96 protein-coding genes and 1 pseudogene are annotated in these 106,977 nt (G+C 73.7%); 27 read left to right on the top strand and 70 right to left on the bottom strand.

Annotated elements, in window-relative coordinates:
• From ACIF6F_RS31875 to ACIF6F_RS31850, 6 genes are all read left to right on the top strand, one after another.
• On the top strand, nt 1-1,299 hold a 1,299-nt coding region (locus ACIF6F_RS31875), incomplete at its 5' end, for a sulfate adenylyltransferase subunit 1 (protein WP_399954908.1).
• The gene (locus tag ACIF6F_RS31870) at nt 1,299-2,405 is read left to right on the top strand and encodes an aliphatic sulfonate ABC transporter substrate-binding protein (protein ID WP_399954904.1); all 1,107 of its coding nucleotides are present in this window, start codon (nt 1,299-1,301) and stop codon (nt 2,403-2,405) included. The genes ACIF6F_RS31875 and ACIF6F_RS31870, both read left to right, overlap by 1 nt.
• Before the next feature lie 59 nt (nt 2,406-2,464).
• Nucleotides 2,465-3,271 carry an ABC transporter ATP-binding protein gene (locus tag ACIF6F_RS31865; protein WP_399954901.1) on the top strand — a complete coding sequence of 269 codons (807 nt, stop codon included), beginning with the start codon at nt 2,465-2,467 and terminating at the stop codon, nt 3,269-3,271.
• Complete coding sequence (locus tag ACIF6F_RS31860) at nt 3,258-4,175, top strand: ABC transporter permease (protein WP_399954898.1); 918 nt, start codon at nt 3,258-3,260, stop codon at nt 4,173-4,175. The genes ACIF6F_RS31865 and ACIF6F_RS31860 overlap by 14 nt, the downstream gene beginning before the upstream one ends.
• A 381-nt stretch (nt 4,176-4,556) precedes the next feature.
• Complete coding sequence (locus tag ACIF6F_RS31855; protein ID WP_399954895.1) at nt 4,557-6,347, top strand: ABC transporter ATP-binding protein; 1,791 nt, start codon at nt 4,557-4,559, stop codon at nt 6,345-6,347.
• A gap of 101 nt (nt 6,348-6,448) precedes the next feature.
• Entirely contained in the window at nt 6,449-8,395 is a 1,947-nt protein-coding gene (locus ACIF6F_RS31850) for a multicopper oxidase family protein (protein ID WP_399954892.1), read from the top strand.
• Nucleotides 8,396-8,476: 81 nt separating this feature from the next.
• On the opposite strand, the gene ACIF6F_RS31845 is transcribed toward ACIF6F_RS31850, so the two are convergent.
• From ACIF6F_RS31845 to ACIF6F_RS31835, 3 genes are all read right to left on the bottom strand, one after another.
• A complete protein-coding gene (locus tag ACIF6F_RS31845) occupies nt 8,477-9,139 on the bottom strand; it encodes a sulfotransferase family protein (protein ID WP_399954889.1) in 663 nt (220 codons plus the stop codon).
• 16 nt (nt 9,140-9,155) lie between these two features.
• Complete coding sequence (locus ACIF6F_RS31840) at nt 9,156-9,587, bottom strand: carboxymuconolactone decarboxylase family protein (RefSeq protein ID WP_399954886.1); 432 nt, start codon at nt 9,585-9,587, stop codon at nt 9,156-9,158.
• A gap of 109 nt (nt 9,588-9,696) precedes the next feature.
• On the bottom strand, nt 9,697-10,725 hold the full coding sequence (locus ACIF6F_RS31835; RefSeq protein WP_399954883.1) for a methyltransferase: 1,029 nt from the start codon (nt 10,723-10,725) through the stop codon (nt 9,697-9,699).
• Nucleotides 10,726-10,947: 222 nt separating this feature from the next.
• Between ACIF6F_RS31835 and ACIF6F_RS31830 the strand changes: the two genes are divergently transcribed.
• Nucleotides 10,948-11,565: a DsbA family protein gene (locus tag ACIF6F_RS31830; protein WP_399954880.1), complete on the top strand. Its 618-nt coding sequence runs from the start codon at nt 10,948-10,950 to the stop codon at nt 11,563-11,565.
• A 39-nt stretch (nt 11,566-11,604) separates the two neighbouring features.
• Here the strand turns inward: ACIF6F_RS31830 and ACIF6F_RS31825 are convergent, their stop codons facing one another.
• Nucleotides 11,605-12,483: an NmrA/HSCARG family protein gene (locus ACIF6F_RS31825; RefSeq protein ID WP_399954876.1), complete on the bottom strand. Its 879-nt coding sequence runs from the start codon at nt 12,481-12,483 to the stop codon at nt 11,605-11,607.
• Between the two features lie 141 nt (nt 12,484-12,624).
• A complete protein-coding gene (locus tag ACIF6F_RS31820) occupies nt 12,625-13,353 on the bottom strand; it encodes an SDR family oxidoreductase (RefSeq protein WP_399954873.1) in 729 nt (242 codons plus the stop codon).
• A gap of 365 nt (nt 13,354-13,718) precedes the next feature.
• Between ACIF6F_RS31820 and hemG the strand changes: the two genes are divergently transcribed.
• Nucleotides 13,719-15,203 carry a protoporphyrinogen oxidase gene (gene hemG / locus ACIF6F_RS31815; RefSeq protein WP_399954870.1) on the top strand — a complete coding sequence of 495 codons (1,485 nt, stop codon included), beginning with the start codon at nt 13,719-13,721 and terminating at the stop codon, nt 15,201-15,203.
• 202 nt (nt 15,204-15,405) lie between these two features.
• Here the strand turns inward: hemG and ACIF6F_RS31810 are convergent, their stop codons facing one another.
• Both ACIF6F_RS31810 and ACIF6F_RS31805 read right to left on the bottom strand, forming a co-directional pair.
• Nucleotides 15,406-17,157 carry an FAD-dependent monooxygenase gene (locus tag ACIF6F_RS31810; protein ID WP_399954866.1) on the bottom strand — a complete coding sequence of 584 codons (1,752 nt, stop codon included), beginning with the start codon at nt 17,155-17,157 and terminating at the stop codon, nt 15,406-15,408.
• A 166-nt stretch (nt 17,158-17,323) separates the two neighbouring features.
• Nucleotides 17,324-17,776: a pyridoxamine 5'-phosphate oxidase family protein gene (locus ACIF6F_RS31805; protein WP_399954863.1), complete on the bottom strand. Its 453-nt coding sequence runs from the start codon at nt 17,774-17,776 to the stop codon at nt 17,324-17,326.
• Nucleotides 17,777-17,893: 117 nt separating this feature from the next.
• Here ACIF6F_RS31805 and ACIF6F_RS31800 point away from each other — a divergent pair, with 117 nt between their 5' ends.
• A complete protein-coding gene (locus tag ACIF6F_RS31800) occupies nt 17,894-19,096 on the top strand; it encodes an RNA-guided endonuclease InsQ/TnpB family protein (protein WP_399954860.1) in 1,203 nt (400 codons plus the stop codon).
• Here ACIF6F_RS31800 and ACIF6F_RS31795 read toward each other — a convergent pair.
• Genes ACIF6F_RS31795 through ACIF6F_RS31765 form a run of 7 tightly spaced genes read right to left on the bottom strand, consistent with a single transcriptional unit; the run spans nt 19,065 to nt 28,244 of the window.
• On the bottom strand, nt 19,065-20,192 hold the full coding sequence (locus tag ACIF6F_RS31795; protein WP_399954857.1) for a threonine aldolase family protein: 1,128 nt from the start codon (nt 20,190-20,192) through the stop codon (nt 19,065-19,067). The genes ACIF6F_RS31800 and ACIF6F_RS31795 overlap by 32 nt on opposite strands.
• 3 nt (nt 20,193-20,195) lie before the next feature.
• Nucleotides 20,196-21,590, bottom strand: coding sequence for an aldehyde dehydrogenase family protein (locus ACIF6F_RS31790; protein ID WP_399954854.1), 1,395 nt, complete (start codon nt 21,588-21,590; stop codon nt 20,196-20,198).
• Between the two features lie 5 nt (nt 21,591-21,595).
• A complete protein-coding gene (locus tag ACIF6F_RS31785) occupies nt 21,596-22,693 on the bottom strand; it encodes a hypothetical protein (RefSeq protein WP_399954851.1) in 1,098 nt (365 codons plus the stop codon).
• Nucleotides 22,635-24,479, bottom strand: a complete 1,845-nt coding sequence (locus ACIF6F_RS31780; RefSeq protein WP_399954848.1) for an asparagine synthetase B family protein — start codon at nt 24,477-24,479, stop codon at nt 22,635-22,637. Before ACIF6F_RS31780 ends, ACIF6F_RS31785 begins: the two co-directional genes overlap by 59 nt.
• Complete coding sequence (locus ACIF6F_RS31775; protein WP_399954844.1) at nt 24,467-25,471, bottom strand: alpha/beta hydrolase-fold protein; 1,005 nt, start codon at nt 25,469-25,471, stop codon at nt 24,467-24,469. The genes ACIF6F_RS31780 and ACIF6F_RS31775 overlap by 13 nt, the downstream gene beginning before the upstream one ends.
• On the bottom strand, nt 25,468-26,877 hold the full coding sequence (locus tag ACIF6F_RS31770; protein WP_399954841.1) for an MBL fold metallo-hydrolase: 1,410 nt from the start codon (nt 26,875-26,877) through the stop codon (nt 25,468-25,470). The genes ACIF6F_RS31775 and ACIF6F_RS31770 overlap by 4 nt, the downstream gene beginning before the upstream one ends.
• Nucleotides 26,877-28,244, bottom strand: a complete 1,368-nt coding sequence (locus ACIF6F_RS31765) for a formylglycine-generating enzyme family protein (RefSeq protein ID WP_399954838.1) — start codon at nt 28,242-28,244, stop codon at nt 26,877-26,879. The genes ACIF6F_RS31770 and ACIF6F_RS31765 overlap by 1 nt, the downstream gene beginning before the upstream one ends.
• A 343-nt stretch (nt 28,245-28,587) precedes the next feature.
• Between ACIF6F_RS31765 and ACIF6F_RS31760 the strand changes: the two genes are divergently transcribed.
• Nucleotides 28,588-29,385 carry a phytanoyl-CoA dioxygenase family protein gene (locus ACIF6F_RS31760; RefSeq protein ID WP_399954836.1) on the top strand — a complete coding sequence of 266 codons (798 nt, stop codon included), beginning with the start codon at nt 28,588-28,590 and terminating at the stop codon, nt 29,383-29,385.
• 44 nt (nt 29,386-29,429) lie between these two features.
• Here ACIF6F_RS31760 and ACIF6F_RS31755 read toward each other — a convergent pair whose 3' ends face one another.
• Complete coding sequence (locus tag ACIF6F_RS31755; RefSeq protein ID WP_399954834.1) at nt 29,430-30,704, bottom strand: ATP-grasp domain-containing protein; 1,275 nt, start codon at nt 30,702-30,704, stop codon at nt 29,430-29,432.
• A 125-nt stretch (nt 30,705-30,829) separates the two neighbouring features.
• Between ACIF6F_RS31755 and ACIF6F_RS31750 the strand changes: the two genes are divergently transcribed.
• On the top strand, nt 30,830-32,068 hold the full coding sequence (locus ACIF6F_RS31750) for an MFS transporter (protein WP_399954829.1): 1,239 nt from the start codon (nt 30,830-30,832) through the stop codon (nt 32,066-32,068).
• Nucleotides 32,069-32,121: 53 nt separating this feature from the next.
• On the opposite strand, the gene ACIF6F_RS31745 is transcribed toward ACIF6F_RS31750, so the two are convergent.
• Nucleotides 32,122-33,663 (bottom strand): alpha/beta fold hydrolase, encoded by a 1,542-nt coding sequence (locus tag ACIF6F_RS31745; RefSeq protein ID WP_399954826.1) that lies wholly within the window; start codon nt 33,661-33,663, stop codon nt 32,122-32,124.
• A 284-nt stretch (nt 33,664-33,947) separates the two neighbouring features.
• On the opposite strand from ACIF6F_RS31745, the gene ACIF6F_RS31740 reads away from it, so the two are divergent.
• Nucleotides 33,948-34,361, top strand: a complete 414-nt coding sequence (locus tag ACIF6F_RS31740; RefSeq protein WP_399954823.1) for a VOC family protein — start codon at nt 33,948-33,950, stop codon at nt 34,359-34,361.
• Between the two features lie 105 nt (nt 34,362-34,466).
• Entirely contained in the window at nt 34,467-34,901 is a 435-nt protein-coding gene (locus tag ACIF6F_RS31735; protein WP_399954820.1) for a YdeI/OmpD-associated family protein, read from the top strand.
• 9 nt (nt 34,902-34,910) lie between these two features.
• On the opposite strand, the gene ACIF6F_RS31730 is transcribed toward ACIF6F_RS31735, so the two are convergent.
• The gene (locus ACIF6F_RS31730) at nt 34,911-35,633 is read right to left on the bottom strand and encodes a gamma-glutamyl-gamma-aminobutyrate hydrolase family protein (protein WP_399954817.1); all 723 of its coding nucleotides are present in this window, start codon (nt 35,631-35,633) and stop codon (nt 34,911-34,913) included.
• A gap of 291 nt (nt 35,634-35,924) precedes the next feature.
• Here ACIF6F_RS31730 and ACIF6F_RS31725 point away from each other — a divergent pair, with 291 nt between their 5' ends.
• Entirely contained in the window at nt 35,925-37,121 is a 1,197-nt protein-coding gene (locus ACIF6F_RS31725) for a ParB N-terminal domain-containing protein (protein WP_399954814.1), read from the top strand.
• A gap of 21 nt (nt 37,122-37,142) precedes the next feature.
• Here the strand turns inward: ACIF6F_RS31725 and ACIF6F_RS31720 are convergent, their stop codons facing one another.
• Nucleotides 37,143-37,997 (bottom strand): helix-turn-helix domain-containing protein, encoded by an 855-nt coding sequence (locus tag ACIF6F_RS31720; RefSeq protein ID WP_399954811.1) that lies wholly within the window; start codon nt 37,995-37,997, stop codon nt 37,143-37,145.
• Between the two features lie 319 nt (nt 37,998-38,316).
• On the opposite strand from ACIF6F_RS31720, the gene ACIF6F_RS31715 reads away from it, so the two are divergent.
• From ACIF6F_RS31715 to ACIF6F_RS31685, 7 genes are all read left to right on the top strand, one after another.
• The gene (locus tag ACIF6F_RS31715) at nt 38,317-38,604 is read left to right on the top strand and encodes an ATP-binding protein (protein WP_399954808.1); all 288 of its coding nucleotides are present in this window, start codon (nt 38,317-38,319) and stop codon (nt 38,602-38,604) included.
• Entirely contained in the window at nt 38,601-40,544 is a 1,944-nt protein-coding gene (locus tag ACIF6F_RS31710; protein ID WP_399954806.1) for a hypothetical protein, read from the top strand. Before ACIF6F_RS31715 ends, ACIF6F_RS31710 begins: the two co-directional genes overlap by 4 nt.
• Nucleotides 40,545-40,579: 35 nt before the next feature.
• Complete coding sequence (locus ACIF6F_RS31705) at nt 40,580-42,124, top strand: glutamine synthetase (RefSeq protein ID WP_399954803.1); 1,545 nt, start codon at nt 40,580-40,582, stop codon at nt 42,122-42,124.
• An 88-nt stretch (nt 42,125-42,212) separates the two neighbouring features.
• Nucleotides 42,213-43,499, top strand: a complete 1,287-nt coding sequence (purB, locus tag ACIF6F_RS31700; protein ID WP_399954800.1) for an adenylosuccinate lyase — start codon at nt 42,213-42,215, stop codon at nt 43,497-43,499.
• Nucleotides 43,500-43,581: 82 nt separating this feature from the next.
• Nucleotides 43,582-44,190 (top strand): GNAT family N-acetyltransferase, encoded by a 609-nt coding sequence (locus ACIF6F_RS31695; RefSeq protein WP_399954797.1) that lies wholly within the window; start codon nt 43,582-43,584, stop codon nt 44,188-44,190.
• Nucleotides 44,187-45,230 carry a C45 family autoproteolytic acyltransferase/hydolase gene (locus tag ACIF6F_RS31690; protein WP_399954794.1) on the top strand — a complete coding sequence of 348 codons (1,044 nt, stop codon included), beginning with the start codon at nt 44,187-44,189 and terminating at the stop codon, nt 45,228-45,230. Before ACIF6F_RS31695 ends, ACIF6F_RS31690 begins: the two co-directional genes overlap by 4 nt.
• Before the next feature lie 143 nt (nt 45,231-45,373).
• A complete protein-coding gene (locus ACIF6F_RS31685) occupies nt 45,374-46,273 on the top strand; it encodes a response regulator transcription factor (RefSeq protein WP_399954791.1) in 900 nt (299 codons plus the stop codon).
• 70 nt (nt 46,274-46,343) lie between these two features.
• On the opposite strand, the gene pcaB is transcribed toward ACIF6F_RS31685, so the two are convergent.
• The 12 genes and pseudogenes from pcaB to ACIF6F_RS31625 form a co-directional block, all read right to left on the bottom strand.
• Complete coding sequence (gene pcaB, locus ACIF6F_RS31680) at nt 46,344-47,786, bottom strand: 3-carboxy-cis,cis-muconate cycloisomerase (protein ID WP_399954788.1); 1,443 nt, start codon at nt 47,784-47,786, stop codon at nt 46,344-46,346.
• On the bottom strand, nt 47,783-49,810 hold the full coding sequence (locus tag ACIF6F_RS31675) for an FAD/NAD(P)-binding protein (RefSeq protein WP_399954785.1): 2,028 nt from the start codon (nt 49,808-49,810) through the stop codon (nt 47,783-47,785). The genes pcaB and ACIF6F_RS31675 overlap by 4 nt, the downstream gene beginning before the upstream one ends.
• Nucleotides 49,811-50,135: 325 nt before the next feature.
• Entirely contained in the window at nt 50,136-51,608 is a 1,473-nt protein-coding gene (locus tag ACIF6F_RS31670; protein ID WP_399954781.1) for an FAD-dependent monooxygenase, read from the bottom strand.
• A gap of 49 nt (nt 51,609-51,657) precedes the next feature.
• On the bottom strand, nt 51,658-53,136 hold the full coding sequence (locus tag ACIF6F_RS31665) for an FAD-dependent monooxygenase (RefSeq protein ID WP_399954778.1): 1,479 nt from the start codon (nt 53,134-53,136) through the stop codon (nt 51,658-51,660).
• Between the two features lie 81 nt (nt 53,137-53,217).
• Nucleotides 53,218-54,720, bottom strand: coding sequence for a nucleotide pyrophosphatase/phosphodiesterase family protein (locus ACIF6F_RS31660; RefSeq protein ID WP_399954775.1), 1,503 nt, complete (start codon nt 54,718-54,720; stop codon nt 53,218-53,220).
• The gene (gene eboE, locus ACIF6F_RS31655; protein ID WP_399954772.1) at nt 54,717-55,886 is read right to left on the bottom strand and encodes a metabolite traffic protein EboE; all 1,170 of its coding nucleotides are present in this window, start codon (nt 55,884-55,886) and stop codon (nt 54,717-54,719) included. The genes ACIF6F_RS31660 and eboE overlap by 4 nt, the downstream gene beginning before the upstream one ends.
• A gap of 163 nt (nt 55,887-56,049) precedes the next feature.
• Nucleotides 56,050-56,895: pseudogene (locus ACIF6F_RS31650) on the bottom strand (TatD family hydrolase); the annotation flags it as partial.
• Nucleotide 56,896: 1 nt separating this feature from the next.
• Nucleotides 56,897-57,523 (bottom strand): EboA domain-containing protein, encoded by a 627-nt coding sequence (locus ACIF6F_RS31645; RefSeq protein ID WP_399954768.1) that lies wholly within the window; start codon nt 57,521-57,523, stop codon nt 56,897-56,899.
• A complete protein-coding gene (locus ACIF6F_RS31640) occupies nt 57,520-58,368 on the bottom strand; it encodes a sugar phosphate isomerase/epimerase family protein (protein WP_399954765.1) in 849 nt (282 codons plus the stop codon). Before ACIF6F_RS31640 ends, ACIF6F_RS31645 begins: the two co-directional genes overlap by 4 nt.
• Complete coding sequence (locus tag ACIF6F_RS31635) at nt 58,365-59,591, bottom strand: SCO3242 family prenyltransferase (protein ID WP_399954761.1); 1,227 nt, start codon at nt 59,589-59,591, stop codon at nt 58,365-58,367. Before ACIF6F_RS31635 ends, ACIF6F_RS31640 begins: the two co-directional genes overlap by 4 nt.
• A gap of 668 nt (nt 59,592-60,259) precedes the next feature.
• Entirely contained in the window at nt 60,260-61,408 is a 1,149-nt protein-coding gene (locus tag ACIF6F_RS31630; RefSeq protein ID WP_399954758.1) for an inositol-3-phosphate synthase, read from the bottom strand.
• Nucleotides 61,409-61,761: 353 nt separating this feature from the next.
• Nucleotides 61,762-62,847, bottom strand: coding sequence for a ScyD/ScyE family protein (locus ACIF6F_RS31625; protein ID WP_399954755.1), 1,086 nt, complete (start codon nt 62,845-62,847; stop codon nt 61,762-61,764).
• 281 nt (nt 62,848-63,128) lie between these two features.
• On the opposite strand from ACIF6F_RS31625, the gene ACIF6F_RS31620 reads away from it, so the two are divergent.
• Together ACIF6F_RS31620 and ACIF6F_RS31615 are read left to right on the top strand one after the other, a co-directional pair.
• Nucleotides 63,129-64,214 carry a methyltransferase gene (locus ACIF6F_RS31620; protein WP_399954752.1) on the top strand — a complete coding sequence of 362 codons (1,086 nt, stop codon included), beginning with the start codon at nt 63,129-63,131 and terminating at the stop codon, nt 64,212-64,214.
• A 229-nt stretch (nt 64,215-64,443) separates the two neighbouring features.
• Nucleotides 64,444-65,067, top strand: a complete 624-nt coding sequence (locus ACIF6F_RS31615; protein WP_399954749.1) for a GPP34 family phosphoprotein — start codon at nt 64,444-64,446, stop codon at nt 65,065-65,067.
• Between the two features lie 15 nt (nt 65,068-65,082).
• On the opposite strand, the gene ACIF6F_RS31610 is transcribed toward ACIF6F_RS31615, so the two are convergent.
• The 26 genes from ACIF6F_RS31610 to ACIF6F_RS31485 all read right to left on the bottom strand — a co-directional run bounded on the left by ACIF6F_RS31610 (nt 65,083) and on the right by ACIF6F_RS31485 (nt 89,967).
• Nucleotides 65,083-66,081, bottom strand: a complete 999-nt coding sequence (locus tag ACIF6F_RS31610) for a helix-turn-helix transcriptional regulator (RefSeq protein WP_399954746.1) — start codon at nt 66,079-66,081, stop codon at nt 65,083-65,085.
• Nucleotides 66,082-66,246: 165 nt separating this feature from the next.
• A complete protein-coding gene (locus ACIF6F_RS31605; protein ID WP_399954742.1) occupies nt 66,247-66,549 on the bottom strand; it encodes a hypothetical protein in 303 nt (100 codons plus the stop codon).
• 74 nt (nt 66,550-66,623) lie between these two features.
• Nucleotides 66,624-67,505, bottom strand: a complete 882-nt coding sequence (locus ACIF6F_RS31600; protein ID WP_399954738.1) for a lantibiotic dehydratase C-terminal domain-containing protein — start codon at nt 67,503-67,505, stop codon at nt 66,624-66,626.
• The gene (locus ACIF6F_RS31595; protein ID WP_399954921.1) at nt 67,502-69,952 is read right to left on the bottom strand and encodes a lantibiotic dehydratase; all 2,451 of its coding nucleotides are present in this window, start codon (nt 69,950-69,952) and stop codon (nt 67,502-67,504) included. Before ACIF6F_RS31595 ends, ACIF6F_RS31600 begins: the two co-directional genes overlap by 4 nt.
• The gene (locus tag ACIF6F_RS31590) at nt 69,949-71,001 is read right to left on the bottom strand and encodes a PqqD family peptide modification chaperone (protein ID WP_399954735.1); all 1,053 of its coding nucleotides are present in this window, start codon (nt 70,999-71,001) and stop codon (nt 69,949-69,951) included. The genes ACIF6F_RS31595 and ACIF6F_RS31590 overlap by 4 nt, the downstream gene beginning before the upstream one ends.
• Before the next feature lie 221 nt (nt 71,002-71,222).
• Complete coding sequence (locus tag ACIF6F_RS31585) at nt 71,223-71,402, bottom strand: thiocillin family RiPP (RefSeq protein WP_185902699.1); 180 nt, start codon at nt 71,400-71,402, stop codon at nt 71,223-71,225.
• Between the two features lie 70 nt (nt 71,403-71,472).
• Entirely contained in the window at nt 71,473-71,658 is a 186-nt protein-coding gene (locus ACIF6F_RS31580) for a thiocillin family RiPP (RefSeq protein ID WP_150269307.1), read from the bottom strand.
• Nucleotides 71,659-71,706: 48 nt separating this feature from the next.
• Nucleotides 71,707-71,874, bottom strand: a complete 168-nt coding sequence (locus ACIF6F_RS31575) for a thiocillin family RiPP (RefSeq protein ID WP_141302866.1) — start codon at nt 71,872-71,874, stop codon at nt 71,707-71,709.
• 53 nt (nt 71,875-71,927) lie between these two features.
• A complete protein-coding gene (locus ACIF6F_RS31570) occupies nt 71,928-72,092 on the bottom strand; it encodes a thiocillin family RiPP (RefSeq protein WP_399954728.1) in 165 nt (54 codons plus the stop codon).
• A gap of 64 nt (nt 72,093-72,156) precedes the next feature.
• Nucleotides 72,157-72,855: a nitroreductase family protein gene (locus tag ACIF6F_RS31565; protein WP_399954725.1), complete on the bottom strand. Its 699-nt coding sequence runs from the start codon at nt 72,853-72,855 to the stop codon at nt 72,157-72,159.
• Nucleotides 72,852-74,471, bottom strand: a complete 1,620-nt coding sequence (locus ACIF6F_RS31560; RefSeq protein ID WP_399954722.1) for a tpaE — start codon at nt 74,469-74,471, stop codon at nt 72,852-72,854. The genes ACIF6F_RS31565 and ACIF6F_RS31560 overlap by 4 nt, the downstream gene beginning before the upstream one ends.
• A 67-nt stretch (nt 74,472-74,538) precedes the next feature.
• Nucleotides 74,539-75,189, bottom strand: coding sequence for a TOMM precursor leader peptide-binding protein (locus ACIF6F_RS31555; protein WP_399954719.1), 651 nt, complete (start codon nt 75,187-75,189; stop codon nt 74,539-74,541).
• A 20-nt stretch (nt 75,190-75,209) separates the two neighbouring features.
• Nucleotides 75,210-76,616 carry a YcaO-like family protein gene (locus ACIF6F_RS31550; protein ID WP_399954714.1) on the bottom strand — a complete coding sequence of 469 codons (1,407 nt, stop codon included), beginning with the start codon at nt 76,614-76,616 and terminating at the stop codon, nt 75,210-75,212.
• Nucleotides 76,613-77,668: an ABC transporter permease gene (locus tag ACIF6F_RS31545; protein ID WP_399954711.1), complete on the bottom strand. Its 1,056-nt coding sequence runs from the start codon at nt 77,666-77,668 to the stop codon at nt 76,613-76,615. Before ACIF6F_RS31545 ends, ACIF6F_RS31550 begins: the two co-directional genes overlap by 4 nt.
• The gene (locus ACIF6F_RS31540) at nt 77,665-78,651 is read right to left on the bottom strand and encodes an ABC transporter ATP-binding protein (protein WP_399954708.1); all 987 of its coding nucleotides are present in this window, start codon (nt 78,649-78,651) and stop codon (nt 77,665-77,667) included. Before ACIF6F_RS31540 ends, ACIF6F_RS31545 begins: the two co-directional genes overlap by 4 nt.
• Nucleotides 78,652-78,701: 50 nt before the next feature.
• Nucleotides 78,702-78,965, bottom strand: coding sequence for a hypothetical protein (locus ACIF6F_RS31535; RefSeq protein ID WP_399954705.1), 264 nt, complete (start codon nt 78,963-78,965; stop codon nt 78,702-78,704).
• A gap of 334 nt (nt 78,966-79,299) precedes the next feature.
• On the bottom strand, nt 79,300-80,811 hold the full coding sequence (locus ACIF6F_RS31530) for an FAD-dependent monooxygenase (protein WP_399954702.1): 1,512 nt from the start codon (nt 80,809-80,811) through the stop codon (nt 79,300-79,302).
• Nucleotides 80,812-80,946: 135 nt separating this feature from the next.
• A complete protein-coding gene (locus tag ACIF6F_RS31525; RefSeq protein ID WP_399954699.1) occupies nt 80,947-82,473 on the bottom strand; it encodes an FAD-dependent oxidoreductase in 1,527 nt (508 codons plus the stop codon).
• Nucleotides 82,474-82,475: 2 nt separating this feature from the next.
• Nucleotides 82,476-83,420: an aromatase/cyclase gene (locus ACIF6F_RS31520; protein WP_399954696.1), complete on the bottom strand. Its 945-nt coding sequence runs from the start codon at nt 83,418-83,420 to the stop codon at nt 82,476-82,478.
• Between the two features lie 47 nt (nt 83,421-83,467).
• Entirely contained in the window at nt 83,468-84,256 is a 789-nt protein-coding gene (fabG, locus tag ACIF6F_RS31515; protein ID WP_399954693.1) for a 3-oxoacyl-ACP reductase FabG, read from the bottom strand.
• Nucleotides 84,257-84,268: 12 nt separating this feature from the next.
• Nucleotides 84,269-84,538 (bottom strand): acyl carrier protein, encoded by a 270-nt coding sequence (locus ACIF6F_RS31510; RefSeq protein WP_399954689.1) that lies wholly within the window; start codon nt 84,536-84,538, stop codon nt 84,269-84,271.
• A gap of 125 nt (nt 84,539-84,663) precedes the next feature.
• On the bottom strand, nt 84,664-85,878 hold the full coding sequence (locus ACIF6F_RS31505; RefSeq protein ID WP_399954686.1) for a ketosynthase chain-length factor: 1,215 nt from the start codon (nt 85,876-85,878) through the stop codon (nt 84,664-84,666).
• On the bottom strand, nt 85,875-87,146 hold the full coding sequence (locus ACIF6F_RS31500; RefSeq protein WP_399954683.1) for a beta-ketoacyl-[acyl-carrier-protein] synthase family protein: 1,272 nt from the start codon (nt 87,144-87,146) through the stop codon (nt 85,875-85,877). The genes ACIF6F_RS31505 and ACIF6F_RS31500 overlap by 4 nt, the downstream gene beginning before the upstream one ends.
• The gene (locus ACIF6F_RS31495) at nt 87,143-87,472 is read right to left on the bottom strand and encodes a TcmI family type II polyketide cyclase (RefSeq protein ID WP_399954680.1); all 330 of its coding nucleotides are present in this window, start codon (nt 87,470-87,472) and stop codon (nt 87,143-87,145) included. The genes ACIF6F_RS31500 and ACIF6F_RS31495 overlap by 4 nt, the downstream gene beginning before the upstream one ends.
• Before the next feature lie 275 nt (nt 87,473-87,747).
• Complete coding sequence (locus ACIF6F_RS31490) at nt 87,748-88,446, bottom strand: antibiotic biosynthesis monooxygenase family protein (RefSeq protein ID WP_399954677.1); 699 nt, start codon at nt 88,444-88,446, stop codon at nt 87,748-87,750.
• A gap of 48 nt (nt 88,447-88,494) precedes the next feature.
• Nucleotides 88,495-89,967 (bottom strand): FAD-dependent monooxygenase, encoded by a 1,473-nt coding sequence (locus tag ACIF6F_RS31485; RefSeq protein WP_399954674.1) that lies wholly within the window; start codon nt 89,965-89,967, stop codon nt 88,495-88,497.
• Nucleotides 89,968-90,133: 166 nt separating this feature from the next.
• On the opposite strand from ACIF6F_RS31485, the gene ACIF6F_RS31480 reads away from it, so the two are divergent.
• Nucleotides 90,134-90,634, top strand: coding sequence for a nuclear transport factor 2 family protein (locus ACIF6F_RS31480; RefSeq protein WP_399954671.1), 501 nt, complete (start codon nt 90,134-90,136; stop codon nt 90,632-90,634).
• Nucleotides 90,635-90,676: 42 nt separating this feature from the next.
• On the opposite strand, the gene ACIF6F_RS31475 is transcribed toward ACIF6F_RS31480, so the two are convergent.
• From ACIF6F_RS31475 to ACIF6F_RS31445, 7 genes are all read right to left on the bottom strand, one after another.
• The gene (locus tag ACIF6F_RS31475; protein WP_399954668.1) at nt 90,677-91,093 is read right to left on the bottom strand and encodes a pyridoxamine 5'-phosphate oxidase family protein; all 417 of its coding nucleotides are present in this window, start codon (nt 91,091-91,093) and stop codon (nt 90,677-90,679) included.
• 74 nt (nt 91,094-91,167) lie between these two features.
• Nucleotides 91,168-91,671 (bottom strand): hypothetical protein, encoded by a 504-nt coding sequence (locus tag ACIF6F_RS31470; protein ID WP_399954666.1) that lies wholly within the window; start codon nt 91,669-91,671, stop codon nt 91,168-91,170.
• Between the two features lie 3 nt (nt 91,672-91,674).
• On the bottom strand, nt 91,675-91,821 hold the full coding sequence (locus ACIF6F_RS31465) for a hypothetical protein (protein ID WP_399954663.1): 147 nt from the start codon (nt 91,819-91,821) through the stop codon (nt 91,675-91,677).
• A gap of 34 nt (nt 91,822-91,855) precedes the next feature.
• Entirely contained in the window at nt 91,856-93,448 is a 1,593-nt protein-coding gene (locus ACIF6F_RS31460) for a condensation domain-containing protein (RefSeq protein ID WP_399954918.1), read from the bottom strand.
• 188 nt (nt 93,449-93,636) lie between these two features.
• Nucleotides 93,637-94,446 carry a 4'-phosphopantetheinyl transferase family protein gene (locus tag ACIF6F_RS31455; protein WP_399954660.1) on the bottom strand — a complete coding sequence of 270 codons (810 nt, stop codon included), beginning with the start codon at nt 94,444-94,446 and terminating at the stop codon, nt 93,637-93,639.
• A 167-nt stretch (nt 94,447-94,613) separates the two neighbouring features.
• On the bottom strand, nt 94,614-96,395 hold the full coding sequence (locus tag ACIF6F_RS31450; RefSeq protein ID WP_399954657.1) for an acyl-CoA dehydrogenase: 1,782 nt from the start codon (nt 96,393-96,395) through the stop codon (nt 94,614-94,616).
• Nucleotides 96,396-96,421: 26 nt separating this feature from the next.
• On the bottom strand, nt 96,422-97,378 hold the full coding sequence (locus tag ACIF6F_RS31445) for an aromatase/cyclase (RefSeq protein ID WP_399954654.1): 957 nt from the start codon (nt 97,376-97,378) through the stop codon (nt 96,422-96,424).
• A gap of 818 nt (nt 97,379-98,196) precedes the next feature.
• Between ACIF6F_RS31445 and ACIF6F_RS31440 the strand changes: the two genes are divergently transcribed.
• Nucleotides 98,197-98,418 (top strand): DUF6059 family protein, encoded by a 222-nt coding sequence (locus ACIF6F_RS31440; RefSeq protein WP_399954651.1) that lies wholly within the window; start codon nt 98,197-98,199, stop codon nt 98,416-98,418.
• 148 nt (nt 98,419-98,566) lie between these two features.
• Here the strand turns inward: ACIF6F_RS31440 and ACIF6F_RS31435 are convergent, their stop codons facing one another.
• The 4 genes from ACIF6F_RS31435 to ACIF6F_RS31420 form a co-directional block, all read right to left on the bottom strand.
• A complete protein-coding gene (locus ACIF6F_RS31435) occupies nt 98,567-99,769 on the bottom strand; it encodes a ketosynthase chain-length factor (protein WP_399954913.1) in 1,203 nt (400 codons plus the stop codon).
• A gap of 143 nt (nt 99,770-99,912) precedes the next feature.
• Nucleotides 99,913-101,187 (bottom strand): beta-ketoacyl-[acyl-carrier-protein] synthase family protein, encoded by a 1,275-nt coding sequence (locus tag ACIF6F_RS31430; RefSeq protein ID WP_399954648.1) that lies wholly within the window; start codon nt 101,185-101,187, stop codon nt 99,913-99,915.
• The gene (locus ACIF6F_RS31425; RefSeq protein WP_399954645.1) at nt 101,184-102,107 is read right to left on the bottom strand and encodes a thioesterase II family protein; all 924 of its coding nucleotides are present in this window, start codon (nt 102,105-102,107) and stop codon (nt 101,184-101,186) included. The genes ACIF6F_RS31430 and ACIF6F_RS31425 overlap by 4 nt, the downstream gene beginning before the upstream one ends.
• Nucleotides 102,108-102,325: 218 nt before the next feature.
• Complete coding sequence (locus ACIF6F_RS31420; protein ID WP_399954642.1) at nt 102,326-103,147, bottom strand: BTAD domain-containing putative transcriptional regulator; 822 nt, start codon at nt 103,145-103,147, stop codon at nt 102,326-102,328.
• Between the two features lie 304 nt (nt 103,148-103,451).
• On the opposite strand from ACIF6F_RS31420, the gene ACIF6F_RS31415 reads away from it, so the two are divergent.
• Both ACIF6F_RS31415 and ACIF6F_RS31410 read left to right on the top strand, forming a co-directional pair.
• Complete coding sequence (locus tag ACIF6F_RS31415) at nt 103,452-103,673, top strand: hypothetical protein (RefSeq protein ID WP_399954639.1); 222 nt, start codon at nt 103,452-103,454, stop codon at nt 103,671-103,673.
• A 174-nt stretch (nt 103,674-103,847) separates the two neighbouring features.
• A complete protein-coding gene (locus ACIF6F_RS31410; protein WP_399954636.1) occupies nt 103,848-104,807 on the top strand; it encodes a BTAD domain-containing putative transcriptional regulator in 960 nt (319 codons plus the stop codon).
• Between the two features lie 163 nt (nt 104,808-104,970).
• Here the strand turns inward: ACIF6F_RS31410 and ACIF6F_RS31405 are convergent, their stop codons facing one another.
• The 3 genes from ACIF6F_RS31405 to ACIF6F_RS31395 all read right to left on the bottom strand — a co-directional run.
• Complete coding sequence (locus ACIF6F_RS31405) at nt 104,971-105,798, bottom strand: BTAD domain-containing putative transcriptional regulator (RefSeq protein WP_399954633.1); 828 nt, start codon at nt 105,796-105,798, stop codon at nt 104,971-104,973.
• Between the two features lie 422 nt (nt 105,799-106,220).
• Nucleotides 106,221-106,835, bottom strand: coding sequence for a ScbR family autoregulator-binding transcription factor (locus ACIF6F_RS31400; protein WP_399954630.1), 615 nt, complete (start codon nt 106,833-106,835; stop codon nt 106,221-106,223).
• Between the two features lie 11 nt (nt 106,836-106,846).
• Nucleotides 106,847-106,977, bottom strand: a 131-nt coding sequence (locus ACIF6F_RS31395; RefSeq protein ID WP_399954910.1) for a carboxyl transferase domain-containing protein, incomplete at its 5' end; no start/stop codon positions are given.

Raw genomic sequence — 106,977 nt, 5'->3', positions numbered from 1 at the left:
CTGCGCTTCGCCACCGCGGGCTCCGTCGACGACGGCAAGTCCACCCTGGTCGGCCGGCTGCTGCACGACTCCAAGTCGGTCCTGGAGGACCAGCTGGAGGCCGTGCAGCGGGTCTCCGCCGACCGCGGCCAGGGTGCCCCGGACCTGGCCCTGCTGACCGACGGCCTGCGGGCCGAGCGGGAGCAGGGCATCACGATCGACGTCGCCTACCGGTACTTCGCCACCGCCCGGCGCCGGTTCATCCTGGCCGACACCCCCGGGCACGTGGAGTACACCCGGAACATGGTCACCGGGGCCTCCACCGCCGAGCTCGCGGTCGTCCTCGTCGACGCCCGCAACGGGATGGTCGAGCAGACCCGCCGGCACACCGCGGTCGCCGCCCTGCTGCGGGTGCCGCACGTGGTGCTGGCCGTCAACAAGATGGACCTGGTCGGCTACGACGAGGCGGTCTTCGCGAAGATCGCCCAGGAGTTCACCTCGTACGCGGCCACGCTCGGGGTCAGGAACGTCGTCGCGATCCCGCTCTCGGCGCTGGCCGGCGACAACGTCGTCGAGCCCTCCGCCAACATGGACTGGTACGGCGGCCGGACGCTGCTGGAGCACCTGGAGACCGTCCCGGTCGGCAGCGACCCCAGGGAAGAGCCCGCCCGCTTCCCGGTCCAGTACGTGATCCGTCCGCAGACCGCCGAGCACCACGACTACCGGGGCTACGCCGGCCAGATCGCCTCCGGCGTGCTGCGCGTCGGGGACGCCGTCACCGTCCTGCCCTCCGGCCGCACCACGGCCGTCGCGGCCATCGACGCGCTCGGCGCGCGGACGGACGTCGCCTGGGCTCCCCAGTCCGTCACCGTCCGGCTCACCGACGACGTCGACGTCTCGCGCGGCGACCTGATCGCGGCCAGGGGAACGGCCGCGGCGCCCACCCAGGACATCGAGGCGAGCGTCTGCCACCTCAACGAGCGGCCGCTGCACGTGGGCGCCAAGGTGCTGGTCAAGCACACCACCCGTACCGTGCGCGCCCTGGTCAAGGACATCTCGTACCGGATCGACATCGGCACGCTCGAGCGCCGCCCCGGCGCCGAGGGCCTGCAGGTCAACGACATCGGCCACGTCGTGCTGCGCACGGCCGAGCCGCTCGCGCTGGACCCCTACGCCGACAACCGGCGGACGGGCTCGTTCCTGCTGATCGACCCGGCCGACGGCACCACCCTCGCCGCCGGCATGGCGGGCGAGCCCTTCGAGACCGTACGCCGCCCGGCCGCCCCGGCCGCGGCACCACACGAGGAGGACTGGGTCTGATGTTCCACCACACGAGAGGGCGCGTGGCCATGGCGGCCGTCGCAGTGACCGCGGCCGCAGGGCTGCTGACGAGCTGTGGCTACGGCGCCAGCGCCGACGACGCCCCGGTGGACCAGACCGTGGGCGGATCGGGTGCCAAGCTCTCCGCCGACACCGTGAAGATCGGCTACTTCCCGAACCTCACGCACGGGACCGCCCTGGTGGGCCTGCAGGACGGGTTCTTCCAGAAAGAGCTGGGGTCGACCCGGATCAAGTCCCAGTTCTTCAATGCCGGCCCGGCCGAGATCGAGGCGCTCAACGCCGGATCGATCGACATCGGCTGGATCGGCCCGAACTCGGCGATCAACAGCTACGCCAAATCGCACGGCACGTCCCTGCGGATCATCGGCGGTGCGGCCTCCGGCGGCGTGAAGCTGGTGGTCAACCCGGCGAAGGTCCGCTCGCTGGACGACCTCCGGGGCAAGAAGATCGCCACCCCGCAGCTGGGCGGCACCCAGGACGTCGCCCTGCTCAACTACCTGGCCGGCAAGGGCTACAAGGTGGACCCGGCCTCCGGCGCGGGTGACGTCAGCGTGGTCCGCACGGAGAACAAGGTCGCGCCCGAGGCGTACAAGTCCGGCTCCATCGACGGCGCCTGGGTGCCCGAGCCGACCGCCTCCAGGCTGGTCACGCTCGGCGCGAAGGTCCTGCTGGACGAGAAGACGCTGTGGCCGGGCGGCAAGTTCGTGACCACCAACATCATCGTCTCGCAGAAGTTCCTGGCCGCCCACCCCGACGTGGTCGAGGCCGTGCTGCGCGGCTCGCTGGCGGCCAACGCCTTCATCAAGGCCGACCCGGAGAAGGCGAAGGCCGACGCCAACCTGCGCATCAAGGCCGACACGGGCAAGGCGCTGCCGCCCGAGATCCTCGACCCCGCCTGGCGCAGCATCGACTTCATCGACGACCCGCTGGCCAGCACCCTGCAGGCCGGGGCCGACCACGCGGTGGCCGCGGGCCTGCTCAAGAAGCCCGACCTCGCCGGGATCGTCGACCTGACCCTGCTCAACAAGGTCCTCACGGCGGCGGGCCGGCCCGCCGCGGCCGACGCCGGACTCGGCGTCAGGTGACGGCCCGCACCCCGTAGCTCCGCGCAGGCCCCCGTCCACTCCCGCAGGAGGTGTCCGAAATGACCACGGCACTGACCGTCCCGCAGTGCGCACCCGTCGTCGAGACCACCACGGACGAGTGCCCGGCGGTCCGGCTCTCGCACGTCTCGAAGGGCTTCGGCCGCCCCGGCGCGGGCCCCGTCGTGCTCGACGACATCAGCCTGGACGTGGCGCCGGGCGAGTTCGTCACCCTGCTCGGGGCGTCCGGCTGTGGCAAGTCCACGCTGTTGAACCTGGTGGCCGGGCTCGACGAGCCCAGCGCCGGCAGCATCGAGGTGCCCGGCACCCGTCCGGCGCTGATGTTCCAGGACCACGCGCTGTTCCCGTGGCTGTCCGCGGGCAAGAACATCGAGCTGGCGCTGCGCCTGGCCGGCGTGCCGCGCGAGGACCGCAGGCCCGAGGCGGAGCGGCTGCTGGAGCTGGTCCGCCTCGGCGGGGCGTACCGCAAGCGGGTGCACGAGCTCTCCGGCGGCATGCGCCAGCGCGTGGCCATGGCGCGGGCGCTCGCCCAGGGCGGCACCGTCCTGCTGATGGACGAGCCGTTCGCGGCGCTCGACGCCATCACGCGGGACGTCCTGCACGAGGAGATCACCCGGATCTGGAACGAGCGCCGGCTCACCGTCCTGTTCGTCACCCACAACGTGAGAGAGGCCGTGCGCCTCGCCCAGCGGGTCGTCCTGCTCTCGTCCCGGCCCGGCCGGATCTCCCGGGAGTGGCGCGTCGACCTGCCGCATTCGCTGCGGGGCGAGTCCCGCGAGGTAGCGGAGCTGTCCATCGAAATCACCGAGCACCTGCGTGGGGAGATCCGCCGCCATGTCCAGCACTGACACCCTGTACGCGCCGAGCGACCGCGCCGCCCGCCGCGCCGTCGTGGGGGGCGGCCTCGACACGCTCGGGGCCGGCCTCGACGCGCTGGAGACCGGCCCCGTGCAGCGCACCTCGTACCGCCAGGTGCTGCGGGCGAAGGTACTGCCGCCGGTCCTGGGCGTGGTCCTGGTCGTCGGGCTCTGGCAGCTCGCCTACAGCCTGCACCTGACCAGCCCCGAGAAGCTGCCGAGTCCGGCCGACGTGTGGCATGCGCTCACCGTCCTCTGGGGCGAGGGCACCCTGTTCTCCGTCGTCTGGACCAGCCTCTGGCGCGGCGTCTCGGGCTTCGTGGCAGCCGTTGTGATCGGTACGCCGATCGGCCTGATCGTCGCCCAGATCAAACCGGTGCGGGCCGCCATCGGGCCGGTGCTGGCCGGCCTGCAGTCGCTGCCCTCGGTCGCCTGGGTGCCGGCCGCCGTGATCTGGCTCGGCATCAACAACTCGGCCATGTACGCCGTGATCCTGCTGGGCGCGGTGCCCTCGATCGCCAACGGCCTGATCGCCGGGGTCGACCAGGTGTCGCCGCTGTTCCTGCGGGCCGGCCGTACGCTCGGCGCGAGCGGTCTGCGCGGCGCCCGGCACGTGCTGCTGCCCGGCGCGCTGCCCGGGTACCTGGCCGGTCTGAAGCAGGGCTGGGCGTTCTCCTGGCGGTCGCTGATGGCCGCCGAGCTCATCGCCTCCTCCCCCGATCTGGGGCTCGGCCTCGGCCGCTTCCTGCAGAACCAGCGGGAGTTCTCCGACATGCCGGGTGTGATGCTCGGCATCCTCCTGATCTTCGTCGTCGGCGTCGCCATCGACCTGCTGCTCTTCTCCCCGCTGGAGCGCCGGGTGCTGCGCAGCCGCGGACTGCTGGCCGCGCGCTGAGGCGGCCTCCAGTGGCACTCGACACGGTCCCGATGTCCCGTCGAGGCGCGTTGCGAAGGATGACGTCGGGCGTTCCCCAGCGAATGGAGACCGAGATGGGCACGCGGCCCAGGTCCGCTATGCGATCCGTATGGAAGAAGTTCGGTGAGGGCCTCATGTGGACGGGGTTCGCGTGGAACGGCCTGTGTCCTCCCTGCGCATGGGAGGAAGCCACCGCCCCGCCTGCCGACGAGCCGCTCCCGCCGGCGCTGTCGCGGGAGGAGCAAGCCCAGTGGGCGGCGCTGGTCAGGCAACTGCGATAGGCGCCCTCCAGCGGCTTCGACTCCGCTGTCGTCCTGCGTTCCGTCGACCGGAACCGACCCAAGAGAGAAGGAGGCCAGGGTGAGCCGCGCCAGTTCGGGCACCACGCGTCCCCAGGCACTGAAACAAGGCGAGATCCGACGCGTCCTCGGGCTGTTCCGCCCGTACCGGAGGAAGCTGCTGTCCGTCGTGCTGCTGGTCGCCGGCTCCTCTCTGATCGCCCTGGTCAACCCGTTCCTGATCCGCGAGATCATGGACGTGGCGCTGCCGCAGGACCGGCTCGGTCTGCTGTCCCTGCTCTCCCTCGGCATGATCCTGGTGTCCGTCACGACCAGTACGTTCAACGTCTGGCAGACGCACATCTCGGCCACCGTGGGCCAGCTCGTCATGCACGACCTGCGCACGGCGGTGTACGCCCATCTCCAGCGGATGTCGCTGGCCTTCTTCGCCCGCACGCGTACCGGCGAGGTGCAGTCGCGCATCGCCAACGACATCGGCGGGATGCAGGTCACCATCACGACCACCGCCACGGCGCTGCTGTCCGACATCACGATCGTCATCGCCGCGACCACCGCCATGTTCATGCTCGACTGGCGGCTGACGCTCGCGTCGATGCTGATGCTGCCGATGTTCGCGCTGGTGAGCCGGCGCGTCGGCAACGAGCGGCGGCACATCACCCGCGACCGGCAGAACCGGCTCGCCGAGCTGTCGTCGACCATGCAGGAGTCGCTGTCCATCAGCGGGATCCTGCTCAGCCACACCATGGGCCGCTCCCGCTCCCTGACCGACAACTTCGCGCGGCAGTCGCGCAAGCTCACCGACGTCGAGGTGCGCGTCACCACGGCGGGCCTGTGGTACCAGTCCACGATCTGGGTCGTCATCGCCTCGATGCCGGCGGTCATCTACTGGGTCGCGGGGCTGACGTCCAACAACGGGCACATGGCCATCTCCATCGGCTCCCTGGTGGCCTTCACGTCCCTCCAGCAGAGCCTGTTCCGTCCCGCTCAGCGCCTGCTGACCGTCGGCATCGAGATCCAGGGCTCCCTGGAGCTCTTCGGCCGCATCTTCGAGTACATCGACCTGCCCGTCGACATCGCCGAGCCGGAGCATCCGGTGAAGCCGGCCGTCCTGCGCGGCGAGGTGCGGATGCGGGGGGTCGGCTTCTCCTACGCGGGCGCGGACCAGGCGACGCTGGCCGGCGTGGACGTCACGGTCCCCGCGGGCCGCAGCCTCGCGATCGTCGGCGAGACCGGCTCGGGCAAGAGCACGCTGAGCTACCTCATCCCGCGGCTCTACGACGTCACGTCCGGATCGGTCACGATCGACGGGGTCGACGTGCGCGACATGTCCTTCGACACCCTCACGTCGGCGGTCGGCGTGGTCGCCCAGGAGACGTACCTCTTCCACGCCACGGTCGCGGAGAACCTGCGGTTCGCCAAGCCCGACGCGACCGACGAGGAGCTGTACGCGGCGGCGCGGATCGCCCACATCCACGACTACCTGATGCTGCTGCCCGACGGCTACGACACGGTGGTCGGCGAGCGCGGGTACCGGTTCTCCGGCGGTGAGAAGCAGCGGCTGGCGATCGCCCGCACCATCCTGCGCGACCCGCCCATCCTGGTGCTCGACGAGGCCACCAGCGCCCTGGACACCCAGACCGAGCAGGCCGTCCAGCAGGCCATCGACGCGGCCAGCGTGGGCCGTACGACCATCACGGTCGCCCACCGGCTGTCGACCGTCCGCAACGCCGACGAGATCATCGTGCTGGACCGCGGCCGGATCTCGGAGCGCGGCACCCACGACGAGCTGCTCCTGCGCGCCGGCCACTACGCGACGCTCGTCAACCGGGACAGCGAGCCGATCGCGGTCTGACGCCGCGCTCGGCGGGCCCGGGCCCGGCTCCACGGACCGACCCCGCCGGTCTGGAGCCGAGTTCGAGTCCGTCGAGAGCGGCCGCCCCTAGCGTCGGGGGAATGGAACCCACAGCTTCCGAAGCATTCGAGCCCTCCGGGCTGAACCGCCGCGCGCTGCTGCGGTGCGGCACCATGGCCGGCCTGGGCGCCCTGGTGGCCGCCGCCCCCCTCCTCAAGTCGCAAGGCGCGGTCGCCGTCGCCGCGAGCGCCGGCGGGCCCGAGCCGTCGGCGCCCGAGCTGAAGCTGACCAAGTTCCGGGATCCGCTGCGCATACCGCCCGTGCTCCGCCCCCGCGACCGCGGCGACCACGACGAGCTGACCGTCCGGATGCGCACCGCCGACGTCACCGTGCACTCGGAGATGCCGCCGGTGACGATGTGGACGTACGAGGGCGTCTTCCCCGGTCCGACGATCAAGACGGTCAGCGGGCGTCCGCTGCGGGTCGTCTGGGAGAACCGGCTGTCGGGCAACATACCCGTCAAGGCCGTCGACTTCGTCTCGCCCACGGGCCGCGCGCCCGACCCGCTCACCAACTACCCCGGCACGGCGGGGACCCAGGAGGTCGCCGGCGTGGCGGGCCTGGAGCCGTGGGCCGCGGTGCACCTGCACGGCATGCTGACCGGCGGCGGCAACGACGGCTGGATGGAGAACCTCATCGGCCCGGGCGACGTGCAGCTGTCGGCCTATCCGAACGACCAGGCCGCGACGACGCTCTGGTACCACGACCACACCCACCACGTGAGCCGCTTCAGCGTGTACGCCGGCCTCGCGGGCCTGTTCCTCTCGCGCAACGAGGAGGAGGAAGCGCTCGGTCTGCCCGAGGGCGCCCGCGACGTGCCGCTGGTCCTCAGCGACCGCAACTTCGACGTGGACGAGTCCGGTGCCCTCGTCGGCCGGCTGGTCCACAAGGTGGAGATGATCGGCCCGCAGAAGCTCATGCGCGCCCACGCGGCCCCGTACACCCTGGTCAACGGGGTGGTCTGGCCGTACCTGGACGTCGCGCCGCGCTGGTACCGGTTCCGGATCGCCAACGCCGCGAACTCCCGGATGTACCGGCTGATGCTGCTGGCGGACGGCAAGCCCGTACCGGGAGCGCTGAAGGTGATCGGGACCGACCAGGGCCTGATCGACAAGCCGCTGGCGGTCGAGGGGGCGCTCAACCTCTCCCCCGGCGAGCGCGTGGACGTACTGGTCGACTTCAGCGCGTTCCGGGGGCAGGCCCTGAAGCTGGTCAACACGCTGGAGGGCATCGTGCCCGGTGCCTCCAACAAGCTCAACGACCTGCTGGAGCCCGACGTGATGCAGTTCCGCGTCGCGGACCAGCGGCCGTCCGGCAGGTTCGTGCTGCCGGAGGCCCTCTCGCCCACCTTCAAGCGGCTCACCCACGAGGACGTGCCGCACGACCGCGCCCCCCGGTGGGTGGTCGTGGTCGGCCCCGGCTCGACGAACGTTCCCGAACTGTGGGAGATGGAGGAGGTCGACCCGGCGGGGCTCACCTTCCCGGCCGCCGGGGTCGTCCAGGTCCGGGACGCCGAGGGCGCGATCGTCACGCTGCGCAGGACGGCGACGGCGTACGACGACGGCAACGCGTTCACCGTCGCGCACGGCAGCACGGAGGTCTGGAAGTACCTCAACCTCGCGGCGTCCCCGCACCCCATGCACATCCACCTGTCACACTTCCAGGTGCTGTCCCGCGAGAACTACGACATCAGCGGGTTCGACCGGGCCACCCGCGGCTCGTCCCGGCCCATCGCGTTCAAGGCCGCGGCGGCGCTGGAGGCGCACGAGCTCGGGGAGAAGGACGTCATCCGGGTGGGTACGGCCGGCCAGATCGGGCCGAACGCGACCGTGGGCGAGCTGGTCACCGTGGCGGTCCGGTTCCCCGTCGTCGGCAGGGGCGTCCACCACTGCCACATGCTGGAGCACGAGCAGCACATGGTGCGGCCCCTGGTGGTGTCGCCGGCCGCCCATCTGCAGGCGGGCGGCGGGGGCCACGGTCACCACTGACGCACAACGCCGTGGGCCCGCGCCGGTGTCCGGCGCGGGCCCACGGGCCGTTCTTCCCGTCCCGGTCCGGGACGCGGGGGCTCAGGCGGCGGGGGCCTGGCCGGCGCCGGTGGCCTGGGCTATCCGCCGGCGCATCTCCTCGGAGCTGTTGGCGCGCGGGAACTCCTCGTCGGGGACGTCGACCCCGAGGAACGCGCAGAGGGGCTCCCACCCCTGCTGCACGTCGTACACGAGGACGTTGTCCGCGCCGAGGGCGCGTACGACGTCCTCGGTGTGCCGGTGGTAGACCGCGATGGCGTGGTCCTTGTCCTCGAAGCGGCCGTCGAAGAGGCCGTCCCAGACCAGGGCGTTGACGACGCGGAACAGCCGGGCCTGCCGGGAGCCCGGCTCGGGCGGGTTCTGCCTGGTCCGCAGCGCGAACTGGTACAGCGTGTCGTGGGTGCTCTTGTACCAGCCCTCGGCGTCGCGCACCGTGAGGACCACCTTGGTCTCGGGGAGCGCCTCGCTGATCTGCCGGTAGTAGACGGTGGAGGGGCCGTCGACCGCGGAGGCGTAGCCGTCGTACAGCGCGGCCCAGTCGGGGCGCTCGCCGTCGCAGATGATCCGCTCCCACTGCGCGAGGCGCTCGTCGTCGTCGACGACGTCGAACATGTGGAAGCAGGGGCCGAGGCCGAGCCGCTCCAGGGCCACCTGGAGCGATGTCGTGCCGGTCCTGCCGAGGCCGGCGTTGATGAGCTTCAGCACGGGTGTGTCCTCTTCCTCAGCGCCAGACCGCGTCGTCCTGGTGGGTGGCGACGTTCACCCGGTTCCAGAAGTTGACCAGGCTGATGTGCATCACCAGGGCGCCGAGCTGCACGTCGGTGTAGTGCTTCGACGCATTGCCCCAGACCTCGTCCGTCGGGGCGTTCGCGGCGTCGGTCTGCAGGGTGACGGCCTCGGCCAGCTCCAGCGCGGCGCGCTCGGCGTCGGTGAAGGAGGCCTCGGTCCGCCACTCGTCCACCAGCAGCAGGCGCTTGTCCGCGGGCTCGGCCGGGAACGTGTAGACGCGGCCGTTGAGCGAGGCGACGCGCAGCCGGATGAAGTCGAGGGTGGACTGCGGCACGCCGACCTTGCCGATGACCTCGGACAGGTCGAGCAGGGGCTGCAGGGCGCCGGGAACGACCAGGGAGGGGTTGTCCATCCGTGGAGCCATCGGGAGTTCTCCTGTGTGGTGAGGGTGCGCTGGAAGGTGGAACGACGTCGGACGGGCCGTCGGGCGGAACTGCCGGAGGGTCCGTCGGGCGGGGCCGTCGGAGGGGCCGTCAGACCGGGATCGCCTCGATGATCGAGATCGGGGACGCGGTGGGGATCGCCCTGGTGACCTTGAAGCCGGCCTTGGCGAAGAGCTCGGTGTACTGCGCGAGGGTGCGGTCCTGGGAGCCGATCATCAGCATCAGCCAGAGGTCGATGGTGTGGCCGATGTGGCGCTCGTTGTTCTCGGGCAGCAGGTACTCGATGCAGAGCAGCTTGCCGTCGGGGCCGATCGCCTCGCGCGCGTTGCGCAGGGCGGTCAGGGCGTCTTCCTCGGAGAAGTTGTGGATGATGCGCTTGTACAGGTACGCGTCGGCGCCCTTGGGGAGCTTGCCGAGGTAGCTGCCGTGCTCGATGGTGTAGCGGTCCGCGACGCCGGCCTCCTCGAAGAGCGAGGCCGAGTCCACGGTCGCGATCTCGAAGTCGTACAGCACCCCCTTGGCGTCCGGCGCCTGCTGGAGGACGGCCGCCAGGAGGTAGCCGCGGCCGCCGATGACGTCGACGACGGTGCCGAACTGCGAGAAGTCGTAGGCGGCCAGGACCGGGTCGGTCTCCGACTCCGAGACCTTGCCGAAGGCCTGGAAGAAGGTGGCGGCGTAGGCGGGGTTCGCGTGGAAGAAGTCCAGCGTGCTCATGCCGCGCAGCTTGGGGAGGTTGGCCTCGCCGGTCCGCACGGTGGTGAGCAGGTGGCCCCACTCCTCGTGGAGCAGCGGGTCGCTCATCAGCACGGCGAACTTCCGCATCGAGTCCTGGGCGTCCTCGCGGAGCTTGTCGGACAGGGCGGTGTTCTCGTACCGGCCGTCCGGACGGACCGCGAAGACCCCGTGGCCGGTCAGCGCGCGCAGCAGCCGGTGGGTGGCCCCCGGGTGGGCTTCGACCCGCTGCGCTATGTCCTCGGCGGACATCGGCGCGTCGGCGAGCACGTCCGCGATGCCGAGCCTGGCTGCGACGGAGATCGCCTGGGTGATGACGGCACCCTGAATCAAATCGAGCAGCGCGTAGGAATCCGACTGGTCGCGGACCTCGGCCGATGCGGACATCGATTTCCCCTCGGAGTGTCTTTTCACGGATTCCAGACGATAGGTCGGCGCTTCTCCCCGCCGCAACCGGCCGATTTTCTCAAATCGTTGACGTGAATGTCCGGCACGGGGAATTCTCGCGTTTGAACGGAGGCCACCTCTATTGACGCTCGACCGGGAATCCGAGCCCGCTTGTCAGGCTGTGCCGACCGCGACCTTGCAGTCGCCTTGAGGAGGCCGACGTTGGCGCACGACACCCCGACCCCGGTGGATTTCTGGTTCGACCCGACCTGCCCCTGGGCTTGGATGACTTCCCGATGGGTCCTCGAGGTCGCAGAGCGACGGCCCCTGGACATCCGCTGGCACATCATGAGCCTGACGGTGCTCAACGAGGGCCGCGCGGACCTGGACGAGCGCTGGCACCGGAACCTGGCCCTGCGGATGGAGCCGGTACGGGTCTGCGCCGCTGCCGAGCGCGCGTACGGACCCGGGGTGCTGGGCCGGCTCTACACGGAGCTCGGCAACCGGTTCCACCTGGAGAAGGCGCCCAAGGACCGGGTCACCTACGCGGAGGCCCTGGCCGCCGCGGGCCTCGACCCCGCCCTGGCCGACGCCGCCGGGTCCGACGCGTACGACACCGCGGTGCGCGCTTCGCACCACGACGGCATCGGCCGCGTCGGCACCGATGTCGGCACCCCCGTCATCGCCGTGGGGGACGTGGCCTTCTTCGGGCCCGTGGTGACGCCCACGCCGCGCGGGGAGGCCGCGGTGAAGCTCTGGGACGGTGTGCTCGCCGTGGCCGAGACCGACGGGTTCTTCGAGCTCAAGCGCACCCGGACCCGGGACCCGATCTTCGCCTGAGTCCCGGTTCCGTACCCGGCCGGCCCGCGGCCGGCGGCGTCAGCCGCGGGCCGGGATCTCCGGCGGGGTCCAGTTGTCCTTGAGCCAGGCCTCCAGGGAGAGCAGGTTCGGCCGGCCCTTGCGCAGCTCGGGCAGGTCGGCCTGGAAGCCGTCCCGCTCGAACCAGTCGAACATGTTGGCGAGGTCCGGGCGGCCGGCGCGCAGCGGCTCGATGGGCAGCTGCTGGAAGCGGGTCGGGATGCCGGAGGCGGCCTCGAACGCCGCCGCCATCTGCGGCCCGGTCAGCTCCTCGCTGGCGATGTCGACCGTCCGGCCGAGCCACGCCTCCGGGTTCTCGAAGGCGTCCGCGGCGAAGGCGCCGATGTCGCTCGTCGCGATGACCTGCACCGGGGTCTCGGGGTCGAGCCACATGGCCAGGACGAGCTCGCCCTGCACCGGGCGCGGCTTGATGTCGAGCAGGATGTCGTGGAACATCGCCGGCCGGAGGATCGTGGTCGGCAGGTCGAGCGTGGCCAGGTACTGCTCGCCCACCAGCTTGCTCTCGAAGTGCGGGACGCGGGTGTCCCGGTCCGCACCGCCGACCGAGCTGTACACGTAGTGCTTGACCCCGGCCCGCACCGCGGCGTCGGCCACCGCCTTGCCCTGGCGGATCTCGGCCTCGACGCCGCCGGGGCCGCGGAAGGTCTGCACGCTGAAGACGCCGTATACGCCCTCCATCGCCGCGTCCAGCGACGCCGCGTCCTCCATGTCACCGCGGACGAGGACCGCGCCCGCCTCCTCCAGCGCCCGCGCCTGCGCCTTCTGCGGGTCGCGGACCAGGGCGCGTACGGTGAAACCGCGCCGCAGCAGGTCGCGGGCGACCGCCCCGCCCTGCCGGCCGGTGCCGCCCGTCACCAGGATCGTCTGTGCATCCGCCACTGTCTGCCTCCATGTCGTGTGCCCGCCGGGCCTCGCCCGGCCCGGCGATCGGTGTGATGGCCGCGAACGGCCGCGGTCCCTTGCGGGATCAGGCCGCCGGCTCTTCCGCGCCGGGCGTCCTCTGCGTGGTGACGCCGCGCGCTACCACGGGACGGGGCCGTCGTCCGCCAGGCACTGGCCCGTCGGGCCGTCCTCGGGCAGCGTGGCGAGCCGGACGGCGATCTCCGCGCCCTCGGCGGGCGACCGGAACCCGCGGTGTCCGTTGATGTCGGTGGCCACCACTCCGGGCAGCGCCGCGTTGACCTTGACCGGGGTCTCCCGCAGCTCCTTCGCGTACGCGAGGGTCACCGCGTTCAGGGCGGTCTTCGAGGACTGGTAGGCGATCATGCTGACGTTCGCCAGCGGGCCGCTCGGGGCCGAGCCCAGCGTCAGCGAGGCCACGTGGCTGGACAGGTTGACGATGCGGCCGGCCGGGGAACGGCGCAGCAGCGGCAGCAACGTGTGGGTCACGGTGACCACCCCGAACACGTTGGTCTCGTAGACCTCCCGCAGGTCGGCGGCGGTCGCCTCGCTGGGCGCCCCGGTGAAACCGCCCGCGATGCCGGCGTTGTTGACCAGGATGTCCAGGCGCCCGAACCGGCTCTCGATCTCGCGGGCGGCCTCCGCCACGGAGGCCGGGTCCGTCACGTCGAGCCGGAGCGGCACGGCCGTGATGCCGTCGCCCGCAAGCGCGTCGGCGGCCTGCTTGCCGAGCACCTCGTCCCGGGCGCCGACGAGAACGGTGATCCCCTGCTCGCCGAGCTGCCGCGCGATGGCGAATCCGATGCCCTTGTTGGCGCCCGTAATGAGCGCGATCTTCTCGACCGGCACGTCTTTTCCTTTCGTGAGGTCCAGGTGGCACTGCCCCCGGAACGCCACTTCGCCGGATGGGAAGAGGCGGCGAGCGGAACGTCGTGCGCCCGGTTTTCGAGGAACGAATTAATACGTTCACGGTATGAAACGCAAACGCCCGGGCGGCCGGCGGTGCCGCCGCCGGAAACACCGTGTTCAAACGCCGCGGGTCCGCAGTTGAACGGGCGGCCGGCGCGCAATCGCGAGAGACGGTCCGGCCTTTCGAGGCGGCCTCCACCCGGGATCCGGGGCGCCCGGCCAGACTGCCCACGCCTGTGTCGGCGCCGACCGTCGTCGTCCGTCGGCAGGTCTTACAACACCGTAACCATGAAGGAGCTGGTGGAATGACTGGGAGCGAACAGGCTCAGGCGAGCGGTAAGCCCCACGTGGTCATCGTCGGTGGCGGTATCTCGGGACTGGCGGCGGCGTTCCACCTGCGGAACGAGCCGGTGCGGGTGACGCTCCTCGAGAGCTCGTCCCGGCTGGGCGGAAAGCTGCTGGTCTCCGACGTGGCGGGGGTCCCGGTCGACGAGGGCGCCGAGTCGCTGTACGCCAACCGGAAGAAGACCACCGGCCTCATCAAGGAGGCGGGGCTCGGCGAGCAGATCGTGTCCGCGGGCCCGGTCACCGCGTCGGCGATCTGGACCCAGGGTGCGATCAAGCACCAGCCCGACCGTCAGTTCATGGGTGTGCCCTGCGACATGGACGACCTCGCCCGGTCCGGCGTGCTGTCGGCCGAGGGCGTGGAGCGGGCGCGGCAGGACCTCGTGCTGCCCTCCTTCGACCTGGAGGGCGACGTCTCGGTCGCGTCCTTCGTCGGCGGCCGGTTCGGCCAGGAGGTCGTGGACCGCCTCGTCGAGCCGTTCCTCGCCGGTGTGTTCGCCGGGCGTGCCGCGGACCTGTCGTTCGAGGCCACCCTGACCCCGCTGGCGCGTGCGTCCCGCGACCACATCTCGCTCGCGGACGCGGCCGGCTCGCTGGTGCCGGTCCTCCAGGAGGGCGAGAAGCTCCCGCCGATCAGCGTCGCCACCATCGAGGGCGGCTTCGGCACGCTGCCCGCCGCGATCATCCAGCAGGTGCTGGACGCCGCGCCTGACACGGCCCTGCGCACCGGCGCCTCCGTCCGGGAGCTGGCGCGCAACGGCGAGGGCTGGCGCGTGACCGTCGGGTCGGGTGCCGACGCGGAGGTCATCGACGCCGACGCGGTCGTCATCGCCACCCCGGCCGGCCCGACGGGCAGCCTGCTCGCGGGCGTCCCCGGTACGGCCTCCGCCGTCTCGGCGCTCTCCGAGGTGCCGTACTCCAGCGTGGCCATGGTCACGCTCGCCTTCCCGAAGGGGGCGTTCCCCGGCGGGCTCACGGGCCGCGGCTACGCCGGCTACCGGGTGCCGGCGGAGGAGGGCAAGGCCGTCAAGGAGGTCACGTTCACCACGGTGAAGTGGCCGCACCTGGCGGGCGAGGTGGAGATCGTGCGCTGCTCGATCGGCCGGTTCGGCGAGGAGCACCTGCTCCAGCTCGACGACGCCGACCTGGTCAAGCTGGCGACGGCCGAGCTCGCCGAGGCCACCGGCGTGTCCGGTGCCCCGGTGGCGACCCGGGTGAGCCGCTGGGAGAGCGCCCTGCCGCAGTACACCGTCGGCCACGTCGAGCGGGTGCGGCAGATCCGTGAGGCCGTGGCGACCCAGCCCGGACTGGCGGTGTGTGGTGCGGTGTACGACGGTGTGGGCGTCGGCGTCTGCATGATGACCTCGCGCCGGGCCGTCGACCAGATCCTCCCCTTCGTGAGGAAGGCGGCCGCCGCCGCTTCCTCGGTCGCGGCCGGGGTCTGAGCCGGATCGGGGTCCCCCGGCGCGATCCCGAAGCGATCGCGCCGGGGGATCCGGCATGTGTGCGCCGGATCTCCTGGTGACGAGAAGGGGCCGTGCCCGATCGGGCACGGCCCCTTCTCGTCACCAGGGTCCGGTCAGCAGGAGGTCCGGTCGGCAAGAGGTCCGGTCGGCGATCGCATCGCCGACCGGACCCCCGGCCGGATCAGCGGTCCAGGATGGTGGCGAAGACGTCCGTCAGCGCCTGCTCCGCGTCCTCGGCGGCACCGGTGCTGCGCCAGGCCACGTGCTGGTCGGGACGGATCAGGAGCGCGCCGGCACCGGTGATCTGCCGGACGGCCTCCCAACCGCCGTCCACGTCGGCGTACTCGCCGCCCTCGCCGATGCGGACCGCGTTGACCGGGACGGAGAACTTCTCCGCCACGCGCGCGGCCGCCTCGGTCCAGGCGGTCCCCTCCGGGCCGGTGATCAGCGTGAAGCCGGTCCGGCCGGTGAGGTCGAGGGTGGACAGGCGCTCGCCGTCCCGGGTGATCCAGGCGTGCGGCAGCCGGTGGCCGGGGCGCGACGTCGGGACGTGCTCGTCGCGCATCGGCGGACGGGCCGGGCGTTCGGTGCCGTCGGAGATGACCGCGCCCTGCTCGTAGGCGAAGCCGATCTCCATGTCGAAGGACTGGCAGCCGCCGCGGTGGGTGTGGAACACCTCCAGGGCCCGCGCGCGGACGGTGTCGCCGAGCGGGGACGGGTCGAAGTACGCCGCCAGACGCTGGCCGCGGCGCCCCGCCGGGATGTTGTGGCCGCCGCCTATGGCGTCGATGACCACCTGGTGGTGCTGGGCGGCGGAGACCGCCCAGTCGACGTTCTCGCGGCCGATCGGCCGGCGCTCGGCCTCGTAGGTGTCGATCAGGCTCTCGGGCGCGCTGCCGTTCAGCACCGCGGCCAGCTTCCACGCGATGTTGTGCGCGTCCTGGATGCCGGTGTTGAGGCCGAGGCCCACGGCGGGCGGCTGCTTGTGCGCGGCGTCGCCGGCGATCAGCACCCGGCCGACCCGGTACTTGTCGGCGAGGATCGCGTTCACGATCCAGTCCGTGACCTTGTGCACGGTCACTTCCAGGTCCGGGACCTTCAGCACCTCGCGGATGCGGTCGACGACCGTCTCGTTGTTCCAGCGGCCGGCCGGGCCGGGGGCCATGTGCAGGCCCCACTGCTCACAGGCCTTGCCCCAGCTCGGGCCCATCTCGATGAGGTTGACCGACAGGTCGGGGTCCTCCGGGCTGAGGTAGTGCGTGATGAGCGTGCCCTCCTCCCACCACTGCGACAGGTCGGCGGAGAAGTACACGGTCGTGGTGTTGACGTCGCTGGGCGGGCCCTGCATCTGGATGCCGACCTTGGAGCCGACGAAGCGGCCGCCGTCGGCGCCGAGGAGGTACTTCGCCTTGACCGTGATGGTCTCGCCGGTCTCCAGGTTGCGCACCTCGGCGGCCACGTGGTCGCCCTCGTCGGAGAAGTCGACGACCTCGTGGCTGAAGAGGATCCGCCCCGGGTTCCGCTCCTCCGCGTGGCGGCGCAGGATCGGCTCCAGCCACATCTGCGGCAGCTTCGAGGGCAGCTCCGGGCCGGCCGCCGCGTACTTCTCCGTCAGCTCGCCGCCACCGAAGGCGTCCATCTCGTGGATCTGGCGGGCGTCCAGCGGGCCGTCGCCGGCGAACGTGGTCGCCCAGCGCACCTTGCCGAACTTGTCCAGCGGGGCCGCCTCCGCGAGGACGTCGTCGCGGATCCCGTGCTGGCGGAAGATCTCCATCGTCCGCTGGTTGAGGTAGTGCGCCTTCGGCACCCTCGACGTGTCCGCGTGCCGCTCCACCAGCAGGTGGTCGACGCCCTGGTCGGAGAGGAAGACGGAGGCGGACAGGCCACACCCGCCGCCGCCCACGATCAGGACCGGAACCTCGATAGACGTCATGTTCGCCCTTCCAGAATTCAGATGGCTTCTCCCGCACAGCCTGACAACGTCGTCCGTAACCCTGGTCAAGGACGACTGGACTCCGAAACGCCGCCGGCCGGTCCCACGGGTGACCGGCCGGTTGCGTGCCTCGGGGGAAGGGGTCCCTCCGGTGTTCTGCCAGTGCTCAGCCGAGCCAGACGCCGTCGCTCATCAGCGTGCGACCGGACAGCTCGTTGGCCTCCCGCCAGGCCTGGATGCGCTGGGGCCTTATGCGGAAGTACTGGTAGGGCTGGGTCAGTTCGCGCGGGTCGAACCCGGTCTTGGCCGCGAAGGCGTCGGCCGTCCCGCCCAGTTCCGCCACGTCCACCGGCTCCGCGGTGCCCTCCACGATCACGACGTCGCGCGTCGGGCCGAGGGCGACGCGCACCCGGCCGTCCGCCAGCAGGTTGCGGCCGGTGACGGAGGAACGCGGCGTCGAGACGAGGAACGCGGTCCCGTCCCAGAGGAAGGAGAGCGGGATGAGGTACGGACCGCCCGGGTCACCCGCCGAGGAGACCCAGAGATCGACGTCGTTCTCCAGTCTCTTGCGAGTGTCCTCCAGGCGTTCTTCCAGCCCACGCGGTGGCACAGCCGTCATCGGAGTCCTTTCGGGTATGCCCCCGGCATCCGCTAGGGGAAGAGCGAAGACCCGCCCAATGCCGGTTCGGCCCTTGGGCGGAGCGGCGTTGTCAGTGGCGGTTGTCAGGTTACGCGCATGCATCTGAGGTACTCGTTCCGGATCGAGCCGACTCCCAGTCAGCGCATAGCGTTGGCACGGACGTTCGGTTGCGCCCGTGTGGTCTTCAACGATGCGCTGGCCGTCCGGAAGGAGACCTGGCAGGCGGACCGGTCGAGGATCCCGACCGGGGCTCTGGCGAAGCGGGTGATCACCGAAGCGAAGAAGACACCCGAGCGGGCGTGGCTGGCGGAGGTGTCCGTGGACGCCCTGCAGTCCTCCCTCCGCGACCTGGACAGCGCGTACACGAATTCCTTCGCCTGGGTGGCGGGCAAGCGCCGTGGCCGGCGGATGGGTCTGCCGGCGTTCAAGTCGAAGAAGGGCAGTCGGCAGTCGGTCCGCTTCTCGAAGAACGGGTTCCGGCTGCGGGAGAACGGCCGGCTCAACCTCGCGAAGATCGGTGACGTCCGGGTCCGCTGGTCCCGGCCCCTGCCCTGTGCCCCGTCGTCGGTGACGGTGGTCAAGGACGCGTCGGGCCGGTACTTCGTGTTGTCCGACGGCACGGTGATCGGCAACCCCCGCTTCCTGCGCCGTGCCGAGCGCCGGCTGCGCAAGGCTCAGCAGAACCTGAGCCGGAAGGGCAAGGGGTCGAAAAACCGGGCCGAGGCCCGGGTCAAGGTCGACCGTACCCATGCCCGGGCGGCCGACGCGCGCAAGGACTGGTGCCACCAGACCGCTTCGAGGCTGATCCGCGACAACCAAGCGGTCTACCTCGAAGACCTGGCGGTCTCCGCTCTGGCACGCACCCGCCTCGCCAAGTCCGTCCACGACGCCGCATGGGGCATGTTCCGCCGCATCCCGGAGGAGAAGGCCGCCAGGTACGGCCGACACGTCGGCATCGTGTCGCGGTGGCTGCCGTCCTCCCAGACCTGCCACGTGTGCTGGACCGTGGACGGAAGGAAGCCGCTGCACGTGCGCACCTGGCGGTGCGAGTGCTGCGGTACCGAACATGTTCGTGACCTCAATGCGTCGCGAGTGATCCTCGCCGCCGGACGGGCGGAGAGGCTGAACGCCCCCGGAGGGCCGGTAAGCCCTGGCGTGGAAATCCCACGCCAGGCACGGCCCGTCGGACGGGGAACCCACCCGAAGCCTCAGCCGGTCACCACCGGCCGGCAGGCGGGAATCCCCGCCCGCCAGGGCGGCGAGGACGTCAAGATTCCTCCGTCCAAGCAGTCGTGGTGAGTCCCCGGCCGGCGGGGGCTCCTTCGCTCGTCGTACGGGCCACCGGCGCGGTGGCCGCGACGGCCGCCAGTGCATCGACGGCCGCACGCACACCGATCATGTCGTGTGCCCGGTGCACAGCGAAGCGCACGAAGCCGTTGGGCAGCGGCAGGACGCGCACCCCGTGTCCGGCGAGGCGGCGGGCGCATTCCTCCGGGGTCAGCCCGGCGACGCGGGCCATGACCATGTTGGTCGGCCGCGGCGGGCGCAGGAGGCCGGCGCCGGGCACCGTCGCGAAGCCGGCGGCGAGCGCGGCGGCCGTGGCGTGGTCGGCCGCCAGCTCGGGCAGGCGGTCCAGGGCGACGAGGGCGGGGGCCGCGATGACGCCGGACTGGTGCATCGAGCCGCCCAGCGCGGACCGTACCTCGCGGGCGCGTGCGACGTACGCGTGCGTCCCGCACAGCAGCCCGCCGACCGGCGCGCCGAGTCCCTTGGAGACGGAGAAGGCGACGCTGTCCACGGGGGCTGCCAGCTCCGCGGGAGGGACCCCGAGCGCCACGGCCGCGTTGGCGAGCCGGGCACCGTCGAGGTGGACGTGGGCGCCGTACCGGTGGGCCAGGTCGGCCAGGGCGCGGGTGGCCGCCGCGTCGAGGGCGTTGCCGGAGCGCATCATGCTCGTGTTCTCCAGGCAGACCACGGCGGGCCGGCCGCCTCCGGCGGCGAGCACCGCGGCCACGGCGTCGGGGTCGGGCAGGCCGTCGGGGCGCTGCGGCACCGGCAGCAGCTCGATCCCGGCGAACTGGCGCAGCCCGTCGGCTTCGAGGAAGGCCATGTGGGTGTCCTCGCCGACGACCAGCAGCGGCGCGCCGCGCGGTCCGTGGGAACCGGCCGCGGCGAGCGCGGCGAGCAGGTTCGACATGGTGCCGGTGGGCGTGAGCAGCGCGTCCTCGGTGCCGAGCAGGTCGGCGACCCGCGCTTCGAGGAGGGCGACGGTGGGGTCGTCCCCGTACACGTCGTCCCCGACCTCGGCCGCGGTCATCGCCGCGCGCATGCGCGCGTCCGGCACGGTGCGGGTGTCGCTGCGGAAGTCGAGCCGGGGGTCGGCTGGCTGCGTCACGGCCTACCCCCGTGCCCGGTGGGCGACCCAGACGGCGCGGGGCCTGGTGTAGCCCTCCACCGCGTGGATGCCGAGCTCGCGGCCGTATCCGGACTGGCCGAGGCCCGAGACGCTGACCGTCTCCTCGGTGTCGCCCCAGGTGTTGACCCAGACCATGCCGGCGCGCAGGGCCCGGCCGAAGGACTCGGCCCGGTGGGCGTCGGAGGTCCAGACGGACGCCGACAGGCCGTACGCCGTGTCGTGGGCGAGGGACAGCGCCTCGGCGTCGGTGTCGAAGGCCGTCACGGACAGCACCGGGGCGAAGATCTCCTCGCGCCAGGCGCGGCTGTCGGCCGGCGTGCCGTCCAGGACGACCGGGTTGACGAAGAAGCCGCCGCCGAGTTCGTGCACGATCCCGGACCGGCCGGGCGGCACGATGACCTTCGCCCCCCGCAGCTCGGCCTCGTCGACGATCTCGGCGGCGCGCCGGACGGCCGCCCGGCTGATCAGCGGGCCGAGGTCGGTGGCGGGGTCCTCGGGCAGGCCGACGCGGAGCCCGGCCGCCAGCTCGGCGACGCGGCCGGTGAACTCGGCGTGCACGGCCCGGTCGACGACGAGGCGCGTCCCGGCCACGCACATCTGGCCGGTGTTGCCGGTGAAGCCCGTGACGACGGCATGGGCGGCCGCGTCGAGGTCGGCGTCGCGGAAGACGACGACGGGGCTCTTGCCGCCGAGCTCCAGTGAGGCGGGCTTGAGGCCGTCGGCGCAGCGGCGCGCGACGTCGCGCCCCGCCGCCGTCGAGCCGGTGAAGGAGACCATGCCGACGTCCGGGTGGTCGCACAGCAGCCGGCCGGTGTCGGCTCCGCCGTAGACGGCGGTGAGCACGCCTTCGGGGAGCACCTCGGCGGCGCGCTCGACGAGCCGTCGGGTCGACAGCGGGGTCTCGGGCGCCGGCTTGACGACGACGGTGTTGCCGTACGCGAGCGCTGCGGCGATCTTCCAGACGGCCAGCAGGAGCGGGTAGTTGTTCGGGGCGATGGCGGCGCACACCCCGACCGGCACGCGGTCGGTGTACGTGCGCATGCCGGGGCCGGCCGGGTGGGTCTCGCCCACCGGGTACCGGGCCGCCGCGGCGAACCAGTCGACGGCCTGCGCTGCGAAGTCGACCTCGCCGAGGGCGCGTGCCGTGGGCTTGCCCGCGTTGCGCTGCTCCAGGGCCGCGAGGGTGTCGCGGTCGTCGCGCAGCAGGGCGGCGAGCTCGCGCAGGTGGCCGGAGCGCTGGGCCGGTGAGGTGTCGGCCCAGCCGTCGTGGAACGCCGAAGCCGCCCGGGCCACGGCGTCGCCGACGCCGGGACCGGACGTGTCCGGTACGTGGTCGAAGGCGAGCCCGGTGGCGGGGTCGAGGATCGGGCGTCCCACCGGGGTCACCCCAGGGTCCCGGCGCGGCCGCCCAGGCGGAGGCCGGCGTCGAGTTCGGTGACCAGGTCCACGAAGGCGTCCCGGCCCAGGCCGGTGCCCGAGCTGCCGAGCAGCCTGAGCTCGTGGCCGTCGGGGTGCTGCCACCAGGCGTCGCAGGCTCCGTACCGGGCGTCGGAGTAGCCCAGGTGCAGCGGGCGGCCGCCGAGGTCGAGGAGTTCGGCGGTGGCGGGGTGCTTGTCGCGCTCCGGCGGGAAGACCAGGCGTCCGCCGCCGGTGCGCTGCGCGGTCAGGCGCAGTTCGCCGCCGGACGCGGAGGCGTAGACGACGTCGAGCTCGCGGACGGCGGCGCCGTCGCCGAACGTCGCGGCGCTGTCGGCGCGGTACGCGCCGACGGACAGCGGCACGCCCTGTCCGGTGAGGAAGGCGGGGAGGTCCGCGGCGGCGACCCAGTCGCCCTCGTGCTGCCGGTCGCGCCGGTGGAAGGAGAAGACGCCGGTGGGTACGGACACCATCTCGGCCGGCTGCCGGGCCCAGTAGCTCAGTTCGGCGAACGGGGTGGCCAGCACCCGGGGGACCGCCTCCGGTACGGCCGGGCGCAGGGCGGCGTAGAGCGCGACGAGTTCCTCGTCGGTGAACTCCCCCTCCAGCACCGAGAGCTCGACCGTGGTGCGGGCCATCCGGGCGCTGGCGGCCCGGTGTCCCATGTAGTCGGTGCCGAGCCAGACGACCCGGCCCTCGCCGATCTCGTACGGCCGGGCGTCGCTGCCCCACAGGCAGGGGTGGTCCGCGGCGGGGAACGCCCAGTCGTACAGGAACTGCTTCAGCCGCAGCCGTCGTCCGCCGCCGGAGATCTCGGTGCGGTAGCCGGACGGGTTGGCGTCGCTCCACGGGCTGCGGCCCTCGGCCTCGACGCGGCCGGGGGGCGCCTCGCGGCGGATGGTGCCGGTGCTGGTGTCGCATCCCGCGGGCAGCTCGGACGGCCGCCACACCACGAAGTTGCACCCGTCCTGGGCGAGCTCCTCCGTGATCACCGGCGGCAGCGGGTCAAGGTCGGCCGCGCTCTCCAGGATGTGCCAGCGCCAGTGGGGGACGGGACTGCTCACCGTGACTCCTCGGGTGGGTTCGGAGCTCCGCGAGGTGGTCGAGCCAGGCGGAGGTTGAGGCAAGGAACATCCATTCGCCGACGCCCAGCTCGGCGCGGAGTCCGGCCGGCAGCTGCGGTAGCCCGAAGGGGGTGCCGAGCCCGTCGGCCAGGTCGGTCAGCTGGCGGACGTAGGCGGGGTCGGTGGGGGTCGGGAAGCCCTGCTTGCGGCGGTTGCGGATCGATTCGGGCAGCAGGTCGGCGAGGGCGGCCTTCAGCAGTCCCTTGTGGGTGCCGGGCTCGTTGGTGTCCTTCAGGTGTTCGGGGCAGCGGAAGGACAGCTCGGCGAGGGTGACGTCCTGGAAGACGGGCCGGTCCTCCAGGGTGAAGGTCGACGAGGTGGCGTCCACCATGTCGTTGACGTAGACCAGGAAGCGCCGCATCAGGTGGTGCCTGCCGCGTTTGAGCGGCGATGCCGTCTTGAGGGCCCGGTACTCGGCCATGGTGCGCTCCCACACCATGTCGGTCACCGTCGTCATGTCGACGTCGAGTTCGTGGGCCATCCACTCGACGAGCCGGGCCCAGACGGGACGTTCGTCGGCGTGGAGGCGGTGCGTCAGGTAGTGGCGCCCGTGGATGAAGGTGGGCGCGTAGGGGTCGACGACGGGGAAGTACCGGCCGGCCTGGTACCCCCAGAGCTCGTCGGCTCCGTGCCCCGAGTAGACGACGACCTTCCCGTCGGCGGCGATGGCCCGGTAGAGGTGGTGCATCGCCAGTTCGGCGCCGTGCAGCAGCGGGCGGTGCAGCCGGGTGGGCAGGACCGGGAGCAGCTCGGCGGCGGCGTGCCGGTCGAGGTCGAGGACGGTCAGCGGTACGCCCAGGTGCTCGGCGGCCTCGGTGGCGTGCACGACGTCGTCGCCCGAGCCGCCGATGCCGTCCTGGTAGCGCAGTACGTAGGTGTCGACCGGCAGCCCCTGGCGGGTCAGGCCGGCGACGACGGCCGTGCTGTCGACGCCGCCGCTGAGCACCGCCGCCCGGGGGACGTCGGAGACCGACCGCTGCTCGATCGCCCGGTCGAAGGCGGCCCGGATCTCCTCGGCCTCGATCGGGCGGTCCACCGCCACGGGGTGCCAGTAGCGGTGCCTGGTCGTGTGGGGCCGGTCGATGACGAGGTATTCGGCGGGCGGCAGGGTCTCGATGCCGCGCAGCCAGGTGCGGTCGTCCGCGGCGTCCATCCGGATCCAGGAGCGCAGCAGGTACTCCTCGCGGTCCACCTCGGGGGTGACGAGGCCGGTGGCGAGCAGCACCCCCTGTTCGGAGGCGAACAGCAGGCCGCCGTCGGTGAAGGCGTAGAACAGCGGCTTCACGCCGAAGTGGTCGCGGGCCAGTACGACGCGTCCGGTCCAGGTGTCGTGCCAGGCGAGCGCGAACATGCCGTCCAGCGGGCGCAGCGCGGCGGCCGGGTCGGCGGGCTCGCGGCAGACCTGCTGGAGGGCGAACTCGGTGTCACAGGTGGTGCGGCGGGGCCACAGCGGCGGCGCAGGCGAGCGGGAGCCGTAGACCTCGCCGTTGTGCACCAGCACGATCCGGCCGTCGGGGGAGGCCATCGGCTGGTCGCCGGCGTGGCTGCGGTCGCGGATGGCGAGCCGTGTGGCGCAGAGCATGACGGTGCCGCAGGGCGAGACGTACGGGGCGCAGGCCGCCTCGCCGCGGTGTGCCATGGCGTCGGTCATGGTCCGGCCGAGCGCGTCCAGCCAGGCGGGATCGCGCCGTCCTTCGAAGCTGATGAAGCCCGCTATGCCGCACATGCGTCCCCCTCCGGTTCCCCCCACACCTTCCAGAGCTCCGCCAGAGCCTCGGTGTAGACGTGCTCGATGCCCTGGTGGCCGCCCTCGTGCTCGCGGTAGAGGTGGGGGACCCGGTGGGCGTCGAGGGCTGCGTGGAGGGCGCGGGCGCCCCAGTGCATGCCGTACTCGTCGCGCTGCCCGACGCTGAGGTGCAGCAGGCCGAGTCCGGCGAGCCGGTCGGCGTACGCGGGGAGCATCCGGACCGGGTCGTGGGTGAGCCAGCGCTGCCACACCTCGTCGCGGAACACGCCGGTCTCGGGGTCGCACGGCAGCGCGTCCGACGCGGTGGTCCGGGGGTCGTCGGCGTAGCACATGCCCATGGCGATGATGCTCATCGCGACCATGAAGGGGACGTCGTGCGGGCCGGTGTCGCGGCGGGCGAGCAGCGCGTCGACGCCGCCGGCGGCCCGGACGGTGTCGAGCGTACGGGGCAGCAGGGGCAGGTAGCTGTGCTCGAACCCGGCGTCGGGCGAGCAGGCGATCACGGACCCGAACAGGTCGGAGGTCATGCCGGCGACGAGGGCGCCGTAGCCGCCGCTGGACTTGCCGCCGATGGTGCGCCAGGCCGGTTCCGCGCGGGTGACGAAGCGCGCGTCGATCTCGGCGACGACCTCGGCCAGGTAGCCGGCGTACGCGCCGGAGGCGGCGGAGTCGATGTACTGCGAGCCGCCGTAGGCGGTCGTGCAGTCGGGCACGACGAGCAGCGCGGGCGGCACGCGGCCGTCCGTCATCGCCTCGCGGAGGCGGTCGGCGACGGACGCGCCGAAGGCGAGGGCCTTGCCGGCGAGGCTGGGGTTGGCGCCGTACCCGGGCAGCCAGTACACGACCGGGAACCGCCGGACGCCGTCGTAGCCGGGCGGCAGGTGCACCTCGATGCGGCGCCGGTGGGGGTCGCCGAGGGGGTTGCCGCGCAGGCTGGTGCTCTCGTGCTCCAGCACGACCGGGCTGCTCATGCCTCGCTCGCCTCCCGCAGGGCGCGCTCCACGTGGCGCGTGTAGAAGGACGGGTGGTGGAAGACCGCGGAGAGCAGTACGCCGTCGCTGGCCCACAGGCTGTAGGAGCTGCCGATCAGGAGTTCGGCGCCGAGCATGGCCTCCAGGGTGCTCGCCGCCATCTCGGTCCAGCCCTCGGCGCCGGTGACGTGGTTGCGGGCGGTGCCGGGGCCGAGCCGTACCACCCGGTCGGCGACCGGGTCGAGGAGGAACGAGGTCTCGGTGCCGTCGTCCTCGTACAGCGAGACGACGTGCCGTCCGGCGCCGTCGTCCAGGGCGCGGTACCAGTAGTCGGTCGCCACGAGCCGGTCCAGCAGCTCACGGAGCATGTCCTCGCTGCTGCGGGTCTGGACGCCGTACCGGTCGAGGGAGGCGTCGAAGGCCGGCACGTGCGTGGCCGGGTCGAGCGTGATCGCGGAGTAGACCTCGTCGAAGTCGTACGCGTCGGGCGCGACCGGCCCGTCGACCAGGGCGGCCTTGCCGTGGGCCACCTCCAGCACCTGGCCGGGGCCCCACAGCAGGCCGTCGCGGCCCAGCTCGTCCAGCCGGCGCAGGGCCTGGGCCGGGGTGAAGGGGAACATCGTCTTGTTGCACCAGGAGTAGTCGCGCTCGCCGTCGCCGCTGATGCGCCAGCCGAACGAGGAGGGCACGGTCACGGTCGCCGGGATCGAGGCGATGTACCGGTCGAAGTTCGCGACGGCGCGGGCGCGGATCGCGTCTGCGTCGGTCAGCGGGCGGCGCTCGGTGAGGACGCCGGGCGGCGAGATGCTGTGCGCGGGGACGAACACGGCGTCGACCCGCGGCGCGTCGTCGCGCGCGAAGGCCTCGACGGTGTCGTCGTGGAGGAGCGCGTCGCCGCACAGCATGACGGCCGCGTCGGCGGTCTGCACGAGCACGCTCATCTCGGGGAACGACACGGCCGAGGGGAAGGTCCGCAGGATCGTGCCGCCCGGGGTGGTGAGCGTGTCGCCCGGCGTGACCGGGCGCAGGCGCTCGAAGCCGAAGCGGCGCAGGGTCCAGGAGATCGCCTGGTGTCCGAGTCCGGAGGCGGTGAGCACGGGCGGGACCGGTCCGGCGGGGTAGACGCAGGTGACCTCGGAGCTCTGCCGCGGGCTGTCGTCGAAGTCGACGTCGGCGCCGTCGACCAGGCGGAGCAGGGAGGGGAAGTGGTGGTGGTCGTAGTGGTGGTGGCTGAGGACCACGTAGTCGACGCCTTCGTCGAGCACCGTGCGGACCAGGTCGTCGGGCAGCGGCGGGTGGTGTTCCCAGAAGCGGTCCAGGCGCTGGGTGAGCCACGGGTCGAAGAGGATCCGCTCCGTCCCCGTGTCGATGAGGACGGCCGCGTGGCCGAGGGAGGTCAGTCGCATCAGAGGTTCCCCTCGTACACGCAGCGGAAGCCGACCTCCATGTGTCGGTCGGTGATCAGGTCCTTGCCGCGGTAGAACGTGGTGAGGCAGGCGGGCGGCGAGGTGAAGGTGCCGCCGCGCAGCACGTGGAAGGCTTCCTTGCGGTTCATGAAGTCCAGCGGGTGGCGTCCCCGGAAGAAGGGGTCCATGTCCTCGCCGGTGTAGAAGTTGGTCCGGGTCAGCTCCCAGACGTTGCCCGACATCTGCAGGACGCCGTACGGGCTGGCGCCGGCCGGGAGCGCGTCGGCGGCCAGCACCGGGTGGGCGGGGTTCTCCCCCTGCTCGATGGTGACGAGGAGCGCTTCGAGGGAGTCGAGGTCGGCGACGGCCTGGCCGAACGACCGCTCCACGTAGTTCACCCGGTCGGGGTCCCAGTCGTTGCCCCAGGGGAAGCGCCGTCCGTCCACGCCACGGGCGGCCTTCTCCCACTGGACCTCGCTGGGCAGCGCGCCGCCGGCCCACTTGGCGAAGGCGTACGCGTCGTACCAGTCGATGCCGACGACCGGCATGTCGGGCGCGTTGAAGCGGGGGTCGTGCCAGTGCGCGGGGCGGTGGGAGCCGCCGAGCGGCTGGTCGGGGTGGTCGAACTCGCCGGAGTCGCCCACCTCTTCGAGGAACTCGCGGTAGCGGGCGTTGGTCACGGTGGTGCGGTCGATGAGGAAGGCGGGCACGTCCACCGCGCGGAGCGTGGTGTCGTCCTGCGCCATGCGGAACGCGTCGGGCTGCTCGTCGGCACCGATGATCGCCGGTCCGGCCGGCACGAGGACGACGTCCTCGTTGCGCCGGGGGCGGGTGCGGACGGCGTCGACCCGGGCCCGCATGTCCGTGAAGTACTCGTCTTCCAGGCGCCGGAGTTCGGCGGGGTCGCGGGTGCCGAAGATGGCGATCAGGGCGCGCTTGGTGAGCGCGGCCCCGCAGCCGACGGGCTTCCGCGCCCAGTCGGGGCGGGTGAAGTTGCTGGGCCAGCCCGAGATGCGGATGAGGTCGGGGACGGCGGCGGCGATCCGGTGTTCCGTGATGACCTTGAGGGCGGTGAAGGCGACCCAGTCGACCGTGTCGTGCGTCGCGGAGGCGACGGCGGTGTCGGCGGCGGCGTCGCCCGCGTGGTGCGCGGCCAGCAGCCGCACCGCGCCGGCGCGTACCGGCCACTCGGGGTGGGCGACCACGAGGCTTGCCAGCAGCGGTATGCCGTCGGCGGCGCGACCCTTCTCCTCGGCCAGGTCGATGACGCGCTGCACCGAAGCCCAGTAGCGGGCGTCGGTGGACTCGTCGATCTCCAGCAGGTCGGCGGGAACCTCGATGACTTCGGAAACCTGATTACCTACCATCTTTACCTCTCTCGGACGGCGAGCCGCCCGCACGGAGTTTCTCCGTACGGGCGGCTCATTCGCGGCTCAGCGTGTTACCACTTGGAGCACTCCTGCTTGGCGTCACGGGTCTCGATGAAGTCACGGTCGCTCATTTTCATCTCCCTTCTGCATCGGGGATTCCCGGGGTATCGGGATTCCCGAGTCCGCGTTTGTGCGGCCGGTCGGCCTCACGACTCAAGTAACGCAGGCCGCGATGGGAGCCGCAACGGTGAACCAGGAAAAGAGCATTCCTCGATAACCTCCGAGTAGGTTGATCGCGATCTTGGCGTTCAGGAAGGACGTCCGGAGAAGGAGGAAAAGAATGGTTGACACCGCTTCCCGGGAGATACGGGAGAACGGGTTCACGCAGCTCCCGGGGCTCGCGTCCGGCGACGCGCTCGCCCGGCTCCGGCGCGCGGTCGGCCGGATCGAGGAGCTCGCCGCCGACCGCACGGCCTCCGGCGGGGAGTTCGTCCTGGAGGCGCCCGGCGTCGGCGGGTGGGCGGCCTGGCAGCAGGGCACCGGCGCCCTCAAGGGGGTGCTCAGGTCGGCCGACCGGATCCACGAGCACGTACCGGAGTTCGGCGACGTGGAACGCTCGCTGGGCCTGGCCGACGGGCCGGTCGCGCGGGGCGTGGGCGCCCCCGGCGAGCTGGTCAACTCGTTCCTGTGGGCCAAGCCGCCCGTCGTGGGCTCGGCCAAGCCCTGGCACCAGGACATCGCCTTCGCGCCGCCCGCCTTCGACGCGGAGGAGCACGGCATCGTGACGATCTGGATCGCGCTGGAGCCGGCGACCACGCGCAACGGCTGCCTTGAGTTCATCCCCGGGTCCCACGTGCTCGGGCTGTTCCCGCACAGCGGGGACCGTGAGCGGCTGGCGGGCGAGGCGCGGCTGGCGAAGGCGGTCGAGCCGCACATCGCGGACGCGCACCTGCCCCGTACGGCCGAACCGGTGGCCGTGCCCCTCGAACCCGGTTCGGCCGTGATGTTCGACGGCCTGGTGGTGCACCGCTCGGCGCCCAACACCACGGCGTCGGAGCCCCGTACCGCGGTCAGCTTCGTCTACAGGGTGCCGCGGACGCCGTGGTCGCGGCTGGAGCCGGCCGCGGTCGCGGCGTGACGTTCGACCGCGGCGGTTCCTCAGTCGAACGGGGGTGAGCTCCGTCAGCCCGCCCCGCCGTCGAGGACGTAGAACCCGGTGCCGTCGAGGTGGCGGATCGTGTTCAGGTCGCGCTGCACGACCTCTTCGAGGTCGTGCAGCAGCGTCACGATGACGGGGTAGGTGAGGTCGTCGACCGTCCGGCGGATCTCCTGTCCGGGCTTGGCCAGCGTGATCAGGGTGTGGAAGCCCTCCAGCAGCTCGATCTCCTCGATGCCCCGGTACTCGCTGAGCACGCCCTCCACCGGCGAGACCATGCCGACGATCCCGCAGAACTTCCGCACCTCGTACGGGGTTCCGGCGCGGGCGTGGAACCGCTCGGGGCGCAGGTACGCGTCCACGGTCCACTCCAGCTGCGACTCGCCGATGCCGAGGCTTGCGCCGGCCGGGATGCCGCCGCCGGCTATCCGGGCGCCGACCTCCACCAGGCAGGGTCCGGCGGGGGTCATCCGGATCTCCACGTGGGCGGGTCCGTGCCGGATGCCGAGGGCGTCCAGGACCTGGAAGGCGTACTCCCTGAGGGAGTCCACGACCCGCTCCCCCGAGTCGATCAGCAGGAGGGCGTCGCAGAGGTCGACGACGCCGTTGGCGCTGACGCGGGTGGTCCGCCAGACGTCGCACAGGTGGTGCCGGCCGTCGCGGCTGACGGTGTTCACCATGTACTCGGTGCCCGCGAGGTACTCCTGCGCCACGGCCCCGTTGTTGGGCTGGGAGAAGACGTCGTCGGCGGGGGCGAGGGCGTGGAACGCGGCGACGGACTCCTCCGGGGTGTCGCAGAAGGAGACGCCCTGGCTGCCGGCGCTCCGCGGCGGCTTGAGGACGACGCGGCCGCCGAGCTCGCGGTGCCAGGCGGCGAGCTCGTCCGCGTCGGTGGCCCGCAGCTGGCGGGCCGCGCGGAGCCCGGCGGCGCGCACGGTCTCGACCATGAGGTGCTTGTCGCGCCGCGCGGCGCTGAGTTCGGTGCCGTTGCCGGGCAGGCCGAGCCGCTGGGCGAGCAGGTCCGCGAGCTCCACGCCGAGCTCGCCGCCCGAGATCACCGCGATCGGGGAGAACGCCGCGACGGCTTCGGCCGTGGCCTCCAGGTCTCCTTCGTGGACGATGTCGGCGATGAAGTCGTCCGGGACGTACGGCGCCGCGCGGTACACGTACGGAACCTCACGCGTACTCTGCACGCGGACGATGGAACAGCCCTGTTCCAGGAATTTCAGAACCAGCGAACGGACCGCGGCGTAGGCGTCGACCATCACGATGCACGGGTTGCTCTGATTGTCTGCTGTCATGAGTTCAACATAGACAGGGCCACCGCTCGCCGAAATCCGTTCAGCTCTGCCATCCTCCGAGCCTGGAGGATGAGCCGATGACATCTTATTTGGCGAGGATTCGCTCGCCGCATTTCACGCCCGCATTGCTGTTCGTCAATACCTGCGGCAATTTCCTGGTCCTCGTGGCGCTGTCCACGCACGTGGGCTCGACGACCGGGTCGGGACTGCTCGCCGGAGCGGTGCTCAGCGCGCCGTGGCTCCCCGCGCTGCTGCTGGCCGCCCCGCTCAACCGGCTGCTCACCAGGCGTCCCCCGGAAGTCCTCGTCCGGCTGGCCGAGGCGGCGAGCCTGGCGGTGACCGTGGCCGCGCTGCTGGCACCGGGCGGGGCGCTGCTCGCGGTGGCCGCTTCGCTCGTGGTCGCCCGCGGGTTCTTCGAGGCGGTCACCCGCTCGGCCACGTCGGTCGTACTGCGCAACATAGTCCCGTCGGAACGGCTTGACCAGGCCAACACCGTCGCCGAGATCTGCAAGCTGACCGGTGTCAGCGTCGGGGCGGCGCTGGCCGGACCGCTCTCGTCGGTCCTGTCGCTGCGGGGCCTGATCGCCGTGAACGCCGCGACGCTGGCGGTCTCGGCGCTCCTCGCCTGGGCCCTTCCGTCGGCCCCCGGGGGATCCTCGGCCGGCGCGAAGAGCGGCGCGGATTCCGGGACCGGCGCACGGCTGCGCGTCCAGGACCCCGTACTGCGCAGGCTCTTCGCCCGGTTCCTCCTGGTGGCCTTCTGGCAGGGGTTCCACACGGTGGCCGTGACCGTGATCCCGCTCCACGTGCTGGGTGGCGGAACCCGCCTGGTGGGCATCTTCGTCGCGGTGTCGGCGGTCGCCGTCTTCGCCGGCTCGCTCGCCGCCCTGCCGGCCCAGCGGTACCTCGCCCACGTGCCCTCGACCACGTGGGTGCTGGTGCCCCTGGTGCCCCTGCTGGCGGCGGTGGCGGTCGGCCGGACGGTGCCGACGATCGTGCTGTACGCGCTGTTCCTGGTGCTGTTCGAGGTGGCGTTCGTCCACTACAACAACAAGCTGCTGGCCTCGGCGTCCGACGAGGAGCTCCCGTCGGTGGTGACGCTGCGGGCGACGCTGCTGCCCTCGGGCGTGGCGGTGTCCATCCTCGTCATCGGCGCGCTGTCCGACCTCGCCGGCCCGCTGGCCGCGGCCTTCGTGGTCGCCGGCGTCACGGTCCTGGTGACCGCCGCGACCGCGGACACCCGGCGGTCCTGGCGGGCGAAGCAGGCCGAACAGAAGGGGCCGGCCGAACAGACGGAGCAGGCCCAACAGACGGAGCAGGCCGCGCAGGCCGAAGCCCAACGGCCGGTCTCCGCGACGCGCTGAGGCATGCGGCGGGCCCCGCACGGTGACCGTGCGGGGCCCGCTGCGACGGAGGATCAGGTGGTCGGCGGCACCGGGTCCGCGGCCGCCTGGCAGGTGGCGTCGATGCCCCACCACGAGGTGGGACGGGTGCCGTCCCGGAAGTAGTCACTGGCGTACGTGTTGAGGCAGGCGTTGTTGTTGGCCGTCAGCGTCGAGCCGAGGTTGTGGCCGCCCAGCTCCACGATGAGACGGGAGTTGGGGAACCGGACGCGCATGTCGAGGGCGCCGAACATCCCGTGCGAGGGGTCGTACTGGGGCTGCACCAGCAGGATGTTGACGCTGCTGTTGCCCACCTGGGCCGGGGCCTGCGACTGCGCCGGCCAGAAGGCGCACGGCGCGCTGTACCAGGCGTTGCTCCAGGTCAGGAGCTTGTTCCCGGCGGCGTACTGGCCGGCCAGGGTGGCGCTCCAGACGTTCCAGTTCTTCGGCCACGGGCCTTCGGAGCAGTTGACGGCGCTGGTCATGGCGACACGGTTCTGCTGCGGGAAGCCCGGAGTCGGGGAGTCGGCCCGGAGCGCCGTCGCGTCACCGCGCACCACGAAGTCGGAGAAGATCTTCGCGCGGCTCACCCAGGTCCAGCTGCGGTAGACGACCTGCTCGAAGACGTTCGTCCACTCACCCGGTCCGATCCTGCCGTCGACGGGCGTCGTACGGAGGGTCTCCAGGGCCGCGTAGTACTTGTCCTCGACCTCTTCCGCGGTCGTGCCCAGGTGGTAGACGGAGTCGTACTTGGCGACCCAGGCGAAGAAGAGCCCGCCGCTGTGCTCGGCCGTGAAGTTCTTGGCCATCTGGTTCTGGTAGCCCACGCCGCTGGGGCTGGGCACGCTGTCGAGCACCATGCGCTTCACCCGGGCCGGGTACATCGACGCGTAGACCGAGCCGAGGTAGGCGCCCCAGTCGATGCCGTAGTAGCTGATCTGCTCCTGGCCCAGCGCGATGCGTATGCGGTCGAGGTCGCGCGCGGAGTCCTTGGTGGTGAAGTGGTTGAGCGTGTCGCCGTACTTGTCGCCGCAGCTCTTGGCGTACGCCTGGGCACGGGCCACGGACGCCTGCTCGTCCGCCGCCGTCTTCGGCACCGGGTCGGGCAGCAGCGGGTTGATGTAGGACGCGTCGCACACGATCGACGGCTCGCTGGCCCCGACGCCGCGCGGGTCCATGCCGATCCAGTCGTAGGCGGGGCCGACGTCCTTCGCCAGCCCGCTCGTGCCCTTGGCGTACCGGGTCGGCATGTCGCGGCTGATCGGGCCGGGCCACTGGCCGCGGTGCAGCAGCACGACGCCCTTGTACTGGTCGTCGGGGACCGTGTGCCTGGCGCGGGTCAGCGCCAGCTTGATCTTCTGGCCGTCGGGCTGGGCGTGGTCCAGCGGGACCTCCAGCGAGCCGCACTCCAGGCCCTTGAGCAACGCGCCGAGGTTCGGGTCGGCGTCGGGACACGGCGCCCAGGCGATCGTTCCGGCGGCCGGCGCGGCAGCCTCTTCGGCCACTGCCACGGGGGTGACGGCCGGGAGCGACAGGCCGGTCACGATCACCGCAGTGACCAGTGCGAGCTTTTTCATGGATTCCCCTTCTGAATGCACGGCGGTCACAGGGTGGCAAGGGGCTCTTCGGCAAAGGTCGAAATTGGCTCAAAACCTGCTGGAGTCGACACGAACCGATAAGCTCCATTCCGGTAATTTCGCCGGAATGCGGCTGGAATCCGGAGGACCGGCTGACGGGGCGAGGCGCGTCGGGGGTGCGGTCCGGATCGATCAGGAATCGAGAAGCGCGGCTCACGGGGCCGCCCCTAGCCTGCTGAGCGAGGGCCTTCGGCACGCATCACCCACAGTTCGAGGAGCAAGGCATGAAAGCGCACGTCAGCTCGATCCTTCTTGGTGTCCGGGACATGGACCGGGCCAAGCGGTTCTACACCGAGGGGCTCGGCTGGAAGATCAAGAACGACTACGGCATCTCGGTGTTCTTCGAATCGGACGGCGCCTCGCCCGTCGGCTTCTACGGCCGCGAGGGCCTGGCCGACCAGGTGGGCACCGACCAGGAGGGCAGCGGCTTCAGCGGCCTGGTGCTGACCTACGTCGTCCGCAGCGAGGCGCGGGTCGACGAGGTCATGGCGGAGGCCCAGAACGCCGGCGCCAAGGTGCTCAAGCCCGCCGGAGCGCTGCCGTGGGGCGGGTACGGCGGGACGTTCGCCGACCCGGAGGGCTATATCTGGAGCCTCGGCTACAGCGCCCAGGGCGAAGACCAGCCGTACGCCGAATAGCCGCGGCCATCGTCCCGGAGCCGTCCGGGACGGCGGGCGCGTGCCGCTTCCGTCCCGGACGGCCGGGATCCGTGGTGAACCCGGCAGGATGAACAGGAGAAGACCTTGAAGTTTCGGTCCGTCGTGGAACCGCCCGAGCCCATGCGGGGGCTGCTGGTTCCGCCCGAGGTGGTGGAAGCGCTCGGCGAGGGCTCACGGCCGCCGGTGACGATCACGATCAACGGGCATTCCTGGAAGAGCCGGGTCGCCTACCTGCGCGGGCGCCACCTGATCGGCCTCAGCCACGCCAACCGGCGGGCCTCGGAGGTCGAGATCGGCGAGGAGATCGAGGTCGAGCTGGAGCTCGACACCGAGCCGCGCGTCGTGGTCGAGCCCGAGGACTTCACGCAGGCCCTGGACGCCGAGCCGGCCGCCCGCGCCGCCTTCGACAACCTCACGCAGAGCCGCAAGCGCGAGCACGTGCGCGCCATCGAGAGCGCGAAGCTGCCGGAGACGCGGCAGCGGCGCATCGAGAAGGCCATCGCCACGCTGCGGGGCTGACGCCCGGGTTCAGCGCCGTCCGGCGGCGCTCACGAGTGCCTGGTGAAGCCGCCGGTCGGGCGTGAACCCCGCCTCCCACTGCACTCCGACGGCGAAGGGGTGGTCCGTGACCTCGATGGCCTCGACGGTCCCGTCCGCCGCCCAGCCGGTGGCGGTGAGGCCGGTGCCCAGCCGGTTGACGGCCTGGTGGTGGTGACAGGCCGTCACCGGCTCGTCCTCGTCGAGGACGGCGGCGATCCGGCTGCCCGGCTCCAGCTTCAGCGGCTGCGAGCCGAGGGTGAAGGACGGCGTGTCCGGGCGGTGGCCGTCGTGGCCGGTGACCTCGGGCAGGTGCTGGTGGAGCGAGCCCCCGTGCAGCACGTTGAGCAGCTGCATGCCGCGGCAGATGGCGAGTACGGGCAGCTCGGCGTCGAGTGCCGCCCGGATCAGGCCCAGCTCGACGCGGTCGGCGTCCGGGGTCGCCGCCCAGGTGCCGGGGTGCGGCTCCTCGCCGTACAGCGTGGGGTCCAGGTCGGGGCCGCCGGGGATCAGCAGGCCGTCGATCCGGTCCGCCAGGGCCTCGACGCCGGGCAGCAGCGGCAGCAGCAGGGGCGTGCAGCCCGCCGCGGCCAGGAAGCCCAGGTGGGCCTGGAGCGCGAAGCTGACGACCATGTCGCTGCCCTGGAACGTGACCGGCGCGGTCCGCGCACAGATCCCGATCACCGGCCGCCCCGTGCTCGCCGAACCATTCATGACCGATTCCATAACCACCTTCACGGATTTCCGGGTTCAACTGAGGAAATTGGGCAGATGAAACAACCGCCGCCACGAACGGCCGGCACGGCCAACGTAACCGTGTGCGCGAAGCGGCGGCCATGGTTCAGAACCCGGCGGACCTGCACCTACTGAACGGGGCGGCTTTCCTGGTACCACAGAAGGAGGCCCCTACAGCGCATTTCCAGGGAACGTCAATCCCCCCTCGACTGCTGCTGGAGCCCCTCCTGCGACGCTCGTCGGCAGCGGCAGCAGAGAGGAAGTGAAGGAATGGCTCCGAGCAGTGCCCAGGCCATCTTGATCACGAACGCGTTCGGCTCCGTCAGCACGGAGACCGTCGACGCGTCGGGCCGCAGCGAATTCGACCTGAAGCACTTCGAGCAGATTCCGGCCCGCGACGTCCCCGTCGGCGCCCTCTCGGCGGGCGCTCCGCTGCGCCAGAGCGGCATGGACGCCGCGCACGTCCAGCACCTCGTCGACGCGGCCGGCTCCACGGAGCTGCCGCCCATCCTGGTCCAGATCGACGGCTACCGCGTCATCGACGGCCTGCACCGCCTGGAGGCCGCCAGGCTGCGCGGTGACAGCACCATCAAGGCCCGCCTGGTCGACTGCTCGAACTCCGAGGCGCTCGTCATCGCCATGAAGGCGAACGGCACGCACGGACTGCCGCTGTCGAAGGCCGACCGCGTCTCCGGGGCCCAGCGCGTCCTGCGTTCCCACCCCGACTGGTCCGACCGTGCCGTCGCCGGCATCACCGGACTGAGCGCGAAGACGATCGCCTCGATGCGCGAGAAGCCGGCGGAGGGCACGCCGCTCGACGGCAAGCGCATCGGCCGGGACGGCCGGCGGCGTCCGGTGGGTCCGGGCGAGGGCCGGCGGCGGGCCGCCGAGTACATCGCCGCGCACCCGAACGCCCCGCTCCGCCAGGTGGCCAGGGAGACCGACGTGTCGCTCGGCACGGTCCACGACGTGAGCGCCCGGCTGCGGCGCGGCGAAAGCCCCGAGCGCAGCGGCCGTCGGACGCCCGACGCGGCGCCGGGGCCCCTGAGGTCCGTCCCGCCCGTCCCCTCCGTGGATCCCGCGCGGCCGGCCGGGGAACCGTCGCGGGCCCTCCCGGCAGCGCCCGGCGGCGCGCAGCCCGGTGGCGCGGCCCGGGTCCCGCTGCGCGTGGCACCGGCCGTGAACGGCACGCCGCAGCGCAGGAACCGTACCGAGGAGGTGCCGGCCTGGACGACGGTGGCGGCGAAGATGGCGACCGATCCCGCCATCCGCTACACCGCCGGCGGCCGGGAGTTCCTCCGCTGGATGCAGCTGCACGCCACCGAGCCCGACGAGGGCTGGCGGGAGCTGGTCGACGCGGTCCCGGCCCACTGGCTCGGCGTCATCGCCCCGATCGCCGAGCGCATCGGCGCGGAGTGGAGCCAGCTCGCCGAGCGGCTCAAGACCAAGCAGGACCTGATGCCGTGACCCGGCCCGCGGGCGCTCCCGTCACGGCACCGGTGCCGCGGGCACCAGCCGGAGCCGGCCCGCGGCCGGGCGCCGTCCTTCGGTGCCGTGGAGCGCGGTGGAGGGGCATCCGGGCGGCGGTACGAAGGTGGCCGGGGGCACGAGTTCGGGCAGCGCCAGCAGGACCGGCGGATCGGTCCGCCGCTCCGGGCGCAGCCGCACCGCCGCGCTCGTGACGCCGTCGGCGGTCACCGTCACGGGCAGCACGCCCCGCCCGCCGACCAGCGGGGTCCGGTGGGCCGCACCGGCGGGCCCGGGGCCGTCGGCCACCGCCACCGCGAGCAGGTGCCAGGTCCCCTCGGGGACGTCCTTCAGGGAGTAGCAGGACGGCCGGCCGCTCGGTACGTCGAAGACGGCGGAGGCGACGCACGGGTGCTGGACGACGGGCGTGGCGAACGCGCCCAGGAACACCCGGGCGTTGCCCTGGCCCGCGGGCAGGCTGATCGTCCCGCCGACCGTGCCCCGTCCCGACCACGGCTCGGGCTCCGGCACCGGTACCGGCAGCCCCGCCCCGCCGTCCCGCGCCAGCCGGCGGAACCGGCCGGGCGACACCCCGACGCCGGCCGTGAAGCAGTTGGTGAACGAGCCGAGACTGCTGTAACCGACCGCGCAGGACACGTCCGTGATGCTCATCGAGGTGGTCTCGATCAGCCGCTTCGCCTCGTGGATGCGGACCGCCGCCAGGAACCTGCCGGGGGTCAGCCCGGTCTCCTCCTTGAACAGCCGCGCGAAGTAGAACCGGCTGAGCAGGGCGCTCTCCGCGATCCGCGCCAGGGCCAGGGGCTCACCGTAATGCTCCCGAATACACGCGATCGCCCGTTCCACAGCCGTATCCATACGCACCTCGCTACGTGTAGACCGGCCAGCAGCCTGAGGTGCCCGCATCGCGCTCAGCTTGAGCGGCACTAGGGATCCGGAGCCGACATTCCGGGCACGCCACCGGACCGCGGCACCCCGCACCGCACGCCGCGGTGCGCGGGCGGGCCCGCCGCCGCGGGCACGGGCGCTCCACTACGCCCCGACCCCGGTTCAGGAGTTGGTCGAGAGGAACCCCGGATGCTCGGAGCGTCCGTTCGAGCCGTCATCGACACGACGTCTAAGGGGTCCCATGCCCGTGGAAAACAACGCTCCGTCGGATGCCACGTCCGACCGAGCCATGAGGATCGCCACGCGCAGCCGCGCGGCCAACTGGACCAAGCCCCCACGCCGCATCGAGAAGTCCGAGTGCATCACCTGCGACACCTGCCTGCGCAGCTGTCCGGAGAAGTTCGGCGCGATCTTCGACCGCGGACTCGACGTCGTGATCATCCCCGAGCTGTGCTCGGGCTGCCCCGTCTGCGTCCTGGAGTGCCCGGTCGACTGCATCTACGTCGACGAGGACTGGACGCCCACCGACGACGCGATGTGGAGCCACATCGCACTCACCGGGGAAGGTGCCTCATGACCGCGCCCGTAGACCGCGACGGCTCCCGCCGCGCCGCCAACGCCCGCAAGCGCCAGAGCCGGCGGCCCAGCCGCCTGGGCCTGGCGGCCGGCGCCACGCCCAAGCCGGACCGGGTGCGCGAGGAGGACGCCGGGTTCCCCGGGCTGCTGGCCCGGGTGTGGCGCAAGGCCTCGGCCGCGCCCGACCTGCACGCGGCCCTGGACACCCTGCTCACCCTCGACGGACACGTGCCGGCGGAGGTCCAGGCGGGCGGTCTGCGCACCGCGGACGCCGCCGCGCTGAAGGTCGTCGCCGGCCTGTCCCTGGACGGCCGGGAGCCGGCCGGGGCCGTCGCCGACCCCGCGGAGCGCACCGCGTTCCTCGGCGAGATCGGCCTGACCACCGGCGGCCGGGTCGTCGTCCGCGTCCCCTCCCAGCAGCCGCTCGCCAAGCAGCACACGCTGGTCGCCGGTGTGCTGCGGGTGCCGTGGACGCAGCGGCACCTGGACGAGTACCGGCGCGAGGTGACGGCGGCTCAGGAGCGGTTCGACCGCCACGCGGCCGACAGCCGCCGCTGGCTCGCGGAGCAGGGCGACGAGGGGCGCAAGGCGCTGCTGGCGCAGCTGACCGAGGCCGCGCAGCGCACCGCCCCGTTCATGCTCTACGTCGAGGACAGGCAGTACACGAACTTCCGCGACACCAACACGGTCGTGGGCAAGACGCTGTGGCCGGGCCACCCGGACTGCGTGTTCGGCAGCCTGACCGGCCTGCCGCTGGAGCTGTGGTCGGACCACGACGCCCTGCTGGTCGTGGGCATCACCCTGCTCATCCGCTCGGCCGGGTACGGCCGCATCGAGGAGGCCAACGGCTCGCAGCTCACCCCGGACAACGTGGGCCGCCTGCTGGAGCGCACCCGCCGCAACTACAACGACGCCCTGGGCGAGGAGCGGATCCCCGCGGCCGGGCCCGACGCCGGCATCGACGCGCTGATGGCCCTGGCCACGGCGCTCGGCCTGCACCGCCCCGAGGTGGCCCGCACCGTCCAGCTGTACCGCGAGATCCACGGCGCCCTGATCCACAAGGTGGAGAAGGTCGCGGCCCCGTACGGCGAGGTGGCCGCGGACCGGGACCGGCAGGTCACCGAACACCTGCGCGCCACGCTGCCCGTGACCGGCGACCGGCTGGCCGAGCTGCGGCTCGCGGACGGCACCGACACGGCCTGGCTGGCCCGGCCGTACGGCGAGTTCGGCACCGGTCTGGAGGCGGTCGTGTACGAGGCGGTCGCCGCGACCACCGCCGCGTTCTCGGCCGACTTCGCGATGAGCCGCGGCATCCGGTCGCTGCCGGAGCTGGTCCGCGCGCTGCGCGCCGAGTCCTGGGACGAGATCACCACCTGGGGCATCACCGACTTCTTCTGCTGCGTGGTCCCCGCGCAGGAGGCCCGGCGGCACTACGGCGACTCGCTCGCCACGCTCGCCGACACCGCCTGGGCGATGTCCTCGCGCATGCAGTACAACTCCTGGCACTTCATCGCCGGCAACCTGCCGCGGACCGAGAAGGTCCTGGAGCGCGACCACTTCGTGCCGCCCACCATCCCCGACATCGCCCACTTCTCCGACCAGCACCACCACGGGCACGTCAACAACATGGTGCGGTTCACGATCCGCAGCCCCCACGCGGTCGAGGTGTGCGGACGCCCCTTCAACGGGTTCATGGACCTGCGCATCGTCCGCGCCGACGGCGAGCCGTACACCGAGCAGGAGATGCTCGCGGCGCACCAGGTGGCCGCCTTCATCGCCCGGATGACGCAGCAGGCGGCGGTGCTCGCCGAGCAGGGCGAGCAGGCCGAGGTGACGGCCTTCGACTCCGGCTGGCACTGGCGGACCGTCACCGGCACCCCGGTCGAGGCGGCCGGCCCGGAGCCGGCCCGGCCCCGGGTCGGACCCCTGTCGACCGTCTGACGAGCCGCCCCCCTGACGAAAGGACCCTCCCCGTCATGTATTCCAGGTCATGGTCGACCCCCGCAGCGGAGGGCAGCGTCGGCAGCCACGCGTTCGTCGCCGACCACGGGCTGTGGGACGACGCCCGGCTGGCGGCCGCCGAGCGCATCGAGGCGGGGCTGGACGACGTCGACCTCGTCCGCCTGGTGTGGGGCGACCCGCACGGCCTGGTGCGCTCCAAGACGCTGACCGCCCGGACCTTCCGCGGGGTGCTGCGCAACGGCATGAACTACAGCCCCGGTCCGTTCCTGAAGGACACCGCCTGCACCACCGCGGTGGACTACCGGGGCGAGCACGGCATCGGCGTCGACGAGATCGCCGGCCTGGGCAACTTCGTGCTGGTGCCCGACCCGCTGACCTTCCTGGTGCTGCCCGGCGAGGGGGCGCGCACGGCCTGGGTGATCGGCGACGAGTACCTGCGCGACGGCCGCCCCCACCCGCTGTCCTCGCGGCACGTGCTGCACCGGGTGCTGGACCGCTACGCCGGCCGCGGGCTGACTCCCGTACTCGGCCTGGAGGTCGAGTGGTACCTGGCGCGCCGCCTGGACGACGATCCGGGCAACGAGGGCAACGGCTTCGGCCTGCAGGGCCCGGCCCCGCGGGTGGCCGCGATGAACGCCGGCTACCAGTTCAACCTGGACGCCGCGTACGACACGGTCGCCCCGGTCACCGACCCGCTGGCCCTCGCCCTGCTGGGCCTGGGGCTGCCGGTGCGGTCGATGGAGCACGAGATGGGCCCGGGGCAGGTGGAGACCACGTTCGACCCCATGTCGGCGCTGGACACGGCGGACGCGATGCTGTTCTTCCGCGTCTTCACCAAGCGCTGGTGCGCGGCCCGGGGCCTGCACGCGTCGTTCATGTCGCAGCCTGCGATCGCCGGCGCGGACCCGAGCGGCTGGCACCTGAACCAGTCCGTCCTGGAGACCGCGACCGGCCGCAACGTCTTCAGCGCCGAGGGCCTCTCGGTGGGGCTCTCCCCCACGAGCAAGGCGTACGCCGAGGGCCTGCAGGACTGGCTGCGCGACCTGTTCCTGCTGTCGGTGCCCACGGTCAACGGCTACCAGCGCCTGGGCACGCAGCACGCCCTGTCCCCGACCCGGGTGGGCCTGAGCCTGGAGTCGCGCACGGCCATGCTGCGCGTGGTCGGCTCGGGGGCAGGCGCGCACATCGAGAACCGCATCGGCGAGCCGAGCGCGAACCCGTACCTGAACATCGCCGCCCAGCTGTTCGCGGGCCTGGAGGGCCTGGAGTCCCTGGAGGGTCCGGCGGGCGGGGAGGGCGCGGCCGGGCCGGGTGCCGGTGCGGCCGGTGCCGCGGTGCGGGAGCCCGGCCGCGACATCGTGCCCCAGTCGCTGCGCGAGGCGCTGGAGGCCTTCACCGCGGGCCGGGCCGCCCGGCTGCTGGGCGACCCGCTGGCCGCCTGTCTGACCAGGCTCAAGGAGAGCGAGGTGCGCCGGTACGAGGAGTGGGCCCTGACGGCCGCGCCGGTGCCGGGCCAGGTCACCGCATGGGAGCAGCGCGAGTACTTCGCGGCCTTCTGACGCCCCGCACCCGGATCCCGCGGGGCGGGCGCACCGCCGGCCCCCACCGTCCGCCGCCCCACCGACCACCACCACCGAAGGCTGTCCCATGATTCCTCGTTTCACCCTGCCCGAGATGGCGCACCTCTTCTCGGACGAGCACCGGTACGAGACCTACGTCCGCGTGGAGATCCTCGCGACCGAGGCACAGGTGCGGCTGGGCCGCGTACCGGCCGAGGTCCTCGACGACATGCGAGCGGCCAGGGCCCCGCTGCCGTCCCGGGTCGTGGAGATCCAGAAGGAACGCGACCACGAGGTGATCTCGTTCCTGACGGCCTACACGGAGCAGATGCCGGAGTCGTCGGCCCGCTGGGTCCACCTGGGCATGACCAGCTACGACCTGGTCGACACGGCCCTCGGCTTCACGCTGGCGCAGGCCTCGGACGTCCTGGCCGCCGCGGTGCAGCGGCTGCGCGCGGTACTGGTCGAGCGGGCCTTCGAGCACTGGGACACCGTCACGGTGGGCCGCACCCACGGCGTGCACGCCGAACCCACCACGTTCGGCCACAAGCTGGGCGGCTTCGCGTTCGCCATCGAGCGGTCCCTCCAGCGGCTGGCGGCCGCCCGCGAGGCCGTCGCGGTGGGCACCGTATCCGGCGCGGTGGGCACGTACTCGCTCATCGACCCGGCCGTGGAGGAGTACGTGTGCGAGCAGCTGGGCCTGGGCGTGGAGCAGTCCCCCAGCCAGGTCGTGGCCCGCGACCGGCACGCGCAGCTGCTCCAGGCGGTGGCCGCGCTGGGCGCCTGCATCGAGCAGATCGCACTGGAACTGCGGCTGCTCCAGCGCACCGAGGTGCGCGAGGTGGAGGAGCAGCGCGTGGAGGCGTACCAGGGCTCCAGCGCCATGCCCCACAAGGCCAACCCGACCGGCAGCGAGCTGCTGTGCGGGCTGGCGCGGCTGCTGCGCGGGTACGCCAACACGGCGCTGGAGAACGTGGCGCTGTGGCACGAGCGGGACCTGGCCCACCAGGCGGTCGAGAAGGTGCTGCTGCCGGACGCGCTGACCGTGGCGCACTTCCAGACGGTCAAGGCCACGGAGCTGCTGGAGAACCTGCGGATCGACCCGGACCGCATGCGGGAGTCGATCGCCGCCACCCACGGGCTGGTGTGCTCGTCGTCGGTGCTGGTGGAGCTGCTGGAGGCGGGCGTCGAGCGCGACCAGGCGTACCGGGCGGTGCAGGCCGCGGCCAAGCGGACCGCGGAGTACGGGCAGAACTTCGGCGAGGCCCTGGCCGAGGAGGGCGTCGAGAGCAGCCCGCGGAAGCCCGAGGACTTCCTCGTCAACCACGGCGTGGTGCACAGCCGGTTGGAGAAGCTTCGCGAGCTGGCTGAGTGAGCACCGTCTGATCTTGGAACGGTCTCCCCCGGCCGTCCACACTGACCTTCCCCCTTCGCTACTCGCCCACAGGAGTTCCCCCATGAGCTGGTCCGAGAAGGTCTCCACCCACCTGGAGAACGAGCACGTCCTGCTGACCCCGCTCTGCGCGCCCGACCGCGAGGACATCCGCGCGGTCGCCATGGACCCCGAGATCTGGCGGTACTTCACCGTCGTCGTCGGCGACGACGCGGACTTCGAGACGTTCTTCGACTCGAACCTCGCCGAGCACGCGGCCGGCCGCCGCGCCGTCTACGTGATCCGGGACAAGAAGAGCGGCCGCGTGGCGGGCAGCATGAGCCTGCTGAGCTTCGCCGAGAAGGACCGCCGGCTGGAGATCGGGGCCTCCTGGCTGGGCCACGACTTCCGCGGCAAGGGCATCAACCACTGGGCGAAGCTGCTGCTGCTCCAGCACTGCTTCGAGGTGCTGGAGGCCGAGCGCGTGGAGTTCAAGACGGACGAGCTCAACGTCCAGGCCCGCAAGGGCCTGCGCAACATCGGCGCCACCGAGGAGGGCACCGCCCGCTCCTACAACTACATGCCGGGCGGCCGCCGCCGGGACGCGGTGTTCTACAGCATCCTGCGCGCCGAGTGGCCGCAGGTCCTCGCCGCCCTCTCCCAGGGCCCCAAGAAGGCATCCGGCTCCGCATGAGCACCTCGTACGTCCAGGCCGTCGGCACCCCCTTCGAGCTGGGCCGCGCCCACGGGGCGGCGCTCGCCGGCCCGCTGCGCGCCTTCCTCGGTGACGGCCTGGCGCGGCTGGGTCGCCTCACCGACCGGCCGCTGACGTTCGCGGGGCTGCTGCCGTCGATCTCCGCGTACCGTGCGGAGATCACGGCGGCGGTCCCCGACCTGGCCGCCGAGGTGGCGGGACTGGCGGCCGGGGCGGGGATCTCCGAGGACGAGGCGTGGCTGCTGCAGCTGCGCCGCGAGGTGATGGGCTACACCGGGGTGCCGACTGCCGGGGACTGCACGACGTACGCGCGCACCGGGCCGGCCGCCCGGCCGGTGCTCGCGCAGACGGTGGACCTCAACGCGGGCGTCGACAGCCACATCGCGGTGCTGTCGCTGGCCCGGGCGGGGTCGCCGCGCCGCGTGACGGTGCTCAGCTTCGCCGGCCTGCTCGGCTACCTGGGTATGAACAGCGACGGCCTGGCGATCGGGCTGAACCTGGTGACCGACGGCCTGTGGCGGCCGGGCCTCACCCCGTACCTGGCCATCCGCCACCTGCTGGACGGGGCCGGGAGCGTGGACGAGGCCCTGGAGATGCTGGCCGGGCTCACCCTGTCCAGCTCGCGCAACCTGGTGCTGTGCGACCGGCGGCGCGCGGTGTACGCCGAGCTGTGCGGGACCGAGCTGCGGGTGACCGAGCCGGCCGGGCGGGAGGCCGCGCACACCAACCACTACCTGCACGCGGACTTCGTGCCGCACGACCGGCAGTCGGCCCCCGACCGGGTCAACTCCGACGAGCGGCTGGAGGCCGTGACGAAGGGGCTGGCCGGACTCGGCCCGCAGGCCGGTCCGGAGGAGCACTTCGCCGTGCTGTCCCGGCCGCCGGTGTGCATCCCCGACCACGGCATCTACCGCCTGGAGCGGACGGTGGCCTCCGTGGTCATGCTGCCCGGGGAGGGCGAGCTGCACCTGCGGGCCGGCGATCCCAACCATGCCGCCACCGAGGTCTTCGCGGTGTAGGGGGGCGGGCGCCGGCCGGTGACCGGCGGGCGCCCCGGCGGCATCTGGACCGGCGCTGCACCAGGCCTCGACCGCGCGCCGCTAGCGTCGGCGCGGAGGGCGGCCGGACCGGTCCGGACCCGCCACGACCCCCCGGGGGAGGCATGAGTCAGGTTCAGGCGCAGGCACTGCTGGAGCACCAGACGTCCACTCCGCACCCCGAGCACGACGGGCCGCGGGCCACCGCACTGGTCCGGGGGGCGCGGCTGCCGTGCCCCGTCGACTCGCGGCCCCCCGGCCAGCACGCGTTCGGCGGCGTCCCCGGACCGGGCGACCCCGGCCACACGTCGTTGCGGGACGTACTGGGCGGGGCCGCCCCCCGGACCGCGCCCGCGGTCTCCGGGCGGCGCATCCTGGTCGTGGGCGCCGACGCCGGGGACGGGCTGGCCCACCAGCTGCGCCGGCACGGCCACACCTGCACCAGGGCACCGCACGGCGGCGCGGCCCTGCAGGCCTACGGCAGCGCCGACCTCGTCCTGCTCGACCTCGAACTGCCGGACCTGGACGGGCTGGAGGTGTGCCGGGCGATCCGGTCGGTCAGCCGCGTGCCGCTCATCATCGTCACCTCCCGCGAGTCCGAGATCGACTGTGTGCTCGGGCTCCAGGCGGGCGCGGACGACTACGTCACCAGGCCCTTCGGGATGCGCGAGCTGATGGCCCGGATCGAGGCCGTCATGCGCCGCACCCAGTGGCAGTCCGCGGCCGCCGCGGGACCGGCCCAGGAGATCCGGCACGGCAGGCTGCACATCGACGTGGGCTCCCGCGAGGTGACCGTCGACGGCGTGCCGGTCGCCCTGACCCGCAAGGAGTTCGACCTGCTGCGCCTGCTGGCGCAGCATCCCGACGCCGTGGTCCCGCGCCGGCAGCTGCTCCAGCAGGTGTGGGGCGACTCCTGGTCGCGCCGCACCGTGGACACCCACGTCAGCAGTGTGCGCGGCAAGCTGGGCCACCCCGGCTGGATCGTCACCGTCCGCGGCGTCGGCTTCCGCCTCGGCACCGTCTGAACTCCCCGTCCTCCCCACACTCCTCGGGCACCTCTCGCAGCGTCGCGAGGGGTGCCCGAGGCGCGTCCGGTCACCGCCTTGGGCCCGGGTCCTTCGGTTCGGGCCGCACCCGGCCGGGGCCCGCGGCCAGCGCGCGGTCGACCAGTGGGCCGGCCGTGCCGGTGTAGCCGGCCGGGTCGAGCAATGCGGTGAGCTCCGCGGGTGTGAGCACATCCCGCAGTGCGTCGGACTCCGCGAGTACGCCGGCCAGCGGGCGGGCGGTCTCGGCCGCCCGCAGCGACGCCCGGGTCAGCAGCTCCTTCGCGGCCGCCTTGCCCAGCCGCGGGGCGAGCACGGCGGAGACCCGCTCGGAGACGAGCTGCCCGCCGGTGGCCTCCAGGTTGGCCGCCATCCGCCCGGGGTGCACGGTGAGGCCGCGGACCAGTTCCACGGCGGTGTGCGCGGCCCCGCCGGTCAGCCGCAGGGCCTCGCGCAGCGGCTGCCATTCGGCGTGCCAGACACCCGCCGACCGCTCGTCCTCGTGCGGCAGGCACTGCGCGAGGACGGCGGCCAGCGCCGGGACCTGGAGGGCGGCGGAGCGGATCAGCGTCGACAGCACCGGGTTGCGCTTGTGCGGCATCGCCGAGGAGGCGCCCCGTCCGGCGACGGCCGGCTCGGCCACCTCCCCGATCTCGGTGCGGGCCAGGACGAGCACGTCGGCGGCGATCTTCCCCAGTGCCCCGGCGGTGTGCGCGAGGGCCGCGCCCAGGTCGGCGACCGGCGTGCGCAGCGCGTGCCAGGGGAGCACCGGTGCGGCCAGGCCGGTCTCGTCCGCGAAGGCGGCCGTCAGCTCCGCCAGGACGGCGGCCGGGTCGGCGTCGTCGCCCGCGTACTGGAGGTAGCCGGCCAGCGTGCCGGCCGCGCCTCCCAGGGAGACCGGCAGGCCGCCGTCGGCCAGCCGCTCCAGCCGCTCGGCGGATTCCAGGACCAGCTGGCGCCAGCCCGCCGCCTTCAGCCCGAAGGTGGTGGGTACGGCGTGCAGGGCGAGGGTGCGTCCGGCCATCACCGTGTCCCGGTGGCCGACGGCCAGGCAGGCGAGGGCCTCGGCGACCGCCCCGAGGTCCGCGACGATCAGCCGCAGGGCCCGGGTGGCCACCAGCATCGCGCCGGTGTCGAAGACGTCCTGGCTCGTGGAGCCGCGGTGCACGTACTCGGCGGCCTCCGGCGCGCGGGCCGCGACCCGCGCGGTGAGCGCCGCGACCAGGCCCACCACCGGATTGGCGGTCTCGCGCGAGGCCAGCGCCAGTTCCCTGGCGTCGAAGTCCGCGGCCCGGGCGGCGGCGGTGATGGCGGCGGCGGCCGCGGGCGGGACCGTGCCGCACCGCGCCTGGGCGCGGGCCAGTGCTGCCTCCGCGTCCAGCATCGCCTGGATCCAGGCGCCGTCGGCGACGGCGGCCTCGACGGGGGTGCCGGCCCGGACCGGGGACAGCAGTCCCGTGTCCGGGCCGGCGGGGCGGTCGGCGGTACGGCTCACGCGACCGCTCCCGCACCCGCGTTGCCGGACAGCGCCGGGCCCGCCGCGACCGCCGGTGTCCCGGACCTGCGCAGCGCGGGGCGCGGCTCCGGCAGCGCCAGCACCGCCGCCGCGATGGCGTCGGAGTCCTCCAGGGTCACCGAGCCCACGCCCGGCCGGATGCCGGCCGCGGTCACCCAGTGCACGGCCTCGGTGGGCACCCCGTACGCGAACCGCCGGAGGTGCGGCACCCCCTGGCCGTCGAGCAGGTGGTAGGGGCGCTCCGAGACGGCCAGGCCGCCGGTCTCGTACGACGAGCCGTCCGCGCCGGCGATGCGGTGGGTCCGGGCCTGACCGGTGCTCAGCAGCCGGTCCATGAGCGGATCGGCGGTGCGCCGTACGTCGATCTCCGGCAGCCGGGCCTCGATCAGGACGGTGGCCCGCACCCGCAGGCCGGTGACGTCGGGGGAGGTGCCGACGAAGGCCGGGCCCGCGGGGTCGTGAGGGTCGGCGGTCACCTGCAGCCCGGGACCGGTGACGTCGAGGACGCCCGCGTCGATCAGGGCGGCCATCTCCTCGATGCGGGAGGCCGGCGGGCCGATCGACAGGTAGGCGTTGAGCGGCGTGTACCAGCGGTCGAGCTCGTCGCGGTGGGAGTCGGCGTCGAGTCCGCCGTGGTCGATCGCCAGGCGCAGCTCGTTGCGCAGGTCCCGCAGCAGGTCGAGGGCCGCCTTGAACGGGCCGCTGACGTTGCCCTCGCGGGCCCGGCGCAGGTCCTCGTCGAGGTAGCCGCGCAGCCAGCCGCGGAAGGAGGCCAGGTCCCGGAAGACCTGCTCGCCGTAGGGTCGGGCGACGGTGTCCCAGTCCCAGCGCTCGTCGTCGCCGATGCCGGCCGCCGTGAGCAGCACGTCCTCGGCCCCGTCGTCCTCCGCCCGCAGGAACGCCTCCGCGAAGGCGGCCACCGCGGCCGGCTCCGCGCGCTGCGCGAGCAGCGTCTCGTAGTAGACGGTGCGCACTTCCTTGGAGACCAGCGGCCACAGTTCGGCGCCGAAGCGGATCGGCTCCCCGGCCCGTCCCCGGGCGCGCAGGGACGCCACGAAGGAGGTGGTCAGCAGCCGCGGGTGGTAGCGGCCGTGCGCTCCCTTCTCGTTCTCGCCCCGCGCCTGGTACGGCACGCCGCGGCGGGAGCCCGCGTACAGCCGCGGCTCGCGGCCCGAGGGGCGGTACACCAGGCGGCCGTCGACGCGCTCGAACAGCCCGCCGCGGGCGTGGGTGAACAGCGCCATGTAGTCGAAGAAGTTCAGGCCCAGGCCGCGCAGCAGCACCGTCTCGCCGGGGGCGACCGCGGACAGGTCGACGTCCGCCGGGTTGCTCGGCGGGATGTACGTCAGCCCGTGCCGGGCGGCGTACGCGGCGAACTCCCGCTCCGTGTCGGTCGGCCGGACCTGCACGTGGCCCTGCGCGAGGACCACGGCGCCCAGGCCCGTCAGCCGGGTGCCGTCCTCCAGAAGCACGGTCTGCGCCCCGCCGGGACCCGCGCCGGGCTCCTCGTCCTCCAGGGCCACGGCGCGCGAGGCGTGCACGCGGACCGTGGTGTGCGCGGCCGCGCTGGCGGTCACCCGGCCGAACACCCAGGTCAGGTACTGGCCGTACAGGGCGCGGGTGGGGTACGTGTCCGGCCCCAGGTCCCGCGCCTCGGCGAGGGTCTCGTCGTCGTACGGGGTGCCCGCCCCGGGTGTCAGCGCGCTGGGGCCCAGCGCCTTGGCCCACTGGTACAGGCTCGGGCCCTCCTCCAGCGGCCCCTCGATGGCCACGCTGGCGTCGGTGTAGACCGTGACCTGACAGGCGACGGTGTTCATCAGGAGGTGCCGGGACTGGGAGGGGCGCCAGACCCGGCCGGAGCCCGGCGGATCCGGTTCCACGACGTGCACGGTCAGCCGGTCCCAGCGGGGGGACTTGCGCTCCTGCGCACAGAGCCGTTCCAGGACGGACAGCCCGCGAGGTCCGGCGCCGACGAGGCACACTTCCAAACGTCCGCTGCTCACAAAGCACTCCGCTCAGGGGACGGGGGACGGCCGGACCGCGGCGCCGCCGCGTCGGCCCCGCCGGTGTGCCGGTCCGGCCTGCTCCCCGGGGGTCAGGGTGGTGTCGGCCAACGGTCGGTCCCGCCGCTCAACCAGGGCTCGGATATGGGTGGAAGACCCGTCCTGGACCGGTTTCGGGTGCCTTCCGGGCCGGTCGGGAACGCGTACGGCGCCATGCGTCCGCGTCCATGCCTCCGCGTACCGGCCCCGTGACACGCCGAAGCACCCCTCGCGTGGCGCGAGGGGTGCTTTCGGGCCGGAAGGTCCGGCGGAGGCGCGGGACGGCTCAGGCGGTGCCGAACCACCGCTCCAGCGCGTCCTGGAGGCCGGCCTCGTCGGGGGCGGCCCAGGCGATGTAGCCGTCGGGGCGGACCAGCAGCGCGTGCGGCGCGTCCGGCGCGTCCCCCTCGCCCTCGGCCCAGTCGCCGGTGACGGTGTCCACCCGCCCGGCCCAGCGCGCGGCGGTGGCGCGCAGCGCGTCGGAGTCGGCTGCCGCGGGCGTCACGAACAGCACGCCGCGGGCCGGCTTGAGCAGGTCCCGCACGGTGGCGGGGCTGCCGTCGGTGAGCTTGACCGGGGTGTCGGGGCGCAGCCGCAGGCCGAGCCGCGGGTGGCTGCCGGGGCCCATGTCGTAGCGGACGTCGAGGCCGGAGACCTGGCCGGCCAGGTGGCGGGCCACCGCGACGTCCTGGACGAGTTCCTGCATGACCGCGCGCAGCGGCTCCATCTCCTCGCCGGAGAGGTAGAGCTTGGTCTGGGCGCGGGTGTTGCGCATGAGCAGTTCCCCGACCGGGTGCCGCTCGGACTGGAAGGTGTCGAGCAGGCCCTCGGGAGCCCAGCCGTTGACGGCGGCCGCGAGCTTCCAGCCGAGGTTCACCGCGTCCTGCACGCCCACGCTCATGCCCTGCGCGCCGGCCGGCATGTGGATGTGGGTGGCGTCGCCGGCCAGGAAGATCCGGCCCTTGCGGTACTGGGCGGCCTGGCGGGTGGTGTCGGTGAAGGAGCTGATCCAGCGGACCTGTGCGTCGTGCAGGCGCTCGCCGGTCATGTCCTGCCAGGCGTCGGCGATGGTCTCGAACGTCAGGCCGCTCTTGTCCTCCGGCGGGCGCAGCGACTCGTTGTGGATGACGATCCGGTGGACGCCGTCCTCCAGGTTGAAGGCCATCACCATGCCGCCGGGCACGCGCTCGCCGATGGGGCGCTGGCGGATGTCCGCCCCGACGATGTCGGCCATGTACATCCCGCGGGTGGGCTCCCAGCCGGGGAAGTCGATGCCGGCGAGGCGGCGGACGATGCTCCGGGCGCCGTCACAGCCGATCAGGTAGCCCGCGCTCTCCTCGCCGTGGCCGGCGGGGCCCTCGTACTCGACGACGACGCCGTCCTCGGTCTCGCGGAAGCCGAGCACCTCGTGCTCGCGGCGGATCTCGACGCCCAGCTCCGTCAGCCAGCCCTCGAGGATCTCCTCGGTGCGGTACTGCGGGATGCCACGGACGCTGAAGTGGTTGTCGTCCAGCTTGGAGAAGTCGATGTGGACCCCGCCGAAGTGGCCCTGGGCCCATTCGACGTCGCCGAAGCGCTCCAGCAGGCCGCGCTGGTCGAAGACCTCGGCCGCGCGGCGGGTGAAGCCCACGCCGCGGGACTCGCCGCTGGGGGCGGGGAGCTTCTCGAAGACGACGACGTCCACGCCGCCCAGTTTCAGTTCGCCGGCGAGCATCAGCCCGACCGGCCCGGCGCCTACGATGATCGCGCCCTTTGCCATGTCCTACTCCTCAACTGCGGGTGGGGCCGGGGGTGTCGTGCGGCGGGCGTCAGGCGGCCGCGGGCGCTCCGAACCAACGGGTGAGGGCGGCTTCGAGGTCGCCGCCGTCCGGCGCCGCCCAGGCGATGTAGCCGTCGGGGCGGACCAGCACGGCCCGCGGGGCGTCCTGGTGGCCGGCCTCCTGGTCGGCCCAGGTGCCGGTGACGACGTCCACGCGGTCGGCCCAGCGGGCGGCGAGCTCGGCCGGGGCGCCGTCCCCGTCCGTGACGATGAGCACGCCGCGGGCGGCGTGCAGCAGTTCGGCGACCTTCGTGCGGGTGCCGTCGGCGCGCTCGACGGCCCGGTGCGGGGCCAGGCGCATGCCGAGGGAGGGGTGGTCCCCGTCGCCCAGGTCGTACTTGATGTGCAGGCCGGAGACGCGGCCCGCGAGCCGCCTGGCGGCCTCGGGCAGGGTGACGAGCTCGCGCACGACGGCGCGCAGCGGCTCCATCTCCTCGCCGGCGAGGTACAGCAGCGACATGGAGTGCACGTCGCGCATCAGCTGCTCGCCGATCGGGTGGCGCTCCGCGTGGTAGGTGTCGAGCAGGGACTCGGGGGCGCGGTCCCCGAGCACGGCGGCGAGCTTCCAGCCGAGGTTGACGGCGTCCTGGAGGCCGACGCTGACGCCCTGGGCGCCGAGCGGGGCGTGGTCGTGGGCGGAGTCGCCGGCCAGGAAGACGCGGCCCTTGCGGTACTGGGTGGCCAGGCCTGTGGCGTTGGTGAGGGCGCACATCCAGGAGGCGGAGGCGCCGTGGATGTCCTCGCCGGTCAGGCGCTGCCAGGCGTCGGCGAGCTCCGAGAACTCCAGCTCGCCCTCGCCGTGGTGCGGGCGGACGCCGGCCTCGTGGATGACGATGCGGTCCACACCCGGCTCCAGGGTGACGGACAGGACCATGCCGCCGCCCTCGATGCGCTCGCCGATGGGCCGCATGCGCACGTCCGCGCCGACGACGTCGGCCAGGTACATGCCGCGGGTGGCCTCGTCGCCGGGGAAGTCGATCTCGGCCAGGGTGCGCACGGTGGACTTGCCGCCGTCGCAGCCGACCACGTACGTGGCGGTGGCCTCGGTGTAGCCGTCGGGGCCCTGGAAGCCGAGGACCACGCCGTCCTCGGTCTCGGTCAGGGTGGTCAGCTGGTGGCCGCGGCGGACCTCGACGCCGAGTTCCTCGACCCAGCGGCCGAGCATGTCCTCGGTGACGGACTGGGCCAGGCCCATGACGCCGAAGTGGCTCTCGTCCAGGAGGGAGAAGTCGATGCGGATGCCGCCGTAGTGGCCCTGCTTGCCCCAGCGGATGTCGCCGAGCCGGCCGAGCAGTCCGCGCTGGTCGAAGACCTCCGCGGTACGGCTGGTGAATCCGAGGCCGCGCGACTCGCCGCTGGGGGCGGGCAGCTTGTCGTAGACGACGACGTCCGCGCCGCCGAGCCGCAGCTCACCCGCGAGCATCAGACCGACCGGCCCGGCGCCCACGATGATCGCGCTCTTTGCCATTTCGATTCCTCCATACAGACGATTGATCACCAGGGAAGACCAGGGGGGTCGAAGGGCGGTGCAGCGGGACCGCAGGATCGCTCAAGCGATCCTTGAGGTCCGCCCCTCACCGCGCGCGGCGGCCGCCCGTGCGGGGTGCGCGCCGGGTGCCGTGCCCGCCGAGGCGAGGTCGAGCAGCAGTGCCTTGACGTCGGTGGCCGCCACCGTGCCGGCGACGGCGCCGGGGGCGGAGCACAGCAGCACCGGCCCGTCGGCGGGGTCGGCGGGCGGCAGGCCGTGGCTGCCGCGCACCGGTGCGGGGTCCAGCGGCACCACGGCCATGCGGTAGCGCATGCCGAGCTTCTTGCGCGCCAGCGCCGTGGCGGCGGTCAGGCGTACGTACGGGTCCTCGGGGTCCATGAACAGCTCGGCGGGGTCGTAGCCGGGCTTGCGGTGGATGTCGACGAGCCGGGCGAAGTCGGGGGCACGGTCGTCGTCGAGCCAGTAGTAGTACGTGAACCAGGCGTCGGGCTCGGCGAGTGCGACGAGTTCCCCGGAGCGGGGGTGGTCCAGGCCGTGGGCGCGCTTGCCCTCCTCGTCGAGCAGCCGCGCCAGGCCCGGCAGTCCGGCGAGGGCCTCGCGGACGGCGGGCAGGTCCCCGGGGCGGCGCACGTAGACGTGGGCGATCTGGTGGTCGGCGACGGCGAAGGCGCGCGAGGCGTGCGGGTCGAGGTACTCCATGCCGTCCTGGGTGTGCACCTCCAGGAGGCCGGCCCGGCGCAGCGCCCGGTTGACGTCGACGGGGCGGCGGGCGTTCGTGATGCCGTACTCGGAGAGGGCGACCACGGTGCGGCCCTGCGCGCGGGCGTCGGCCAGCAGCGGCGCCAAGGCGGCGTCGAGGTCCGCTGCGGCGCGGTGGGAGCGCGGGTCGTCGGGGCCGAAGCGCTGGAGGTCGTAGTCCAGGTGGGGCAGGTAGGCGAGCGTGAGGTCGGGCTCGCGGGTGGCCATGACGTGCCGGGTGGCGTCGATGATCCACTGGGAGGAGGGCAGGCCGGCACCGGGCCCCCAGTAGGTGAAGAGGGGGAAGGTGCCCAGGCGCTCGGTCAGTTCACCGTGCAGGGCGGCGGGGCGGGTGTAGCAGTCGGGTTCCTTGCGGCCGTCGGCGTAGTAGACGGGGCGGGGCGTGACGGTCCAGTCCACCTCGGCGCCCATCGCGTACCACCAGCAGATGTTGGCGACGGTGTAGCCGGGGTGGCGGCGGCGGGCGGCGTCCCAGACCCGCTCCCCCTCGATGAGCCGGTGGCTCTGCCGCCACAGCAGCACCTCGCCGAGCTCGCGGAAGTACCAGCCGTTGCCGACGATGCCGTGCTCGGCGGGCGTGGTGCCGGTCAGGAGCGTGGCCTGGACGGAGCAGGTCACCGCGGGCAGCACGGTGGAGAGGGCCGCCCGGGAGCCGCCCGCGGCGAGGCCGGCGAGGTGGGGCATGTGCGCCAGCAGGCGGGGCGTGAGGCCGACGACGTCCAGGACGAGGAGCGGGACGGGCCGCCCGGGCGCGGGGGCCGTCGGCGTGCCGGCGGCCGCCGGGGCGGCGGGGGCGGTGGTCATGGCAGCTCCTTCAGGCCGTGGGCCGTCAGCAGGTCGCGGGCGAGGGTGAGTTCGGCGGCGATGCCGTCGGCGAGGTCGTCCGGGGTGCGCGGGCGCAGCGCGGGCGGCAGGGCCTCCCAGGTGTAGGTCTCCACCTCCAGGTGCCGGGTCAGCGGTCGCTTGCCGCCGACCAGGTGCTCCAGCGCCTCGTCCAGGACGGGCAGGGTGGCGGTCAGGGGTGCGGCGGGGGCCGCGTGCAGCGGTACGTGGAAGTGGGCGCGCCAGGGCCCGGTCTCGGGCAGCACCCCGCCGGCCAGGGCGGGGCCGAGGTCGTCGCATCCCCACAGCCCGCCGCCCGCGCGGGTGCGGGTCTGGTGCAGGAACCGGGGCTCGTCGAAGCCCGCGAGGGCCTGGCGCACCTCGGGCCGGCCGGGGCGCTCGGCGTGCAGGGCGGCCGACAGCTGGCTCTTGACGACCGGGACGCCGGCGGCGGCCAGGGCCGCGAGCGCGGGGCCCGGCTCCTCGAAGGAGGTGGCCAGGTGGCAGGTGTCGACGCAGACGCCGATCCGGTCGTGGCCGATGGCGCGCAGCGGCGCGATGGCGTCGGCGGTGGTCTCGACGGCGCAGCCGGGTTCGGGCTCCAGGGCGATGCGCACGGAGCGGCCGGTGGCCTCGGCGAGGTCGTCGAGGCGGTGGCCCAGCTCGGTCAGGGCCGCCCGGGCACGGGCCGCGCGCTCGTCGTCGTACACGGTGTGCCAGGCCAGCGGGAGGGTGGAGACGGTGCCCTCCTCGGCGTCCTCCGGCAGCAGGGCGGCCAGGATCCGGGCGAGGGCGAGGGTGTACGCGTACCGGTCGGCGTGGGCCCAGTCGGGGTGGTAGACGCGGTACTTGACCCGCTCGGCCCCGAAGCCCTGGTACGGGAAGCCGTTGAGGGTGACGACCTCCAGGCCCCGGCGGTCGAGCTCGGCGCGCAGGTCGGCGAGGGCGCGGGGATCGGCGTCGAGGGTGCGGGCGGCGTCCACGGCCAGCCACAGCCCGATGCCGAGCCGCTCCCGGCCCAGCCGGTGGCGTACCGGCTCGCAGTACGCGCTCAGCTGGGCGAGGACCCCGTCGAGGGTCTCGGCGGGGTGCACGTTGGTGCAGTACGCGAGGTGGACGGTGGTGCCGTCGTGGTGGCGGAAGCGCATGGGGCTACACCCGGGCCCGGACGGGGGCGGGGCGGCCGGGGGCGGGGCGGCCGTGGGCGGACCCGGCCGCCTCGCGCGGCGGCGCGGCAGTGGGGGCTCCCGCGGCTCCCGCAGGGGCCTCCGGGGCGCCCTCCGGAAGGTCCCGCGGGGCGTCCTTCGGCGCGCCGCGCAGGATCGAGTTGCCTTCGTGGGTGGCTGCCGGGGCGGCGACCGGGGTGCCGAGCCCGAGCCGGCCGCTGAGCGCGTAGAAGGCCACGGGGTTGCGCCACAGCACCAGGTCCACGGTGTCCTCGTCGAAGCCGGCCGCCAGCATCGCCTCGCCGACCCTGCGGGTCTTGAGAGGGTCGCTCCTGCCCCAGTCGGCGGCCGAGTTCACGAGCACCTTCTGCGGCCCGTACTCCTTCAGGAGGGCGACCATGCGCTCCTCGTCCATCTTGGTGTCGGGGTAGACGGAGAAGCCGAGCCAGGCGCCACTGTCCTTGGCCTCCTTGACGGTGGCCTCGTTCAGGTGGTCCAGCAGGGCGTGCCCGACGTCGAGGGCGGAGGCGCGCACGACGTCGATCGTGCGGCGCAGCCCCGCGAGCTTGTCGCGGTGCGGGGTGTGCACGAGAGCGGGCAGGCCGTGGTCGGCGGCGAGCTGGAGCTGGCGCTCCATGGCCGCGTCCTCGGCGGCCGTCATCGAGTCGTACCCGATCTCGCCGACCGCGACGACCTGGTCCTTGACGAGGAAGCGGTCCAGGTCGTCGAGGACCGGGGTGCACCGCGGGTCGTTGGCCTCCTTGGGGTTGAGCGCGATGGTGCAGTGGTGGGCGATGCCGTACTGGGCGGCGCGGAACGGCTCCCAGCCGAGGAGCGCGTCGAAGTAGTCGTGGAAGGACTCGGGCGACGTGCGGGGCTGGCCCAGCCAGAAGGACGGCTCGACGACGGCGCGCACCCCGGCGGCGTACATGGCCTCGTAGTCGTCGGTGGTGCGCGAGGTCATGTGGATGTGCGGGTCGAAGATGCGCACGTTACTGCTCCTCGGTCAGGGCCAGGGCGCGGCGCAGGTCGGCGGGGACCGTGCGGCCGGCGGCGGTGCGTTCGGCGGCGTAGTCGGTGAGCATGCGGGCCAGTTCGGCGTCGCCGCGGGCGCGGTCGGCCAGGGCGGCGACGACGGCGAGGGGGACGCCGGTGAAGAGGCACTTGAGGACGGCGTGCCGCCAGGCGTGGGCGGGCAGGTGGCGGGCGGCGTACGGGCCGACGGCGGCGGCCACCAGGCGGGTGTCGTTGGCGCGCAGCGCGTCCTCCACCAGCGGCACCCCGTGGGCGGGGTCGAGGCCGAGGTACGGCAGGGCGCGCAGGACGGCGCGCCGCTCGGCGGCGCTGCCCTGGCGGTAGAGGCGGACGACGGTGGCGTCGGTGGGTCCGACCGCCAGCAGGAGCAGGATGCGGGCCTCGTCGGGGGCGCCGGTGCGGCGGCCGGCCTCGGCGAAGCGCCGCTCCCAGGCCGCGTCGGCACGGGCGGCCGCCAGCCAGCCGCGGCCCTCGGCGTCGAGGGCGGCGGCGAGCGCGTCGAGATCGGGGTGGCCGGCGCCGGTCGCGGGGGCCGCGGCGGTCGTGGGGGCCGCGGCCGTCGTGGGGGCGGGGGCGGTCGTCATCGGGTGCCTCCGTTGCGCAGGAACCGCACCGAGTGCGCGGCGAGTTCGGGGCCGGCGTGGGAGTGGCGGGGCAGCTCGACCACGGTCAGCCCCTGGTAGCCGGAGTCGGCGAGGGCCGCCAGGACCGGCGGGAAGTCGATCTCGCCCTCGCCGAAGGGCAGGTGCTCGTGGACGCCGCGGCGCATGTCCTCGATCTGTACGTGCCGCAGCCAGGGCGCGGCCTCGCGCACGCAGTCGGCGGGCGACGCCGGCTCCAGGCACTGGCAGTGCCCGATGTCGAGGGTCAGGCCGAGCGGGTCCGGGCCGCCGAGCTCGGCGCGCAGCCGGTGGAAGTCGGCGAGGCTCTCGACGAGGTGGCCGGGCTCGGGCTCGACGGCGAGCGGTACGCCGGTCTCCTCGGCGGCGTCGAGGACCACGCCGAGGCCGTCCGCGAGCCGCTTCCAGCCGTCCTCGGCGCTCTCGCCCGCCGGGAGGATCCCGCTGAAGCAGTGCACGGCGTGCGCACCGAGGTCGGCGGCGATCCGCACCGCCCGCACCAGCAGCCGGATCCGGGACCAGCGGTCGCCGGCGTCGGCCTCCAGCAGGGTGGGGCCGTGCTTGCGGCGCGGGTCGAGCACGTAGCGGGCGCCGGTCTCGACGGTGACCGCGAGCCCGAGTTCCCCGAGGCGGCGGGCGATGCGGGCGGTACGGGCGGCCAGGTCGGGGGCGCAGGGGTCGAGGTGCATGTGGTCGAGGGTCAGCCCGACGCCGTCGTAGCCGAGGTCGGCGAGGAGGGCGAGGGCGTCCTCCAGGCGCAGGTCGGTGAGGCCGTTGGTGCCGTACCCGAGGCGGAGTCCGTGCGTCACGTGGTGCTCACCTTCCGCGCGAGCCGCGCGGCGACGGGCGCGAGCACGAGGGTGGCGACTCCGGCGAGGGGCGCCCCGGCTCCCGCCATGAGCGCTCCCTGGAGCGGGATCATCGACCGGATGCCGCCTCCGACGGCCCGCTGGGTGAGCACGGGCGACGGGTTGAGCACGGCGTGCCCGAGCGGCTTCGCGAACCCGCGCCAGTAGGCGGCCGCCAGCCCGACGCGTATGAGGTCACCGACCCCCGGGCGGAGCGGGCCGGGGGTCGGTGGACCCGGGCGGACACCCGCACCGAACCGGCGGCCCACCAGGTCCGCCTGCGGACCGCACCCGGCACGTACCAGGGCCGACACGGCCTGCACGGGTGCCGGCACGGTCCGTCCGGAAGCCACAGGGGTCCGTGCGGGAGCCGACGTGGTCGGCGCGGGTACCGGCATGGCCCGCACAGAAGCCGACGCGGCCTGCGCGGCGGCCATCGGAGTCCGTGCGGAAGCGGGCGCGGTCTGCGCGGAAGCGGGCGCGGTCCGTCCGGAAGCCGACGGGCCCTGCGCGGAAGTCACCGACCTCTGCGCGAGGGCCGTCGGAGCGGGGGCGGGAGCGCTCGCCGAGGTGGCGGCCGTCGTGGCGGCGGCCTGCGTCCGGCGAGGTCCCGGGCCACGGCCCAGCAGGGCGGCCAGCACCGTGGTGGCCGCCAGTGCGGCGAGGGGGGCGGCGGTGGATCCGCCTTCCGCCTCGCGGCGGGAGACCTGGGTGACGGCGTACGTGTGCCCGCCGAGCAGCAACGCCGGGCGCAGGGCGGGACGTACGGTGCCCGCCGACGCGGCCGCGCCGAGCAGCAGGTCGAGGGAACGGGCGGCAGCCATGGCCGCGGGGCCCGCCGGGGTGTGCTTGAGCTTGAGGTCGTACGCCCACACGGTGGCGGCCAGGGGCGCGGCGACGGCCAGGGCGGGCCTGCCGGCCCGGGCAGCCAGGGCCAGGCCCGCCGCGGTGAGACCACCGGCGGCGGCGAGGGCGGCGTTGGGGCGGATGCGCCCCGAGGGCAGCGGGCGGTGCGGACGGGCGACGGCGTCCTCGTCGCGGTCCGCCCAGTCGTTGAGTGCCATGCCCGCCTCGTACAGACACAGGGAGGCGGCGACGGCCAGACCGGTGCCCCGGCCCGGCCGCACCGCCGCGGCCGCCGCACCGGCGAGCGCGTCCCCGGGCACGGTGAACACGGCAGGCACACGCAGCAGTTCCGCCCACGCCCGCAACCGTCCCACCGCGCCGGGCCGACCACCCGACGAAGGCCGACCGGCCAGAGCCGTGTCGCCGCCGTGCCGCACCGCCGATCCCTCCGCACCAGCGAACGCATCCCCGGGCACCGTGAACACCTCCGGGTGCCCGCCGGCCGGGGAAGGCAGGCCGGCAGAGGAGGGCCGACCACCCAAAGCGGTCTCGCCTGCGGGCCGCACGGCCGCTGCTGCCGTACCGGCGAACGCGTCCCCGGGCACGGTGGACACCGCCGGGGGCCGGCCGGCCGGGGAACCGGTCAGAGCGGTGTCGGGGTCGGGCCGCGGTGGCGATGTGTTCGCACGCCTGGACGCGTCCCCGGGCGCCGTGGACGCCGCCGGGGCGGGCGGCGGTTCTGTCCACGCCCGCAGCCGGCCCGTCGTGGAGGGGCCCCCGGGCGGGGTGGGTGCCGGATGGGGGGCGGACGCGGGGGCGGGTTCCCGGCCGGTGCCGGGGCCTTCGGGGTCCGCCGGAACCGGGGCGAGCCGGCCCCGGCGCACGGGAGAGGCGCCGCCGGGGCCCGCCGCGGCCGGTCCGAACCCGAGCAGCTCGGCCCACACCCGCACCTGCTCGCGCGCGCCGCCCGGCCTCGCGCCATCCCGCCGTGCCGGGGTGGCGGCGGTCATCGCCGGACCCCCGCGGGGACGCGCGCCAGGCGCTCGGCGAAGCCCAGCAGGGCCGCGTACTGCTCCGCCAGGGCGGCCGCGGAGTGGCCGTCCGGGTCCTTGAAGTAGAAGCCGAGTTCGGGGCGGGGGCCCGACAGCCCGAGCTCGTGGGCGCGGGCCACCAGTCGGGCCAGGTCCAGGACCAGCGGCGCGGCGAGCGCCGAGTCGCAGCCCTGCCAGATCGTCTGGAGCACCATCCGGGTGCCGAGGAACCCGTCGAAGGCCACGTGGTCCCAGGCGGTCTTCCAGTCGCCCAGCGCCGGGACGTCGTCGATGTGCACCCGGCCCTCGGGCGCGGTGCCGAGGTTGTCGGCGAGCACCCGCTCCTTGCCGGCGTTCTTCGCGGCGGCGGCGGCCGGGTCCGCCAGTGCGGCCCCGTCGCCCCCGCCCAGCAGGTTCGTGCCGGACCAGGCCCGCACCTCCAGGGCCCGCTGGTGGAACATCGGCGCGAGCACGGCCCGCAGCAGCGTCTGCCCGGTCTTGCCGTCGCGCCCGGTGTAGGGCAGGGCGGAGGAGAGCGCGGCCTCGGCGAGCACCGGGTGGTGCATGCCCACCGAGGGCGTGAAGTTCACGTAGCCGCAGCCGGCCTGCAGGGCGGCGGCCGCGTACTTGGTGCTGGCCGGCAGGACCTCCTCGTCCGCGACCGGCTCGGTGGTGGCGACGTTCACCACGACGACCCGGGCGGCCCCCGTCTCGCGGGCGAACTCGCGGAGGTCCCGGGCGAAGGACTTGATCAGCGTTTCGCAGTCGCGCTCGTCGCCCGGCACCGGCCCGCCGGGGCGGATCCGCTCGTCGGCGGCGGCCAGTTCGGCACGCACCGCGTCCGGCAGCCAGTGCGGCAGCACGCCCTGCCCGGCGAGTTCCTCGGCGCGCTTGGGCAGCGGGGTGGTCACGACGTCGTGGCCGCCGAAGACCAGGGAGGGCAGCGGTGGCAGGCCGGCCCCGGCGAAGGCTTCGGTCTCGGTGACCAGGCCGGTGGGCGCCACCAGTCCGGCGGCGACGGCGGCGCAGCCCGCCACGACCGTGGTGGCGACGGAGCCGCGGGCCCCGACCAGCCACACACCGGTCCGGGCACCGGCAACGGGGGTCTCGGCGTGAAGGGACACGGACAGCCTCCAGGGACGGACGTCGTACGGGGATGCCAGGGCAAGGATGCCGAGTGCCTCGTCCCCAACGGGCGTCTCTCCGTTGCGGGTCGAGCGGCCGCCGAGCCGTTCCCGGCCGGGAGCCGACCGTCACCGCGTACGGCACCGGTACGACGGCCCCCGCGCGAGTACGACGTCCCGCGCGCCCCGCCCACGCCGTCCCGCACGGTCTCCGTACGGACGCCCCGCCCGCCCCCCGTACGAGCCGCCCCCGTACGAGCCGCCGCCCGCCCGAACGGCCGACGGCCCCGCCGGTCCGAGGACCGGCGGGGCCGTCGTGCCGCGCGCCCGGAGGGGCGGCCGGCAGCGCACCGTCAGTGGCGCACGCGCACCAGCTTGCCGTCACTGCCCGTGGAGTTGACCGTCACGTACGTACGGCCCCACGGGTCTACCTCCAGGCCGGTCGGCGCGGTGAGCTTGTCCCCGGTGTTGATCTCGGTGACCTGCCTGGTGTCCACGTCGATCTTGGCGAGGTAGCCCGGCGTCGGGCCGGTCGGCCCGAAGCCGCGGGTGTAGGACAGCGCGAGCAGGTTGCCGTCCGGGGTGACCTCCAGGTCGATCAGGTTGGTGAGCCCGCTGACGAGCAGCTCCGGCTGCCGGCCCGGCTCGATCCTGAAGACGCGGGCGGCCCCCGGGCGCATGCCGGGCATGTCGGCGACGTAGACCGTGCCGGTCCACGGGTCCCTGGCGATGCCGGTGGGGACGCCCTCGACGCTCTGGCCGTTGACCTCGGCCTTCGGCCACACGTACGCGGTGGAGGTGGTGCCGTCCCGCTTGGCGCGCACGACCGTGTTGCTGCCCGCGTCGGTGAAGAGGTAGTCCGGGCCGCTGCGGACGAAGGCCCACGGGTTGGCGTGGACGTCGCCGCCGTCGGGGTTCAGCCGGGTCTCGTGGTCGACCAGGTCCGCGAGGACCTTGCCGTCGCGCGTGCGGAACAGGGTGCCCAGGGTGTTCGAGCCGGCGCCGAGCGCGGCACGCGACTCGTTGGTGCCGCCGAGGCCGCTCAGGACGGTGTAGCCGCCGGCCGGGTCGGGCACGGCCTGGACCGGGCCGGTGGCGATGACGGGCGCGCCGGGGGCGGCGCCCACGGCGACGGAGGCGAGGCCCGACACGACGCGGCCCTGGTAACCGCCCTTGACCTTGTAGATGCCGCCGGTGGCGCCCACGCACTTCTCGCCCACGGCACAGCCCGGCTTGCCGGCGCCGGACTCGGCGACGAGCAGGGAGCCGTCCCAGGTGTAGGTGATGTCGCGCGGGTTGGCCAGGCCGGTGGCGATGACCTCGACGGTCGCCTCGGGGGTGCCCTCCGCGTGCGCCGGCGCGGCGATCAGCGGGGCGGCGGCGACGGCCGCGGCGGCCGCCGCGAGGACCGCCTTCTTCCCGTACTTGCCTGAAATCATTTCTCTCCCTCGCCGTGTGTCGCGCGCTCCCCCCTATTCCTCGGGAGCAGGCTCGAAACCTGCGCCACATTAGGCGGGAAATCCGGGCCGCATAACCGGGCGAATTCCCGGGGCGACGGAAAAGCGAGCGGGACTCCAGGAGCCCACGAGCCGCAGGCCCCGGCTCCACGTGGGCCCGAGCCGCATTCCAGGGCGGGTCCATCGCTTTTCCCTACCGTGGCGGGACGGGTCCCTTCCGGCGGTTGGGACAGAACTCGCGCTTCCTGCCCTGGAGGAAAGACATGCCCGCTTTGCCGCCCCCCGAAGTCGTCCGCGCCGCGGAGAAGACCCGGGCGGATCTGCAGAAGCAGGTCCGGGAGCTGGCCCCGCCCCCGTTCGCCCTGCTTGAGCTGGCCATGGGTTCCATGGTGACCCAGGCCCTGTACGCCGCCGCCGAACTGCGCGTGGCCGAGGCCCTGCAGGCCGGTCCGCGGGCGATCGAGGACCTGGCGGCGGAGGTCGGTGCGGACGCCGGGGCGCTGGGCCGGGTGCTGCGCCTGCTCGCCTCCCAGGGCGTGTTCACCCGCCAGGACGACGGCCGCTGGGCGCTGACGCCGATGGCCGACGCGCTGCGCGCCGACCACCCGGTGACGATGCGCGACCTGTGCGTGCTGATGGGCCACCCGACGCACTGGGACGACTGGAACGGCTTCCTGGACGCGGTGCGGACCGGCGAGCCGAGCCTGCCGAAGCGGCGCGGCATGGGCGCCTTCGAGTACCTGATGCAGAACCCGGAGTACGGTGCGGTGTTCATCGGCGGCATGGGGAACATGTCCGCCACCGAGACCGCGCCGGTCGTGGCCGCGTACGACTTCTCGCAGTTCGGCACGGTGCTGGACTTCTGCGGGGCCAACGGCGCCCTGCTGGCCGGCATCCTCAACAGCGCGCCGGACACCAAGGGCATCCTCTCGGACCCGCGCGTCGCCGGGAACGGCGCCGCCGAGTTCCTCGCCTCGCAGGGCGTCGCCGACCGGGTGACCCTGGCCGACGGCGACCTGTTCGAGCCGATGCCGTCGGGCGCGGACGCGTACGTCCTCAAGCACATCGTGCACGACTGGCCGGAGGAGCAGGCGCTGCAGATCCTCCGGAACGTGCGCGCCGCGATCAAGCCGGGCGGCAAGCTGCTGCTGGTGGAGATGGTGGTCCCGGAGGAGGGCGACGAGCCGCACTCGGGCAAGCTCGTCGACCTGTGGCTGCTGCTGCTCGTGGGCGGCAAGGAGCGCACCCGGTCGCAGTACGCGGAGCTGGTGGCGAAGGCCGGCTTCAAGCTGGAGCGGGTCGTGGAGACGGCCGCGGCCGTCTCGGTCGTGGAGGCCGTCGCGGTCTGACGGACCGCCCCTGAACGGGCCCCGGTTCCGCGTCCCCCTGACGCGGGGCCGGGGCCTTCCGCGTGCCCGTCGCCCCGTTGGCCGGATGGTGCGGTGCCCGGCGGGACCCCCGGAACCCGGTGGATAGGCTCATGGCGGCAGGAGGCGTGAACCCCGATGCCTGCGCGCCGCGTTGCCCGTCCCGGCACGGTCGGTGACCGAGGTGCGGCGCGGACGAGAGGAACGTGGTGTGAGGACCCTGGCGGACGAGATGGTGCTGCTCGCCTTCGACGCGGAGGGCGGCAGGCTTCCCGTACGGCAGGCACTGGCGCCCGCGGTGCGCGGTGCGCTGCTCGCCGAGTTGCTCGACTCCGGCGCCGTGGCGGACCTGGCGGGCACGGCCCGTACGGCGGGCGCGGCCCCGCAGGACGCCGTGCTGCGGCAGGTGTGGCAGCGGATCGCGGCGGAGCCGGACAGGAAGTGGCTGCACTGGGTCCGCAAGGACGGCCGTGAGTCGATCCGCCAGGTGCTGCGCGGCCTGGAGAAGGACGGTCTGGTGGAGCAGAGCTCCAGCCGGGTCTTCGGTGTCTTCCCCCTGGACCGGGCCGGGCTCACCCCGGACGGCCTCGCCGCCGCCCGCGAGGTGCGGGCGGCGGTGGTCGCCGCCGCCGAGGGCGCGGCCGAGGGCCGCACCCGGGCGGCGCTCCTGGCGGGCATCGCGCACGCCGGCGGCCGGCTGGCCACGGCGCTGCCCGCCGACCGGCGGCGCGTGCTGAAGGACCGGCTGGCGGTCCTGTCCGCGGACGCGGCCCCCGTGTCCGCCGCCGTGCAGCGGGCGTTCCAGGACCTCCAGGGCGCGGCCTCCTCGGCGTAGTGGCGCCGGGAGCCGTCAGATCCAGCCACGTTCGCGCGCCAGCAGGGCGGCGTGCGGACGGCTGGACGCACCCAGGACGCGCAGCAGGTCGGCCACGTGGCGCCGGTAGGTGCGCACGGACATGCCCAGCTGCCGGGCTCCGATCTCGTCCTTGCCCACGTGGCACATGGACCTCAGGACTTCGCGTTCGGTGTCGGCCAGCCCGCCGGGGACGTCGTCCGCGTCCGCGTCCGCGATGATCGAGGACAGGTCGGTGGCCTGGCCCCAGATCTTCTCGAACAGCGCGAGGATGCTGGAGACCAGTCCGGTCTCCTGCGCCACGAGGGCTCCCCGCGAGGTGTCCTCGGGGTCGATCGGCACCAGGGCGGTGCGGCGGTCGTAGACGAGCATCCGCTCCGAGATGTCGTCCGCCGCCCGGATCTGCGCCCCCCTGGCGATGAGTTCGCGCAGGTAGCTGACGGTCAGTGGGTCCGTCAGGGCTTCCTTGAGCACCACGCTGCGGATCCGGACGCCCCGCCGCAGGCAGCGCATGTCCAGCGGGCGCGAGTGCTCGATGTTCTCGGGCGTGAGTGCCGTGTACGGCTCGACGGACAGGATCTCCTCGCGGGCGAAGAACGCGAGGTCGTCGATCCGGCTGCGGATCTTCGCCACCTCCTCGATCCGCTCGACGGCCTGCTGCGAGGCAAGCGTCGGAGACTGCTCCTCGCGCAGCTCGGCCACCAGGTGCCGGGAGCGCGTGACCTCCTGCAGCTCCTGGTGCAGTTGGCGCAGCCGCAGGTCGGTGAGGCGGTCCACGGCGATGGCCGGATCGGCCGGAATCAGCGTCTGCCGGTCGGTCGGGTACAGCAGCCCGAGCTCGCAGAGGAGCGCCTGGGCGCTGGCCACGGCCTCGCGGTCCGCGCGGAGCAGCAGGTGGATACCCCCGTCGGTGGTGTCCGGATTACGCAGGAAATGACGGTAGACGCCCTCCTCCAGGTCGGAAAGGCCAAGCACGCGCATGCTTGTTGAGACCATCTCGAGCACCCCCAAGCCCTTGTGGACGCGGCCCGTGCTCGCTGGTCAGACGGTTGCGGCCGCGCGTCCGGATGGTGGGGTGCATCGTAACGCCCGGGTAACGCGAACGCGCGGCTCCATGATCGAAATGTGGCTTGATCATGACGCCGCGCGTCCGGCCCGTCCTCACTTCTTGACGTAGAGGTTCACGAAGGCGGAGAAGGGGAGGTCGCGGTGGCAGAGGTAGGCGCTCCACCTTCCGTCCGCGACGCCGGCGCGGCCGGCCGCCTCGCAGCCGGCCGGAAGACCGGTGAACCCCTGGCGGACGTAGTCCCCGGGAAGACCCGTGACCCGGCTCAGGGTCGGCTCGTCCGCCGGGGCCCCGCCGGACGCGGCGAGGGCCTGGGGCGCGCCCAGGGTGAGCGCGGCGGTCAGCGCGGCACCGGCCAGGACGGCACCGGGCAGGGCGCGCAGCATCGATCGGTTCATTTCGGGTTGGCCTCGGTCTTTCTGTCGGAAGGACGGATTCACGTGTATGGAAGGGGGACGGAGGGGCCTCGCCCTCATACGGGCACCGCGCCGGCACGGGCGGCCGCCGCCGGAGACCTGACGGGCTGCGCGGCCAGCATTCCGAGCGCCGCCTCCTCGCCCGGGGGGAAGCCCAGCCGGTTCATCACCATGTGCAGGTGGTGGAGCAACTGGTGCGGACGCGGTCCGGGTGCCTGAAGGACGAGCCCGGCGAGCGCGTCGGCGTGCGCTTCGAGGCGTTCCCGCACGCCCGGCGCCGGAGCACCCCGCTCCCGCACCCCGGCCGAGACGCCGGCCAGCAAGGGCCGCAACTGCTCGCCGGCGGCGGCCATGCGCAACTGCCAGCCCCACCGGGTCCGGTGGTGGACCCAGAAGACGTCCCGCTCCTCCTCCGTCAGCACCCGGGCGGTGAGGGCACGGGCGAAGTGGACCGCGTGCGCGGCCCGCTCGTAGCGGCGGGGCAGGGCGGCGAGGTCGAGTGCCGCGCAGAACGCGCTGTCCAGGTGGAAGATGCGTTCGGCGGCGGCCACGCCCTCCGGGCCGCCGTACTTGGCCAGCTCGGGCGCGTACAGCGAGGGCACCACCCCGCGGGCCGGGGAGCCGGGCGGCAGGGCGCCGGGCAGCAGGCCGACGGCGTCCTCGGGGCGCTCCTCCAGCGTGTCCAGCAGACCGGTCAGCTCCCCGCGGGCGACGGCGTCCAGCGCGTCCACCTCCGCTGCCCCGGCGCGCAGCCGCAGCCGCAGGTGGTGGCCGGTGGCGTCCCAGTACCGGATGAAGAACCACTCCTCGCTGCCCAGCCGCCGGGCCTGGCCGGCCAGCCACGGCACGAGGGTGCGGACCGCCGCGTCCATGCGGCCGGGACCGCCCGGGTAGACCCGTACGTACCACCAGTCCCGCTCGGGAACCGCCACGTTCATGACTCCTCCTCCGGTCGCCGCCAGCGCAGCAGCGAGATGTGCTCGGCGGCCCGGGTGCCGCCCGCCCCGTCCCGCAGGGGATGCTCCGACCTGCCCGGCAGCGCCTCGACGAGGCGCAGGTGGCCGCCGTCCGAGCCGGCCCACTGGGCGAGCACCGACAGCGAGAGCGGCGAGGTGAGCGAGACCCACAGGGGTTTGCGGTCGGCGCCCTGTTCACCCGGTCCGAAGCCGGTCAGCCGGTGGCAGAAGACCTCCTCCGGCATGCCGTGCGCCCGCCGGAACGCCTCGGCGCGCAGGGTCGTCTCGGCGTCGCTCTCGCCCGGCCGCGGCAGCGGCAGCTCCGCGGCCGGCACGACCCAGGAGGCGCGGTTGACGGTGACCCGGCCGAAGGCGGAGCGCGGCAGCGGCACGACCTCGTCGCGCCGCTCCTCCTGGAGCCCGAACGGCAGGACGTAGTCCGAGTGGGGTGATCCGTTGACCCACGGGTCGGCGAGCACCGCCAGCAGCCGGGCGAACGGCGGGAAGAGGTGCGGCGGGACGAGCCCGAGGTAGGCCAGCCCCACCGCCTCGCCCGTGCGGTCGCGCAGGGCGAGCGTGCCCTGGCCGGCGTCGTGGGTGAGGACGGTGTCGGTGAGGTCCAGCCCGTCGGCCGCCGGTGTCTCGCCGGGCAGCAGCAGGGGCGGAAGCAGTCCGGCCGACCGCGACTGGGCGGTGTTGACCTCCGTCCACAGGACGAGTTCGCGGCAGGCACGGCCGGGCCAGCAGGCGCGGACGTGCTCGTGCAGCCGTTCCCGGAAGCCCTCGCCGAGCAGCCGTCCGAAGCGTGTGACGAGCCCGCCGGTGCCGGGGTTGAACTGGTTCACGACCATCGCGTAGTCGCCGTCCTGCACCGCCCGGTGGCTGTCGGCCGCGAGCTGGAACAGCACGGCCGCGCCGGGCGGCGCACTGGTGGGTCCGACCGGCAGCCAGGCCCGCTCCCCCGGGGTCCCCCGCTCGGCGCGGTCGGCGACGGCGGCCCGGTCGAGGTCGGGCTGCGCGTCCCCGTCGACGGCGACGCGCATCAGGAAGCCGAGCACGTCGGTGCAGGTCCCGCCCGGTCCGTACGCGGCGGTGAAACGGTCCACGAGCACGTCGTACAGGTGCGAGCGGAAGAGGTACGGGCGCATGCGGCGGCCCAGTTCGATCAGGTCGGCGCGGACCTGCGGCACGCTCAGCACATCGGGCAGGGCCAGGCCGCTCCGGACGTCCTCGTAGAGCAGCTCGCCGGAGGCGAACCGGTCGAGTCCGGCCCGCCCGGCCCAGCGCCCGGCCGTGCGGCGCGCCCGGGTGACGGTCTCGGCCCGCTCCTCCTCCGCGGCGGCGGCGAGGGCGGCGGCGGATTCCCGCAGTTCGCGCACCTCGGCCGCGATGCCGTCGCCCGGCCGGTCCGCGAGCAGCTCGGCCACGGCACCCACCGGGTCGCCGCCGCGCCGCCAGGGCGGTACGGGCGTGATCAGCCCGGTGTCCAGCAGCCGCCGGAAGCGCCGGAAGGGCTCCGGTCCGCCGAGTCCGGACAGCAGCTCCTCCAGGGAGTGTTCGGCGTCGGGCGCGAAGCCGGAGAGCCAGGGCGCCGCGTGATCGGCCTCCACCACCCGGTCGAGCCGCCAGGCCAGACCGCCGTCGGCGACGGGCTCGGGAAGCAGGACGAGGCCGCCCGGGGCGTCGGGTCCACCGGGCCGGACCGGCGCGAGCCGATAGCGCAGCAGACCGGCGGTGCCGGCCTCGCGGGCCAGGCACCGCAGGGCCAGGTGGGCGAGGGCGGTGGCGGCGTAGCTGTGGGCGGCGGGGGATTCCTGCCCGGTACTGCCTGCCTGGCCGCCCTCGCCCACGGTCGTGAGCGTGGAGAACGGGCTGGTCTTCACGGCGGCCCTGGACACGTACGAGTACAGGGTGCGCAGGTTGCGCGTCTCGGACGGGCGGCGGCGCGGACGGCCGTGCCGCAGCCAGTCGGGGGCGGCCAGCGCGGCGGCGTGGGCGAAGCCGGTGTCGGCGAGGTGGGCGGCGAGCGCGGCCGGGGCGGCCGAGCGGTCCTCGGCCAGCAGGGCTGCCAGCCGCCGGGTGGTCTCGTCGCGCAGCTGGACGGCGGTCTGCCACGCAGCGAAGGCCGTGGTCCCGGTCAGCTCGGCGATCCGCGGCGGCAGTTCGTCCCCCCACGGCAGGGCCCGGAGGCGGTGTACGGCCCGCTTGGCGGCGAGCACCTGCCGGCGCAGCGGCACCTCGTCGTCCAGCAGCGGGACCAGCGAGAAGCAGACGTCCTCCAGCGCGGGCCGGAGGCGCTCCAGCTCGGCGTGGGCGTCGGCGGCCTCGCCTACGGCCTGCCGCGTTCCGCGGCCGGTGAGCTCCAGGGCTTCGGTGGGCAGGCCGCCGACCCGGGTGAGCAGCGGCCCGGAGATCACGGGGGAGGTCATGGCATCGACCGCCCGACGAGGGCGAACGACCAGATCAGGGACTGGACGACGAAGTAGCCGAGGGCGACGGTGTAGACGCTGCACACGAGCCCGTACACGAGGTGGAGCCGGCGGCTGCGGGCGGGCATCCGCTCCAGGAAGCCGGGCAGTGCGCGGCCCAGCAGGTGGTGCTTCAGCAGGGCGAAGGCGCGGCCCCGGGCGTCGACGAGGCCGAACCCCGCCTCGATCGCGGCGTAACCGTCGCTCGGGAGCATCGGGTTGATGTTCGTGACCAGGTTGAGCATCTGGAACAGCAGCAGCGCCCCGGCCACCTGGGCGACCGGTCCGTCCGCGGTGAGCACGAGCAGGGCGGCGGCGCCGGTGAACCAGCCGTCGCTGAGTGGTCCGGCGAGGGCCAGCAGCACCCGGCCGCCGCGGGAGCGGACCCGGTAGGCGTCGGTGCGGTCGACGTAGGCGAGCGGCATGAAGTAGAAGAGCAGCGCCACTCCGAGGCCCCGGACCGGGACCTTGAGGACCTGGCAGACCATCGCGTGCGCGCTCTCGTGCACGAGGATCTGGAAGAGCATCAGGGCGATGGCGATCAGGGTGCCGGTGCCCAGCAGGTCCTCGGCCGGCGGCGCCGACGTCAGGACCGTGTACAGGCCGAGCAGGATGCCGAGCACCCCGCCGGCGGCGAAGACGCCGGCCGAGAGCCGGGCCGGAATGCGGCGGAGCAGCCGGGCGACGGGCTCCAGGACGGCCGGGAGCGAGCGGGTCACGACGAAGCGCGGCATCAGCATGTTGGTGCCGAAGCGGCCGCCGGCGCGCTTCTTGACGGGGCGCTCGGCCTCCGTACCGACGAGCAGGCCGCTGCGCGTCAGATCCTGTACGAACGTGTCGAGTTCGCGGCGCACGCCCTCGGCGGCCACTCCGCGGCGCTCGGCCATCAGGGCCGAGAGCTCGTCCATCGAGTGCGTTCCGTCGAACTGCCGCAGCAGGGCCGCCGCCGATTTCGTCAGCCGGTGGTAGGTCCCTCCCTGCGGGTCGAACACCAGGGGGTGGTCGTCCATCCCCCGGATGATCTCCAGATCCTCCCGGAGTTTGGGTGCAGTGCACACGTCCACGGCGCGGTTCCTCCCTCCGCGACGGCGTCCCGGCCCGCTACCGGTCCCGGGTCGCCTGGCTTTAATCTGGTGGGGTGCAGTCCGGTTCGGAGCAAGCGGACCGGACTGGGGACCCTGGGCCCCGGGGTACTACGACCACCCCGGAGCCCAGGGATTCGCCGGGCTGATCAGCCGCCCTGGCTGGAGACGCTGCTCATCGAGCCGACGCAGCCGACGGGGCAGCTGGCGGAGCCGGCGCAGGCACCGCAGAACGCGGTGGTGAAGCCGGGGCTGACGGCGTCCTGGAGGACCTCCAGGTCAAGGGACTCGGACCAGAGCTCGAGCTCGGTGTCGAGGTTCTCGTTCATGGCGTCTCACTTCCTTCCTGTCACCTGCCTGTGCAGGTGGATCGGGTCGTACGGGTGGTGCCGGGGCGCTCTAACCGAAGCTGGAGGCGCTCGCGGACGACGAGGCGGTGCTCGTCGGGCACGAGGCCGACGAGGCGGTGCCGGCGGTCGCCCAGGTGCCGAGGGCGACGCCCTCCTTCAGGGGCTCCAGGCCCAGCGCGTCCGAGGCGAGCTCGTCGGCGGACAGGTCGAGTTCGAGGTCGTCGAAGTTCTGCACGGAACTTCCTTCCTTTTCTTGGGTGGTTCCGGCCGGGTGCGGCCGGGATCAGCCGATGGTGGACGCGGACGACGCGGTGGCCGCGGACGTACCGGGGCAGGACGCGGTCGAGGCGGATCCGGCGCAGAAGAAGCAGCCGAGGGCGTTGCCCTCCGGGAGCTCCTCGATGGCCAGCTCGTCACCGTCGATGACGTAGAGCTCGAGGTTGTTCTCCATGGTGTTCACCTCCTTCGGGGGCACGGGGCGGGGTGCGCGGCGGGAGCCGCGGATCACCCGTAGGTGGAAGCGCTGCTGACGGACGACGCGGACGTCGCCGGGCAGGACGCGGTCGAGGCGGAGCCGGCGGACGCCCAGCTCGCGAGGGCGTTGCCCTCGGGCAGCTCCTCGATCGCCAGTTCCTCCGTGTCGACGGCGTACAGCTCGATGTCCTCCATGGGAGGCACCTCCTGTGTGTCGTGGGTCGGTTCGGGGTCACCGCCCCGGGTCGGGGCGGAAGTCTCAGGGGGCCGGCGGCAGGCCCAGGGCCAGCGCGAAGACCTGCTGGCGGGTGGTTCCGTCGCTGAGCAGCGGGCCGCGCACGGCGGCCGGGATGAACCCGGCGAAGACGCTGCCGACCAGGCCGTGGGCAACGCCGTCCAGCCACATCGCGTACGCGGTGGAGCCTGCGCGGGTCATCTGCAGCCGGTAGCCGTGCCCGCCGTGGCGCCGGACCGCGGCGTCCAGTCCCACTCCGATGGAGATGATCGCGGCGGCGTCGGAGAACTCCGGCTGCAGCGTCAGCCCGTAGCGGGCCGCTCCCGTGGGCAGCACCATCACCGGGGTGAAGGAGCGGGCGGCGGCGTCGAAGCGGTGGATGGCGGGGGTGACCCCGGTCAGCCGGTTGGCGACGACGGTGAGTTCCAGCGGGTGGCCGGCGGCGTCCTCGTCCGGGTCCGCCGCCAGGGCGCGGGCCATGATGTCGGCCAGCAGCCCGGCCGGCAGCGGGTCCGGTGAGAAGCCGCGCAGCGAGCGCCGGTGCTCCAGGGTGGTCAGCAGGTCGTGCGGCGCGGTCTGCGGGGTGTACGGGCCGACGGTGACGGCCGGTCCGATGGCCTCCGGCGTCGGCGCGGGGCGCTCGGCGAGTGCCGTTCCGGTGGCGCCGCGCTGCTCGCGGAAGGACGCCAGTACGTCCATGGCCAGTTCGTGCGGTGTGCTCACGGGGCTCCTCCCAGGTCCACGACGGCGGTGACCGGCTCCAGGTCGGGGTCGACCCCGAGGGCCGATGCCAGGGCGAGGTCGTCCCAGCGGGTGCGGATCGCGCAGGGCAGGTCCAGCGCGGCCGCCGCGGTGCGCAGCGTGGTGGTGGCGCAGCCGGCGTCGAGCAGGACGATGCGCAGGGCGAACGCGGCGTACTTCTTGGCGACCTTGGTGAAGTCGCCGGTGAGGACGACCGTCGCCGGTGCCGTGCCGGGTACCGCGGCGGGGTCGGCCGCGAGCCTGGCCAGCCGGTGCGCGGACGGCACGTAGCCGTAGACGCCGGGCTCCAGGCCGGGGACGTCGCGGACCACGAGGTGGGCGACGACCGAGCCGATGTTGCCGCCGCTGGCGGTCCAGCGCTGCACGCGGCCGGGCAGCAGGCCCCTGCGGCCGGCGGTGACGGCCAGCAGGAGGGAGGCGGTGCGGTCGTCGAGCGGCGCGGGCCGCGCGGACCTCAGCGATTCGAGCGGGGGGTCCACAAGGGGCACCGGCGCCGCGACGGGCCAGGTCTTCTCATCGTTCTGCAGGGCGATGTTCGAGGGCTTGTAGTGGGCCTGGTGGGCCTTGCCGTCGGCGTACTCGCGCGGGGGGAAGGCGATCGCGGCCTCGTAGCGGGCGGCCAGCGGGGGGTCGACCGGGTCGCCGGGGGCCGCCGAGCAGTGCGGGCAGCCGGGCCGGGTGGCGGCCGAGCGGCGCTGCTGGGAGAGGTCCGCCAGGTCGACGGTGCGCCACTGGGACGGCAGCGGGCCGGGCGTGCTCCGTGAGAGCAGCGCGAACAGGTCCCGGGCAAAGAGCGCGGCGGCCAGTTCGGCGTCGCCGGGCAGCGGGGCCCGGTCGTCCGCAGGGTCCTCGGCGGTGCGGCAGGCCAGGCAGGGGGTGAAGGCCAGGTCCACGTACGGCCCGAGGTGGGCGGTACGGCCGGTGAGGGCGAGGCGGACCAGCGGCACGCCCGCCAGGGCGCAGGAGGCGGCGAGTGCCGCGGAGTCGTCCGGGTCCAGGCCGGCGGCGACCGCGAGGGTGGTTCCGGGCGCGGGTTCCGTCCCGCTCCCGGCTCCGGTGTCCACGAGCGAGTCGGCGAGGTGGCGGCGGGCGGCGGCGGCCAGGGAGCCGGTGCCGAAGACCTCGACGCGGGCCCGCGCCAGCCGGTCCAGCGCCTCCTCCCAGGCGTGGTTGGCCCCGGTGGAGTCTCCGATGCGGGAGAGGAAGTCGGCCAGGGTGCCGGGCACGTCGGCGGCGCGGGCCGCCCGCTCCGCGGAGGCGGCCTCCTCGACCAGGCCGCAGGTCCACAGCAGGGAGAGGGCCTTGAAGACGGTGCCGGCCGGTATCCCCAGGGCGTCGGCCACGTCCTCGTGGCCGCGGCTGCCGTCGAGCAGCGGAAGCATGCGGGGCAGCAGGTCCCGGGCGGCGGCGCCGCGCAGCAGCTGCTTCTTCGGGGTCCCCTCGACGACGAGCGCCTCGGGCGTGTGCTGCAGGGAGAGCCCGCGCCGGAGCCTGGGGCGTGCCGGGACGTGGAACTGCGGGTCGTTCAGGGCGGCCGAGGCCATGGCTTCGGCGGTGATCACAGAGTGGTCCGGCATCGAGGCCTCCTTTCCGGTTCAGGACGTGACTGCGGGTCGTACGGGGCGTGCCCTGCGCGGCCGGGGGTCACCGGCCGGGGAGGGCCGCGAGCTGCGCCGCGAGTTCCTCGAACCGCTCCAGGCGGCTCTCGGGGGTGCGGGCCGGCCGGCACCGGGAGCACCGGTCGACGGCGACGACCGCCGACGCGGAGGTGACGCCCTCCACCAGGCCGAAGCTGCGGACGGTGGCGCCGATGCCCTCGGCCGCGCCGGGCCCGCCGGGCTCGGCCAGGGCCTCGTGTACCGCCTGCTCCGCCAGGCCCACCGCGATGGCGACGTGGTGCGGCGCGTATCCGGAGACGGGGGGCGCCGTGGCCGCCCCGGCCGGGTGCCCGTCCGCCGTCGGGGCGGTGTGCTGGGCGCGGCGGCGGGTGTAACACCGGTGGCACGCGGTGCGGCCGGGCACGACCACCGGTCCGCACCGCAGGTCGAGCGGGCCCGCCTGGACGGGGAACCAGGGCCGCTTCCAGGCGTGGGCGCTGGCGTCCACCATGTCGGCCAGCACCTCCCGGCCCTCGCCGGTGGCCAGCACGATCAGGTCGCTGTCGGGCCACAGGCTGGGGTGGGAGCCCTGGCTCACGTCGAGGACGGTCGACCCGGGGTGGCGGGCGGCCAGTCCTTCGGCGACGGCCGCGCCGAACGCTCCCGCGGTCAGGATCAGCAGGCGCGGATCGGTCATCTTCTGACTCCTTGTCGCGATCAGGCGAACGGCTGGGGGTGAGGGTTGACGTCGGCCTCGCCCCGCACCGGGTGGCCCATGGCGGCGGGGGCCGCGTAGAGCCGCGGGTGCGCCAGGTAGCGGGCGCGGTGGACGAAGGACAGCGGCATGAGTTCGGGGATGAGCATCCGCACGACGGTCGCTCCGACCTGCTCCGCCTCGTCGGTGGTGAGGTCGACGGCGACGACCTCGCAGCCGGCGGCGTGCAGCCGCTCCAGCAGCCATGCCAGGGCGGGCAGCGGCTCTTCGGACGGGGCCCGGGGGAGGTCTCGCAGTCCGTGCACCGGCCGCTCGCCCTCCAGCAGGAAGTCGAAGCGGTGCCGCTGGGACAGCGGACCGGACAGCAGGGCGCCGTCGACGACGCTGACGATGTCCTCCTCCGCCGCGGGGGCGGTGGCGGCGTCCTTCTCGGCGGCCCGAGCCATGTGGCGCAGGGCGATCCGCAGGGAGGAGGCCTCCCGGTAGAGCTTGGCGATCCCCTTGCCGGGGTCCAGCTCCGCGGTCGCCGCGACGAGCTGGGCGATGACCCGGTCGTCGTCGGCGAGCTGCACCCCGTAGATCACCGGGATCCCGAGGTCGGTGGTGGCGTCGTAGAGGTGGGTCCGCAGCCGTTCGCTGCTGCCCCGCTCCACGAAGGCCCGGTACTCCGGGGCCAGTTCGGCCGGGTCGAACTCCAGCCTGGGGAGCCGCAACCGCTGGAGCCAGGTCAGCGCGATGGCGTCGCGTTCGACGATCTCCAGGATGCCGTTGACGACGGCGGCGGCCGGGTCGGAGTGCGCGGCGCAGCCGGTCGAGACCGGGTGGACGTAGCGCTCCGCCATGGACTCCACCGGGTTCTTCAGCCAGACCTGCATGGCCGGCACGTACACCGGACGGTTGCGGGTGAAGGACCAGCCCCGCACCCAGCGCATCGGCCCGTCGGGGTCGGTGGGGACCAGCCCGCTGCGCGGGTCGGCCAGTTCGGCGGGCGAGCACCGGGGCCAGCGGTCGCTGGGGATGGCGTCATCGCCGAGTTCGGCGGCGGTCGCCCAGACGATCTGCTCGGGGTCCCGGGCGCAGGAGGAGTAGCGTTCCAGCGATTCGGCGACCGCGAGGTGCGCGGCACGCTCCGGGTCGAGGTCGCCGCCGGCTCCGTCGAAGTTCCCGGCGCTGGGGTTGTGCTCCCAGCCGCTCTGTTCGCTGAGGACTTCGCCGGGGTTGCCCAGCGAGGCCGTGAAGATGGGGAAGTCCGGTTCGCCCTCGGCGACGGGGAGCCGGGTCACCCGGTTCACCAGGCCGTAGGCGGAGGCGAGCTGTCCGATCCGCAGCAGCGAGTCGGGTACGGGCGGGTGCTCCCGCTCCGTGCGGGCGCCGGTCGTGGTGCCGGCCGTCGTGTACGTCGTCATCATGCACGCTCCGTGTCCCAGCGGAACGTCCGTGCCGCGAGGGCCGTCAGCCCCGCGGCCGTCGCCGCCATCACTGTCCAGTCGAGCCACAGGGCGTGGCGGGTGATCCCGCCGACCACGTCGTGGCGCAGGGCGTCTCCGAACATCGCGAGCGGGGTCCAGGAGAGCGGCCCGGCCACCGGGTCGGGGAGGAGTTCGAGGGGGAAGAGCAGTCCGGTGCTCATCAGGAGGACCGGGGTGAGCAGCCCGGAGATCGCGTTGGTCACCTCGGGCGAGGAGAGCAGGCCGCCGAGCAGGTAGCCGAGCGCGAGCAGCATCACCAGTCCGATGGCCGTGGTCAGCAGCAGCCGCAGCATCGAGGCGGGCTCCAGGAGTCCGCCGGCGACGGCGCCCGTTCCCATCAGGGCCAGTACGGCCAGCGCCAGCAGCCCTCGGCCCGGAAGCAGCGAGAGGAGCACGGCCGGCCGCCGGGCCGGTGTGGTGGACAGCAACCGCAGGGTGCCGCTGGCCCGCATCGCCACGAGGGCGGAGGCGGTACCGGTCAGGGCGAGCGAGAGCAGCGCAAAGGCGAGCACGCCGGGGATGACGAAGGCCATGGGGTCGAAGAGGGCGGAGCCGTCGCTGCCGACGGCCGTGACCTCCCAGCCCTTCCAGCCGGCGGCGTCCAGCGCGCCGCGCACCGCGGCGACCACCGAGGGCTGCTCCGGGTCCACGGCCATCCGCAGGGTGCGGGAGGCCGCGTCCGGGACGATCACCGCCGCCTTGTCCGGCTGGGGACCCGCCTCGCCGACGGCGACGGCGGTGCTGCCGTCGCCCAGTGCCTCCTGCAGGGCCGCCGCCTGGCCGGCGGGGCCGACGACGGCGAGGTCGAAGGGGCCCCGTACCCACGTGAGCTGCATGAGGACGACGAAGAACACCGCCATCAGCAGCGGGAAGACCACGCTGAAGAAGAGTGCCGCCGGATCGCGCAGCAGCTGCCGGGTCATGGCCCGGGAGAGCGCCTTCCACTGGCGCGTCGTCGAGACGGGTGGTGCGCTGAGGCAGACGGGGGTCATCGCTTCTCCTCCTGTTCCGGTCCCGGTTCCGGCGAGGTTCCGGTGAGGCGGAGGAACACGTCCTCCAAGGTCGCGGGGCGCGGCCGGACATCGGCCGCGGCATCGATCCCCGTGATCCACTCGGCGGTGGCGTACGGCTCGTCCGCCGTCACCTCGAACCGCATCCGGCCCGAGCGGCCGGTCGACTCGACGGCGGTCACCGCCGCGCCGAAGCGCTCGCGCACCCGCTCGGCGAGGCCGGCCTGGCCGGTCCGTACGGACACGACGCCGCCCGGGGCGTGCCGGGCGATCAGCTCCGCGGGGGAGCCGGCCGCCACCATCCGCCCTTCGTGCATCACGGCCAGCCGGTCGCACATCTCCTCGGCCTCGGCCATGGCGTGCGTGGTGAGCAGGAAGGTGGTGCCGCCCGCCTGGGCCCTGCGGATCAGGTCCCAGACGGCGTGCCGGGCGTGCGGGTCGAGCCCGGTGGTGGGCTCGTCCAGGACGACCACGGGTGTGTCGCCGACCAGCGCCGTCGCCAGCAGCAGCCTCTGCTGCTGGCCGCCGGAGAGCCGGGCGGAGCGCGCGCCGGCCTTCTCGGCCAGGCCGATCTCGTCGAGCAGCGCGTCCACGTCCCGCGGCGCGGGGTAGAGCGCGGCCCAGGTCTCCAGCGTCTCCCGCACCTTCAGCCGCGGGAAGAGGCTGGCCTGCTGGGGCTGGAGGGCGAGGGAGGCACGCAGCACGTCGGGCCGGGCCAGCGCGTCCTCACCGAGGATGCGGACCTGCCCCGCGTCGGGGCGGCGCAGGCCGGCGATGGCCGAGATGGTGCTGGTCTTGCCGGCTCCGTTGCGGCCGAGGAGACCGAAGATCTCGCCCGGGGCGACGGAGAACGAAATGCCCCCCACCGCCTCGACGTCGGCGTATCTCACCCTCAGGTCGGCCACTTCGAGTACGTGTTCCGGACTTCCCCGGAACTCCGCGGCCCGGGGGAGCTGGCTGGTCATGGCCATCTCTTTTCTCGCCCTTTCGAATCGGCAGTCGGAGAAAGGGGGGACTACTGCCAGCCGTTGACCAGACAGGGCGGGAGCAGGACCGGATTCGGCAGGCTCGCCTGGATCCGGCAGATCAGCTCGGTGACCTCGCCCGGTACGGGCGGCTGCTGCTGACCCGCGCCGCCGCGGCCCGCGTCCTGCGCGGAGACCTGGACGGTGGTCCGGGCGTCGCCCTGCTCGTCGGCTGCCGCGCTGCCCGCCGTGGCGGTGAGACCGGCGATCGCAAGAGCCAGACAGGCTGCTGCCGAAGCGAATCGGTTCCCCACTGTGTCCCCCTGAGTCGTCATCTTTTTTCACTCGCGTTTCCGCTGAGGAAGACGATGCCAGCGGGACGGGGGGTGCTGGCCGAAAGTCGGTGTCAGCATGCTGCACCGGGCCTGCAACAAGCTGACGCACTCGGAAATCCCCAGGCCAGAGGCACGGCGAAGGGCCCCAGGACCGGGGGGTCCTGGGGCACCCGGGGGAAGTCGGCGGAGCGCCGACGCAGGAGGGTTCAGGCCGTTCGCGGGTGGGGCCGGCGCCGGACACACGGGAGCCCCCGTCCCGCCGGTCGGCCCGGCGGGACGGAGGCTCCGATGCCCCTCAGGAGGTTCGGGAGGTTCAGGAGGAAGCGGCTCCCAGCCACTGCTCCAGCGCCGCCGCGAGGCCCTGCGCGGGGTCGCCCGCCCAGGCCACGTACCCGTCGGGGCGGACCAGCAGCGCGGCCACGCCGGCCAGCACGTCCGGGCCGTCGACCGGCTTGGCGGACACGGTGTGCACGTCGAGGCGGCCCTGCCAGCCGGCCGCCGTGGCGCGCGCCCCGGCATCGTCGGCGAGGTCGAGCAGCACGGCCCGGCCCGTGCGCAGCAGCGCAGCGATGCGCTGCTCGCCGTCCGCGCCGACCAGCAGCCGCGGCGGCATCCGGCGGCCGACCAGCGCGTGGGCGTCCTCGCCCTGCCCGAAGTCGTAGCGGATGTCGAGGTGGCTGACCGCGCCGGCCAGGTGCCGCTTGACGTCGTCGTACCGGACCAGCTCGGCGAACAGCTCGCGCAGCGGGTCCGACTCCTCGCCGCCGAGGAAGACGATCCCCTGGGCGCGGGTGTTGGCCAGCAGGCGGCGGCCGACCGGCCAGCGCTCGGCGTGGTAGGTGTCCAGCAGCGCCTCGGGGGCGTCGCCGCGGACCACGGCGGCCAGCTTCCAGCCGAGGTTGGCCGCGTCCTGCACGCCGGTGCTGAGACCCTGGCCGCCGGCCGGCAGGTGGATGTGCGCCGCGTCGCCGGCGACGAACACCCGGCCGCGCCGGTACTCGGAGGCCTGGCGGGTGGCGTTGGTGAAGGAGGAGACCCAGTCGGCGCCGCCGTGCGAGATGTCCTCGCCGGTGATGGACTTCCAGGCCTCGGCCACCTCCTCGAAGGTGACGGTCCGCTCGCGGTCGTGGGCGGGGGTGCCGTCGGGGCAGACGATGATCCGGTCCACGCCCTCGGCGAGCGGGGCGGCCATCACCATGCCGTTGTTCAGGCGCTCGCCGAGGAACCGCGGCCGCAGGGAGCAGCCGGTGACGTCGGCGAGGTACATGCCCTGGGTGGCGTCGGTGCCGGGGAACTCGAAGCCGGCCGCCTTGCGGACGCGGCTGGAGCCGCCGTCGGCGCCCACCAGGTAGGCGGCCCGCAGCCGCTGCTCGTCGCCCTCGGGCGTACGGACGGTGATCTCGGCGTGGTCCCCGTCGAGGTGTCCGTCGGCGAGGGAGACGAACTCCCAGCCGCGCCGGATGTCGGCGCCGAGCTCGACGGCCCAGTCCTCCAGGACGGCCTCGGTCTGGCCCTGCGGGATGCCGCGGGCGCCGAAGTGGGCGTCCTCGAGGACGGTGAAGTCGAACTGGGCCCCGCCGAAGTGGCCCACGGGGCTGGTGGCGAGCGTCTCGCCCTGGCCGAACCGGGGCAGCAGCCCGCGCTCGTCGAACACCTCCATGGCACGGGCGGTGAAGCCCAGGCCACGGGACTGTCCGGTCGGTGCGGCCAGCTTCTCGATGACGACGACGCGGGCTCCGCCCAGGCGCAGTTCGCCGGCGAGCATCAGTCCGGTCGGGCCGGCGCCGACGACGATGACGTCGGTGTCCACCGCTGTCCCTTCCATGGTTGTCCTTCCTGGCAGTGGGGATCACTGGGGACTGGCTTGTCTGTGGGTGTGGGGGGTGCGGCCGTACCGGTGGAGACGTGTTCGAGAGGGTGCGGACACGTCCCCGGCCCGGAGCGTGCTCGTGGATCCGTTCTAGGGGGCCGGTGGGCGGGCGGGGCCGAACCACCGGTCGAGCGCCTCGGCCAGCCCGGCCTCGTCCCGGCCCACCCACGCCACGTGGCCGTCGGGCCGTACGAGCAGGGCTCCCGGTTCGCCGGGGAGCGAGCCGGGCTCCGGGGCGCCGGCCACCGCGGTGACGCGGTCGGCCCAGCCCGCGGGGACCCGTACGCCGGTCCCGGCCAGGTCGAGGAGCAGGCCGCCGGGGGCGCGCAGCAGCGTGGCGGTGCTGCCGAGTTCACGCCCGCCGGACCGCACGACGGTGTGCGGCAGCCGGGCGCCGAGCAGCGGGTGCGCGGGACCGGGCACCGGGTAGCGCACGTCGAGCGCGCTGATCATCCCGGCCAGGTGGGCCCGTGCCTCCTCCAGTCCGGCCAGTTCGCCCACCAGCTCGCGCAGCGGCTCCACCTCGGGGCCGCCGAGCAGCAGCAGGGCCTGGGCCCGGATGTTGGCCAGGACCCGGCGGCCGACCTCGTGCCGCTCCTCGTGGTAGGTGTCGAGGAGGCTCTCGGGAGCCAGCCCGCGCACGGTGAGCGCGAGCTTCCAGCCGAGGTTGAAGGCGTCCTGGAGGCCGAGGTTGAGGGCCTGGCCGCCGACCGGCATCTGCAGGTGGGCGGCGTCCCCCGCGAAGAGGACGCGCCCGTGCCGGTAGGAGGCGAGCTGCCGGGAGGCGTCGCCGAAGGAGTTCACCCACAGCGGGGTGCCGCCGCTGATGTCCTCTCTGGTGACCCGCTTCCAGACGGTGGCGACCTCCTCGAACGAGGGTTCCGCGGTCCGGGGGCGGGCCGTCGAGCCGAACTCGTGCACCATGACGCGGGTGACGCCCTTGTCGTTGCGCCAGGCGATGGCCAACCCCCGCTCCAGGCGCTGGAAACGCCGGTTGGGGACGTCGATGCCCTCGACGTCGGCCCGCAGCAGTTCCCGGCCTGCGTCGTGGCCGGGGAAGTCCGCCCCGGTCAGCCGCCGTACGGTGCTGGCCTCGCCGTCGCAGGCCACCAGGTAGCGGGCGCGCAGCCGCAGGACGCCGTCCCGTCCGAGGGCCTCGGCCTCGACGTACTCGCCGACCTCACCGGCGGCGACCAGTTCGTGGCCGCACCGGATGTCCACGCCGCGCGAGATCGCCCACTCCTCCAGGACCCCCTCGGTCTTGGTCTGCGGCACCTTCCACTGGCCCGGGTGGCTGCTGGGCAGGGTGAGGTCGAGCGGGAGGCCGCCGAAGTGGCCGCGCGGCTCGTGGGGCGGCGTGCCGACGTCGGGCAGCAGCTCCCGCGCGTCGAGGATCTCCATGGTGCGGGCGTGCAGCGTGGAGGCCCGGGACTCGGTGGAGGGGGCCTTGCGCTGCTCGACCACGACCACGTCCACGCCGCCGCGGGCGAGTTCGGCGGCGAGCATCAGTCCGACGGGGCCGGCACCGACGACGAGCACCTCGGCGTCGAGCCGGTCCGGGTGGCCGGCGCCGCCCGGCGCCGGCTCCGTACCGCCCGCCGCTGGGTCGGGCGCCATGCTCAGGAGGCCTTCGACTCGGCGTACGCCTTCGCGTGGGCGAGGGTGGCGCAGCTGTTGGTGGACAGCGCCGTGTGCACGTACGCGCGGGCGTCGGCGACGGTGGCCTCGGCGCCGAGGATGCGCGCGATGTTCTCGGTGTTGAGGGTGACGGTGTGCTGCGAGGAGGCGGCGGTGCCCCCGTCGGTCTCGACGAAGGTCCACTCGCCGGTGTGCAGGGTCATCAGCGCCGGCAGGGTGACCTGCTTGTAGACGATCTTGTCGTGGGGGAAGACCACCCGGTACGACTTGGTGGTGTGCACCGAGCCGTCCTTGGCGCGGGTGTCCATCTCCAGCTCCTGCAGGCCCGGGGCGTCCTCCGTGAGGCGCACCACGGCCACGTGCGGGAGCCGCTCGGCCCACAGCTGGGCCTCGTTGATGAAGTCGAACACGTCCTTGGCGGAGCCCTCGATCTGGACGGTGTCGGTGAAGGAGAAGGTCAGCTCCTCGGTCTCGGCGGCGTGCGCCGCCTCGACGTTGACCTTGAGCGCGGCCAGCTCGGAGGTGCTGTTCTTGTCCACCGCCCGCTCGATCCAGAGCAGGTCGTGCGGGTCGTCGTCGACCGCGCTGTAGTCGTGCAGCAGCCGGACGCGGGACTCCGCCTCGCCGAGCGGCTCGATGATCCACGTGCCGCCCATGTGCTTGACGGGCTCCGCCGGGACCTCCTGGCGGAAGGTGATGCGCAGGCCCTCCGGGTCCAGGGTGCGGCGCGAGGTCCAGTTCTTCGGCTGGCCGTTGGCGGTCGCCCAGATCCGGATCTTCTCCTCGGCTCCCTCTGCCTCGACCCGGTCCACGTGGATGGTGGGCGGGAAGATGCGCGGCCAGTTGGTCACGTCCGCGAGCAGCTGGTACACGGCGGCTGCCGGGGCACCGATGGTGATCTCGTGCTCGACCTCACGCGTGGTCATGGCGGGTTCTCCTCGGGTGGTGTTCGGTGGGTGCGTGGGGCGGGCTGCTAGAAGTTGCCCAGGCCGCCGCAGACGTTGAGCGCCTGGGAGGTGATGGAGGCGGCGGTGTCGGAGGCCAGGTAGCCGACGAGGCCGGCGACCTCCTCCGGGGTGGAGTAGCGGCCGAGCGGGATCTTGGCCTGGAACTTCTGGAGGATGGCGTCCTCGGAGGTGTCGTAGGCGGCCGCGTAGCCCTGGCGGACGCGCTGGGCCATCGGCGTCTCGACGTAGCCGGGGCAGACCGCGTTCACGGTGATCCCGGTGGGCGCCAGCTCGTTGCCCAGCGCCTTGGTGAAGCCGACCACGCCGTGCTTCGAGGCCGAGTACGGGGCGCCGAGGACGACACCCTGCTTGCCCGCCGTCGAGGCGATGTTGATGATCCGGCCGCGGTCCTTGGCGCGCATCCCGCCGACCGTCAGGGCGGCGCGGGTGACGCGGAAGACGCTGTTGAGGTTCGTGTCGATCACGTCGTCCCACAGGTCGTCCGCGATGTCGGCGGTGGGGCCGCCGCCGGACCGGCCGGCGTTGTTGACCACGACGTCGACGGAGCCGAAGCGGTCGACCGCGCCCTGGACCCAGCCGTTGACGGACTCGGTGTCGCGGACGTCGACGACCGCGCCGTCCACGTCCAGGCCCTCGGCCTGGAGCTCCTTGACGGTCTCGGCGATGTTCTCGGCGTTGCGGGCGCCGATGTACACCTGGTGGCCCTGCTGGGCCAGCAGCCGCGCCGAGGCGAGGCCGATGCCGCTGGTGCCGCCGGTGACGAGGGCGACCCGGGTGGTGGTGTGCTGCGTCATGTCCGGATCTCCTCAGGCAGCCGTGGCCGGCACGAGCTGGGCGTTGACGACCTCGATGAAGGCCCGCGGGGTGTTCGCGTCGTTCACGGCCTCCTCGTCGAGGGATATGCCGTACTCGCGCTCGATGAGGCTGCCGGCCTCCAGGAGCGCGAGGGACTCGTAGCCGAGCACGTCGAACTCGGTGTCGAGGATGTCGCCGTCCAGGTCGACGCCCTCGGCCACGCCCGCGGCCTCCTGCAGGATGCGCTTGAGGTCGTCGAGGGTGAACGCCTTGGTGGCCATGGTGGAAGTCCTTTTCATCCGTGAGCTGGTGTGGGTTCGGTGGGCGCGTACAGCGCCGCGCCGCCCGGCCGTGGGGGGCGACGGGGCCGGGACGACGGGACCGGGGCGGCCGGCCGGCCGCGTGGCTAGTCGGCGGCCCGCACGACCATGGCGGAGTTGAAGCCGCCGCTGCCGCGGGCCAGGACCAGGGCGGTGCGCACCTCGGCCTTGCGCGGCTGGCCGAGGACCAGGTCCAGCGGGTAGTCCGGGCACGGCTGGACGTGCACGGTCGGGGGGATCACCCCGTCGCGGATCGAGAAGAACGCGGCGGCCAGGTCCAGCGGCGAGGCGCCCGAGTACAGGCGGCCCGTCATGGTCTTGGGCACCGTCACCGGGACCGCGCGCGGCCCGAAGACGGCGCTGATCGCCTCGGCCTCGATCCGGTCCAGGGCCGGGTCTCCGGCGCCGTCGGCGAAGACCACGTCCACCTCGCTGGAGGGCACCCCGGCGTCGGCCAGCGCGATCTGGATCGCCTTGCGCAGGCCCGGCTCGCGGCCGCTGCCCGGCCTGGGGTCGATCGTCGCGCCGTAGCCGGCGATCTCGCCGTAGATGTGCGCGCCGCGGGCGCGGGCCGCGTCGGCGTCCTCGGCGATGAGGATCGCGCCGCCCTCGCCGGGCACGTAGCCGCAGGCCTCGCGGTCGAAGGGCAGGTAGGCGCGGGTGGGCTCGTCGCTGGTGCTGAGCTTGCCCGTGGACAGCTGCGCCACCCAGCCCCAGGTGCAGACCGAGGCGTCGATGCCGCCGGTGACGATCAGCGAGGTGCCCTTGCGGATCTGGCGACGGGCCTGGGCGACCGCGTCGAGACCGCCGGCGCCCTCGCTGACGACGACGCCGGAGGGGCCCTTCATGCCGTTGCGGATGGAGATCTGGCCGCTGTTGACGGCGTAGAACCAGGCGAAGGACTGGTACGCCGAGACGTACTGGCTGCCGCGGGCCCACAGGCTCTGCAGCTCGCCCTGGCCGAACTCGAAGCCGCCGGCCGCGGACGCCGTGATGACGCCCATGTCGAACTCGGGCTGCTCCTTGGGGTCGACGCCCGCGTCGGCCAGCGCCCAGTCCGTGGCGACCAGCGCGAGCCGGGTGACCCGGTCCGTCTGCGGCAGCAGGCGGCTGGGCAGGTGGTCCTCGGCGGTGAAGCCGGGCACCTCGCCCGCCAGCTTGGCCGGGTAGCCGGCCGGGTCGAAGCGGGTGATCCGGCCGATGCCGTTCTTCCCGCCGAGGGTCGCGTTCCAGTAGTCCTCGGCACCGAGCCCGTTGGGGGAGGCGATGCCCAGGCCGGTGACCACCACCGACGTGGTCATACGAGGCTCCTTTCGGGGCTGGCCAGCACCATGGCGCTCTGGAAGCCGCCGAATCCGCTGCCGACCGTGAGGACCGCGTCGACGAGCTGGTCGCGCGCGGTCACGGGGACGTAGTCGAGGTCGCACTCGGGGTCGGGCGTGGTGAGGTTGGCCGTCGGGGGCACGACGTCGTACTCCATGGCCAGTGCCGACGCGGCGATCTCGATGGAGCCGATGGCGCCGAGCGAGTGCCCGACCATCGACTTGATGGAGCTGACCGGTGTGCGGTACGCGTGGTCGCCGAGGCTGCGCTTGAACGCGGCGGTCTCGTGGCGGTCGTTCTGCTTGGTGCCCGAGCCGTGCGCGTTGATGTAGTCGATGGCCTCGGGGTTGAGCCGGGCCTCGGCGAGCGCGAGGTTGATCGCCTCGGACATCTCGACGCCGTCGGGCCGCAGGCCGGTCATGTGGTACGCGTTCGAGCGGGTGGCGTAGCCGGCGATCTCCGCGTAGATGTGGGCGCCGCGCTTCTTGGCGCTCTCCAGCTCCTCCAGGACGAAGAAGGCGGTGCCCTCGCCCAGGACGAAGCCGTTGCGGGTGCCGTCGAAGGGACGCGAGGCGCGCTCGGGCTCGTCGAACCGCGGGGTGGTCGCCTTGATCGCGTCGAAACAGGCCATGGTGATGGGCGAGATCGGCGCGTCGGACGAGCCGGCGATCACGACGTCCGCGGTGCCCTCGCGCACCAGCTCGATGGCGTAGCCCACCGAGTCGATGCCGGAGGTGCAGCCGGTGGAGACCACCGTGGAGGGGCCCTCGGCGCCGACGGCCCAGGCGACCTCGGCCGCGAAGGAGCTGGGCACCATGTAGTCGTACAGGTGCGGCACCGCGTACGCGTGGTCGACCAGGTCGAGCCGGCCGCCGTCGGAGACGACCCGGTACTCCTGGTCGAGGCCCATCGTGGCGCCGACTGCGCTGCCGACGGTGACGCCGATGCGGTGCGGGTCGTACCCGCCGAGGTCGATGCCGCTGTCGGCGACCGCACCGCGCGAGGCGACGACCGCGAACTGCGCGGCCCGGTCCAGGCGGCGCACCTCCTGCGGGGTCAGGCCGTGCGCGTGCGGGTCGAAGTCGACCTCGGCGGCCACCCGGGAGCGGAACTGGGCCGGATCGAAGAAGGTGATCCCGCGAGTGGCCGTACGGCCCTCGCTCAGCAGGCTCCAGAAGTTCTCCTTGCCGACACCGCCGGGCGCGATCACCTCGATTCCGGTGATGACTACGCGTCGCCGGGTCACGCCTTCGCCTCCCAGTTGTAGAAGCGCTGCGCCATGGCGTCGGCCGGCGAGCGCCAGGTCTTGGGGTCGTAGGCCTCGATGAAGGGCTTGAGGTCCTCGCTGATCTGTATGAAGCGCGAGTCGGACTTCGCCTGCTCGATCAGCTCGCCCCCGTTGTCCTCGTCGAAGTCCTGGAGGTGGAAGTACAGGCCCCGGTAGGAGAACAGCTGGCGGCGGCGCGTCCCCATCCGGTGAGGCATGTCCGTCTCATCGAAGTCGGAGAACAGCTTGGCCACATCGGTGGCGGATGCCGCTGCCATCCGGGCGACAATCAGCGTGCTGTGCATAGGGTGTAGCTCCTCAGCGGTTGCGTGGGAGGGAATCGCGGTCAGGCCGAGGCCCAGGCATTCCGTGGCCGAAATTGCATTCGCCAGCCATCTCGACGGTCCCGCATGCCGGTAGGGCCGTGCCCGGAGGATTCTCGAATTCCACCGGAGCGGCACGGCGCGGGCGCGGGCGCGTGCGCGGGACGCCCGGCTCCCGAAGCGGGGAGCCGGGCGTCCGGGGGGTGTGTGCGGGCAGCGGCGTCGTGCGGGCGGGCGCGCCGTGGGGGCGCGCCGGATCACTCGCCGGCGGCGCGGGTGTGGACGACCTTGTAGGTGTTGGTGCTCGGGGCGCCGTCGATCACGGCGCGGAGCCGGGCCACGGCGGCCTTGCGGGCCTCGGAGTGCTGCTCCGGGTCCTGGTCGCGGAAGGCCTCGAAGGCCTCCTTGCTGGCCCACTGCGAGTAGGTGACGACGAAGGCGCCGTCGAGGCCGCGGGCCCGCAGGCCCTTGAGCACGATGTTCGAGCGGAAGCCCGGGAAGTCCTTGATGAACTCCTGGCCGGCGCCCAGGGCGTCGATGGCCTCGTCCTGTCCGTCGGCCTTGACCGAGAAGACGGTGATGGAGGTGTAGTCGTCGAGGTGCGGGCCGACCTCTACCTTGCCGCCGAGCTCGTCGGAGGTCAGCACGTAGGCGACCTCGTTCTGGAGGAGCCGGATCGAGGTGGTGATCTCGGAGAAGACCGGCATGGTGCGGTGCTTGAACTCCTCACCCTCGTAGCGCTTCTCCAGGTCCTCGCCACTGCGCCACTGGATGAAGTTCGCGGTGCCCGGCGCGTCGACGCCGGCGTGGACGGTCGAGGACATCCAGCCCTCGTACGTCGCCGCGTTGACGATCTTCGTCATCTCCTCGATCAGCTTGTCCTGGTTCTCGGGCTTGTCGGTCGTGAAGAGGTTGAGGACGGTGAGGTGCTTGTCCTCGACGGAGATGAAAGGCATTCTTCTTCGCTTCCTTTGGAAAGTGGGACGAGACCGGACGGAGCGCGCCTACTTGGCGGGGCCGAACCAGTGGGAGAGGGCTTCGGTGAGACCGTCCGAGCCGGCGCCGAGCGGCGAGACCCAGGCCACGTAGCCGTCGGGGCGGACGAGGATGGCGTCCACCGGCGCGGCGCAGTCGGGGTAGTCGACGCGGATCACGTCGACGCGGTCGGCCCAGCCGGCGGCCGCCTCGCGCAGGCCGAGGCCGTCACCGAGCTCCAGCACCACGGCCCGCCCCGCCGCCAGCAGCGCGAAGGCGGAGGTCTTCTCCCCGTCGGCGGCCAGCTCGCGGTCGGGCAGGCGACGGCCGAGCAGGGGGTGTTCGCCCGGGACGGTCGCGTGGCGGATGTCGAGGCCGGTGACCATGCCGACCAGGTGGCGGCGGACCGACTCGTGGTTCTCGACCAGCTCGCCGAAGACCTCGCGCAGCGGGGTGATGTCGTCCCCGCCGAGGTAGAGGATGCGCTGGGCGAGCGTGTTGGTCAGAATGCGTGCGCCGACCGGGTGCCGCTCGGCGTGGTAGGTGTCGAGGAGGCCCTCGGGGGCCTGGCCCTTCACGTCGAGGGCCAGCTTCCAGCCGAGGTTGACGGCGTCCTGGACGCCCGCGCTCATGCCCTGCGCGCCGATGGGCAGGTGGATGTGCGCGGCGTCGCCGGCCAGGAAGACCCGGCCGCGCCGGTACTCGGCCGCCTGCCGGGAGTTGTCGGTGGTGGAGCTGACCCACAGCGGGGTGGCGCCGGAGATGTCCTCGCCGGTCAGGCGCTGCCAGGCCTCGACGACCTCGTCGAAGGTGATCGGGCCCTCGGCGGTGCGCAGCGGCTGGGCGCTGTCGAAGTAGATGACGCGGGCGCGGTCCGGTCCCATGGGGATGACCATCACCATGCCGCCGGGGACGCGCTCGCCGCTGAAGCGGGGGCGCAGCTGGATGCCGGCGACGTCGGCGAAGCGCAGCTCGATGGCCGGCTCGGTACCGGGGAAGTCGATGCCGGCGAGCTTGCGGACGATGCTGCGGGCGCCGTCGGCGCCCACCACGTGCCGGGCGCGCAGGGTGACGGTGCCGTCCGCGGTCGCGCCGGTCACGGTGACGCCGTCGGCGTCCTGCTCCAGGCCGATGACCTCGACGCCGCGGCGGACCTCGGCGCCCAGCTCCCGGGCCCAGCCGCCGAGGATGCCCTCGGTGCGGGCCTGCGGGATGCCGCGGGCGCCGTAGGACCCGCCCTCCAGCACCTGGTAGTCGAGCGGCACGCCGCCGAAGTGGCCGACGGGAATGACGCCGACCTCTCCGAAGCGGGATATCAGGCCGCGCTGAGCGAATTCTTCGATCGTACGCGCCGAGAATCCGAGGGCTCGGGATTCCTGAATGGGCTCCACGAGCTTGTCAAGGACGACGACGGAGACTCCATTGAGCCTCAGTTCGCCCGCGAGCATGAGTCCGGTGGGACCGGCTCCCACGACAATGACGTCCGTATCAAAGGTGCTCATCTGCCCTCTTCCCACTGGTGAGCGCCCAGTATTGCGAGGGCCCGATCGGGGCGTAAATAGCGATCCCTACAGGCCTTTGAAAAGCAATGACAGAAAAACGTCCGCTACGTCAGATCTTTGTCAGGCGGGGTTGCCCGCACGGGTGCGCGCGGGCGCATTCTCGTCCATGACCTCCACTCACACCCTCGCCGGTTCCGGCACCGGAACCGCTGCGGAGACCGCTGCGGAGTCCCGGGCCCTCGTGGCGTCGCTGCTCGACCGCTACCTGCTCTCGCTCGACGAGGGGGAACTCGACGACGCCTGGGCCGCGGAGCTGTTCGCCCCGGACGCCGTCGTCGTCTTCCCGCCGATGAGCCGCCATCAGGGCGCCGAGGGCATGGCGGAGTTCCACCGCACCGCGCTGTCGGCCTTCGCCGCCACCCAGCACCTGGGCTCCCCCGCCCTGGTCGTCCTCGACGGCGACCGGGCGACGCTGAAGGCCAACATGCTGTCCACGCACGTGCACCACCCGCACCACGCCCGCCCGCAGGGTGACCTGCCGCCGCTGTTCGCCACCGGCACGTTCGTCAACGGCGAGGCCCGGCGGACCCCGCAGGGCTGGCGGCTGACCCAGCTGTCCTTCCGGCTGCTGTGGGCGGACGGCTGCCCGCCCCCGAAGGACGCGTGAACCGCGCCCGGCGGGGGGTGCGCAGGGGGGACGGGACGCGGGTCACGCGTTGAGGCTGAGCACCCGGTCCACCTCGATCTCGATGACCACCCGGCCGGGCGGGTTCGGCGGCGGCGAGTAGTACCGGCCGGCGTACCGCCTGGCCCCCTCGGCCACCCGCGCGGGGTCCGTCACGACGGTGCCGGTGCCCTCCAGCGTGACCCAGGTGAACCCGTGCACCTGGCACAGCGCGACCCGGCTGCCCGGGGCCGCGAGCAGGTTCCTGGCCTTGCGCGAGGACGCCACCGTCATGACGCGGACGAGGCTGGCGGCCGCGTCCCAGGTGAACCGGACGGGCGCCATGTGGAGCGTCCCGTCGGGCCGTACGGTGGTGAGCGCGGCAACGTGCTGGGGGGCGTCGAGGAACGCCTCGACCGAGGCGGACACCTCGGGTCCGCGGCCCTGCTTCGACAGCGACATCGTGCGGGTCGTCCTTTCTCTGAACTCATCGGGACCGCCCGGTCCTCGGGCCGGGGCGGAAGTCCGCCCGCGCCTCATGGAGAGGACCAGGAGAAGGGCGACCAGGCGGAGGACGGCGGCCGGCCGGACACGTCGTGCCGGCCCGCCTCCCGTGCCGCGGGGGCGAGGCCGGCCCGGTCGGCGGCCGCCGGGCAGGCGGCCATGGCGGCCGGCGCCGGAGCCGGCGGGATCCGGCCCCGGACGACGCACCACGCGGCCCGGCGCAGCCGGGCCGCGGCCACCCGCACTGCCAGGGCGGCCTGCTCCGCCGACGGGAGGGCCGGGTGCGCCCCGCCCGCCGGGTACGCCCCGCCCGCCGGGTACGCCCCGCCGGCCGGGTACCCCGTCCGGGGCTGCCGGTCCGCACCACCCGGGTGCGCCGCGCGGGCCTGGAAGGCCGGGTAGGCCCTGCCGGCCTGGAACGCCTCGTACGCCGGGCGGGTCACCCGCCCGCGTCCGGCGCCCTGCCGGGACTGCTCCTGCGGAAGGAAGGCCAGGTGGCCGACGAACGCCTCCGCCGGCAGACATGGCTGGGACATCGGCTAGTCGATGCCGCGGACGATGGTGAAGAAGGACGCCGCGTCGTCGTCGAGGTCCTCGCCGGCCAGCCGCAGCGGCGGAGCCGTGCCCACCGGGAGAATCCCGAACTGGGCCAGCTCGATCTCGTCGCGATACTCCTGGGTGTCCATGGGCGGCTCCTTCACGGTGTGTCGCCCCACGGTGTCAAGACCGGCTCGTGACCGGCTCGACAGCGGCTCGCCCCCCGATCGAGTGCAGCCGGGGGCGGGCGGCCGGCTCCGGGCGGCGCCGCACGGCGATCCGCGGCAGCGCCTGGCCGGCGAGCACGGCGAGCACCTCGGCGACGGTGGTCCGTTCGTCCGTGCGCGGCAGCGCGGTCAGCAGCCGCACGCAGTGGCCGACCAGCCGGCGCGCGTCGGCGGCCGAGATCCGGGCCCGGTCGTGCAGCGCGCTCAGGGTCAGCCCGCCGTCGGGCTCGCAGTGCGCGAACAGGGCCACCGGGAACTCGGTGTGCACCCCGCTCGCCCGCGGCGGGTCCACCCGTACCCCGCCGGCGGTGTGCGCCTCCGTCGGCCGGCGCGGCGCGCGCTCGACCGCGACGAGGCTCTCCAGCAGTCGGCCGCCGCAGGTGGCGCGGCCGGTCCACTCGTGGATCTGGCCGGCCGAGACCCATTCGTACGCGGCCATGTCGAGGGCGCGGTCCCGCAACCCGGTCAGCAGCCGCAGGAACCGCTGCCCCGGGTCGACCCGCACCGACATCGGCAGGCAGTTGCGCAGCGGGCCGGGCAGCCGTTCGACGCCGTCCAGGGTGATCCCGCGCCCGGAGACGGTGACGCCGAAGCCGACCTGCGCGGGACCGGACGCGCCCGTGGCACGGTGGAGCAGCAGGGCCCACACCGCCTGCAGCGCGCTGGAGTCGGGCAGCGCCTGGGCCGCGGCCCAGCGGTGCAGCCGGTCGGCCTCGGCGGGGGTCAGGCGCGCCTCGGCACGCCCGCAGCCGCTCTCCAGGGTGTCGGGTCCCGGCGCTGCGGGCAGTACGGCGGGGGTCCCGGCCGGCACGGTCCGGGTCCAGAACTCCCGGGCGACGCCCGGGTCCTGGCGGCTGAGCCACCGCGACCAGTCCCGCACGTCGGGGCGCCGCTCGCCGCCCGGGAGCGCGCCGCCGGCCAGGTACGCCCGGTAGAACTCGTCGATGAGGACGAAGACGCTCCAGGCGTCGAGCAGCCCGTGGTGGAAGGTGAGCAGCACGCGGGTGACGGCCTCGTCCGCGTCCGCGTCCGCTCCGGCGGACGGGCCGGGACCCCCGGCGGACCCGGCGCCGGCCGGTTCGCCCGCGCCGCCGGGCGGCTCCTCCAGCAGCGTGATGCGCAGCGGGCCGGGGCGGCGCAGGTCGAAGCCGCGCAGCCGCTCGCGTTCGACCAGCTCGTCCCAGCCGACGCTGCCGGCGGGGTGGCACACCACCTCGGCGGCGGCCCGCTCGTGCAGGACGACGTGCGGCTCGGGGTCCCAGGCGAAGGCGGCCCGCAGCACCGTCTCGCGGTCGACCACCGACTGCCAGGAGGCCGTGAACCGCTCCGCGTCCAGCGGGCCGCGCCAGCGCCAGGAGACCTGCTCGACGTGGCGGCCGGTGCCGCGGTGCCCGAACGAGTCCAGCAGCAGGTCGTGCTGCTGCCAGGTCACCGGCAGGGCGGGCGGCTCCACGGGAGCACCGGCGCGCGGATCCGGGGAGTCGGCGGCCCCGGCTCCGGCCGCACCACGGCCCTCGCGTCCCTGCTCCGCGCCCGGGCGGCTGGGCATCGCCACGTCCGCCTCCTCAGGCGCTCGTCCCGTACGGGCGGCCGGAGGTCGGCCGGGCCCCGGGGAGCACCCGGCCGCGCAGGACGCGGGACTCCCGGGCCCACCGTGGCGCACACCGCTGCCGGGCCGCTGACCGGCCGCTGACGCGGCTAGGACGGCGCCGCAGAACCGCTGGGGAACCGCCCGAGTCAGCTCCCGTTCAGGCTCATCGCCGACAGGAAGCCCTGGTCGAGCATGGTGCCCACGGACGTGTCGTCCGCGGTGCCGAGGCCCGCGTCGTGGCAGGCGGTGCTCACCAGGTAGCGGCCCATCACCTCGTGCGTGGCGAACCCCCACTCGCCCCGGGTGGCGGCACTGCCGTCCGGGGCGTGCAGCTTCAGGCCCTGCCCGAAGCCGAACTCCTTGAAGCCGAGCCGCAGTCCCTGTCCCAGCGCCTTGGTGTACGCCTCCTTCAGCGTCCACAGCCGCAGCGCGTGCGGCACCCGCTGCTCCTCCGGCAGCTCCGCGATCTCCGCCGCCTCGGTGGCGGTCAGGATCTGCGCCTCCAGGAGGTCCAGCCGGACCGTGCGCCCGGCCGGCTCCACGTCCACCCCGATCCGGCCGGTGCGGCTGAGCCCCACGGCCATCAGGTCCCCGGTGTGCGACAGGCTCAGCTCGATCTGGTCGAAGCCGCGCAGGTACGGGCGCCCGCCGAGCCGGTAGGCCAGGTCCAGGTGCTCCGGCTCGATCCCGAGGGCGGCCCCGGCCGTGCACTTGATGAGCAGCCGGGCGGCGGCGAAGCGGTAGCGGACGGCGGGGTCGGGGGTGCGGCGATAGCGGTCCCAGTCCGATCCCAGCAGCTCGCGCAGCCGGGGGGCCGTCAGGACGCTCGGCAGCCATTCGGTCCACGTCGTGTAGACCAGCGCGTTGCCGAGCTCCGCCAGGGTGTCCTGCACTCCGTGCCACGGCCCGTCCGGCCGTGGCACGTGCACCGGTACGGCACACGTCACCTGGTTCATCCATCGCCTCCCATGTCGTGACGGCCGCCCCGTCCCGCGGCAGCGGCCGTCGTCGGGCCGAGGCGCTCGTCCGACGCCCCGGCGGCCCCGCGTGGGGCACGTCCGTGCGCGGCGGCAGTGCGGAGCGGGTCGGCCCGGGGCCGCCGGGCCCCGGGCCCCGCGTTCCGTCAGCCCGCGAGCCGCGTCCCGTACAGGTCGAGGCTGCGATGCTGCCGGCAGCGGTCCAACGCCTCGCCCAGCACTTCCTCGACGACCCCGTCGGGCAGGTCCGCGACCGGGATGCCCAGCCGGCGGCCGATGCGGCTGAGGGCGAGCACCGCCCAGGCCGGCTCCCCGAGGAACGGGTCGCCCGCCCCTGCCTGCCCCTCCCAGACCCCCAGCACCGCGGCTGCGGACAGCACCAGTGCGTACCGGTCGGCCAGGGCGCAGGCCTGCGGTTCGAAGTCGCCGCTGATCGCGGCGCACCGGGCGCGCAGCACCCGCAGCTCCGCCACGAAGGCCCGTGCGAGCTCGGCCAGTGCCGCCGCCGAACCCTGTCCGGTACGCCCCTCCAGGCGGCCCGCGACCCCCACCAGCGTGGCGGTGAGCAGGTCGTCCGTACCGGAGTGGGCCAGCCGCCGGTGGTCGAACGGGGGCAGCGGCGCGCCCGGCCGGAACAGTTCGGCGGGCGGCTCCTGGGTGCGGAACCAGGCGCTGCGGGCCAGGGCCGGCAGCTGCGGCACGATCACCGCCTGGCAGACGGCGGTGCCCGCGTGCCCGAGGCCGGCCACCGGCAGGTCGCGCACGAGCTTCTGGAAGCCGCCGTACAGCGGGCCGCGGTCGTAGCCGCGGCCGCCGAGCACGGTGGCCAGCTCCTCCAGGTCCTCGCGCAGCAGGTCCGGCATGGTGTACTTCACGGCCGCGCCCAGCAGGTACGACTGCTCGGGCAGCAGGCTCATCGCCCGCATCCCGGTGACCGCCATGGCGTCGCAGGCCAGCAGGTCGGCGAAGACCCCGGCGAGCACCTTCTGCCAGCGGCGGGAGGGACGCCCGTCCGGCCGGTTCTCGGTGGCCGCGCGCACCGCCGACCGCAGCACGCTGTCGACGCCCGCGAGGACGGTGCCGGGGATCAGGCAGTGGCTGGTCTGGAAGCTGCGCAGGGCCAGCGACACCCCGTCGCCGACCGCGCCGACCAGCGCGTCGTCCGGCACTGCCACGCCGTCGAGTTCGAGGCCGGAGAAGTGCGCCCCGCGCATGCCGGGCATCTCCACCCGGCCGAGCCGGCGTACCTCGCCCTCGACCGGCGCTCCGGGGCCGAGCACCAGTACGGAGTGGCTGCGCGGCCCGTCCTCGCGGGAGGTGCGTGCGTACATGACGAAGGCGTCGGCGCGGTGGGCGTTGATGACCACGTCCTTGCGGCCGCCGACCAGCCACCCGCCGCCGGGGCGCCGGGCGGCGCCCATCTCGTTGCGCAGGATCGCGTTGGCGTGCGCCACCTCGCGGTGCACGATCGTCACGCGGCCGCCGCCGAGGAGCACGTCGGCCAGCGAGCGCCGTTGCGCCTCGTCCCCCGCGGTCCACACCGAGGAGGCCGCGAAGAGGGACGTCATGCCGAAGCCGTAGCCCAGGGACAGGTCGCGGCGGAACAGCGGCCGCAGGACACGGGCCAGTTCCTCCAGGCCGGCGAGCCGGCCGCCGAGGTCCAGGGGTACGAACTCGGCGGCCATCCCGGCCTCGGCGAGCAGCGCCTCGGTGGCCTCGGGCATCTCGCGAGCCTCGTCGGCGCGGAGCAGGGCGAGGTGCCCGTGCGGGTTCGCGGGGTCGAACGGGTCGCCGAGCGCGGCCTCCAGCCGGGCCGCCCTCAGCGGTTCGGTGGCGCGCAGCGGTTCGGCGGCCGCCGGCGGCTCCGCGGCCGGCGATTCCGCGGCCGCCGGAAGGATGTCCTGTGCGGGGGCGTGGGTGTCCCGCACAGGGGCTTGGTCGGTACCGGCCGCGCTCACAGGACGCGGACCGCACCGAGGGCGTACTGCGTGGCGTACCGCAGTACGGAGAGGCCGGCCTGGCCGAGCGCGTCGCGCAGGTGGTGGCCGGCGGCGACGGCGTCGGTGCCCTCGCCGAGGACCCGCTCGATGCTGTCCTCGTCGAGCAGCACGTGGTGGCGGGCCGTCAGGTTCACGCCCGTCGCGTCGGGCTCGATGGACCACTCGCCGGAGTGCGCGGTGAGCAGCGGCGAGGTGCGGGTCTGCTTGTAGACGATGCGCTGGGCGCCGGGGAAGCAGATGCGCACGGACTCGGTGTTGTGCGTGCCGCCGTCGATGGACATGCTGCCCATGGACATCAGCTGCACGCCCGGCTCGTCCTCGACCAGGTCGAGGCGGGTGACGTGGGGCAGTTCGGCCGGCCAGTCGTCGGCCTGGTACAGGAAGTCGAAGATCAGCTCGGCGGGCGCGTTGACGTGGAGGGTGTCCTCGAAGGACCACACGAGGTCGTCCAGCCGGGTCCAGCGCCGGGCGATCTCGGCCAGCCGGTCGAGCTGGGAGCTGCTGTTGGCGGCCGTGACGTCCTCGATCCAGGCGACGTCGGCGGGAGCGTCTCCTTCGACGGTGAAGAAGTGCTCCAGGGTCACCCGCGAGCGGTCGCCGGCGAGCGGCTCCACGGTCCACACCCCGTTCATGGACCGGGCGGGTGCGGCGGGCACGTCCATGGTGAACTCCACGCGCAGCCGCTGAACGTCCAGACGCCGGCTGGAGACCCAGGACTTGACGGTGTCGCCCGCCGTGGCCCACATGCGCAGCCGCTCCCGCGTCCCGTCGAAGTCGAGCTGTTCGACGTGGACACAGGGCGGGAAGAACAACGGCCACCGTGTGGCGTCCGCGATCAGCCCGTACAGCACACCGGCCGGGGCCTCCGCAGTCACTTCGTGGACCGTGCGGTGCACTCGCGCATCCGACATCTTCCACACCCTCCTCGTTCGGTACTCCAGCCGGCTCGGACCGCCGCGTGCGGGCGGGGTCCCGTGGCCGTGCCGGTCGGGCTCCGGCCCTCGGCCGGCACGGATCCACCTGTCTTGGTGTCCCTCACACCGTGACGCCCCTCTGCCGCGCGTCGAGGCCCACGGCAGGCAGTACCGGGATCCGCCTCGGCTTGGCGGGCATGTCAACGACCCTGTCCGGAACCGCTCGTGGACCGGCCGTGCCCGGCTCGAATCCGCCTGGAGCCCGGCTGGGGGCGGGCAGGTCGGAAGGGTCCTGCCCGGCCCGGGGCTTGAGCGTTCCTCCAGCCGGACCTCCGAGACTCGTCCCGCGGGCAGCTCGGGCGGCGTCACCCTGACGGGCGCCTCCGCCGGAGCCCCGGAGCCGGGTCCTGGTCCGGCCGTGCCCGCCGCCCCGGCCGCCCACCCGGGCCTCCCCCGTCCCGGTGGGCGGCACCGGGCGTCGGGCGTCACGGGCCGCGACCGGGCCGGCCACTCGACGGGGCGCTCATCCGCCCGTCAGGGCCCGTACGCCGGTTACGCCGGTTCCGCGCGGTCCGCGGCTGCCGACGCCGTAGGCCCGTACCCGCCTCCGGCCCCGCTCCAGCCCGCCTGGGCCGGACCTCCAGCACCCGGGCGGACCGTGGCCGCACGCGGCTCGTCGCGGCACCACGGCCGACGGCCCGGCTGCCGGCGCCGGGGCCTCCGGCGCGCCAGGGCACCGTCCCCGGCGCCCGCGCCGCATCCCCGCGCGCCGCGCCGCCCCGCCGACCGGCGGACGACCACAGAAGGTGAGCCCCATGAACCCGTTCGGCATCGTCCGCGCCCTGTGGGACGGGTTCGTCGTCCTCGGGCTCCTGCACGCCGTCGGCGAGAGGGGGCCCGAGGGCTGCCTGGACCGGGACCCCGTGTACGACGCCCCGCCGCCCGGCCACCCCGAGCGCCTGTGCCCCGAAGTGCCGTTGAGCGGCGTGGAGCTCAGGCTGCTGCGCCAGCTGCGGCACGCTCCCGGGGCGGGCTGACCCGGCGGGCGGCCGAGCCGAGGGGCGGCCGCGCCGGTAGCCGAGCGGGCAGGCGGGTGGGCAGACGGGCCGCGGGGCAGATGGGCGGCTGAGCCGAGGAGCGGCTGAGCCGAGGAGCGGCTGAGCCGAGGAGCGGCAGACCCGCCCGTCAGGCCCCCACGGCCCGCACCACGGCGCCGGAGTTGAACCCGCCCCGCCCCCGCGCGAGCACCAGCGCCGTACGCAGCCCGGGCAGCGCCCGCGGCGCCCCGGTCACCAGGTCCAGCCCGTAGTCCGCGGCGGCCCGTACGGTCCCGGTCGTCGGCGGCACGACGCCCTCGCGCAGCGCGAACAGCGCGGCCGCCACGTCGAGCGAGGAGCCACCCGCGCCCAGCCGCCCGGTCATCGACTTCGGCGCCGTCACGGGCACCCCGTACGGACCGAACAGCGCGGCCAGCGCCGCCGCCTCGACCCGGTCCGCGGCCCGCTCTCCGGCCGCGTCCGCGAACACGACGTCCACCTCGTGCGGCTCCACCCCCGCGTCGGCGAGCGCGAGTTCGGCCGCCTCCCGCAGCCGCGGCAGGTCCGGGCCGCCGTCGAAGGTGGCGGCGCAGCCGGCCACCACGCCGTATCCGGTCGCCCCGCGCGCCGCGACGGCGGAAGCGTCCTCCAGGACCAGCAGCGCCCCGCCCTCGCCCACCACATGGCCTCCCGCGGCCGCGTCGAAGGGCAGGTAGGCGCGCTCCGGGTCGGCGGCCGTGGTCATCCGGCCGTCCGCCAGATGGGCCGCCCAGCCCCAGGGGCACAGCGCCGAGTCGACACCGCCGGCCACCATCAGGCTCGCGCCCTTGCGGATCTCCCGGCGGGCCCGGGCGATGGCGTCGATGCCGCCGGCCTGCTCGCTGACGACGGCGGTGCCCGGGCCGCGCAGCGTGTGCCGGATGGAGATCTGCGCGGTGTTGGCGGCGTGGAACCACGCGAAGGACTGGTACGCGCTCACATACGTCGCACCCTTGCCCCACAGCGCCTCCAGCCCGCGCTGCCCGAACTCGGTGCCGCCGGTGGCACTCGCGGTGATGACGCCCGCACCGTAGCCGGGCAGGGCCGCCGGGTCGGCGCCGGAGTCCTCCAGCGCCTCCTTCGCCGCGACCAGCCCCAGGCGGGTGACCCGGTCGGTGGAGGGCAGCAGCCGGCTGGGGATGTGGTCCTCGTCGACGAACCCGGCGATCTCGCCCGCGATCCGCACCGGATAGCCGGAGGCGTCGAACCGGCCGATCGGGCGGATGCCGGTGGTCCCCGCCAGCAGCGCGCGCCACCACGCCCCGGTGCCGAGCCCGTTGGGGGCGACCACGCCGATGCCGGTGACGACCACCTCGGCGGCCGGCCGTCCGTCGGCCGCGCCGGCCCGCCCCGACTCGTCGGTGCCCGGCCCGCCCGCGCCCCGCGAACCCGACAGACCGTTAACGCCGTTAACGCCGTTGACGCCCCTGCCACCCCACACGCCGCTCCCGTCCCTCACGCCGCCTCCTTCAGCCGCGGCCGGGTCAGCACCGTCGCCGTGTGGAAGCCTCCGAAACCGCTGGCCACGCTCAGCACCGTGCTGGTGCGGTGCTCGCGCGCGAACAGCGGCGTGTAGTCCAGGTCGCAGGTCGGGTCCGGCTCCCGCAGGTTCGCCGTCGGCGGCACCGTGCTGTGCTGGATGGCCAGCACGCTGGCCACCACGTCCAGGGCACCCGCCGCCCCCAGGGCGTGTCCGATCATCGACTTGATGGAGCTGACCGGGACCCGCCGGGCGTGGTCGCCGAGCCCCCGCTTGAAGGCGTGCGTCTCGTGCCGGTCGTTGTGCCGCGTGCCCGCGCCGTGCGCGTTGACGTAGTCCACGTCCACCGGGTTCAGGCGCGCCTCGTCGAGCGCCGCCCGGATGGCGTCGGCCATCTCCTCACCGCCCGGCCGCAGCCCCGTCATGTGGTGGGCGCTGCTGTACGAGGCGAAGCCGGAGAGCTCCGCGTACACCCGGGCCCCCCGCCGCCGGGCGTGCTCCAGTTCCTCCAGCACCACCACCGCCGCGCCCTCGCCGAGTACGAAGCCGTCCCGCGTCCGGTCGAAGGGCCGGCAGGCGGTCGCCGGGTCCTCCTTGCGCGGGCTGGTGAGCCGGATCCGGTCGAAGCAGGCCATGACGATCGGGGAGATCGGCGCCTCCGCCCCGCCCGCGACCATCACGTCCGCACTGCCCTCGCGGATCAGCTCGGCGGCGTGGCCGATGGCGTCCAGGCCAGAGGTGCAGCCGCTGGAGACCGCGCCCACCGGTCCCTGCGCGCCGCTGTCCCGTGCCACCACCGCCGCGAGCGAGCTGGGCACGAGGTAGTCGTAGAGGTGCTCGGCTGCCTTGGAGTGGTCCACCGTCCAGGTCGCACCGAAGTCACTGAGCATGGCGTACTGGGTGGCCAGTCCCGTGGTGCAGCCGGCCGCGCTGCCGAGGCTCACACCGGTGCGCAGCGGGTTCCCGGTCGCCAGGACGTCGGCCAGGCCGCTGTCGGCCACCGCCTCACGGGCGCTGACCAGCGCGAACTGTGCGGCGCGGTCCAGGCGCTCGGTGTCGGCGAGGGTGAAGCCGTGCCGGGCGGCGTCGAAGTCCACCTCGGCGGCCACCTGCGAGCGGTGGCCGGAGGCGTCGAAGAGGGTGACGCCGCGGGTCGCCGTACGCCCGGACGTCAGGAGCGACCAGAAGTCCCCGGTGCCGATGGCGCCGGGTGCCACCACGCCCACACCGGTGATGACGACGCGCTTCACCGGACACCGCACGCGGTGCGGACCGCGACCGGCCGGGCCCCGGCCGCACCGGGTCCGGACGTCGCGGGTCCGGACGTACCGAGTTCGGGAGCGCCCGGCTCGGGAGCACCCGGTCCCGGAGCGCCCGGCTCGGGAGCACCCGGGCCCGGAGCACCCGGCCCGAGGGCCGCGTGCTCCCGGCAGGCGGCCCCGATCAGAGCGGGCAGCGCGTCGTCCCCGGCGAAGAAGTGGTCGCCGACCAGGGTGCGCACGGTGATGGGTCCGGTCGTCCACTGCCGCCACTCCTGCAGGGCGTTGGGGACGGCCAGCGGGTCGTCGCTGCCGGCGAAGACGAGCAGGGGCACGTTCACGGGTCCTCCGGTGGCGGGGTCCATCGCCGCCTGCCGGAGGGCCTTGGCCAGCCGCAGGTCGTCGCGCAGGACGGGCAGGACGGAGCGGTGCCACATCCCGCCGGGCCGGGCGGCAGCCCCCTTCGGCAGCGAGCCGAGGTCTCCGAGGAGCGGCAGCAGCTGCTCGTCGGGGGCTTCCGCCGCGCTCACCAGCGCGGCCGTCGCGTGCGGCGGCAGGCAGGCTCCGACCGCGAGGAACAAAGGCGGGGGCGCACCCGCGTCGGCCAGGGCGCGGGTCAGGGTGTAGGCGACGAGCGCGCCCAGGCTGTGGCCGTACAACGCGTACGGGCCGGACTGCGCAGCCTCCAACAGCGGGCCGAGCAGGTCGGCCAGGAGGCCGGAGCGATCGGTCACGCGCGGTTCGCGCCGGCGGTTGCCCCGGCCCGGCAGCAGCACGGCCGCCACGTCCACCGCGGGGCCGGCCGCGACGGGCCAGCGGCGGTAGCTGGCCACGCCCGCGCCCGCGTGCGCGAGGCAGTGGAGCCGAACACGCGGCTCCACCGCCTCGTCGACCCTCGTCAGGGAAGTCATGCGTCGCCCTCCTCCGGGAAGCTGTTCCGGCGCGCCGCCGGACGGCGCACCGGATGCGCCCCGAGTCTCGCCAGCCCGGCTGGAGCGGGACTCGACTCCCGCCGGGTATGGCGCACCCGCCGGTGCCGCGTACGGAACGACGGCCGGCACGCCGTACGGATCCGCGGCCGGCACTCGGAGGGCCGGCACGCCGTACGGATCCGCGGCCGGCCGTCGGATCAGGCCGCGTACAGGTCGAAGGTGGAGGTGTGGCGCGGCCCCGCGACCACGTCCAGGCGCGGGTCCACTGTGAGCATCGCCTGGTGGAGCCGCTGGAGCTGGGGCGACGGCTCGACGCCGAGTTCGTCTATCAGCCGCTGGCGCAGCCGGCGGTAGACGTCGAGGGCCGACGCCTGCCGGCCGGACCGGTAGAGCGCGACCATCGCCTGCGAGTGCAGCCCCTCGTGCTGGGGGTGGCGGGCGATCAGGTCGGTGAGTTCGGCAATCAGTTCGACGTGCCGGCCCAGGCGCAGGTCCGCGTCGATCCTGCGCTCGCGCGTCACCAGCCGGCTCTCCTCCAGGCGCATGACCTCGATGTCGAGGATCGGGCCCACCCGCACGTCGACCAGGGCGGGTCCCTCCCACAGGTCGAGGGCCTCGCGCAGGCACTTGGAGGAGTGTCCGTCCTCCCCGTTCTCGAAGGCCTGCTGGCCCTCGGCCACCAGGCGCTCGTACGCGTGCACGTCGACGGATTCGGCCGGCACCTGGAGCATGTAGCCGCCGTAGCGGGTGGCCAGCACGTCCTTGGCGGAGCCCGGGACGTCCGGGCCCATCGCGGTGCCAAGGCGGCGGCGCAGTTGAAGGATGTACGTCTGGAGCGTGGTCAGCGCGCTCTGGGGCAGGTCGGCGCCCCAGATCTCCTCCATCAGGGTGGGCACGGGCACGACCCGGCCCGGGTAGAGGGCGAGCAGCGCCAGGATCTGGCGGGGCTTGCCGGCCGTCGGGACGATGGAAACCCCATTGACTTCCGCATCCAATGGACCCAGAACTTTAATTTTCATGATTCCCCTCCCAGCCTTGTCAGGCCGCCATCGCTCTCTGACCGGTTGTGAACCTTTCGATACAGTCGCATTCCGGCCTTTTCTGTCATTGGCTGGACCCAAGGCCAGGGGCACCATATCTTTCGACAACCCGCCCCCCTGTGATGGTCGAGTCCGGCTCTAGCCCTTCTCCAAGAAATGCCGAGATGCGCCGCCGCCGGGCTGCTGACACGGCACTGACAAAGCGCTGACAAACACTCCGTGAACAGCCGTCACCTTTCCCGGCACCTTCCCGAGCATCGCGCGCGCTGTTAGTTTTCCGGCCATGGCGACCGACACGACGGCACGTTGCGCGGACCCGCTGACCCGCTTGCTCATCGGCCCGGGAGCCACCCCGGGGCTGACGGACCTGCCGGGGCTGCCCGGCCCGCAGGTCCTGCTGGGCATGCTGGGAACCAGTCACTGCCGGGGGGTCCAGGTGGGCTTCCCCGATCTGACGGCCGAACAATTCCGCCAGCGCGCGCCGGGCCGGCCCGCGGAAGCCTGAAAACACCTCGAGAAACCATCCACGATTCCCGGCACGGGCGGCACGCACAGGGCATCGCACAGCGAAAGCACCTACGCTCCGACGAGATGGGGAGGACCCGCGGCTATTCCGAGGGGAATACCGGCGGCAGACCTCCGGCGGCAGACCTCTCAAGCCTTCCTGTGCGAGGATGAGATGAAGTTTCGGATCCTGGGTCCCGTGCAGGTCTTCGACGAACGCACCGGCGTCCTGATCGTGCCGGCGGGAGCCAAACAGCGCGCGCTGCTCAGCGCGCTCGTCGTGAAGGCGGGCCAGGTCGTCTCCGCCGACCGGCTCGTGGACGAGCTGTGGAGCGAGCACCCTCCCGCCAACGCCGCCAACGCCCTCCAGGCCCATGTGGCGCGGCTGCGCCGGCTGCTGCCCGTCCCGGCCCCCGGCTCCGGGGAGCCGCACCACGAGTGGCTGGCGACCAGCCCGCTGGGCTACGTCCTGCGGCTGGGGGACGCCGGCACCGACGCCCGGCAGTTCCACCGGCTCGCCGCCGAGGGGCGCGAGCTCGCCCGTACCGACCCCGGCCGCTCGGCCGACGTACTGCGCAGGGCCCTGGGGCTGTGGCGCGGCCCCGCCCTGCAGGGCAGCGGCCGCGGCACCATCTGCTCCGTCGAGGCCTCGCTGCTGGAGGAGAGCCGGCTCGTCGCCCTGGAGTCGCTGTACGACGCGTGCCTGCGGGCCGGGCGGGCCGGCGAGATCACGGGCGAGCTGGAGGAGCTCACCGCCGCCCACCCGCTGCGCGAGCGCTTCTACGAGCTGCTGATGACCGCCCTGTACCGGTGCGGGCGCCAGGCGGAGGCGCTGCGGGTGTACGACCGCGCGCGCCGTCGGCTCGTCCACGACCTGGGGGTCGAGCCGGGCCCGGTCCTGCGCGACCGCATGGAGGCGATCCTGCACCACCAGGACCCCTCGGCGGCCCTGCCCGCAGGCTCCCCGGCCGCACGGCCGGTACGGGCGCCCGCCGCGGACGACGGGCCGAACGTACGCCTGCTGCACGCGGAACTCGCCAGCCTGCGCAGCCACGTCGAGCGCCTCACCCGCGAGCAGCAGGACCTGATGTGCCGCCTGGAGGCGCTCACCGCGGCCCACGCGGCCGGCGCCTGACGCCGCCCGCCCGGCGGCACGGGACCACCCGGAAACGCCGGAGCTCTTCCCCCGGCCCGCGTCACGCAGGCCCGAGGAAGAGCTCCGGGGGTGGTACGGCGCCGCGCGCCGGAAGGCGGGGCGGCCACCGCACCGGTCCGTCCCCGCCGGTCTCACGGCCCGCTCACCGCGCCACGAGCCGCCCACCGGCGGCTCCGGCGGCCGCGGCCGGCGACACCGTCTCGGGGTGCGCCGTGAGGATGAACCGCTGCAGCCGGCTCAGCGCGGCCGAGGGCTCAAGGCCCAGCTCCGACACGAGCGTCGTGCGCAGCCGCTGGTAGACGTTGAGCGCCTCGCCGCGCCGCCCCGAGCGGTGCAGCGCCAGCATGAACTGGCCGTGCAGGCTCTCGTGCATCCGGTACTGGTTGACCAGGACCGTGAGCTCCGACAGCAGTTCGCGGTGCCGGCCCAGCCGGAGGTCGGCCTCGATGCGCTGGTCGAGCGCGCACAGCCGGGCCTCCTCCAGGCGCTGGACCTCCATCTGGATCTGGCTGCCGACCTGGACGTCGGTGAGCGCGGGCCCGGTCCACAGCGACAGGGCGTCCGTGAGCCAGCGCGAGGCGCCCTGGTGGTCGTCGGCGTCCATCGCGCGGTAGCCGGTGCCGGCCCGGCGCTCGAACTCCCGGTAGTCCACGGTCCCGCCGCGGGACTCCAGCCGGTAGCCGCCCGGGAGGGTGGCCAGGATGTCCTTGGCCGTGCAGCGCTCGTTCTCGTCGCGGGCGAGCGCCTCGCCGATCAGCTCGCGGAGCTGGAGCACGTACGTCTGCAGCGTCGTACGGGCGCTGCGCGGCGGGTTCTTGCCCCACAGCTCCTCGATCAGCGTCGCCACCGAGACCACCTGGTCGGCGTGGAGCGCGAGCAGGGCCAGGACCTGACGCGGCTTCGGGGCGGTCGGCGTGACGGACAGCCCGTTCTCGGTGACGGACAGCGCTCCGAGCAGGTTGATGTCCACGTACTTCCCCCAAAGATCACTTGGTGGCCGGTGGCCGGCCCGCCGCGTTCGGCGCGTTACCCGTCCCGCGTTGGCCGCTCTGCCGGGGCCCGGTCGCCATAGCACGACCCGACTCCCTGATAAAAAAACAGCATAGTCGGTTTGTCAATCCCAGGGCTAGGCCGGAGGGTGCGTTGCCCCTCCACGCAAAACCCCGAGACCCGCGCAGCACGCAGATCTCGGGGCACCCTCAACACCCGCCATGAACAGGGCTTTTGAGAGCCGATGAGCTCCTCAAGGGGGATCACCGGCGGGACGAAACCAAAGAGACCGCCCGGTCTCCAGTGGGGCCCTGACGGCTCCTGAGGGTTCCTCAAGGGATGCAAGGGGAACGCCGGGGGCCGCCGGGGCTGCCGGGTGGCCTGGGGGCGGTCGTTTCAGGCTCAGACGCCACCCTTGGCGTCCAGCGTCACGAGCAGCTCCGGCGTCGCCAGCGTCGTCAGCAGCAGTTCCCAGAACTGCGTGATCGTGCGAGGGGCCAGCCAGACCGCGTCCCGGGCACCGAGCACCTCGAAGCCCACGGTCGCCCCCACCACCGCCGCCACGATCCCCTCCAGCTCGGCGCCGGAACGCAGTTCGCCCACCGCGCCGGCCTCCCGGACGAGGCCCTCGACCCACCGCTGCCAGCGGGTGCGCGGATCGGCCGCCGACACCCAGGCCGTGTCGCCGCAGAGCACGAACCCGGCCCGCAGCACCACGTCCGACGTCAGCCCGCGCGCCAGCGCGTGCGTGACGTCGACGAGGTGCTGCAGCCGGCTCCCCGCACCCGGCGGCTCCTCACCGAGCAGCGCTTCCAGCCGCGCCAGCGCAGCCGCCTCGACGGCCTCCGCCAAGGCCGTCTTGCTGGCGAAGTGGAAGTGCAACGCACCGTTGCTCACCCCGGCCCGCGTGCTGATCTCGGCCAGCGACGCGACCGCGAAGCCGTCCCGGTCCACGACCTCTGCCGCGGACCTGACCAGGGCTTCCCGGGTGCGCAACGCGCGTTCCTGCCGTGCCATCGAGTGCTCCGTTACTGCGGGGGGTTGCCGTGCTTGCGGGACGGGACGTCCGCGTGCTTGTTGCGGAGCATCGCGAGGGCGCTGACGAGGACCTCGCGGGTCTCGGCGGGGTCGATGACGTCGTCGACGAGGCCGCGTTCGG

The sequence above is a fragment of the Streptomyces sp. NPDC086023 genome (assembly GCF_044540325.1).
Taxonomy (GTDB): Bacteria; Actinomycetota; Actinomycetes; order Streptomycetales; family Streptomycetaceae; genus Streptomyces.
This window is presented reverse-complemented; position numbering and strand designations above follow the sequence as displayed.

What these genes read in the sequence shown, in the direction of transcription:
- ACIF6F_RS31505 (WP_399954686.1), bottom strand. Translation starts at nt 85,878, where the DNA reads ATGACCACGTCGGTGGTGGTCACCGGCCTGGGCATCGCCTCCCCCAAC.
- ACIF6F_RS31625 (WP_399954755.1), bottom strand. Translation starts at nt 62,847, where the DNA reads ATGATTTCAGGCAAGTACGGGAAGAAGGCGGTCCTCGCGGCGGCCGCC.
- hemG (WP_399954870.1), top strand. Translation starts at nt 13,719, where the DNA reads ATGACTGGGAGCGAACAGGCTCAGGCGAGCGGTAAGCCCCACGTGGTC.
- ACIF6F_RS31725 (WP_399954814.1), top strand. Translation starts at nt 35,925, where the DNA reads ATGGCTCCGAGCAGTGCCCAGGCCATCTTGATCACGAACGCGTTCGGC.
- ACIF6F_RS31520 (WP_399954696.1), bottom strand. Translation starts at nt 83,420, where the DNA reads ATGACCACGCGTGAGGTCGAGCACGAGATCACCATCGGTGCCCCGGCA.
- ACIF6F_RS31865 (WP_399954901.1), top strand. Translation starts at nt 2,465, where the DNA reads ATGACCACGGCACTGACCGTCCCGCAGTGCGCACCCGTCGTCGAGACC.
- ACIF6F_RS31590 (WP_399954735.1), bottom strand. Translation starts at nt 71,001, where the DNA reads ATGGACGACCACCCCCTGGTGTTCGACCCGCAGGGAGGGACCTACCAC.
- ACIF6F_RS31470 (WP_399954666.1), bottom strand. Translation starts at nt 91,671, where the DNA reads ATGTCCCAGCCATGTCTGCCGGCGGAGGCGTTCGTCGGCCACCTGGCC.
- ACIF6F_RS31665 (WP_399954778.1), bottom strand. Translation starts at nt 53,136, where the DNA reads ATGGCAAAGAGCGCGATCATCGTGGGCGCCGGGCCGGTCGGTCTGATG.
- ACIF6F_RS31495 (WP_399954680.1), bottom strand. Translation starts at nt 87,472, where the DNA reads ATGCACAGCACGCTGATTGTCGCCCGGATGGCAGCGGCATCCGCCACC.
- ACIF6F_RS31765 (WP_399954838.1), bottom strand. Translation starts at nt 28,244, where the DNA reads ATGGTAGGTAATCAGGTTTCCGAAGTCATCGAGGTTCCCGCCGACCTG.
- ACIF6F_RS31870 (WP_399954904.1), top strand. Translation starts at nt 1,299, where the DNA reads ATGTTCCACCACACGAGAGGGCGCGTGGCCATGGCGGCCGTCGCAGTG.
- ACIF6F_RS31860 (WP_399954898.1), top strand. Translation starts at nt 3,258, where the DNA reads ATGTCCAGCACTGACACCCTGTACGCGCCGAGCGACCGCGCCGCCCGC.
- ACIF6F_RS31805 (WP_399954863.1), bottom strand. Translation starts at nt 17,776, where the DNA reads ATGACGGCTGTGCCACCGCGTGGGCTGGAAGAACGCCTGGAGGACACT.
- ACIF6F_RS31460 (WP_399954918.1), bottom strand. Translation starts at nt 93,448, where the DNA reads ATGCCCAGCCGCCCGGGCGCGGAGCAGGGACGCGAGGGCCGTGGTGCG.
- ACIF6F_RS31605 (WP_399954742.1), bottom strand. Translation starts at nt 66,549, where the DNA reads ATGAACCGATCGATGCTGCGCGCCCTGCCCGGTGCCGTCCTGGCCGGT.
- ACIF6F_RS31575 (WP_141302866.1), bottom strand. Translation starts at nt 71,874, where the DNA reads ATGGAGAACAACCTCGAGCTCTACGTCATCGACGGTGACGAGCTGGCC.
- ACIF6F_RS31475 (WP_399954668.1), bottom strand. Translation starts at nt 91,093, where the DNA reads ATGTCGCTGTCGAAGCAGGGCCGCGGACCCGAGGTGTCCGCCTCGGTC.
- fabG (WP_399954693.1), bottom strand. Translation starts at nt 84,256, where the DNA reads ATGACGCAGCACACCACCACCCGGGTCGCCCTCGTCACCGGCGGCACC.
- ACIF6F_RS31685 (WP_399954791.1), top strand. Translation starts at nt 45,374, where the DNA reads ATGAGTCAGGTTCAGGCGCAGGCACTGCTGGAGCACCAGACGTCCACT.
- ACIF6F_RS31835 (WP_399954883.1), bottom strand. Translation starts at nt 10,725, where the DNA reads ATGTCCGCATCGGCCGAGGTCCGCGACCAGTCGGATTCCTACGCGCTG.
- ACIF6F_RS31705 (WP_399954803.1), top strand. Translation starts at nt 40,580, where the DNA reads ATGTATTCCAGGTCATGGTCGACCCCCGCAGCGGAGGGCAGCGTCGGC.
- ACIF6F_RS31645 (WP_399954768.1), bottom strand. Translation starts at nt 57,523, where the DNA reads ATGACGACCGCCCCCGCCCCCACGACGGCCGCGGCCCCCACGACCGCC.
- ACIF6F_RS31730 (WP_399954817.1), bottom strand. Translation starts at nt 35,633, where the DNA reads ATGAATGGTTCGGCGAGCACGGGGCGGCCGGTGATCGGGATCTGTGCG.
- ACIF6F_RS31510 (WP_399954689.1), bottom strand. Translation starts at nt 84,538, where the DNA reads ATGGCCACCAAGGCGTTCACCCTCGACGACCTCAAGCGCATCCTGCAG.
- ACIF6F_RS31715 (WP_399954808.1), top strand. Translation starts at nt 38,317, where the DNA reads ATGAGGATCGCCACGCGCAGCCGCGCGGCCAACTGGACCAAGCCCCCA.
- ACIF6F_RS31525 (WP_399954699.1), bottom strand. Translation starts at nt 82,473, where the DNA reads ATGGCGCCCGACCCAGCGGCGGGCGGTACGGAGCCGGCGCCGGGCGGC.
- ACIF6F_RS31455 (WP_399954660.1), bottom strand. Translation starts at nt 94,446, where the DNA reads ATGAACCAGGTGACGTGTGCCGTACCGGTGCACGTGCCACGGCCGGAC.
- ACIF6F_RS31445 (WP_399954654.1), bottom strand. Translation starts at nt 97,378, where the DNA reads ATGTCGGATGCGCGAGTGCACCGCACGGTCCACGAAGTGACTGCGGAG.
- ACIF6F_RS31480 (WP_399954671.1), top strand. Translation starts at nt 90,134, where the DNA reads ATGACCTCCACTCACACCCTCGCCGGTTCCGGCACCGGAACCGCTGCG.
- ACIF6F_RS31770 (WP_399954841.1), bottom strand. Translation starts at nt 26,877, where the DNA reads ATGCGACTGACCTCCCTCGGCCACGCGGCCGTCCTCATCGACACGGGG.
- ACIF6F_RS31490 (WP_399954677.1), bottom strand. Translation starts at nt 88,446, where the DNA reads ATGCCTTTCATCTCCGTCGAGGACAAGCACCTCACCGTCCTCAACCTC.
- ACIF6F_RS31660 (WP_399954775.1), bottom strand. Translation starts at nt 54,720, where the DNA reads ATGACCACCGCCCCCGCCGCCCCGGCGGCCGCCGGCACGCCGACGGCC.
- ACIF6F_RS31775 (WP_399954844.1), bottom strand. Translation starts at nt 25,471, where the DNA reads ATGAGCAGCCCGGTCGTGCTGGAGCACGAGAGCACCAGCCTGCGCGGC.
- ACIF6F_RS31555 (WP_399954719.1), bottom strand. Translation starts at nt 75,189, where the DNA reads ATGACCGATCCGCGCCTGCTGATCCTGACCGCGGGAGCGTTCGGCGCG.
- ACIF6F_RS31810 (WP_399954866.1), bottom strand. Translation starts at nt 17,157, where the DNA reads ATGACGTCTATCGAGGTTCCGGTCCTGATCGTGGGCGGCGGCGGGTGT.
- ACIF6F_RS31670 (WP_399954781.1), bottom strand. Translation starts at nt 51,608, where the DNA reads ATGGCAAAGGGCGCGATCATCGTAGGCGCCGGGCCGGTCGGGCTGATG.
- ACIF6F_RS31595 (WP_399954921.1), bottom strand. Translation starts at nt 69,952, where the DNA reads ATGACCTCCCCCGTGATCTCCGGGCCGCTGCTCACCCGGGTCGGCGGC.
- ACIF6F_RS31585 (WP_185902699.1), bottom strand. Translation starts at nt 71,402, where the DNA reads ATGAACGAGAACCTCGACACCGAGCTCGAGCTCTGGTCCGAGTCCCTT.
- ACIF6F_RS31415 (WP_399954639.1), top strand. Translation starts at nt 103,452, where the DNA reads ATGGCGACCGACACGACGGCACGTTGCGCGGACCCGCTGACCCGCTTG.
- ACIF6F_RS31740 (WP_399954823.1), top strand. Translation starts at nt 33,948, where the DNA reads ATGAAAGCGCACGTCAGCTCGATCCTTCTTGGTGTCCGGGACATGGAC.
- ACIF6F_RS31745 (WP_399954826.1), bottom strand. Translation starts at nt 33,663, where the DNA reads ATGAAAAAGCTCGCACTGGTCACTGCGGTGATCGTGACCGGCCTGTCG.
- ACIF6F_RS31540 (WP_399954708.1), bottom strand. Translation starts at nt 78,651, where the DNA reads ATGACCAGCCAGCTCCCCCGGGCCGCGGAGTTCCGGGGAAGTCCGGAA.
- ACIF6F_RS31780 (WP_399954848.1), bottom strand. Translation starts at nt 24,479, where the DNA reads ATGTGCGGCATAGCGGGCTTCATCAGCTTCGAAGGACGGCGCGATCCC.
- ACIF6F_RS31710 (WP_399954806.1), top strand. Translation starts at nt 38,601, where the DNA reads ATGACCGCGCCCGTAGACCGCGACGGCTCCCGCCGCGCCGCCAACGCC.
- ACIF6F_RS31465 (WP_399954663.1), bottom strand. Translation starts at nt 91,821, where the DNA reads ATGGACACCCAGGAGTATCGCGACGAGATCGAGCTGGCCCAGTTCGGG.
- ACIF6F_RS31850 (WP_399954892.1), top strand. Translation starts at nt 6,449, where the DNA reads ATGGAACCCACAGCTTCCGAAGCATTCGAGCCCTCCGGGCTGAACCGC.
- ACIF6F_RS31545 (WP_399954711.1), bottom strand. Translation starts at nt 77,668, where the DNA reads ATGACCCCCGTCTGCCTCAGCGCACCACCCGTCTCGACGACGCGCCAG.
- ACIF6F_RS31400 (WP_399954630.1), bottom strand. Translation starts at nt 106,835, where the DNA reads ATGGCACGGCAGGAACGCGCGTTGCGCACCCGGGAAGCCCTGGTCAGG.
- ACIF6F_RS31720 (WP_399954811.1), bottom strand. Translation starts at nt 37,997, where the DNA reads ATGGATACGGCTGTGGAACGGGCGATCGCGTGTATTCGGGAGCATTAC.
- ACIF6F_RS31560 (WP_399954722.1), bottom strand. Translation starts at nt 74,471, where the DNA reads ATGCCGGACCACTCTGTGATCACCGCCGAAGCCATGGCCTCGGCCGCC.
- ACIF6F_RS31420 (WP_399954642.1), bottom strand. Translation starts at nt 103,147, where the DNA reads ATGAAAATTAAAGTTCTGGGTCCATTGGATGCGGAAGTCAATGGGGTT.
- ACIF6F_RS31425 (WP_399954645.1), bottom strand. Translation starts at nt 102,107, where the DNA reads ATGACTTCCCTGACGAGGGTCGACGAGGCGGTGGAGCCGCGTGTTCGG.
- ACIF6F_RS31760 (WP_399954836.1), top strand. Translation starts at nt 28,588, where the DNA reads ATGGTTGACACCGCTTCCCGGGAGATACGGGAGAACGGGTTCACGCAG.
- ACIF6F_RS31610 (WP_399954746.1), bottom strand. Translation starts at nt 66,081, where the DNA reads ATGGTCTCAACAAGCATGCGCGTGCTTGGCCTTTCCGACCTGGAGGAG.
- ACIF6F_RS31620 (WP_399954752.1), top strand. Translation starts at nt 63,129, where the DNA reads ATGCCCGCTTTGCCGCCCCCCGAAGTCGTCCGCGCCGCGGAGAAGACC.
- ACIF6F_RS31800 (WP_399954860.1), top strand. Translation starts at nt 17,894, where the DNA reads ATGCATCTGAGGTACTCGTTCCGGATCGAGCCGACTCCCAGTCAGCGC.
- ACIF6F_RS31440 (WP_399954651.1), top strand. Translation starts at nt 98,197, where the DNA reads ATGAACCCGTTCGGCATCGTCCGCGCCCTGTGGGACGGGTTCGTCGTC.
- ACIF6F_RS31570 (WP_399954728.1), bottom strand. Translation starts at nt 72,092, where the DNA reads ATGGAGGACATCGAGCTGTACGCCGTCGACACGGAGGAACTGGCGATC.
- ACIF6F_RS31410 (WP_399954636.1), top strand. Translation starts at nt 103,848, where the DNA reads ATGAAGTTTCGGATCCTGGGTCCCGTGCAGGTCTTCGACGAACGCACC.
- ACIF6F_RS31485 (WP_399954674.1), bottom strand. Translation starts at nt 89,967, where the DNA reads ATGAGCACCTTTGATACGGACGTCATTGTCGTGGGAGCCGGTCCCACC.
- ACIF6F_RS31550 (WP_399954714.1), bottom strand. Translation starts at nt 76,616, where the DNA reads ATGATGACGACGTACACGACGGCCGGCACCACGACCGGCGCCCGCACG.
- ACIF6F_RS31755 (WP_399954834.1), bottom strand. Translation starts at nt 30,704, where the DNA reads ATGACAGCAGACAATCAGAGCAACCCGTGCATCGTGATGGTCGACGCC.
- ACIF6F_RS31840 (WP_399954886.1), bottom strand. Translation starts at nt 9,587, where the DNA reads ATGGCTCCACGGATGGACAACCCCTCCCTGGTCGTTCCCGGCGCCCTG.
- ACIF6F_RS31600 (WP_399954738.1), bottom strand. Translation starts at nt 67,505, where the DNA reads ATGAACGTGGCGGTTCCCGAGCGGGACTGGTGGTACGTACGGGTCTAC.
- ACIF6F_RS31695 (WP_399954797.1), top strand. Translation starts at nt 43,582, where the DNA reads ATGAGCTGGTCCGAGAAGGTCTCCACCCACCTGGAGAACGAGCACGTC.
- ACIF6F_RS31690 (WP_399954794.1), top strand. Translation starts at nt 44,187, where the DNA reads ATGAGCACCTCGTACGTCCAGGCCGTCGGCACCCCCTTCGAGCTGGGC.
- eboE (WP_399954772.1), bottom strand. Translation starts at nt 55,886, where the DNA reads ATGCGCTTCCGCCACCACGACGGCACCACCGTCCACCTCGCGTACTGC.
- ACIF6F_RS31530 (WP_399954702.1), bottom strand. Translation starts at nt 80,811, where the DNA reads ATGGAAGGGACAGCGGTGGACACCGACGTCATCGTCGTCGGCGCCGGC.
- purB (WP_399954800.1), top strand. Translation starts at nt 42,213, where the DNA reads ATGATTCCTCGTTTCACCCTGCCCGAGATGGCGCACCTCTTCTCGGAC.